Annotated in this window: 109 protein-coding genes and 2 pseudogenes (2 of these 111 only partly in view); 55 read left to right on the top strand and 56 right to left on the bottom strand. The window is 64.5% G+C overall.

Annotation, left to right across the window (positions count from 1 at the left end; translation table 11 throughout):
* A protein-coding gene (locus tag ACLI1C_RS17860; protein ID WP_411398904.1) for a sulfite exporter TauE/SafE family protein crosses the window boundary here: on the top strand, positions 1–430 show its 3' portion. 338 nt of this gene lie to the left of the window's left edge; the window shows 430 of its 768 coding nt (coding positions 339–768); its start codon lies beyond the left edge, outside the window; its stop codon occupies positions 428–430.
* A gap of 94 nt (positions 431–524) precedes the next feature.
* Here the strand turns inward: ACLI1C_RS17860 and ACLI1C_RS17855 are convergent, their stop codons facing one another.
* Positions 525–698 (bottom strand): YdcH family protein, encoded by a 174-nt coding sequence (locus ACLI1C_RS17855; protein ID WP_411398903.1) that lies wholly within the window; start codon positions 696–698, stop codon positions 525–527.
* A 157-nt stretch (positions 699–855) separates the two neighbouring features.
* Between ACLI1C_RS17855 and ACLI1C_RS17850 the strand changes: the two genes are divergently transcribed.
* From ACLI1C_RS17850 to ACLI1C_RS17840, 3 genes are all read left to right on the top strand, one after another.
* On the top strand, positions 856–1,071 hold the full coding sequence (locus tag ACLI1C_RS17850; protein ID WP_295886717.1) for a YdcH family protein: 216 nt from the start codon (positions 856–858) through the stop codon (positions 1,069–1,071).
* Between the two features lie 76 nt (positions 1,072–1,147).
* Positions 1,148–1,642: a 5-(carboxyamino)imidazole ribonucleotide mutase gene (purE, locus tag ACLI1C_RS17845; RefSeq protein WP_411398902.1), complete on the top strand. Its 495-nt coding sequence runs from the start codon at positions 1,148–1,150 to the stop codon at positions 1,640–1,642.
* A 3-nt stretch (positions 1,643–1,645) separates the two neighbouring features.
* Positions 1,646–2,734, top strand: coding sequence for a 5-(carboxyamino)imidazole ribonucleotide synthase (locus ACLI1C_RS17840; protein ID WP_411398901.1), 1,089 nt, complete (start codon positions 1,646–1,648; stop codon positions 2,732–2,734).
* Positions 2,735–2,773: 39 nt separating this feature from the next.
* Here ACLI1C_RS17840 and ACLI1C_RS17835 read toward each other — a convergent pair whose 3' ends face one another.
* Positions 2,774–3,460 (bottom strand): alpha/beta fold hydrolase, encoded by a 687-nt coding sequence (locus ACLI1C_RS17835; RefSeq protein WP_411398900.1) that lies wholly within the window; start codon positions 3,458–3,460, stop codon positions 2,774–2,776.
* Positions 3,461–3,694: 234 nt separating this feature from the next.
* Between ACLI1C_RS17835 and rpsU the strand changes: the two genes are divergently transcribed.
* Positions 3,695–3,967, top strand: coding sequence for a 30S ribosomal protein S21 (rpsU, locus tag ACLI1C_RS17830; RefSeq protein WP_411398899.1), 273 nt, complete (start codon positions 3,695–3,697; stop codon positions 3,965–3,967).
* Between the two features lie 70 nt (positions 3,968–4,037).
* On the opposite strand, the gene ACLI1C_RS17825 is transcribed toward rpsU, so the two are convergent.
* The 3 genes from ACLI1C_RS17825 to ACLI1C_RS17815 form a co-directional block, all read right to left on the bottom strand.
* The gene (locus ACLI1C_RS17825; RefSeq protein WP_411398898.1) at positions 4,038–4,847 is read right to left on the bottom strand and encodes an alpha/beta hydrolase; all 810 of its coding nucleotides are present in this window, start codon (positions 4,845–4,847) and stop codon (positions 4,038–4,040) included.
* Between the two features lie 81 nt (positions 4,848–4,928).
* Positions 4,929–5,567, bottom strand: a complete 639-nt coding sequence (locus tag ACLI1C_RS17820) for a DsbA family oxidoreductase (RefSeq protein WP_411398897.1) — start codon at positions 5,565–5,567, stop codon at positions 4,929–4,931.
* Positions 5,568–5,635: 68 nt separating this feature from the next.
* Positions 5,636–6,178 carry a hypothetical protein gene (locus ACLI1C_RS17815; RefSeq protein WP_411398896.1) on the bottom strand — a complete coding sequence of 181 codons (543 nt, stop codon included), beginning with the start codon at positions 6,176–6,178 and terminating at the stop codon, positions 5,636–5,638.
* A gap of 131 nt (positions 6,179–6,309) precedes the next feature.
* Between ACLI1C_RS17815 and ACLI1C_RS17810 the strand changes: the two genes are divergently transcribed.
* A complete protein-coding gene (locus tag ACLI1C_RS17810; RefSeq protein WP_411398895.1) occupies positions 6,310–6,516 on the top strand; it encodes a SlyX family protein in 207 nt (68 codons plus the stop codon).
* 45 nt (positions 6,517–6,561) lie between these two features.
* Here ACLI1C_RS17810 and ACLI1C_RS17805 read toward each other — a convergent pair whose 3' ends face one another.
* From ACLI1C_RS17805 to ACLI1C_RS17775, 7 genes and pseudogenes are all read right to left on the bottom strand, one after another.
* Entirely contained in the window at positions 6,562–7,968 is a 1,407-nt protein-coding gene (locus tag ACLI1C_RS17805; RefSeq protein ID WP_411398894.1) for an NAD(P)(+) transhydrogenase (Re/Si-specific) subunit beta, read from the bottom strand.
* A 4-nt stretch (positions 7,969–7,972) separates the two neighbouring features.
* Positions 7,973–8,335, bottom strand: a complete 363-nt coding sequence (locus tag ACLI1C_RS17800) for a proton-translocating transhydrogenase family protein (RefSeq protein ID WP_411398893.1) — start codon at positions 8,333–8,335, stop codon at positions 7,973–7,975.
* A 321-nt stretch (positions 8,336–8,656) separates the two neighbouring features.
* Positions 8,657–9,937 (bottom strand): annotated as a pseudogene (locus ACLI1C_RS17795) (Re/Si-specific NAD(P)(+) transhydrogenase subunit alpha); the annotation flags it as partial.
* Positions 9,938–10,001: 64 nt separating this feature from the next.
* Complete coding sequence (locus ACLI1C_RS17790; RefSeq protein ID WP_411398892.1) at positions 10,002–10,169, bottom strand: aa3-type cytochrome c oxidase subunit IV; 168 nt, start codon at positions 10,167–10,169, stop codon at positions 10,002–10,004.
* Between the two features lie 54 nt (positions 10,170–10,223).
* Complete coding sequence (locus ACLI1C_RS17785; RefSeq protein WP_411398891.1) at positions 10,224–12,026, bottom strand: M3 family oligoendopeptidase; 1,803 nt, start codon at positions 12,024–12,026, stop codon at positions 10,224–10,226.
* A gap of 108 nt (positions 12,027–12,134) precedes the next feature.
* On the bottom strand, positions 12,135–12,350 hold the full coding sequence (locus ACLI1C_RS17780) for a hypothetical protein (protein ID WP_411398890.1): 216 nt from the start codon (positions 12,348–12,350) through the stop codon (positions 12,135–12,137).
* A 14-nt stretch (positions 12,351–12,364) separates the two neighbouring features.
* The gene (locus ACLI1C_RS17775) at positions 12,365–13,276 is read right to left on the bottom strand and encodes a LysR family transcriptional regulator (RefSeq protein WP_411398889.1); all 912 of its coding nucleotides are present in this window, start codon (positions 13,274–13,276) and stop codon (positions 12,365–12,367) included.
* 119 nt (positions 13,277–13,395) lie between these two features.
* On the opposite strand from ACLI1C_RS17775, the gene ACLI1C_RS17770 reads away from it, so the two are divergent.
* From ACLI1C_RS17770 to arsK, 15 genes are all read left to right on the top strand, one after another.
* Positions 13,396–13,800, top strand: a complete 405-nt coding sequence (locus ACLI1C_RS17770; RefSeq protein ID WP_411398888.1) for a RidA family protein — start codon at positions 13,396–13,398, stop codon at positions 13,798–13,800.
* A gap of 139 nt (positions 13,801–13,939) precedes the next feature.
* Positions 13,940–15,427, top strand: a complete 1,488-nt coding sequence (locus ACLI1C_RS17765) for a sigma-54-dependent transcriptional regulator (protein ID WP_411398887.1) — start codon at positions 13,940–13,942, stop codon at positions 15,425–15,427.
* Between the two features lie 64 nt (positions 15,428–15,491).
* Complete coding sequence (locus tag ACLI1C_RS17760) at positions 15,492–16,493, top strand: ATP-binding cassette domain-containing protein (RefSeq protein ID WP_411398886.1); 1,002 nt, start codon at positions 15,492–15,494, stop codon at positions 16,491–16,493.
* On the top strand, positions 16,490–17,284 hold the full coding sequence (locus ACLI1C_RS17755; protein ID WP_411398885.1) for an ABC transporter permease: 795 nt from the start codon (positions 16,490–16,492) through the stop codon (positions 17,282–17,284). Before ACLI1C_RS17760 ends, ACLI1C_RS17755 begins: the two co-directional genes overlap by 4 nt.
* A gap of 3 nt (positions 17,285–17,287) precedes the next feature.
* Complete coding sequence (locus ACLI1C_RS17750; protein ID WP_411398884.1) at positions 17,288–18,088, top strand: ABC transporter permease; 801 nt, start codon at positions 17,288–17,290, stop codon at positions 18,086–18,088.
* A gap of 100 nt (positions 18,089–18,188) precedes the next feature.
* The gene (locus ACLI1C_RS17745) at positions 18,189–19,730 is read left to right on the top strand and encodes a tryptophan halogenase family protein (RefSeq protein ID WP_411398883.1); all 1,542 of its coding nucleotides are present in this window, start codon (positions 18,189–18,191) and stop codon (positions 19,728–19,730) included.
* A gap of 142 nt (positions 19,731–19,872) precedes the next feature.
* The gene (locus ACLI1C_RS17740; protein ID WP_411398882.1) at positions 19,873–22,815 is read left to right on the top strand and encodes a monovalent cation/H+ antiporter subunit A; all 2,943 of its coding nucleotides are present in this window, start codon (positions 19,873–19,875) and stop codon (positions 22,813–22,815) included.
* Entirely contained in the window at positions 22,815–23,153 is a 339-nt protein-coding gene (locus tag ACLI1C_RS17735) for a Na+/H+ antiporter subunit C (protein WP_411398881.1), read from the top strand. The genes ACLI1C_RS17740 and ACLI1C_RS17735 overlap by 1 nt, the downstream gene beginning before the upstream one ends.
* A 1-nt stretch (position 23,154) precedes the next feature.
* Positions 23,155–24,789: a monovalent cation/H+ antiporter subunit D gene (locus tag ACLI1C_RS17730; protein WP_411398880.1), complete on the top strand. Its 1,635-nt coding sequence runs from the start codon at positions 23,155–23,157 to the stop codon at positions 24,787–24,789.
* Positions 24,786–25,274 (top strand): Na+/H+ antiporter subunit E, encoded by a 489-nt coding sequence (locus tag ACLI1C_RS17725; RefSeq protein ID WP_411398879.1) that lies wholly within the window; start codon positions 24,786–24,788, stop codon positions 25,272–25,274. The genes ACLI1C_RS17730 and ACLI1C_RS17725 overlap by 4 nt, the downstream gene beginning before the upstream one ends.
* Positions 25,271–25,552 carry a K+/H+ antiporter subunit F gene (locus ACLI1C_RS17720; RefSeq protein WP_411398878.1) on the top strand — a complete coding sequence of 94 codons (282 nt, stop codon included), beginning with the start codon at positions 25,271–25,273 and terminating at the stop codon, positions 25,550–25,552. The genes ACLI1C_RS17725 and ACLI1C_RS17720 overlap by 4 nt, the downstream gene beginning before the upstream one ends.
* A complete protein-coding gene (gene mnhG, locus ACLI1C_RS17715) occupies positions 25,549–25,923 on the top strand; it encodes a monovalent cation/H(+) antiporter subunit G (RefSeq protein ID WP_411398877.1) in 375 nt (124 codons plus the stop codon). The genes ACLI1C_RS17720 and mnhG overlap by 4 nt, the downstream gene beginning before the upstream one ends.
* A gap of 58 nt (positions 25,924–25,981) precedes the next feature.
* On the top strand, positions 25,982–26,299 hold the full coding sequence (locus tag ACLI1C_RS17710; RefSeq protein WP_411398876.1) for an ArsR/SmtB family transcription factor: 318 nt from the start codon (positions 25,982–25,984) through the stop codon (positions 26,297–26,299).
* 49 nt (positions 26,300–26,348) lie between these two features.
* Positions 26,349–27,752, top strand: a complete 1,404-nt coding sequence (locus ACLI1C_RS17705; RefSeq protein WP_411398875.1) for an NAD(P)-binding domain-containing protein — start codon at positions 26,349–26,351, stop codon at positions 27,750–27,752.
* A gap of 11 nt (positions 27,753–27,763) precedes the next feature.
* A complete protein-coding gene (gene arsK, locus ACLI1C_RS17700; RefSeq protein ID WP_411398874.1) occupies positions 27,764–28,972 on the top strand; it encodes an arsenite efflux MFS transporter ArsK in 1,209 nt (402 codons plus the stop codon).
* Here the strand turns inward: arsK and phnE (ACLI1C_RS17695) are convergent, their stop codons facing one another.
* The 15 genes from phnE (ACLI1C_RS17695) to ACLI1C_RS17625 form a co-directional block, all read right to left on the bottom strand.
* Positions 28,973–29,821 (bottom strand): phosphonate ABC transporter, permease protein PhnE, encoded by an 849-nt coding sequence (gene phnE, locus ACLI1C_RS17695; RefSeq protein WP_411398873.1) that lies wholly within the window; start codon positions 29,819–29,821, stop codon positions 28,973–28,975.
* Between the two features lies 1 nt (position 29,822).
* On the bottom strand, positions 29,823–30,731 hold the full coding sequence (phnE, locus tag ACLI1C_RS17690) for a phosphonate ABC transporter, permease protein PhnE (protein WP_411398872.1): 909 nt from the start codon (positions 30,729–30,731) through the stop codon (positions 29,823–29,825).
* A gap of 67 nt (positions 30,732–30,798) precedes the next feature.
* Entirely contained in the window at positions 30,799–31,722 is a 924-nt protein-coding gene (gene phnD, locus ACLI1C_RS17685) for a phosphonate ABC transporter substrate-binding protein (RefSeq protein ID WP_411398871.1), read from the bottom strand.
* A gap of 38 nt (positions 31,723–31,760) precedes the next feature.
* The gene (gene phnC / locus ACLI1C_RS17680) at positions 31,761–32,591 is read right to left on the bottom strand and encodes a phosphonate ABC transporter ATP-binding protein (protein ID WP_411398870.1); all 831 of its coding nucleotides are present in this window, start codon (positions 32,589–32,591) and stop codon (positions 31,761–31,763) included.
* A gap of 83 nt (positions 32,592–32,674) precedes the next feature.
* Positions 32,675–33,868, bottom strand: a complete 1,194-nt coding sequence (locus ACLI1C_RS17675; RefSeq protein ID WP_411398869.1) for an alpha-D-ribose 1-methylphosphonate 5-triphosphate diphosphatase — start codon at positions 33,866–33,868, stop codon at positions 32,675–32,677.
* Positions 33,855–34,592 carry a phosphonate C-P lyase system protein PhnL gene (locus ACLI1C_RS17670; protein WP_411398868.1) on the bottom strand — a complete coding sequence of 246 codons (738 nt, stop codon included), beginning with the start codon at positions 34,590–34,592 and terminating at the stop codon, positions 33,855–33,857. Before ACLI1C_RS17670 ends, ACLI1C_RS17675 begins: the two co-directional genes overlap by 14 nt.
* Positions 34,593–34,600: 8 nt before the next feature.
* On the bottom strand, positions 34,601–35,422 hold the full coding sequence (locus ACLI1C_RS17665; RefSeq protein WP_411398867.1) for an ATP-binding cassette domain-containing protein: 822 nt from the start codon (positions 35,420–35,422) through the stop codon (positions 34,601–34,603).
* The gene (locus ACLI1C_RS17660; protein ID WP_411398866.1) at positions 35,419–36,333 is read right to left on the bottom strand and encodes an alpha-D-ribose 1-methylphosphonate 5-phosphate C-P-lyase PhnJ; all 915 of its coding nucleotides are present in this window, start codon (positions 36,331–36,333) and stop codon (positions 35,419–35,421) included. Before ACLI1C_RS17660 ends, ACLI1C_RS17665 begins: the two co-directional genes overlap by 4 nt.
* On the bottom strand, positions 36,330–37,421 hold the full coding sequence (locus ACLI1C_RS17655) for a carbon-phosphorus lyase complex subunit PhnI (protein WP_411398865.1): 1,092 nt from the start codon (positions 37,419–37,421) through the stop codon (positions 36,330–36,332). Before ACLI1C_RS17655 ends, ACLI1C_RS17660 begins: the two co-directional genes overlap by 4 nt.
* Entirely contained in the window at positions 37,422–37,958 is a 537-nt protein-coding gene (gene phnH / locus ACLI1C_RS17650; protein ID WP_411398864.1) for a phosphonate C-P lyase system protein PhnH, read from the bottom strand.
* Positions 37,958–38,410: a phosphonate C-P lyase system protein PhnG gene (locus ACLI1C_RS17645; protein ID WP_411398863.1), complete on the bottom strand. Its 453-nt coding sequence runs from the start codon at positions 38,408–38,410 to the stop codon at positions 37,958–37,960. The genes phnH and ACLI1C_RS17645 overlap by 1 nt, the downstream gene beginning before the upstream one ends.
* Positions 38,400–39,158: a phosphonate metabolism transcriptional regulator PhnF gene (gene phnF, locus ACLI1C_RS17640; protein WP_411398862.1), complete on the bottom strand. Its 759-nt coding sequence runs from the start codon at positions 39,156–39,158 to the stop codon at positions 38,400–38,402. Before phnF ends, ACLI1C_RS17645 begins: the two co-directional genes overlap by 11 nt.
* A 146-nt stretch (positions 39,159–39,304) precedes the next feature.
* The gene (locus ACLI1C_RS17635) at positions 39,305–40,390 is read right to left on the bottom strand and encodes a PLP-dependent cysteine synthase family protein (protein ID WP_411398861.1); all 1,086 of its coding nucleotides are present in this window, start codon (positions 40,388–40,390) and stop codon (positions 39,305–39,307) included.
* Positions 40,391–40,478: 88 nt separating this feature from the next.
* The gene (locus ACLI1C_RS17630) at positions 40,479–41,837 is read right to left on the bottom strand and encodes a sensor histidine kinase (RefSeq protein WP_411398860.1); all 1,359 of its coding nucleotides are present in this window, start codon (positions 41,835–41,837) and stop codon (positions 40,479–40,481) included.
* Complete coding sequence (locus ACLI1C_RS17625) at positions 41,834–42,502, bottom strand: response regulator transcription factor (protein ID WP_411398859.1); 669 nt, start codon at positions 42,500–42,502, stop codon at positions 41,834–41,836. The genes ACLI1C_RS17630 and ACLI1C_RS17625 overlap by 4 nt, the downstream gene beginning before the upstream one ends.
* Before the next feature lie 142 nt (positions 42,503–42,644).
* On the opposite strand from ACLI1C_RS17625, the gene ACLI1C_RS17620 reads away from it, so the two are divergent.
* The 3 genes from ACLI1C_RS17620 to ACLI1C_RS17610 all read left to right on the top strand — a co-directional run bounded on the left by ACLI1C_RS17620 (position 42,645) and on the right by ACLI1C_RS17610 (position 47,383).
* Entirely contained in the window at positions 42,645–43,820 is a 1,176-nt protein-coding gene (locus tag ACLI1C_RS17620) for an efflux RND transporter periplasmic adaptor subunit (RefSeq protein WP_411398858.1), read from the top strand.
* Positions 43,821–43,823: 3 nt separating this feature from the next.
* On the top strand, positions 43,824–46,961 hold the full coding sequence (locus ACLI1C_RS17615) for an efflux RND transporter permease subunit (RefSeq protein WP_411398857.1): 3,138 nt from the start codon (positions 43,824–43,826) through the stop codon (positions 46,959–46,961).
* Between the two features lie 161 nt (positions 46,962–47,122).
* Positions 47,123–47,383, top strand: coding sequence for a hypothetical protein (locus tag ACLI1C_RS17610; RefSeq protein WP_411398856.1), 261 nt, complete (start codon positions 47,123–47,125; stop codon positions 47,381–47,383).
* Positions 47,384–47,453: 70 nt separating this feature from the next.
* Here ACLI1C_RS17610 and ACLI1C_RS17605 read toward each other — a convergent pair.
* Positions 47,454–48,239 (bottom strand): annotated as a pseudogene (locus tag ACLI1C_RS17605) (methyltransferase domain-containing protein); the annotation flags it as partial.
* 113 nt (positions 48,240–48,352) lie between these two features.
* Between ACLI1C_RS17605 and ACLI1C_RS17600 the strand changes: the two are divergent.
* The 3 genes from ACLI1C_RS17600 to ACLI1C_RS17590 are packed head-to-tail and all read left to right on the top strand — an operon-like array spanning position 48,353 to position 51,357.
* Positions 48,353–49,498: an ABC transporter substrate-binding protein gene (locus ACLI1C_RS17600; protein WP_411398855.1), complete on the top strand. Its 1,146-nt coding sequence runs from the start codon at positions 48,353–48,355 to the stop codon at positions 49,496–49,498.
* A gap of 3 nt (positions 49,499–49,501) precedes the next feature.
* Positions 49,502–50,569 (top strand): FecCD family ABC transporter permease, encoded by a 1,068-nt coding sequence (locus tag ACLI1C_RS17595; RefSeq protein WP_411398854.1) that lies wholly within the window; start codon positions 49,502–49,504, stop codon positions 50,567–50,569.
* Entirely contained in the window at positions 50,563–51,357 is a 795-nt protein-coding gene (locus ACLI1C_RS17590; protein ID WP_411398853.1) for an ABC transporter ATP-binding protein, read from the top strand. The genes ACLI1C_RS17595 and ACLI1C_RS17590 overlap by 7 nt, the downstream gene beginning before the upstream one ends.
* A 6-nt stretch (positions 51,358–51,363) precedes the next feature.
* Here ACLI1C_RS17590 and ACLI1C_RS17585 read toward each other — a convergent pair whose 3' ends face one another.
* From ACLI1C_RS17585 to dctP, 4 genes are all read right to left on the bottom strand, one after another.
* Positions 51,364–51,795, bottom strand: coding sequence for a type II 3-dehydroquinate dehydratase (locus ACLI1C_RS17585; RefSeq protein WP_411398852.1), 432 nt, complete (start codon positions 51,793–51,795; stop codon positions 51,364–51,366).
* Positions 51,792–53,102, bottom strand: coding sequence for a TRAP transporter large permease (locus ACLI1C_RS17580; protein ID WP_411398851.1), 1,311 nt, complete (start codon positions 53,100–53,102; stop codon positions 51,792–51,794). The genes ACLI1C_RS17585 and ACLI1C_RS17580 overlap by 4 nt, the downstream gene beginning before the upstream one ends.
* The gene (locus ACLI1C_RS17575; protein WP_411398850.1) at positions 53,099–53,617 is read right to left on the bottom strand and encodes a TRAP transporter small permease; all 519 of its coding nucleotides are present in this window, start codon (positions 53,615–53,617) and stop codon (positions 53,099–53,101) included. The genes ACLI1C_RS17580 and ACLI1C_RS17575 overlap by 4 nt, the downstream gene beginning before the upstream one ends.
* A gap of 89 nt (positions 53,618–53,706) precedes the next feature.
* Positions 53,707–54,687 (bottom strand): TRAP transporter substrate-binding protein DctP, encoded by a 981-nt coding sequence (gene dctP / locus ACLI1C_RS17570; protein WP_411398849.1) that lies wholly within the window; start codon positions 54,685–54,687, stop codon positions 53,707–53,709.
* Between the two features lie 206 nt (positions 54,688–54,893).
* Here dctP and ACLI1C_RS17565 point away from each other — a divergent pair, with 206 nt between their 5' ends.
* A complete protein-coding gene (locus tag ACLI1C_RS17565) occupies positions 54,894–55,571 on the top strand; it encodes a GntR family transcriptional regulator (protein ID WP_411398848.1) in 678 nt (225 codons plus the stop codon).
* Here the strand turns inward: ACLI1C_RS17565 and ACLI1C_RS17560 are convergent.
* Positions 55,568–56,431 carry a shikimate dehydrogenase gene (locus ACLI1C_RS17560; RefSeq protein ID WP_411399075.1) on the bottom strand — a complete coding sequence of 288 codons (864 nt, stop codon included), beginning with the start codon at positions 56,429–56,431 and terminating at the stop codon, positions 55,568–55,570. The two genes, ACLI1C_RS17565 and ACLI1C_RS17560, sit on opposite strands and share 4 nt — an antisense overlap.
* A gap of 214 nt (positions 56,432–56,645) precedes the next feature.
* Between ACLI1C_RS17560 and ACLI1C_RS17555 the strand changes: the two genes are divergently transcribed.
* The 8 genes from ACLI1C_RS17555 (at position 56,646) to ACLI1C_RS17520 (ending at position 65,655) form a co-directional block, all read left to right on the top strand.
* Entirely contained in the window at positions 56,646–57,332 is a 687-nt protein-coding gene (locus ACLI1C_RS17555; protein ID WP_411398847.1) for a TetR/AcrR family transcriptional regulator, read from the top strand.
* A gap of 161 nt (positions 57,333–57,493) precedes the next feature.
* Complete coding sequence (locus ACLI1C_RS17550; RefSeq protein WP_411398846.1) at positions 57,494–59,377, top strand: bifunctional sugar phosphate isomerase/epimerase/4-hydroxyphenylpyruvate dioxygenase family protein; 1,884 nt, start codon at positions 57,494–57,496, stop codon at positions 59,375–59,377.
* 178 nt (positions 59,378–59,555) lie between these two features.
* Positions 59,556–60,194 (top strand): glutathione S-transferase family protein, encoded by a 639-nt coding sequence (locus ACLI1C_RS17545; protein ID WP_411398845.1) that lies wholly within the window; start codon positions 59,556–59,558, stop codon positions 60,192–60,194.
* Positions 60,191–61,408 (top strand): CaiB/BaiF CoA transferase family protein, encoded by a 1,218-nt coding sequence (locus ACLI1C_RS17540; protein WP_411398844.1) that lies wholly within the window; start codon positions 60,191–60,193, stop codon positions 61,406–61,408. Before ACLI1C_RS17545 ends, ACLI1C_RS17540 begins: the two co-directional genes overlap by 4 nt.
* Before the next feature lie 14 nt (positions 61,409–61,422).
* On the top strand, positions 61,423–61,980 hold the full coding sequence (locus ACLI1C_RS17535; RefSeq protein WP_411398843.1) for a carboxymuconolactone decarboxylase family protein: 558 nt from the start codon (positions 61,423–61,425) through the stop codon (positions 61,978–61,980).
* Complete coding sequence (locus ACLI1C_RS17530; protein ID WP_411398842.1) at positions 61,980–62,891, top strand: amidohydrolase family protein; 912 nt, start codon at positions 61,980–61,982, stop codon at positions 62,889–62,891. Before ACLI1C_RS17535 ends, ACLI1C_RS17530 begins: the two co-directional genes overlap by 1 nt.
* Positions 62,888–63,652 (top strand): enoyl-CoA hydratase-related protein, encoded by a 765-nt coding sequence (locus ACLI1C_RS17525; protein WP_411398841.1) that lies wholly within the window; start codon positions 62,888–62,890, stop codon positions 63,650–63,652. The genes ACLI1C_RS17530 and ACLI1C_RS17525 overlap by 4 nt, the downstream gene beginning before the upstream one ends.
* The gene (locus ACLI1C_RS17520; RefSeq protein ID WP_411398840.1) at positions 63,649–65,655 is read left to right on the top strand and encodes a 3-hydroxyacyl-CoA dehydrogenase NAD-binding domain-containing protein; all 2,007 of its coding nucleotides are present in this window, start codon (positions 63,649–63,651) and stop codon (positions 65,653–65,655) included. The genes ACLI1C_RS17525 and ACLI1C_RS17520 overlap by 4 nt, the downstream gene beginning before the upstream one ends.
* Here ACLI1C_RS17520 and ACLI1C_RS17515 read toward each other — a convergent pair.
* The 6 genes from ACLI1C_RS17515 to ACLI1C_RS17490 all read right to left on the bottom strand — a co-directional run bounded on the left by ACLI1C_RS17515 (position 65,652) and on the right by ACLI1C_RS17490 (position 71,104).
* On the bottom strand, positions 65,652–66,398 hold the full coding sequence (locus ACLI1C_RS17515; RefSeq protein WP_411398839.1) for a GntR family transcriptional regulator: 747 nt from the start codon (positions 66,396–66,398) through the stop codon (positions 65,652–65,654). The genes ACLI1C_RS17520 and ACLI1C_RS17515 overlap by 4 nt on opposite strands.
* Positions 66,399–66,496: 98 nt before the next feature.
* On the bottom strand, positions 66,497–67,999 hold the full coding sequence (locus ACLI1C_RS17510) for a tripartite tricarboxylate transporter permease (RefSeq protein WP_411399074.1): 1,503 nt from the start codon (positions 67,997–67,999) through the stop codon (positions 66,497–66,499).
* A 9-nt stretch (positions 68,000–68,008) separates the two neighbouring features.
* Complete coding sequence (locus ACLI1C_RS17505; protein ID WP_411398838.1) at positions 68,009–68,476, bottom strand: tripartite tricarboxylate transporter TctB family protein; 468 nt, start codon at positions 68,474–68,476, stop codon at positions 68,009–68,011.
* The gene (locus tag ACLI1C_RS17500) at positions 68,473–69,228 is read right to left on the bottom strand and encodes an alpha/beta fold hydrolase (protein WP_411398837.1); all 756 of its coding nucleotides are present in this window, start codon (positions 69,226–69,228) and stop codon (positions 68,473–68,475) included. Before ACLI1C_RS17500 ends, ACLI1C_RS17505 begins: the two co-directional genes overlap by 4 nt.
* A 2-nt stretch (positions 69,229–69,230) precedes the next feature.
* A complete protein-coding gene (locus tag ACLI1C_RS17495) occupies positions 69,231–70,202 on the bottom strand; it encodes a Bug family tripartite tricarboxylate transporter substrate binding protein (RefSeq protein WP_411398836.1) in 972 nt (323 codons plus the stop codon).
* A gap of 227 nt (positions 70,203–70,429) precedes the next feature.
* The gene (locus ACLI1C_RS17490) at positions 70,430–71,104 is read right to left on the bottom strand and encodes a GntR family transcriptional regulator (RefSeq protein ID WP_411398835.1); all 675 of its coding nucleotides are present in this window, start codon (positions 71,102–71,104) and stop codon (positions 70,430–70,432) included.
* 119 nt (positions 71,105–71,223) lie between these two features.
* Here ACLI1C_RS17490 and ACLI1C_RS17485 point away from each other — a divergent pair, with 119 nt between their 5' ends.
* From ACLI1C_RS17485 to ACLI1C_RS17450, 8 genes are read left to right on the top strand one after another with little or no spacing between them, the layout of a single operon-like run.
* On the top strand, positions 71,224–72,588 hold the full coding sequence (locus ACLI1C_RS17485) for an acyclic terpene utilization AtuA family protein (protein WP_411398834.1): 1,365 nt from the start codon (positions 71,224–71,226) through the stop codon (positions 72,586–72,588).
* The gene (locus ACLI1C_RS17480; RefSeq protein ID WP_411398833.1) at positions 72,585–72,965 is read left to right on the top strand and encodes a hypothetical protein; all 381 of its coding nucleotides are present in this window, start codon (positions 72,585–72,587) and stop codon (positions 72,963–72,965) included. The genes ACLI1C_RS17485 and ACLI1C_RS17480 overlap by 4 nt, the downstream gene beginning before the upstream one ends.
* Before the next feature lie 20 nt (positions 72,966–72,985).
* Complete coding sequence (locus tag ACLI1C_RS17475) at positions 72,986–74,557, top strand: ABC transporter substrate-binding protein (protein ID WP_411398832.1); 1,572 nt, start codon at positions 72,986–72,988, stop codon at positions 74,555–74,557.
* 3 nt (positions 74,558–74,560) lie between these two features.
* Positions 74,561–75,463, top strand: coding sequence for an ABC transporter permease (locus ACLI1C_RS17470; RefSeq protein WP_411398831.1), 903 nt, complete (start codon positions 74,561–74,563; stop codon positions 75,461–75,463).
* A 1-nt stretch (position 75,464) separates the two neighbouring features.
* Complete coding sequence (locus tag ACLI1C_RS17465; protein WP_411398830.1) at positions 75,465–76,409, top strand: ABC transporter permease; 945 nt, start codon at positions 75,465–75,467, stop codon at positions 76,407–76,409.
* Positions 76,406–77,425 (top strand): ABC transporter ATP-binding protein, encoded by a 1,020-nt coding sequence (locus ACLI1C_RS17460; protein WP_411398829.1) that lies wholly within the window; start codon positions 76,406–76,408, stop codon positions 77,423–77,425. The genes ACLI1C_RS17465 and ACLI1C_RS17460 overlap by 4 nt, the downstream gene beginning before the upstream one ends.
* Entirely contained in the window at positions 77,422–78,366 is a 945-nt protein-coding gene (locus ACLI1C_RS17455; protein WP_411398828.1) for an ABC transporter ATP-binding protein, read from the top strand. The genes ACLI1C_RS17460 and ACLI1C_RS17455 overlap by 4 nt, the downstream gene beginning before the upstream one ends.
* Complete coding sequence (locus ACLI1C_RS17450) at positions 78,363–79,817, top strand: carboxylesterase family protein (RefSeq protein WP_411398827.1); 1,455 nt, start codon at positions 78,363–78,365, stop codon at positions 79,815–79,817. The genes ACLI1C_RS17455 and ACLI1C_RS17450 overlap by 4 nt, the downstream gene beginning before the upstream one ends.
* On the opposite strand, the gene ACLI1C_RS17445 is transcribed toward ACLI1C_RS17450, so the two are convergent.
* The gene (locus tag ACLI1C_RS17445; protein ID WP_411398826.1) at positions 79,818–80,198 is read right to left on the bottom strand and encodes a c-type cytochrome; all 381 of its coding nucleotides are present in this window, start codon (positions 80,196–80,198) and stop codon (positions 79,818–79,820) included.
* A 264-nt stretch (positions 80,199–80,462) separates the two neighbouring features.
* On the opposite strand from ACLI1C_RS17445, the gene treZ reads away from it, so the two are divergent.
* The 4 genes from treZ to dxs all read left to right on the top strand — a co-directional run bounded on the left by treZ (position 80,463) and on the right by dxs (position 88,406).
* Positions 80,463–82,328, top strand: a complete 1,866-nt coding sequence (gene treZ, locus ACLI1C_RS17440) for a malto-oligosyltrehalose trehalohydrolase (protein ID WP_411398825.1) — start codon at positions 80,463–80,465, stop codon at positions 82,326–82,328.
* Positions 82,329–82,595: 267 nt separating this feature from the next.
* Positions 82,596–84,293, top strand: coding sequence for a L,D-transpeptidase family protein (locus tag ACLI1C_RS17435; protein ID WP_411398824.1), 1,698 nt, complete (start codon positions 82,596–82,598; stop codon positions 84,291–84,293).
* A 303-nt stretch (positions 84,294–84,596) separates the two neighbouring features.
* On the top strand, positions 84,597–86,264 hold the full coding sequence (locus tag ACLI1C_RS17430) for a DUF882 domain-containing protein (RefSeq protein ID WP_411398823.1): 1,668 nt from the start codon (positions 84,597–84,599) through the stop codon (positions 86,262–86,264).
* A 210-nt stretch (positions 86,265–86,474) separates the two neighbouring features.
* Positions 86,475–88,406 carry a 1-deoxy-D-xylulose-5-phosphate synthase gene (gene dxs / locus ACLI1C_RS17425; RefSeq protein ID WP_411398822.1) on the top strand — a complete coding sequence of 644 codons (1,932 nt, stop codon included), beginning with the start codon at positions 86,475–86,477 and terminating at the stop codon, positions 88,404–88,406.
* On the opposite strand, the gene ACLI1C_RS17420 is transcribed toward dxs, so the two are convergent.
* Entirely contained in the window at positions 88,403–88,873 is a 471-nt protein-coding gene (locus ACLI1C_RS17420) for an Lrp/AsnC family transcriptional regulator (protein WP_411399073.1), read from the bottom strand. The genes dxs and ACLI1C_RS17420 overlap by 4 nt on opposite strands.
* 159 nt (positions 88,874–89,032) lie before the next feature.
* Between ACLI1C_RS17420 and ACLI1C_RS17415 the strand changes: the two genes are divergently transcribed.
* Together ACLI1C_RS17415 and ACLI1C_RS17410 are read left to right on the top strand one after the other, a co-directional pair.
* On the top strand, positions 89,033–89,743 hold the full coding sequence (locus ACLI1C_RS17415) for an aspartate/glutamate racemase family protein (RefSeq protein ID WP_411398821.1): 711 nt from the start codon (positions 89,033–89,035) through the stop codon (positions 89,741–89,743).
* 1 nt (position 89,744) lies between these two features.
* Complete coding sequence (locus tag ACLI1C_RS17410) at positions 89,745–90,524, top strand: class II glutamine amidotransferase (RefSeq protein ID WP_411398820.1); 780 nt, start codon at positions 89,745–89,747, stop codon at positions 90,522–90,524.
* On the opposite strand, the gene ACLI1C_RS17405 is transcribed toward ACLI1C_RS17410, so the two are convergent.
* A complete protein-coding gene (locus tag ACLI1C_RS17405; RefSeq protein WP_295887473.1) occupies positions 90,521–90,784 on the bottom strand; it encodes a DUF2312 domain-containing protein in 264 nt (87 codons plus the stop codon). The genes ACLI1C_RS17410 and ACLI1C_RS17405 overlap by 4 nt on opposite strands.
* Before the next feature lie 211 nt (positions 90,785–90,995).
* On the opposite strand from ACLI1C_RS17405, the gene ACLI1C_RS17400 reads away from it, so the two are divergent.
* A complete protein-coding gene (locus tag ACLI1C_RS17400) occupies positions 90,996–91,523 on the top strand; it encodes a DUF1036 domain-containing protein (protein ID WP_411398819.1) in 528 nt (175 codons plus the stop codon).
* Entirely contained in the window at positions 91,520–92,959 is a 1,440-nt protein-coding gene (gene pyk / locus ACLI1C_RS17395; RefSeq protein ID WP_411398818.1) for a pyruvate kinase, read from the top strand. Before ACLI1C_RS17400 ends, pyk begins: the two co-directional genes overlap by 4 nt.
* 155 nt (positions 92,960–93,114) lie before the next feature.
* Here the strand turns inward: pyk and ACLI1C_RS17390 are convergent, their stop codons facing one another.
* The 3 genes from ACLI1C_RS17390 to ykgO form a co-directional block, all read right to left on the bottom strand.
* The gene (locus tag ACLI1C_RS17390; protein WP_411398817.1) at positions 93,115–93,798 is read right to left on the bottom strand and encodes an outer membrane protein; all 684 of its coding nucleotides are present in this window, start codon (positions 93,796–93,798) and stop codon (positions 93,115–93,117) included.
* Between the two features lie 56 nt (positions 93,799–93,854).
* The gene (locus tag ACLI1C_RS17385; RefSeq protein WP_411398816.1) at positions 93,855–94,268 is read right to left on the bottom strand and encodes an SRPBCC family protein; all 414 of its coding nucleotides are present in this window, start codon (positions 94,266–94,268) and stop codon (positions 93,855–93,857) included.
* A 221-nt stretch (positions 94,269–94,489) separates the two neighbouring features.
* A complete protein-coding gene (gene ykgO / locus ACLI1C_RS17380; protein ID WP_035098668.1) occupies positions 94,490–94,615 on the bottom strand; it encodes a type B 50S ribosomal protein L36 in 126 nt (41 codons plus the stop codon).
* A 232-nt stretch (positions 94,616–94,847) separates the two neighbouring features.
* Between ykgO and ACLI1C_RS17375 the strand changes: the two genes are divergently transcribed.
* The gene (locus ACLI1C_RS17375) at positions 94,848–95,354 is read left to right on the top strand and encodes a response regulator (protein WP_411398815.1); all 507 of its coding nucleotides are present in this window, start codon (positions 94,848–94,850) and stop codon (positions 95,352–95,354) included.
* Positions 95,355–95,402: 48 nt separating this feature from the next.
* On the opposite strand, the gene ACLI1C_RS17370 is transcribed toward ACLI1C_RS17375, so the two are convergent.
* The 9 genes from ACLI1C_RS17370 to ACLI1C_RS17330 all read right to left on the bottom strand — a co-directional run bounded on the left by ACLI1C_RS17370 (position 95,403) and on the right by ACLI1C_RS17330 (position 107,282).
* Positions 95,403–96,422, bottom strand: coding sequence for an ABC transporter ATP-binding protein (locus tag ACLI1C_RS17370; protein ID WP_411398814.1), 1,020 nt, complete (start codon positions 96,420–96,422; stop codon positions 95,403–95,405).
* Positions 96,422–97,405, bottom strand: a complete 984-nt coding sequence (locus ACLI1C_RS17365; RefSeq protein WP_411398813.1) for an ABC transporter ATP-binding protein — start codon at positions 97,403–97,405, stop codon at positions 96,422–96,424. The genes ACLI1C_RS17370 and ACLI1C_RS17365 overlap by 1 nt, the downstream gene beginning before the upstream one ends.
* Positions 97,406–98,326 carry an ABC transporter permease gene (locus ACLI1C_RS17360; RefSeq protein WP_411398812.1) on the bottom strand — a complete coding sequence of 307 codons (921 nt, stop codon included), beginning with the start codon at positions 98,324–98,326 and terminating at the stop codon, positions 97,406–97,408.
* A complete protein-coding gene (locus ACLI1C_RS17355) occupies positions 98,326–99,249 on the bottom strand; it encodes an ABC transporter permease (protein ID WP_411398811.1) in 924 nt (307 codons plus the stop codon). Before ACLI1C_RS17355 ends, ACLI1C_RS17360 begins: the two co-directional genes overlap by 1 nt.
* Positions 99,250–99,357: 108 nt before the next feature.
* On the bottom strand, positions 99,358–100,974 hold the full coding sequence (locus tag ACLI1C_RS17350) for a peptide ABC transporter substrate-binding protein (protein WP_411398810.1): 1,617 nt from the start codon (positions 100,972–100,974) through the stop codon (positions 99,358–99,360).
* Positions 100,975–101,227: 253 nt separating this feature from the next.
* Positions 101,228–101,389, bottom strand: a complete 162-nt coding sequence (locus ACLI1C_RS17345; protein WP_411398809.1) for a hypothetical protein — start codon at positions 101,387–101,389, stop codon at positions 101,228–101,230.
* Complete coding sequence (locus ACLI1C_RS17340; protein ID WP_411398808.1) at positions 101,386–102,669, bottom strand: acetyl-CoA C-acetyltransferase; 1,284 nt, start codon at positions 102,667–102,669, stop codon at positions 101,386–101,388. Before ACLI1C_RS17340 ends, ACLI1C_RS17345 begins: the two co-directional genes overlap by 4 nt.
* Before the next feature lies 1 nt (position 102,670).
* Entirely contained in the window at positions 102,671–104,632 is a 1,962-nt protein-coding gene (locus tag ACLI1C_RS17335; protein ID WP_411398807.1) for a 3-hydroxyacyl-CoA dehydrogenase NAD-binding domain-containing protein, read from the bottom strand.
* Between the two features lie 181 nt (positions 104,633–104,813).
* Positions 104,814–107,282, bottom strand: a complete 2,469-nt coding sequence (locus tag ACLI1C_RS17330) for an acyl-CoA dehydrogenase (protein WP_411398806.1) — start codon at positions 107,280–107,282, stop codon at positions 104,814–104,816.
* A 429-nt stretch (positions 107,283–107,711) separates the two neighbouring features.
* Here ACLI1C_RS17330 and ACLI1C_RS17325 point away from each other — a divergent pair, with 429 nt between their 5' ends.
* The gene (locus ACLI1C_RS17325) at positions 107,712–109,424 is read left to right on the top strand and encodes a long-chain-fatty-acid--CoA ligase (protein ID WP_411398805.1); all 1,713 of its coding nucleotides are present in this window, start codon (positions 107,712–107,714) and stop codon (positions 109,422–109,424) included.
* On the top strand, positions 109,421–109,813 hold the full coding sequence (locus ACLI1C_RS17320) for a MerR family DNA-binding protein (protein WP_411398804.1): 393 nt from the start codon (positions 109,421–109,423) through the stop codon (positions 109,811–109,813). Before ACLI1C_RS17325 ends, ACLI1C_RS17320 begins: the two co-directional genes overlap by 4 nt.
* Positions 109,814–109,869: 56 nt before the next feature.
* Here the strand turns inward: ACLI1C_RS17320 and ACLI1C_RS17315 are convergent, their stop codons facing one another.
* Positions 109,870–110,157 carry a UvrB/UvrC motif-containing protein gene (locus tag ACLI1C_RS17315; RefSeq protein WP_411398803.1) on the bottom strand — a complete coding sequence of 96 codons (288 nt, stop codon included), beginning with the start codon at positions 110,155–110,157 and terminating at the stop codon, positions 109,870–109,872.
* Positions 110,158–110,166: 9 nt separating this feature from the next.
* On the bottom strand, positions 110,167–111,075 hold the 3' portion of the coding sequence (locus ACLI1C_RS17310; RefSeq protein WP_411398802.1) for a cisplatin damage response ATP-dependent DNA ligase. The gene runs 669 nt beyond the window's last position; 909 of the gene's 1,578 nt are visible here — the last part of the coding sequence; the start codon falls outside the window, past its right edge; its stop codon occupies positions 110,167–110,169.

The raw sequence follows: 111,075 nt of genomic DNA, 5'->3' as shown, positions 1-111,075 counted from the left end.
CCTCGATGCCCTGCTGCCGCTGCGCAAGAAGCTCGAGGGCCTGCCGCCATCCCGGCCATGGGGCGCGTTCTGGGGTGGCTTTGCCGGCTTTACCAGCTTCATCAGCCATACCGGCGGCCCGCCCTTCCAGATCTACGTGCTGCCCCAGCGCCTGCCGCCAGCCCACTATTCGGGGACCTCGGCCTTCTTCTTTGCCATCGTCAACTCGGCCAAGCTGATCCCCTATTTCTTCCTGGGGCAGCTCAGCGTCGCCAACCTGACCCTGTCGGCCGCGCTGATCCCCGTCGGCATCCTCGGCGTGCTGATCGGCATCTTCATGGTCCGCCGCATCTCGATGGCGCTATTCTACCGCATCGCCTACTGGCTGGTTTTCCTGCTGGCCCTCAAGCTGATCTGGGACGGCGCCAGGGGCGTCTTCTGGGGGCTTTGAGCCGTCAGGCCCACGCCCGAATGATGGACAATAAAAAAGGGCCGCAGCACATGCTGTGACCCTTTCGTCCCGATTGGGGAATTCTGCGCCGCTTTTATTGGGTCGTCGTCGTAAACTTGTAGATTTCGTCCTTCACTTCGAGCTTCTTGCGCTTCAGCGCCGCTACCGTGAGATCGTCGTACCGGGAACTCTGCATCTCGGTCTGGATCTGGCGGTCCAACTCCTGATGGCGCCGTTCGAGCGCCGCGATATGCCCTTCAGTCGTCATGACAACTCCTTGAAAGCCTAGTGGACGACTCTGATCGTCACAAATAATTCACGACTTGTCGACTGCCTTCCCGGACCCGCTTGAAATCGGGTGCAAAACTTCCCGTGATCGGTTAACCAAGGATGACGGCCGGAGCGTGAAAGGTACGCGGGTAGAGATGCTTTCGCTCACCAAGGAACAGGAAGCCAGCCTGGGTCTGGAACTGGCAACAAAACGCCAGGAACACAGCGATCTCAACGCCGCGATCGATACGCTGACCGAGTCCCATGTCGCCGACCGCATGCTGATTCAACGCCTCAAGAAGCGCAAGCTGGCGCTCAAGGATCGCATCGTCCAACTCGAGAATATTCTGCTGCCCGATATCATCGCCTGATGGGGTTCGCCACCTTGAGTTGTGGCGAAATCTGGGCTAAATGCGCGCTTTGTGGAGCTTGAGGGACCAAGGCTCTATGCTGACCAAACCGCAAGTCGCCATCGTCATGGGCAGCCAGTCGGACTGGCCGACCATGCGCCTCGCCGCCGAGACGCTCGAAGCGCTCGAAGTCGAATATGAGGCGCGCATCGTCTCCGCCCACCGCACGCCCGAGCGCCTCGTCGAATTTGCCACCAGCGCTCGCGCCGACGGCTTCAAGGTCATCATTGCCGGCGCCGGCGGCGCAGCGCATCTGCCCGGCATGATCGCCGCCATGACGCCGCTGCCGGTCTTCGGCGTGCCGGTGAAATCCAAGGCGCTCAACGGGCAGGATAGCCTGCTCTCCATCGTGCAGATGCCCGGCGGCATTCCGGTCGGCACGCTGGCCATCGGCGAGCCGGGCGCCATCAATGCCGCCCTGATCGCCGCGGCCGTCCTGGCCCTCTCCGACGACGACCTGGCCGACCGGCTCGACTCCTACCGCGCCCGCCAGACCGCCTCCGTCCCGCTTTTTCCCGCAGATACCGAGTAGACCTTGGCTGACGACATTTCTCCGCTGCCGGCCGGCAGCACGATCGGCATTCTCGGTGGTGGCCAGCTGGGCCGCATGCTGTCTCTGGCGGCCAGCAGGCTGGGCATGCGCACCCATATTTTCTGCCCCGACCCCGATAGCCCCGCCTTCGAGGTCACCCCGCACAAGACCGTCGCCGCCTATGACGACGAAGCCGCGCTGGCAGCCTTTGCCGACGCCGTCGATGTCATCACCTATGAATTCGAGAACGTGCCGGCCGCCACCGCCGAATTCCTGGCCGCCCGCAAGCCGCTGCGCCCCGGCGCCAACGCGCTGGCCGTATCGCAGGACCGACTGGCCGAGAAGGGCTTTCTCGCCTCCAAGAACATTCCGGTCGCCCCCTATCGCGCGGTAGAGACCCTGGCCGACCTCGACGCCGCCATGGACGCGCTCGGCCTGCCTGCCGTGCTCAAGACCACCCGGCTGGGCTATGACGGCAAGGGCCAGCGCGTGATCCGCGAGCGCGCCGACGCCGCTGCCGCCTTCGCAGAGCTATCGCCCAAGCCGCTGGTGCTCGAAGCCTTCATTCCCTTCGACAAGGAAATCTCGGTTGTCGTCGCCCGCAATGTCGCCGGCGAAGTGCGCGCCTTCGATGCCGCCGAGAATGTGCATCGCCACCACATCCTCTTCACCAGCACCGTGCCGGCCGATATCGCGCCGGGGCTCGAAAAACACGCCGCCATGCTGGCCAAGGTCATCGTCGTGGCGCTAGACTATGTCGGCGTGCTTGGCGTCGAGTTCTTCGTCGTCCCCGGCGAGCGCCCGACCCTGCTGGTCAACGAGATTGCCCCGCGCGTGCACAATTCCGGCCACTGGACGGAGGCGGTCTGTCTCACCGACCAGTTCGAACAGCATATCCGCGCCGTGCTCGGCTGGCCGCTCGGCGACCCCGCCCGCATGGCCGATGTGGTGATGGAAAACCTCGTGGGTGACGAAGTGCTCACCGTCCCCACCGGCCTCGACGGCAACACCCAGCCCCATCTCTACGGCAAGACGGCAGTGCGGGCCGGGCGCAAGATGGGGCACGTCAACCGCATCGTTCGGCGCGGTTGAGGCACGACTTCACCTCGCCCATTGGGGAGAGGCGGGAAGCTACCGCGCCAGCCAGGCCTTCATCGCCTCAACGACCGCCGAGGGGTTCTCCATCGTCGGCAGATGCGCGCTGTCGGGAAAGCGCACCAGTTCAGCTCCAGCTATTCCCGCCGCCATCTCCTCGGCCAGCTCGGGCGGGGTCAGCTTGTCGCTCTCACCCACGCCCACCAGCGTCGGCACCTGGATGTCCCCCAGCGTCGGCCGGGAATCCACGCGGTTCATGATCGCCACCTGCTGGCGTATATAGGCCGCCTGCCCCACCCGCTCGGACATGGCCTGCACGTCGCCGGCGACAGGAGTCCCCATATGCTGGGGCGCGACGAGGCTGCCAAGCAGTCCTCGCGATACGCCGATGAACTTTCCCTGCCCCACCATTTCGATGCCCTTGCGCCGCGTCTCCTTGCGCGCATCGTCATCGGCCCGTGCCGAAGTATCCAACAATGCCAGATGCGTTACCCGCTCTGGCGCCTGCCGCATGATCTCGAATGCCACATAGCCGCCCATGGAAAGACCCGCCAGCGCGAATCGGGCCGGCGCCGCTGCCCGCGCCCGTTGCGCCATGGCGCCGATCGAGTCGTCCTGCCTCAGGTCGGCCACGATGGAGCGTGCATCGAGCCCGGCAATGACGTCGCGCCACAGCCGTTCGTCACAGATCAATCCCGGCAGCAGGAGCAGATCGCTTGCCATTCCGGCCCTCCCTTGGCAAAATCACCGGGCTCGACTGTTTCGCTGGAGTGCCGTCAGGGCAAGCCCGGACAGACCAAATCCGCGGTTTTTCTCGTCGGCACAGTGGACAAGCCCGGATAGCTGGGCTATAGAGCGGCCCACGGTGACTGGCTCTGCTGGTCGGCGATGGGGTCTTATGGCTCCAGAGCTCATGTCCAAACCCACATGTCTAAGCTTCGAAAGGGCGGTTGACCTTTGCAAGTAGTCGTTCGCGATAATAACGTTGATCAGGCGCTGCGCGCGCTCAAGAAGAAGTTGCAGCGCGAAGGCGTCTTCCGTGAGATGAAGCTGCGCAACTACTACGAGAAGCCCTCTGAGAAGAAGGCTCGTCAGAAGGCCGAGGCCGTTCGTCGTGCCCGCAAGCTGGCGCGCAAGCGTCTGCAGCGCGAGGGTGGCCTGCCTGCCCCGACCGCCACGGCGCGTCCCGGCCAGCCCGGCCGTCCGCCCGCAGCAATGCCGCGCACCTAGGCGCTGGAACAGCAGTTTTGAAAACGCCGTCCCTCGGGGCGGCGTTTTTGTTTGCCGGGTCGCTGGTGGCCTAGTCTGCCATCACGCGTTCAAAAAACGGCCTTGCATGGCCCCAGATGCCGCGCCGCCACAGGTCGCCATGCCCGGCCCCGGGCTCGATCCACAGCTCATCCTTGTTGGGCGCCAGGGCATGGACGCGCTCGCCATTGCTGACGCCGATGGTCACGTCGCCCGTGCCGTGCGCCACCAGCACCGGCTCGGCCACGTCGACGATCCACTCATTGACCGGAAACTGGTCCTGCATCACCCAATGGACCGGCAGATAGGGATAGCGCTCCGCCGCCACCGTCACGGCAGAGAGAAACGGCGTCTCCAGCAGCAATGCGCTGGCGTCGCGCATGCTCGCCACAAAGCTCGACGGACCCGACCCCAGCGAACGCCCCCAGATCACCAGGGGAAAGCCCTTCGCCGCCGCCCAGTCATAAACCGCGATAGCGTCTTCGAGCATACCATCCTGGGTTATGGTGCCGGGTGAAGCGGGAAAGCCGCGATAGTCGAAGGCCACAAAGCCATAGCCATCGGCCACGAACTGCTCGTAACGGATATGCTCCGCGCTGAAGCTGCCCGAATTGCCCTTGTAGTAGACGATCAGCGGCTTGCCTGCCCGCGGCGCCTGATACCAGCCATGGACCGCCCCATCGCCCACCGGGATGGCAATCTCCTCGGCGTCGCCCAGTGCGGTATCGGCCAGGGCCGTGATCGGCCCCTGGGCGTCATACTGCAGGTTGCGCTGGTTGACATACATATAGGTCACCACGCCGGCATAGAGCACGGCAACCAGAATGACGGCACTGACAAGGATACGGCGCAGCAGCTTCACGACGGGGACCTCGGGACAGATTCGGCACAAAGCCTACACGAGATGAATGGCTTTTCGTCCCCCCGTTGAGGGGCCAGAGCCCTAGAGTTCGTCGATCGTCTGGCGCAGCGCGCGCTCGAATACTTCATCCGGTTGCGCGCCGGACAGGGCATACTTCTCCCCGAACACGAAGAACGGCACGCCGCGAATACCCTGCGCGGCCGCGTCATTGGCCAGCTGCTCGGTAATCGCCAGCTCGTTCTCGTCATTCATCGCATCAAGCGCGTCACCGCGATCAAAGCCGTATTCGACCGCGATATCGGCCAGCACATTGTCGTCGTTGACCTGCCGATGCTCGAGGAAATAGGCATTGGCGATGGCATTGGCCAGTTCATGCTGGATACCCAGGGGCTTGGCCAGCCGGGTGATGGTGTGAACCTTCTTGGTCGGGAACATGCGCGGCTGCTGGCTGAGATCGAGATCTATGCCGGCCTTCTTCGCCTCGCTCTCGACGCGCTCCCACATTTCCTTGGGATCGCGGCCATATTTCTCGCGCAGCATATCTGCGACCACAACACCCTCCTCGGGCGTATTGGGATCGAGATAGAAGGGGTGGTTTTCGACGACGACGTCGACATCCTCAGGCAGCGCCGCAATGGCCTTGTCGAGGCGCGCAGAGCCCACCAGGCACCAGGGGCATACCACGTCTGTGAATACGTCGATCTTGAGAACTTTGGTCATGGGACAATCCTGTTTGTCCCTCACATGGCTTGGAAAGGCCCAGCCTGCAAGAACGCACCGCGAGGTAACTAGGCCGCAGCCTGGCTATTGGTTACCGCAAAGGGCGGCGACCAGGCCGCAGCAAAGCTCAGGCCGACAAAGGCACTAAAGCCCATCCAGGCAAGGCCCGGCGCCATGACCAGAGCCGCCTTGGCGTCCACGGCGGCCACGCGAACCATGGTTCCCAGGGCCACCACCAGCAGTGCAAAGGCGAACAGCGCCAGCATCAGCGCATCGAGCGGCATGACAAGGAAGGGGAAGGCAATAGTGCCGGCCATCAATGCGACCAGCCACCAGCCGGCCACCCGGCCCGTGGCCCCGCGCGATGCGACCATCCAGCGGGAAATACCGAACAGCGGCAGCGCCGCCAGATGTAAAGCCGCCCCGACCCAGCCGGGCAGGCCCAGCGGCGAAAAGAACATCGGCAGAACGCCTTTGAGTTCGGCAATGCCATTGGCAATGACGAATACAGCCAGCGGCAGCGCGGCGCTCAGAACGAGACCAAGAGCATTGTGCCGGTCCGCGTCGAGAACCGAAAGATACTGCTTCGATATTGCCCTGCTGGTGGCCATTACCGGCTCCCGCTCTTGCCATTGACTGGCAAATCAATGGGCTGGGCGGCAAAGGGTTCCGTTAACGTCAATCACGCTCTGCTGTGCGGGCGGCGCGTTCTGGGCTAGAACCGCGCCAAAGGATGCCCACCATGACCGACTTTGCCGAACGCCTCGAGGCGCTGGAAACCCGCATTGCCTTCCAGGACCAGACCATCGAGGAACTCAATGCCACCATCACCGCGCAGTGGCGGCAGATCGACCTGCTGACCCGCAAGCTCGAAACGGTCGAGCAGCAGGTGCGCAGCGGCGTGCATATCGCCGACCCCAGCACCGAACCGCCACCGCCGCACTACTGAAACAAAAAGGCCCGCCGAAGCGGGCCTTTCGAAGTCTCGCCGGGCCTAGTGCCCCAGCGCCTTGACGATCTCCTCGGTCATCTTCTTGGCGTCGCCGAACAGCATCATGGTGTTGTCGCGGTAGAACAGCTCGTTCTGCACGCCGGCATAGCCCGCGGCCATGCCGCGCTTGATGAACAGGACCGTGCCCGCATCTTCGACATTGAGCACGGGCATGCCATAGATGGGCGAGGTCTTGTCGGTCTTGGCCGATGGGTTGGTCACGTCATTGGCGCCGATGACGAAGGCAACGTCGGACTGGGCAAATTCCGAGTTGATGTCTTCGAGCTCGAACACTTCGTCATAGGGCACATTGGCTTCGGCCAGCAGCACGTTCATGTGCCCCGGCATGCGACCCGCCACCGGATGGATGGCATATTTGACAGTGACGCCTTCCGCCTTGAGCAGATCGGCCATTTCGCGCAAAGCGTGCTGGGCCTGCGCCACCGCCATGCCATAGCCGGGCACGATGATGACCTTGCTCGCATTCTTCATCAGGAAGGCCGCATCATCGGCCGCACCCTGCTTGACCGGACGATCATCCTCGCCGGCTGCAGCCGCCGAAGCGCTGTCGCCGCCAAAGCCGCCCAGGATCACCGAGATGAAGCTGCGGTTCATGGCCTTGCACATGATGTAGCTGAGGATCGCGCCCGACGAGCCCACCAGGGCGCCGGTGATGATCAGCGCCGTATTGCCCAGCGTGAAACCAATGCCCGCCGCCGCCCAGCCCGAATAGGAATTGAGCATGGAGACAACCACCGGCATGTCGGCGCCGCCGATCGGGATGATCATCAGCCCGCCTAGCGCCAGCGCCAGCAGGGTGATGGCCCAGAACAGCCAGGGGTCGGCCGAGACCGTAAAGGCCCAAACCAGCAGCACGATGGCCACGCCCATCACGATATGGATGGCATGGCGCGCCGGCAGCAGGATCGGCTTGCCGCTCATATTGCCGTTGAGCTTGGCAAAGGCGATGACCGAGCCGGTGAAGGTGAAGGCGCCAATGGCCGTACCAATGCTCATCTCGATCAGCGCCTGGGCATGGATGTCGCCCGGAATGCCGATGCCGAAGGCCTCGGGGGCATAGAGCGCCGCCGCCGCCACGAACACTGCCGCAAGGCCGACCAGCGAGTGGAAAGCCGCAACGAGCTGCGGCATGTCGGTCATCTTGACCGTGCGGGCCATATAGGCGCCGATGCCGCCACCAAGGCCGATGCCACCGATGATCAACACCCAGCTGACCCAGTCCGACGGCGCCGCGACCGCCAGCGTGGTGACGATGGCAATGCCCATGCCCACCATGCCAAACGTATTGCCCTGGCGCGAGGATCTGGGGCTGGAGAGTCCGCGCAGGGCGAGAATGAACAGCACGCCCGAGACGAGATAGAGAAGGGCTGCAATATCTGCAGAGATCATCGGCTCAACCCTTCTTCTTGTACATGGCCAGCATGCGCTGGGTGACGAGGAACCCGCCAAAGATGTTCACGCTGGCAAAGACCAGGGCGATGAAGCCGAAGGCCTTGGAAACCCAGTTGCCGTCGGCCGCCAGCTGCACGCCCACGGCGAGCAGGGCACCCACCACGATTACCGAGGAGATCGCATTGGTGACGCTCATCAGCGGGGTATGCAGCGCCGGGGTCACCGACCACACGACGAAATAGCCCACGAAAATGGCCAGCACGAAGATGGCCAGGCGGAAGGTGAAGGGGTCGATAGCCCCGCCAATGGCCGCATGTGCCGCCGCGGCGATCACATCGGCGGTCTGTTCTGCCGTCGCTTCCATTTACTTGGCTCCCTTGGGTGCTGCAGGCTTTTTGGCGGCGGCAGGCTTCTTTTCTGCTGCCGGTTTGCTGGCAGCAGGCTTGGCTTCTGCTGGCGCTTTGCTTGCTTCAGGCTTGGCGGTTGCTGCCGGTTTGGCGGCGGAGGGCTTCTTCACCGCTGCCGGCTTCTTGACCGGGGCGGACGCGGCCTTGGCCGCCGTATCCATGACCGCGGTCGCCTTCCTGGTGGCAGCGCGCTTGGCCGGCGTCGCAGGGGCCTCGGCAGCCGCGGGAACGGACTGTTCCACACCTTCGGCGGCCTTGTTGGGCGTGTCGGCCATTGCGGCTATGACGGCCGGCTTGGCCGCGGCTGCCTTCTTGGCCGGAGCGGCCTTGCTCGCACCCGTCTTGGCCGGCGCGGCCTTGGCTTCGACAGTCTTGGCCGCAGCCTTCGGCGCCGCCTTGGCGACGGCGACCGGCTTGGCCTCGACGGCCGGAGCCGCGAAATTCGGATGCACCACCTGGCCGTCGCGCGTCAGCACGGTCGCCTTGACCAGCTCGTCATCCCAGTTGATGGCGAGCTTCTTTTCCTTGGCGTCGATCAGCGTCGTGACGAAAGCCAGGAGGTTGCGGGCATAGAGCTGGCTGGCCGTGGTCGGGATGCGACCCTGCACATTGGTGTAGCCGATGATCTTGACGCCGTTGTGCTCGATGACCTTGCCGGGCACCGTGAGCTCGACATTGCCGCCGCGCTCGGCGGCCAGATCGACGATCACCGAACCCGGCGCCATCGAATCGACCATCGCTTTGGTGATCAGCCGCGGCGCCGGACGCCCCGGGATCAGCGCGGTGGTGATGACGATGTCCTGCTTGGCGATATGGGTTGCGGTGAGCTCGGCCTGCTTGGCCTGGTATTCGGCGCTCATCTGCTTGGCATAGCCGCCGGCCGTTTCGGCCTGCTTGAACTCGTCGTCCTCGACGGCAATGAACTTGCCGCCCAATGACTCGACCTGTTCCTTGGCGGCTGGACGCACGTCGGTCGCCGACACCACGGCGCCGAGGCGCTTGGCGGTGGCAATGGCCTGGAGGCCCGCAACGCCCGCGCCCATGACGAAGGCCTTGGCCGGACGCACCGTGCCGGCGGCCGTCATCATCATCGGCAGGGCGCGGTCGAATTCCGCCGCCGCCTCGATGACACCCTGATAGCCAGCAAGATTGGCCTGGCTGGAGAGGATATCCATCACCTGCGCGCGGGTGATGCGCGGCATGAATTCCATGCTGACAGCGGTGACACCGGCCTTGGCGAGCGCCGCCACATCCTTGTCATTGCCATAGGGATCCAGCGCACCGATCACCAGCGCGCCCTTGGCGACGCCACCGAGCGAAGCCGCCGTCGGCCGCCGCACGGTCAAGACGACCTCGGCACCCTTGAGCGCCGCATCGGCGCTGGCTGCAATCGTGGCGCCGGCCGCCGTATATTCCTTGTCGAGGATGCGCGAGCCGAGCCCGGCACCTTTTTCCACCGCAACGCTGGCGCCGAGCGCAATCAGCTTGCCGACCGTTTCGGGGGTGGCCGCAACGCGGTTTTCTCCCTCGACACGTTCGCGGACGATCGCAATTTTCATGAATGTCTCCTGCCCGCCTGCCCGACGGACAGGCTCGGTTCAAATGCCTGTATGCGCTGGATGATCAGGGATTGATCAGAAAATAGAGGATGACCACGGAGACAGCCAGAGCGATGATGCTCCACTTCACGGCAGTGAGGAAGCCGTTGTAGGTGGCTTCGTGCTGGGCATAATCCATCGGCGATTCAACCTGCAATTCGGCGTGGTGTTCGGGGCGGTGCTTAGTGGCCATGTCGTCCTCGTTAGTCCAGTCGTCATAAAGTCTGAGAACCGAAAGTCGCGCCCCTCAGGGTGAGGTCGCTTCCAGCTCGTCGATCAGCCCCTCGATCATGGAAAGGCCAAGCGACCAGAATTGGGGGTCCTTGGCGTCCAGTCCGAACGGCGCCAACAGCTCGGAATGGTGCTTGCTTCCCCCGGCCTTTAGCAGCTCGAAATAGCGCTCCGCAAAGCCCTCATTGGCTTTCTCATACTGTGCGTAGAGCGAGTTCACAAGACAGTCGCCGAAGGCATAGGCATAGACATAGAAGGGCGAGTGGATGAAGTGCGGGATATAGGCCCAGAAGATGTCATAGCCTTCATTGGCGATGATCGCGTCACCCAGCGATTCCTGCTGCACATCGAGCCAGATCTGGTTGATCTCTTCGGTCTTGAGCTCGCCCTGCCGACGCGCCGTGTGGACCCGCCGCTCGAAGGTGTAGAACGCGATCTGCCGCACCACTGTATTGAGCATGTCCTCGACCTTGCTCGACAGCAGGGCAAAGCGCTGCCTGGGATCGGTGGTATTGTTGAGCAGGTGCCGGAAGGTCAGCATCTCGCCGAAGACCGATGCCGTCTCGGCCAGCGTCAGCGGCGTATTGGCCAGGATCGGCCCCTGCGCCGCCGCCAGCCGCTGATGCACGCCATGGCCCAGCTCATGCGCCAGCGTCATGATATCGCGCGAGCGCCCGAGATAGTTGAGCATCAGATAGGGATGCGCGCTCGGCACGGTGGGGTGGGCAAAGGCGCCTGACAGCTTGCCGTCGCCGGTCGGCGCATCGATCCAGCCGCTGTCGAAGAAGGGCGCGGCCACTTCCGCCAGTTGCGGCGAGAACTTGCCATAGGCCTCCATCACGGTCGACTTGGCGCTCTCCCAGTCCCAGGTCCGCTCGTCGCTGGTCGGCAGCGGCGCATTGCGGTCCCAGGCATTGAGCTTGTCCTTGCCGAACCACTTGGCCTTCATCCGGTAGTAGCGGTGGCTGAGCCGCGGATAGGCTTCCTGTACCGCCTCCTGCAGCGCATCGACCACTTCGCGCTCGACCGAATTGGCCATGTGGCGGCTGTCGGCAATGTCCTGATAGCCACGCCAGCGGTCGGAGATTTCCTTGTCCTTGGCCAGCACATTGGTGATGTGGGTGAAAAGACGGCTATTGGCCTTGAGCGTCTTGCCCAGCGCCTTGAACGCCGCTTCGCGCTTGGTCTCGTCCTTCTCGGACAGCAGATGGAGCGTGGACTCCATGTTGAGCGTCTCGCCATCAACCTCGAATTCGAGGCTGCTGAGCGTCTCGTCGAACAGCCTGTTCCAGGCCGAATAGGCCGTGGTCGACTTGTCGTGGAACAGCTCTTCGAGCTTGTCATCGAGCTGATAGGGCTTGGCCTTGCGCAGCTCGGCAAACCAGGTGCGATAGCGCGCCAGTTCCGCATCGCCGGCAAAGGCTGCTTCGAGATCGGCATCCTCGATGCGGTTCAGTTCCAGTTCGAAAAACAGGGTTCGGGTTGAGAGGTTGGTCAGCGCCTCATTGGTATCGCCCATGAACTTGGCGCGGTCGGGATCGGTCGATTTCTGCGCATATTGCAGGAAGGCAAACGAGCCGATACGGCCGCTGAGATCGCCCAGCGCCTCACTGTCCTTGATCGCCGCGATCAGCTTGCCAGCCCTGGTCAGCTCGACCAGCTTGCCCTTGTAGGTCGCCTCGAACGTCGCGGCGTCGGCCTTGGCCTTTTCAAGGTCCGCCTTGAACTCGGCGCTGTCACGACCGGGATAGAGATCGGACAGGTCCCATACCGGCAGGTTGCCGAGCTGGTTGTGGCCTTTCTGGGCGGCGGCGGTCATGGCGGTTCTCCGGCTGGTCCAATTGCGGGCGGACCTTAGCCAGCGGGACCCGCGCTGTGAAGGGCGGGCCCGACAATTCCATCGCGCTGCGACAAGCCGCCTGGGGCTCTATTGCGTCGGCATCTCCGCCACCGGCGTCTGGTTGGCGGCCGGGGTCACCGATCCCATGCGCGCGCTGCCCATCATCACCAGCGTGCCCACAGCCAGGGCACCAATGATCCAGAGGGCGCCCGCCAGCAGCGAAAAGCCCTCCATGAATTCCAGTCCAGTGTAACCGCGATGTTCCATGGCATCCTCCTGCCACAGCAACACCGGATCGGGCATTTCGGTTGCCTGGCTCAGTCTCGCCGCGCCGCCCCGGCCAGTGCGGCGACCAGCATGTCGATGAAGTGGCGGACCTTGCCCTCCAGATGCCGTCGATGGGGATAGAGCGCCACGATCGATACCGTGCCCGCATTGACCGATGGCAGCAGCAAGCGGAGGCGCCCCGCCTGTACATCGTCATCGACCAGAAAGCCCGGCAACAGACCGATTCCCATGCCGGCCAGCGCCGCATCCCGCAAGGCCTCGCCGCTATCGAGCCGAAGTCGGCTGCGTCCCTGCGCAACCACGCTGGTGCCATCCGCCTCCTGCAGGTGCCAGGTCATCCGCTCGTTACTTCTGGCATGGAAGAGCAGATCATGTCTGGTCAGGTGTTCGGTCGAGGCAGGCTGGCCGCGCCGATCCAGATAGGCAGGGGAGGCACAGAGCCGAACCGGGTCGCGCAGGATGACGCGGGAAATCAGGCCCGGGCTCGGATCGGTGACGCCGATGCGAATGGCGAGGTCGAACCCGTCCTCGACAATGCCCGCGACATGGTCGGAAAAACTCATTTCGACCTGCATATCGGGCCATGCCTCGAGATAGTGGCGCACGACGGGCAATACCAGCCGGCGTCCGAAGGCATCGGCTACGGTGACACGCAACACGCCGCGCGGTTGCCCGGACGCCGGCCCGATGCTCCGCTCTGCAGCGTCCATCGCCTCCCGAATGCCCTGCCCTGCGGCATAGAGGCTGCGACCGTCATCGGTCAGGCTCAATGCGCGTGTCGTCCGGTTCAACAGGCGGGTGGCGAACCGCGTCTCGAGCCTTGCGACCGCCTTGCCAGCCGCCGAGCGCGAGAGGCCCAGCGCCCTGCCCCCGGCGACGAAACTGCCGCTGTCCAGAACAGACATGAAGATCAGGATGTCGTTAACGTCGGAGCTGTTCATGGTCCCGATTGACGAATTTTGGTCGCCGCTAACGGGACGCCTGTTCGCCCAAGAAATCAATACATGGACTCAGGTGGCGACGCCCAATGGCGCCGCCGATGCAACCAGAGGACAGAACCATGAACCCGATAGCCCGCATCAACCCCACAACCTTGCCCGATGCCGCGAGTGCCGGCTACGCCCAGATATCGGTGGTCCCGCCCGGACCGCTGGCATTCGTATCCGGACAGGTGGCATGGCGGCGCGTGGGGGGCGCAAAGCCCGGCACCCTGTCCGAGCAGACCGATACCGTGATCGAAAACCTGTCCGCCGCTCTTGAGGCCCTGGCCGCCCGCCCCAGCGACATTGTCCAGTTGCGCATCTACGTGACGGACCTGCGCGCCGAAACGCAGGACATCGTCATGGGCAAGCTTGCGGCATTTCTGGATGGCACCCTGCCCAGCCTCACCGGCGTCGGCGTCGTCAACCTTGCCGCGCCCGACCTGCAGATCGAGATCGAGATGGTGGTCCGTATTCCAGATTGACGTGACCGGCGACGGCGGCATTGACGCTGTCGCCCGGCCATCCAAATGCCCATGCTTAATCGCCCCTTAACTCCCTCCGCCCATCTTGTTCCCAAAACGGCACACGATTCGATGCCGCATCAAGAAGACTGGAGCCTGGATGACGCGTGTTCTCGTAGTTGATGATGATCCGGTTCAGCTGCGCCTCACGGCCGAGGTCGCCAACCGGGCCGGCTTCAAGCCGCTGACCGCGACCGGCGGCGAGCAGGCGCTCGCTATCCTGCGCGATGACCGCAATATCGGCGCCATGATCCTCGACCTCGTCATGCCCGACCTCGACGGCATGGGCGTGATGGACGCCATGCGCCGCGAAGGGCTGACCACGCCTGTCATCATCCAGACTGCCAATGCCTCGCTCGAAACGGTCATCTCGGCCATGCGCAATGGCGCCGCCGACTATTTCGTCAAGCCCGTGGCACCCGAGCGGCTCGTCATCTCGCTGCGCAATGCGATGAAGCTCGACGCGCTCGAGGCCGCCATCCGCTCCGAGCGCGCCCGCAAGAGCGGCACCTTCACCAGCGCTGACATGATCGCCAAGGCGCCGCCCATGGCGCGCGTCCTGACGCTCTGCGCCAAGGCCGGCAAGTCCAATATCCCGGTGCTGGTCGAGGGCGAGACTGGCGTCGGCAAGGAGCTGATCGCCCGCATCATCCAGGGCAGCGGCGACCGCGCCGGCAAGCCCTTCATCACCGTCAACTGCGGCGCCATCCCGCCCAACCTGGTCGAGTCGGTGCTGTTCGGCCACAAGAAGGGCGCCTTTACCGGCGCCGTGGCGGACCAGCAGGGCAAGTTTGCCGATGCCCATGGCGGCACGCTGTTTCTCGACGAAGTGGGCGAGCTGCCGCTCGACACCCAGGTCAAGCTGCTCCGTGTGCTGCAGGAGGGCGAGATCGAGCCCATCGGCGCGACCCGCCCCGAGCGCGTCAATGTCCGCGTCATCTCGGCGACCAATCGGCGCCTGCTGAACCTGGCCAAATCCGGCGAGTTCCGCGAAGACCTCTACTACCGGCTCAACGTCTTTCCCATCTACGTGCCGCCGCTGCGCGAGCGCATGGAAGATGTTCCGGCACTGGTCGCCATGTTCATCGCGCGGTTCAGCGCCGAGGCGGGCAAGCGCATCCTGGGCATTTCCCCGCCCGCCCTCGACCTGCTGCTGTCCTATGACTGGCCGGGCAATATCCGCCAGCTGGAAAACGCGGTCTATCGCGCCATCGTGCTGACCGATGGCGCCTTCCTCGAGACCGTCGACTTCCCGCAGATCTTCTCCCAGACCGCCGGTCGCGACCAGGCGGTCAGGGCCATCGAGGCCGTGCCGGTGCCGGCTGCCCCGACCCATATCGACATCGCCTCCGCCCGCCAGCGCGCCATCTTCGACATGCCCGCCCCGGCGCCCGACCGCTTCCTCGCGCCGACCGGGGAAATTGCGGCCCTATCCGACATCGAACGCGCCGCAATCGTCTTCGCGATCGAGCATCATGGCGGCCGCATGTCGCGGGTTGCCCGCGCGCTCAAGATCGGCCGCTCGACGCTCTACCGCAAGCTGCACGAATATGGCCTCGCCGACGAGCTGATCAACGACGCCGCCTGAGACCGTAGCATCCATCTGACGGCGCCGGAGAATCGGCTAATGTTCCCCGCCAGGGGGACATGACATGACGGCGCTGATCGAGGCACGGGGCGTTTCCAAGCGCTTCCGGCAGCACAAGAGGTTTCCCGGCCTGCTGGGTGCCCTCAAGACACTGGTGACCACCGAATATACCGAAGTCGCCGCCGTCTCCGATGTCAGCTTCGACATCGCGGCCGGCGAGGCCGTCGGCTATCTCGGCCCCAATGGCGCCGGCAAATCCACCATGATCAAGATGATGACCGGCATCCTGGTGCCCAGCGCCGGGACGCTTTCCGTGCTTGGCCGTACGCCGCATCAGGAGCGCATGGCCAATGCGCGCCAGATCGGCGTGGTCTTCGGCCAGCGCAGCCAGCTCTGGTGGGACCTGCCGGTGGTCGACAGCTTCACCCTGCACCAGCGCATCTACGACATTCCCGCCGCGCGCTATGCCGACAATCTCAAGCGCTTCAGCGACCTGCTCGACCTGACGCCGTTCCTCGATCGCGCCGTGCGCCAGCTCAGCCTGGGCCAGCGCATGCGCGCCGAAATCGTCATGTCCCTGCTGCATGATCCCAAGATCCTGTTTCTCGACGAACCCACCATTGGGCTCGACGTAGTCGCCAAGGATGCGGTGCGGCGCTTTCTCGCCGAGATCAACCGCGAACGCGGCGTCACCATCATCCTCACCACCCATGACCTGCAGGATATCGAGACCATCTGTCCCCGGCTGATCATGGTGGATCACAGCAAGCTGATCTTTGACGGCGAACTTGGGCGGCTGCGCGCCGCGCTGGGCTCTGCCCGCCGGCTGACGCTGGAATTTGCCACCGATCCAGGCCCGCTGCCGCTCGGCACCGCGACGCTCACCAGCGATGAAGGCCTGCTCAAGCACTATCTGCTCGAACGAGAGGATGTGTCGCTCGTGCAGGTGCTGAACGAAGTGGGCAGCGAGCGCGGCCTCAAGGACGTGGCGCTGCACGAGCCCGATATCGAAGAGGTCATCCGCACCTTCTACCAGCGCCGCAACGCGGCCGCGGCCGCCCAATGATCGCCTATGCCGCCTTCGCCCGCAGCGGCTTTCTCACCAGCCTCGCCTATCGCAACGAGGTCTGGGCCAATATTTTCGGCAAGTTGGTGCAGGTCTTTGCCCGTGTCGCCATCTGGCTGGCGGTCTATGCCGGCGTCACCGCCGTCGACGGCATAAGCATCAGCGACATGATTACCTATGCCCTGCTGGGCGGCGTGGTCATGGGCGCCACGCGCTATGATCGCATCGTCCGTCAGGTCGGCAACGCGCTCAAGACGGGCGATGTGGCGATCTGGCTGCTCAAGCCGGTGCACTACCCGCTCTACCTGCTGGCCATCGAAGCCGGCATGTCCGCCTACACCTTCCTGCTGGCCGTCGTGCCCACCATCGCCATCGTCGCGCTGATCTACGGCATGCAGCCGCCGGCCAGCCTGTTGCATGGCCTCATGTTCGTCGGCTTCTGCGCGCTGAGTTTCATCATCCACTTTCTCTGCGCCGCGATCTTCGGCGTACTGGCCTTCTGGCTGATGACGGTCTTTTCGCTGGAATGGCTGCTCCAGAGCCTGATCTCGCTGCTGTCGGGCCTGCTCATACCCTTCTGGTTCTTCCCCGAGCCCTTCGGCACCATTGCCAGCCACCAGCCGCTCGCCTGGCTGGTCTACTACCCATCCGCGGTGTGGCTGGGTCGCCTGGATATGGGTGCGACGCTGCTCTATTTCGGGATCGGGCTGGCATGGGCGGGCCTGCTTGCCACCGTGCTGGCCCTGCTCTGGCATCGCGCCTCCTCGCGCATCACCGTGCAGGGAGGGTGAACCATGCTGCATCGCCTCGGCATCCTGCCGCTGCTGGTCAAGATGTTCATCAAGTCGCAGATGGAGTATCGCGGCGCCTTCTGGCTCGATCGGCTGGCGCAGATCATTTCCTATGGCGCCGTTCTGCTCGGCATGTGGATATTGCTGCAAAAGTTCGAATTGCTCGGGGGGTGGAACTGGCCGCAACTGGCGCTGCTGTTTTCCTTCCAGCTGCTCGCCTATTCCCTGGGGGCTTCGGTGAGCTTCACCCAGTTGCGCGATCTCGAGGAACTGGTGCGCCTGGGCACGCTCGATGCCCTGCTCACCAAACCGGTCAATACCTGGGCCTATCTGATCTTTTCCGGCCTCAATATCGGCTATGCCGGCCACATCATCCTCGCCGTTCCCGTGCTGATCTGGGCTCTGCTGGCAGCGCAGGTGGAATGGTCCATCGGCAATGCCCTGTTCTTTGCCGGTAGCTTGCTCAGTGCCACCCTGGTGACCGGCGCGGTGATCACCATGATCGGCGCCACGGCGCTGATCTGGGTCCGCTCCAATCACCTGTTTTCCATCTTCTTCGGCTTCTGGGAGCTGACGCGCTATCCGCTCAACATCTTCCCTGGCGGCATTCAGGTGGTGATGCTCACCGTGGTGCCGCTCGCCTATATCAGCGCGGTGCCGGTGGCCGTGCTGCTGGGCAAGCCCGTGCCCCTGCTCGGCGGCCTTGCAGCACCGGCCGCCCTGCTAGCGGGACCGCTGCTCGTGCTGCTCGCCATCGCCCATTGGCGCTATGCCCTCAGCCGCTATCAGGGCGCCGGCGGCTGACCGGGATCGCCACGGAGATTTTCGGTTTCCTAAGATTGTGCATCCGCCCCTTGCCCGCCTCCGGACGGCCCACTAGCCTCCTGCGCGGAGGAGACGACGCATGACCCGGCAATCCCATTTCGTGGTCGTCGGCGGGGGCACCGCCGGCTGGATCGCGGCTTTCATCATTCAGGATTCGGCACGCCGCAAGGGCATCAATGCCCGCATCAGCGTCATCGAGCCATCCAGCATCCCCACGGTGGGCGTGGGGGAGGCGACCACCGCCGCGTTTCGCGTCCTGCTCAAGCATTTCGGCATCGACGAATTCGAGTTCTTCCGCAAGACCGAGGCAACGTTCAAGCTGGGCATCCGGCACGAGGACTGGCGCCGCAAGGGCTATACCTATTACGGCCCGATCGACGATCCGCACCAAGTCATCCAGGCGCCGCCCGGCGCGCCGTCGGATTATCTCAATGTCTACGCCATTGCCGCCGGCCGGCCGATCACCGACATGCACCTGTTCGGGCCTCTGCTCGAGCAGAAGAAGGCGCCCTATGCCCGCAAGGCGGATGGTTCGCTGATCCCGCTCGGCCCCTTCCACCACGCCTACCATTTCGACCAGGCCAAGGTCGGCCGCTTCTTCGCGAGCAAGTCGAAGGGCGTCGACATCATCGACGCCGTGGTCTCGGGCGTGCATCGCAGTCCGCAGACCGGCGACATCACCGCGCTCGAACTCGACAATGGCCAGAAGCTGGAAGCCGATTTCTTCATCGACGCCACTGGCTTTCGCAAGCAGCTGATCGTCAAAGAAATGCAGGCGCCGTGGATTTCCTATGCCCATGAACTGCCGGTCAACCGCGCACTGCCGTTCTGGCTCGATATCAAGCCGGGCGAGGAAATCGCCAACTACACCCGCGCCTGGGCCCAGGATGCCGGCTGGATGTGGCAGATCCCGACCCAGACCCGCTATGGTTGCGGCTATGTCTATTCCGACGAATTCTGCACGCCCGAACAGGCCAAGGCCGAGGTCGAGCGGGTGCTCGGCCGCGAGATCGAGGTGCGCAGCGATATCCGCTTCCAGATCGGCCGGCTGGAAAACGCCTGGGTCGGCAATGTGCTGGCGGTGGGGCTGAGCTCGAGCTTCCTCGAACCGCTGGAATCCACCTCGATACATGGCACCATCGTGCAGATGATGCTGTTCGCCGACCGTCATCTCAAGCACCCCGCCGATATGACGCCCGCTGACCGCGACGACTACAACACCCGCGTCGGCCGTCAGGTCGATGACTTCCGCACTTTCGTCAACACGCACTACATGGTCGAGCGCGACGACACCCCCTTCTGGCGCGAAGTGCGCGCCAACCGCATCCATCCCGAGACCCGGGAGCGCCTGGCCTATTGGAAAAGCCACATGCCCCGGCATGAGCATTTCCCCGACACCCTGTTTGGCCTCCCCCATATCCAGACCCAGTTGCATTACCCGGTGCTGGCCGGGCTTGGCCTGCTCGACCCGGCCCTGGCCCGCAAGGAAATGGACCGCGACCCCAAGCTGCGCCAATTCGCCCGCGAGGCCTATGACAGCCTCGCCCGAGAGTATCGGGCGGCTGCCCAGCAGGCCCTGGGACACGCCGAATTCCTCGAGACGGTCCGCGCCATGGTTTAACCCGGCACGCGCGCTCAACTTTTCCGGCCGCGCGGCGATATTCGGGGTTGCGCAAAGCAGTGGCACAGATGAAAACGGGTAGCCGCTCTCTCCCAGGGTCGCGCTGCCCACAATCCATCATCGGAAGGTCACCGCCGCGATAATGACGCCACCCGTCTTGCTCACGCTTGTTTTGCTCTTGCCGTTCGTAGCCAGCCTGCTGGCTGCCGTCCTGCCCTCGAATGCACGCAATGCGGAAGCCTGGTTGGCCGGATCGATCGCCGTGACGGGCTTTGCAGCCATGATGTGGCTGTTTCCCCATATCGCCAATGGCGGCATCGTGCGTCAGGAGATTGCCTGGATCCCAGCGCTCGGGCTGAACCTCGTGCTGCGGCTCGATGGCTTTTCCTGGCTGTTTGGCGTGCTGGTGACGGGGGTCGGGTTTCTGGTCGTGCTCTATGCGCGCTACTACATGTCGCCCAAGGACCCGGTGCCGCGCTTCTTTGCCTTCTTCCTGGCCTTCATGGGCTCGATGCTGGGCCTGGTCATGTCCGGCAACATCATCCAGCTGGTGGTGTTCTGGGAGCTGACCTCGATCACCTCCTTCCTGCTGATCGGCTACTGGTTTCACCTGGCGCAGGCCCGCGATGGCGCGCGCATGGCCCTAACCGTGACCGGCCTGGGCGGGCTCGGCCTGCTCGTCGGCATGCTGATCATCGGCCACATCGTGGGCAGCTACGACCTCGACGTGGTGCTGACCTCCGGCGATACTATCCGCGAGCACGCGCTCTATCTGCCCGCGCTGCTGCTGATCCTGCTCGGCGCCCTGACCAAGAGCGCGCAGTTCCCCTTCCATTTCTGGCTGCCCCACGCCATGGCGGCGCCCACCCCGGTTTCGGCTTATCTGCACTCTGCCACCATGGTGAAGGCCGGCGTTTTTCTGCTGGTGCGCTTCTGGCCGGTCATGGCGGGCACCGACGAGTGGTTCTGGATCGTCACCTTTGCCGGGCTCGCCACGCTGATCTTTGGCGCCTATGCCGCCATCTTCCAGACCGACATGAAGGGGCTGCTGGCCTATTCGACCATCAGCCATCTCGGACTGATCACCACCCTCTTGGGCATGTCGAGCCCGCTCGCCACGGTGGCGGCGATCTTCCACATCGCCAACCACGCCACCTTCAAGGCCTCGCTGTTCATGGCCGCCGGCATCATCGACCACGAGACCGGTACGCGCGACATCCGCAAGCTGAGCGGCCTGTTCCGCTTCATGCCCTTCACCGCCACCCTGGCCATGGTGGCTAGTGCCGCCATGGCGGGCGTGCCGCTGCTCAACGGCTTCCTCTCCAAGGAAATGTTCTTTGCCGAAACGGCCGAGCGCGATGCCAATCCCTTCGTCAACATCGCCCTGCCCCTTGGCGCGACCCTGGGCAGCATGTTCGCCGTCGTCTATTCGCTGCGCTTCGTGCATGGCGTCTTCTTCGGCCCGCGGCCGCAGGGCCTGAGCAAGGTGCCACACGAACCGCCGGCCCTGATGCGCCGGCCCATCGAAATCCTGGTACTGCTGTGCCTGATCGTCGGCATCATTCCGGGCATCACCGTCGGCCCCTATCTGGCCGCCGCGGTCGTGGCGGTAACCGGCCCCGATACGCCCTATTACAGCCTCTCTGTCTGGCACGGTTTCAACTACGCGCTGGCCATGAGCATCACCGCCCTGGTGGGTGGCGTGCTGCTCTACTGGGCGCTGCATGGCTACCTGGCCAAGGGCATTGAAGGACCGCCGATCCTGCGCCGGCTCAAGGGCCAGCGCATCTTCGAGCGCATCATGCTGATCGTCACCTCGAAATGGGCGCGGCGGCTCGAATCCAGGCTCGGCACGCGCGGCCTGCAGCCCCAGCTCTTCCTGCTGTTTCTCTTCGCAGTGGGCACCGCCGCCACGGTCATGATCGGACGGTTGGGCCGTATCGAGCTCTCTCTTGCCGGTTTCGACCCGGCCTTCGCCCTGCTCTGGAGCGTCGGCATCGTCTGCGCCGTAGCGGCAGCCCACCAGGCCAAGTTCCACCGCCTCGTGGCGCTGGTGCTGCTTGGCGGTACCGGCATCGTCTCCTGCATCACTTTCGTCTGGTTCTCCGCCCCTGACCTTGCCATCACCCAATTGCTGGTCGAGATCGTCACCACCGTACTGATCCTGCTCGGTCTGCGCTGGCTGCCCAAGCGCGTAGAAGACCTGCGCGACCAGGTGCTGGTGCGGCGCGCCCGCTTCCGTCGCTATCGCGACGTAGCGCTGGCCAGCGCCGCCGGCCTGGGCATGGGCATCGCGTCCTATGCCGTCATGACGCGCGGCATTCCCGAAGGCATCTCGGAATTCTTCCTTGAAAACGCCTATGCGCTGGGCGGCGGCACCAACGTGGTCAATGTCATGCTGGTGGATTTCCGCGCCTTCGACACGCTGGGCGAAATCACCGTGCTCGGGATCGTGGCGCTGACCGTCTTCGCCGTGCTGCGCCGCTTCCGACCGGCCAGCGAGTCGATCCCCAAGCCCGAGCAGCAGCGCATCCAGAACGCCTTCGACACCCGCGCGCCGGAGCGCCACCCGGGCGACACCGTCAACGAATATCTGCTGATCCCCGCCGTGATCATGCAGTGGATGTTCCCGGTCATCATCGTGCTGGCAATGTATCTCTTCCTGCGCGGGCACGACCAGCCGGGCGGCGGCTTTGCCGCTGGCATCGTCATGTCCATCGGCTTCATCCTGCAATATATGGCCGGCGGCACCCGCTGGGTGGAGGATCGCCTGCGCATCCTGCCCCTGCGCTGGATCGGCTCCGGACTGCTGCTGGCGCTCGTGGTCGGCGTCGCCTCCCAGCTGCTGGGCTACCCCTTCATGACCACGGCCTTCCAATATGCCGAACTGCCCTATATCGGCCGCGTGCCGCTGGCCAGCGCGCTGCTGTTCGACCTCGGCGTCTTCAGCCTGGTTGTTGGCGCGACGGTGCTGATCCTCATCGCCCTGGCACACCAGTCGGTGCGTTCGCCCAAGGCCGGGCGACGCCAGGCGCCGATCAAGGAACCCGAAGTCTCGCCCGATGCACCGGTGGAGTTGCGCTGATGGAACTCATCCTTGCCATTGGTATCGGCGTGCTGGGCGGAAGCGGCGTCTATCTGATGCTGCGTCCCCGCACCTTTCAGGTGATCATCGGGCTGTCGCTGCTGTCCTACGCGGTCAATCTCTACATCTTCTCAATGGGTCGTCTCACCGTGGACGGCGCCCCCGTCATCGGCCACGATCCGGTAGACCCCGGCCTTTATGCCGACCCGGTGCCCCAGGCCCTGGTGCTGACCGCCATCGTCATCGGCTTTGCCATGACGGCGCTGTTTCTCGTCGTGCTGCTGGCCGCCCGGGGCCTGACCGGCACCGACCATGTCGATGGACGCGAGCAACCCTGACATGGCAGCGCTATTCGACCATCTGATCGTCCTCCCCATTCTGCTGCCGCTGGCCACCGGCGCCATGCTGCTGATGCTCAATGATCGGCGGCGCGCCACCAAGGCCTTCATCAGCGTCTTGTCGACCCTGCTTCTGGTCGTGGTCGGATTTCTGCTCGTGGCCGAGGCGTCCGGGCAAGGCGTTGCTGCCATGCCTGTCGCCACCTACCCCATCGGCAACTGGCCGGTGCCCTTCGGCATCGTCCTCGTGGCCGATCGCCTGTCCGCCATGATGGTCCTGCTGACGGCAATCCTGGGTGCTTCGGCGCTGGTCTATTCGCTGGCGCGCTGGCACGCGGCGGGCCCGAGCTTTCACAGCCTGTTCCAGTTCCTGCTCATGGGACTCAACGGCGCCTTCCTCACCGGCGACATCTTCAACCTCTTCGTCTTCTTCGAGGTCATGCTGGCTGCCTCCTACGGGCTGGCACTGCACGGCGTCGGCGTCGCGCGGGTCAAGGCCGGGCTGCACTATATCGCGGTCAACCTGGGCGCCTCATTCCTCTTCCTCATCGGCGCGGCGCTGATCTATGGCGTCACCGGGACGCTCAACATGGCCGACCTCGCCGCCCGGGTCGCCACCATCCCGGAAATGGATCGCGGCCTGCTCGAAGCGGGGGCGGCCATTCTGGGCGTCGCCTTCCTGCTCAAGGCCGGCATGTGGCCGCTCGGCTTCTGGCTGCCGACGACCTATGCGGCGGCAACGGCGCCTGTGGCAGCCGTCTTTGCCATCATGACCAAGGTCGGGGTCTATGCCGTGCTGCGGGTGTCGACGCTCGCCTTCGGCGCCGAGGCCGGCGCGTCGGCCGGCTTCGGCCAGACCCTGCTGCTGTTCGGGGGCATGGCCACCATCGCCTTTGGCGCCATCGGCGTCCTTGCGGCCCAGACCACGGCGCGCCTGGCAGGCTATTGCGTCCTCGTCTCCTCCGGCACGCTGCTGGCCGCCATCGGCCTTGGCAATGCCGCGGTCACCGGTGGCGCGCTCTACTATCTCCTCGTCTCCACCCTGGCGATCAGCGCCTTCTTCCTGCTCGTCGAATTGCTGGATCGGGTTCGCATCGAAGGCGCGCATGTCCTGGCCGTCACGCTTGAGGCCTATGGCGACGATGATGACGAGGCCGAGCACGAAGAAGTCGGGCTGGCTATTCCCGGCGCTCTGGCCGTGCTGGGCATCAGCTTCGGGCTCTGCATGCTGCTGCTCGCCGGCCTGCCGCCGCTGGCCGGATTCCTCGCCAAATTCGCCATGATTTCGGCCATGTTCAACCCCGCCGGCCTTGAGAACACTGCTCCGATTACCGCCTCGGCCTGGTGGCTCTCGGGCCTGCTGATCTTCTCCGGCTTTGCCGCGCTGGTCGCTTTGACCCGCACCGGCATCAATACTTTCTGGGTGACCATGTCGGACACGCCGGCGCCTGTCCGGGTCATCGAGATCGCGCCGGTCCTGCTGCTGCTGGCGCTGACCATTGCCCTTACCGTCATGGCTGGCCCGGCCATGGACTACATGCAAGCCATGGCCGCGTCGCTCTATGCCCCGGCCGGCCATATCGGTGACGTCCTGGCGACGCCCCTCATCGTCGGGCCGGGGGAGGTCACGCCATGAGGCGCGTCCTGCCCTTCCCAGTGCTCACGCTTGCCCTGCTCGCCATGTGGCTCCTGCTGCAGCAGTCGCTCGCGCCCGGCCAGATCATCCTGGGAAGCATCATCGCCATCTTCGCCAGCCGGGGCCTTGCCGCGCTGCAGCCCGAGCGCCCCCGCATCCGCAATCCTGCCAGCATCATCAAGCTGATCTACTTCGTGACCGTCGACGTGTTCCGCTCCAACGTCGCCGTGGCCCGCATTGTCCTCGAAGGCAGGCGCCACGGACAGACCGCCGGCTTCCTGACCGTGCCCCTCGACCTGCGCGATCGCACGGCACTGGCAATCCTTTCCTGCATCATCACCGCCACACCCGGCAGTGCCTGGCTGGAATATGACTCGCTGCGCGGCGTGGTGCTTATCCACGTGCTCGACCTTGTCGACGAGCAGGCCTGGATCGACACCATCAAGAACCGCTACGAGCGCCTTTTGCTGGAGATCTTCCAATGAGCGCTGCCATTCTGCATTGGTCGCTGCTGCTGTCGCAGGTGCTGCTGGCGCTGGCCATGATTGCCGCCGCCTCGCGCATGATCCGTGGTCCGCGCGCGCAGGACCGCATCCTTGCGCTCGATGCCTTCTATGTCGCGGCCATGCTCATGCTGGTGCTGTTCGGCATCCGCGTCGGCACGGCAGTCTATTTCGAGGTGGCGCTGGTAATTGGCATCCTGGGCTTTGTCAGCACAGTTGCCCTGGCCAAATTCCTCATGCGCGGCGAGGTGATCGAATGACGGACATTCCGGTCTGGCTCGCCATTGTGGTCGGCCTGCTGTCCCTGGCCGGCGCGCTGCTGACCCTGGTCGGTTGCATCGGCCTTGCCCGCTTCGAGAGCTTCTACGAGCGCATCCACGCGCCGACCCTGGGCACAAGCTTTGGCACCGTGGCCGTGCTGCTCGCGTCGATCCTCTATTTCTCGGTGACCGGCCAGCGCCCTGCAATCCATGAAGTCCTGCTGCTGGTCTTTGTTTCAGTCACCACGCCGGTGACCCTGATGCTGCTGGCCCGGGCTGCGCTTTACCGCGACCGGGCGGAGCGGAACGGCACCGTGCCGCCCTCCGTCGGACAGGACATCGTCGTCCCGCCAACCGACGCCAAGTCCTAGTTTCGACAATTATCGAAATAGCATTTGACAGGTCGCGCGCGACCGCTATGCTATTTCCATGAACATCGAAACAGCAGCCGCCCAGTTGGAAGCCCTGGGCAACACGACCCGACTCACCATCTACCGCACGCTGGTCCGCGCGGGCGAAGGCGGCCTTGCTGTCGGCAAGCTGCAGCTCAAGCTGGACATTGCCGGCTCCACCCTCTCCCACCACATTCGCAAGCTGGTGGAGGTCGACCTGGTCAGCCAGGAGCGGCAGGCCACCACGCTGATCTGCCGCGCCAACTATGCCAGCATGAACGGCCTGATCGGCTATCTGGCCGATGAGTGCTGTGCCGATACGTCAGGCTGCGCGACCAGCGACGCGGCCGCCTGAACCTCTGCTATTTCTCTTATTATTCGAAAATTCTAGAAGGATCGAAACCATGACCGAACGCGACCTGCCCATCGCCGTCATCGGCGCCGGCCCGGTTGGCCTCGCCGCCACAGCACAGCTCGTCGCCAGGGGCCTGACGCCCATCGTCTTCGAGCGTGGTCCCAGCGTTGGCGCATCGCTGCAGGAGTGGTCCCATGTCCGGGTCTTCTCGCCCTGGCAATACAACATCGATGCGGCCGCCCGCGGCCTGCTCGAGGCCTCCGGCTGGATTGCCCCTCCGGCCACTGATCTGCCCACCGGCGGCGAAATCGTCGCCCGCTACCTGCAGCCCCTGGCCGACTTGCCGGCCATCGCCGCCCATCTCCATCTTGGCGCCACGGTGACCGCGATCACCCGGCAGGGTCTCGACAAGGTATCCAATGCCGGCCGCGACACAGCGCCCTTCGAACTGCGCTGGACCGACACCTTGGGTCAGGAACAGGCAACGCTGGCCCGCGCCGTGATCGACGCTTCCGGCACCTGGACCCAGCCCAACCCCATGGGCGTGGATGGCCTGCCTGTGCCCGGCGAAGGCAAGTTGCGCGACCGCATCGCCTATGGCATTCCCGATGTTGCGGGCGCCGAACGCGACGCCTATGCCGGCAGGACCGTGCTCGTCGTCGGCAGCGGCCATTCGGCCATCAACACGGCGCTCGCCCTGCTCACCCTGCAGGACCAGCACCCAGCCACGAAGGTCCTCTGGGCCCTCCGCCGCAATCGCCTGGAAAAACTGCTTGGCGGCGGCCTCAACGATCAACTGCCCGAGCGCGGCGCCCTTGGCCTCGCGGCCAAGCGAGCCATCGACGCGGGGCGCCTGCAGATCCTGGCGCCCTTTGCGGCAACACGCCTCGGCGGATCCGGCGATGGCGTGGCGGTGACTGGGACGCTGGGAGAGACACCCGTAACCCTGCAGGTTGACCGCATTGTCGTCGCCACCGGGTTCCGCCCCGATCTCGCCATGCTGTCCGAACTCCGGGTTGCCATTGATCCGGCAACTGAAGCGCCCCCGGCGCTGTCGCCGCTGATCGATCCCAATTTCCATTCCTGCGGCACCGTGCCCCCGCATGGTGTTGTCGAGCTGACCCAGCCCGAACCCGGCTTTTTCATTGTCGGCTCCAAATCCTATGGAAGGGCCCCGACCTTCCTGATGGCAACCGGCTACGAGCAGGCGCGGTCGGTGGTCGCCGAACTGGCCGGCGACCCTGTCGCCGCAAGACAGGTCCACCTTGTCCTGCCCGAGACGGGGGTCTGCAGCGTCCCCGCGGCCGAGGCGACATCGAGCTGTTGCGGCGGCCCGGCGAGCACGGCCTCGTCCTGCTGCGCCGCCGACGAGGCTGCCAAGGCGGAAGGCGAGGCCGGCTGCGGCTGCGGCTCATCCACAGCCAGTCCGGCACGCCGCCACGAACCCGCCTGACCGGAAACGCCATGTCCGCATATGCAAAGCCGCGCGCGCCCGCCCTGGTGATCTGGGCGCTGGGGCTGACCCAGATCATTGGCTATGGCACGCTCTACTACAGCTTCAGCGCCCTGGCCCCGGCCATGGCGCGGGACTTTGGCTGGTCGGAAGAATGGGTCTATGGCGTGCTGTCCGGGTCGCTGTTGACTGGTGGCCTCATGGCGCCCATTTCAGGCAGCTGGGCCGACCGCTTCGGCGCCGCCCGCGTCATGGTCTGGGGCTCGCTGGCGGCCGCCCTGTCACTGGTGGCCTGCGCCCTGGCACCCAATGGCATCGCCTTTGTCGCCGGGCTTGTCGCAATGGAGGTGGCTTCCGGATTCGTGCTTTATACCACGGCCTTTGCCGCGCTGGCGCAGATCGCCGGTCAGGGCGCCCAGCGCAGCATCACCCATCTGACGCTGATTGCCGGTTTCGCCTCGACCATCTTCTGGCCACTCACCACCACGCTGCATGAATACCTGTCGTGGCGCGACATCTACCTCGCCTTTGCCGCCCTGACCCTTATCGTCTGCGTGCCCGTGCATGCCTGGCTGGCGCGCCAGGACGCGGGCGCCCGCGCCATCACCGGACCGACCATGGCACTCGAGGATGCACCGCTGGTGCCGCCCGGACAGGAGCAATGGGCGCAGATCGTCATGCTGCTCGGCTTTGCCTTGCTGGGATTCATGTCCTCGGCCGTGCTGGTCCACATGATCCCGATGCTCGCCTCGCTGGGCCTGGGGGCCGCCGGCGTCTTCGTCACCACGCTGTTCGGCCCGGCCCAGGTGCTGAGCCGCCTCATCAACATGCAATTCGGCAGGGGCCTGTCGCAGCCGGCCCTGGGCGTCGTGGCAGCAAGCCTCATGCCGCTGGCTTTGGTTGTCCTCGTGACCACCGCCCCTCTGCTGCCTGGTGCTGCGGTTTTCGCCCTGCTGTTCGGCCTGGGCTCGGGCCTGTCTAGCATTGTCAGCGGCACCCTGCCGCTGGCCCTGTTCGGGCGCGTCGGCTACGGCCGCCGCCTGGGGACGATCAGTTCGGCGCGATTGATCGTGTCATCCTTCGCCCCGGTCGTCTTCGCCGTGGTGGCGGGCGCCATAACGACGCCGGCCACGCTGTGGATGGTGGCCGGCGCCGGTGCAATGAGTGCGCTCTGCTTCGGGTCCATCTGGCACCGCTTCAGCCGCGTGGCTCCGGCCTGATCACGCCTGCGGCGCCGCGTCGATCAGCCTGGCCCGGATCCGGCGCGAGATGTTGTCGATGATGGCAACGGTAACCAGGATCATCAGGATGATGAAGGCCGCTTCCTGCCAGTTGTTGATGCGCATGCGGTCCGACAGCTGCAGCCCGATGCCGCCCGCCCCCACAATGCCCAGGATCGTGGCCGACCGGACATTGGACTCAAAGAAGTAGAGCACGTGGCTCATCATCACCGGCAGGACCTGCGGAAACACGCCCAGCCGCATGACATGGGTGTCATTGCCGCCAGCGGCGCGAACGCCCTCCACCTGCTTGGTTTCGACATTCTCGATGGCCTCGGCAAAGAGCTTGGCGAAGATCATCAAGTCGCCCACGGCAATGGCCAGCACGCCGGCAAACGGCCCCAGCCCGACGGCGGAAACGAAGATCAGCGCCCAGACCAGCCCGTCAATGCCGCGGAAACCGTCATAGATGCGACGCAGCCCGAAGTGGAACAGCCAGTTCGGCATGACGTTCTTGGCGCCGAGAAAGCCCAGCGGGACGGCGAGCGCGGCGGCGATGATCGTGCCGAGGAATGCCATGCCAAGCGTTTCGAGCATGGCGTGGACATAGTCCCAGAAGCCGTCGCCAGGATGGGGCGGGATCATCAGGCTAACCAGCAGCCCCAGCTTGTTGAGACCGTTGACGATCCGCATGGGATTGGCATCGACCCACCACAGCCCGTAGGCCAGAGTGCCAACAAATCCGAGCCAGAGAGCCCAGGTCCTGACCCGCGTGATCAGCGGCGTGGAAAACAGTTCCGGATTGGTCCGGCGCAGGCGCGCCATTTCGCCGTGGCTAATGGTGTTCATGTCAGTGCCCCGCCTGCATGTCCTGCCCGATCAGCCGGTGGCGGATCGTCTCGCAGGTGATGTCGATGATGGAAGTGGTGGCGATCAGCAAAAGCATGATGGCCGAGATGTCGGTATATTCGAACTGCCGGATGGCGACATAGAGCTCCTGCCCGATGCCTCCGGCGCCGACAATGCCGAGAGCGGAGGCGCCGCGCACATTGATTTCGAAGCGCAGCAGCAGGTAGCTGGCATAATTGGGCAATGCCTGGGGCACCACGCCCAGCCGCATCAGCATGGGCCAGTTGCCGCCGGCGGCACGGACACCCTCGATCGGGCGGGGATCGACATTTTCGTTCACTTCGGCAAACAGCTTGCCCAGCGAACCAGCCGTGTGCACCGCAATCGCCAGAACGCCGGCAAAGGGGCCAAGCCCGAAGGCGAAGACGAAGATGAGGGCAAAAACCAGCTCCGGCACGGTGCGCAGGAATTCAAGGCTCCGCCGTGCCGCAAAATAGATGCCCGTATTCTCGACCAGATTGCGCGAGGCCGGGAAATACAGCAGCAAGGCGACCAGGCCACCGAGCACGGTGCCGACAAATCCCATCAGGATGGTTTCGACCAGAAGGCGCAGCCAGAAGCGCAGCCCCCAATACCAGTCGGCAAGATCGGCGCCGAGCGTCTCGATCGAGAGGGTTGGCAAGGTTCCGACAATGTAGTTCCAGGCCTTTGGCAGGCCGTTCATCAAGCCGTTCAGGTTGAAATCGCTGACGGCGATCGAGCCGGCCAGGGCAATGGCAAACAGGCCGAGCTGCAGCAAGGTCCACAGCCGCTTGCGGCGGCGTTCCGCAGCGAAGCGCTGCTCGAATGCGACCAGCCGCTGCGGCCGGCCGGCAGCAAAGCCACTCTCTGAATGTCCTATCGTGGTCATGTCGGACTGTCCTTGTCGCCGGAGGAACCGGCGCGCGGATGCCGCGCGCCGAAGGGTGCGCGTCCGATCAGTTGCCGCCGGTGCGACGACGTTCCTGCGCGTTGAACTCGGTGATGGCGACCACGTCGAGGTAGTCTTCGTGCTTGGCTTCGACATAGCCGCTGGAGGTGCCATTGGTGTAGGTGGCGAAACCCTCCGGGTTCTTTTCCGGGAAGGCGAGCAGCGCCGTCTTGAAGGCGTCCTGCAGTTCCTGCGGCAGGGTGGTCAGCATCATCACGGGAGTGTTGGGGATGATGGGCGAGGTCCAGATGATGCGGGTCGAGCCGGCGGGGATCAGGCCCTTCTTTTCCATGTTCTGGATATTGCCGGCTTCTTCATTGCGCCAATGGGTGGCGACGGCCTCGAACGTGCCGTTGACGAGCGCCATGACGCTCTGCTCATGGCCACCCGAGAAAGCGACTTCGCTGAAATACTCGTCGGCGCTGGAGTTGAGTTCGGTCGCCAGATAGTAGGACGGAACGGCATAGCCCGAGGTCGAGTTCGGATCGGCAAAGGCAAACGACTTGCCCTTGATATCTTCCAGCGTCTGGTAGTCGCTGTCGGCGCGCACGGCGATCACCGAGTGATAGCCCAGATTGCCTTCGTTATCGAGAGTGACGGCGACCGGGGCAATGTCCTCGCCCATCACCTTGCGGGCCAGGGCATAGGCGGCCGGACCGACCGAGGCGAACTGGACATGGCCCGAACGCATGGCCTCGATGACGGCGGCATAGTCTGTACCGCGCACGATCTTGACCGGTACGCCGAGCTCGGCGCTCAGGTAGTCGGCATAGGGCTGGGTGCGGGCAATGGCGTCGGTTTCGTTCTCGCTGGAGGAGATACCGATGGTCAACTCGGGGAACTGCTCGCGCCAATCCTGGGCGACGGCGACGGAAACGAGGGCGGCCGAGATCAGTACGGCCGCAATGCTGCGGCGCACGAGGGTAAACATAGCGATGGCTCCGGTGTTGGGACTGGGTTTGGTCGACGTTAGATCGCGTCGGCCATTTCGGGTTGCACGACGGGTTTTGCCGGCGCGTAGACGGCGCCCATGGTCGAGGTCAGGCTCTCGTCCACGGCGCTTTCCGCATCCCCGCCATAGATCTGCTGGATCACGCGGGATGTGAGTTGGGCGGGAGGACCGTCGAAGACGACATGCCCCTGGGCCATGCCGACGATGCGGTCACAATAGGCGCGGGCCGCATCCAGCGTATGCAGGTTGCAGATAATGGTCATCTTGTCCTGCTGGTTGATGGTGCGCAGGGCCTCCATGACCAGCCGCGCATTGCGCGGATCAAGCGATGCGATGGGCTCATCGGCGAGTATCAGCTTGGGATTCTGGATCAGGGCACGGGCAATGGCCACGCGCTGCTGCTGCCCGCCGGACAGCGTATCGGCCCTTTGCAGCGCCTGCGGCAGCAGGTCCAGGCGGTCGAGTGCCAGCGCCGCGGCGGCACGGTCGGCGGCAGAAAAGTGCTTGAACATGACCGGCATGGTGCCGAGATAGCCGATGCGGCCGATCAGGACATTAGTCAGCACATCAAGCCGGTTCACCAGATTGAACTGCTGGAAAATCATCGCGCAGCGGGCACGCCATTCGCGTAGGGCCTTGCCCGAAAGCGCGGTAACATTGGCGCCCTCGAAGACAATATCGCCACTGCCTGAAGTGGCCAGGCGATTGATCAGGCGAAGCAGGGTGGATTTGCCTGCCCCCGACCGTCCGATAATCCCCACCATCTGGCCGGGTTCGAAGCTCAGCGACACGTTGTTGACGGCGATGGTTTCGCCGAAGGCCTTGGTGATCTTGCGAAGCTCTAGCACCGCCTATCCTCCACCCGTTGATCGTTCCCCGGACTGGACCAGTCCATGATCCGGTTCTAGCGACCTCACATGACAGCGTTAACTCATCCGAATGACATGCTCGTGACGTTTGCGGCCCGGTGCGCGGCAATGGAGCCGTCGGAGTAGATCACCCGGCCCTTGCTCAGCACGCTGCGCACATGGCCCACCCCGCTATCGTCGGCAATGATGAGGTCGGCGCGAAGCCCGGCGCGGATTTCCCCGCGATCCTCAAGGCCCAGCGACCGCGCCGGATTGAGGGTGACCAGTCGAGCCGCCCCCGCCAGTCCCATCGGATCGGTCTTGGCCAGCACCAGCACGGCCGGCAGCATGGCGGAGGGATGGTAGTCGGCCGCCAGCAGATCAAGCAGACCCGCGGCATGCACGTCGCGGGCCGACAGGTTGCCGGAATAGGACGTGCCGCGCAGCGCATTGGGGGCGCCCATGGCATTGAGCATGCCGCGACGCCGGGCCTCCTGCGCCGCCTCGATCGTCACAGGAAATTCGCTGATATTGGCGCCCAGGCCCTGCATCAGGGCCACCTTTTCCACCGTATCGTCGTCGTGGCTTGCCAGCGGCACGCCGTGCAACGCGCAATATTGCGCAATGGCGCGCAGCGTCTCGGTCAGGTCTCCCGCCGATTCCCGCCGCTCGCGAATGCGCTGCTGCAGGTTTTCGGCAGCCTGTTCGAGCGATATGCCCTTGGCCTTGGCCGCCATTTCCGCCTGCTTGGCGAGATCGCGATATTGCCCCTGTCCCGGCGTGTGATCGCACAGCGAGATGAGATCCACCGACCCCTCCGCGATCAGTTCCTTGACCACCGACAGGGCGGCCGGAAAGGTCACTTCAAAGCGGGCATGCACGCGATGATCGACCAGCAGGTGCTGAGAATACGTGCGCAACGCGCGGATCATCTGACTGGTGAAGTCATAGGACCGCATGTGCCCATAGGTGGAGCCGGGGCTGAACGACACGGCGGCATAGGCCGTGGTGATGCCCGAATTGGCCAGCCGGCGATCGAGGTCGCGCAGACCCAGTTCCATCGGCATGCGCACATTCGGGCGGGGCTCCACCTCGCGCTCGATCATGTCGCCATGCATGTCGATCATGCCCGCCATCAGGATCAGGCCATTGCCCTCGATATCGGCATTGGCCACCGGCGCCTCGCCGATTTCGGCGATCTGCCCACCCTCGATGCGCAGGGCTCCCCGCTCGATGACGCGGTCGGCCAGGACGATACGGAAATCAGACAGCCACATGGGTCAGCTCGCTTGCAGCAGGAACGGGATGGGTCGCGAGATCAATCTCGCGATCGATGAGATCGGCAACGTCGCCGGGGTGATGAAACACCCCGACAATGGCAACGCCCGCGGCCTTGAGATCGCCCAGCCGGCGCACCAGTGCCCGGCGCGCCCCGACATCGAGCGAGGCGGTGGGTTCATCCAGCAGCAGCAGCCGCTGCGGCAGGATCAGTGCCCTTGCCAGGTTGACCTTCTGCTGCTCGCCACCGGAAAACGTGCTGGGATAGGCGCGCCACAGTTCTGGCCGCACGCCGAATTCGCCCAGCCAGTGCCGCGCCTGCTCCAAGGCGTCATCGGGCGCATAGCCGGCCAGCCGCAGCGGTTCGGCCACGATATCCTGCGCCGCCACCCGTGGGCGGGCATTGAGGAACTGCGTCACGAAGCCGATTTCCTGCCGCCGCAGCAGCGCGATATCGACATCCGCGGCGCGCGCCAGATCGATCGTGCCTAGCTTTGACTGGTACCAGATATGGCCCGCCACCGGCAGATAGCTGCGCCACAGCGTGCGCAGCAGCGTCGACTTGCCGGCACCATTGCGGCCCTTGAGCAGCAGGAATTCGCCAGCATGCAGATCAAAACTGATGCCCTCGAAGGCGTGCAGCATGCTGTCGAGATGGAACATGGCAAAGGTCTTGCCGAGGCCTTCGACACGCAGCAGGGGCGGATGTTGGTTCTGTGTCATGGTGCCCCCTAGAGCTTGGCGTGAACGAGTTGCTGGGTATAGGGGTGCTGGGGGTCCTGGAAAACCTGGTCGGCCAGGCCCTGCTCCACCACCTCGCCATGCCGCATCACCAGCACGCGATCGGCCATGGTTCGGATGACACCGAGGTCGTGGCTGACCAGCACCATGGTGATATTGCGATCACGCTGCAGGCGCTTCAGCGTATCGAGCACCAGCGCCTGGACGCTCACATCGAGCCCGGTCGTCGGCTCGTCGAGCAGCAGCAGCGCCGGTTCCAGCGCAATGGCCTTGGCCAGCTGCACCCGCTGCTGCATGCCTCCGGACAGCTCGGCCGGCCGCGCATCCATGCGCGAGAGCGGAAATTCCGAGGCATCGAGCGCGTCGCGCGCCTTGCTGCGCAGCACCTCAAAGCTGCGCTCGCCGGCGATCAGCAGCCGCTCGGCGACATTGCCGCTCGAACTGTGCCGCATCAGCAGGCCCAGATGGGGGTTCTGATAGACGATGCCGATATGATGCGCGCACAGCATGCGGCGCTCATAGCGTCCAAGGTCAAACAGGTTGCCGTCGTCGCGCCCCCGCAGCCGCAGGCGATAGTCGCCCCGGTCCGGCGTGTCCTCGAGGTTCATCATGCGCAGCAGCGTTGACTTGCCCGAGCCGCTCTCGCCCACAATGCCCAGCACTTCACCGGGATAGACGGTGACGTTGACACTGCGCAGCGCCCGCACCTCACCATAGTGGCGCGTCACGCCGCGCATGCTGAGCAGCGCCTCGGTCTGCATCAGTTGCGGCGGCAGCAGCGGAGCCGGCGCCATGGTCATGTCGATGCTCATGCCGAATACTCCCCGTTTTCGTACCAGGTGGCGCCGATCTCGACAGCTTCGCCCTCGGCCCGGCGGATGGCCTTGATGCCCAGATTGCTGTCGGAGACTTCGAACACCGACCCGCCACTGTCCTGCGGAATCTCGTTCATGAAATAGCCGGCAATGCCGGAGCGGCGGCACACCAGATCGGCATGATCCTCGACACGATAGGGCCGGTCCGAAAACACCAGCGGCTCGACACGGGTAAAGGGCGGCACGGCATGCAGCCGCTTCTCGCGCCCGGCCGACAGAAAGGTCAGGTGCCTGGCCATGTTGAGCTTGGGCACATCCCAGCGCGGGATCGGCGATGGCGTCATCACATGCCGTCCGTTGACCAGGCTCGGATAGGCGGCGCCCTGCATGATGCGCCCCTTGCGCACGAGCTGCTCATAGAGCGTCAGCCACAGCCGGCCATAGTCGGCATCGGCATGCATCTGCCGGGCGATCGACATATTGGGCTCCACCCCGCGCAGCGGCTCGGGATTGGGCACCTGCAGCACGAGGATCTGATCCTCGCGCATCGTCTCTTCCGGCACCCGATGCCGCGACTGGACGATTGAGGCGGCGAGCGTGTCCCAGGTTTCGGCGGCGCCCGAGACGCGGCTGATGAAGCGGCGGATCGAGGCGGCGTTGACGCCATCGTCAGCGCCCTGGTCGATGACCTTGATGGTCGAGCTCGGGTTGACCAGCGTCAGTGTGACCTGGAGGCCCCCCGTGCCCCAGCCGCGTGCCATCGGCACTTCGCGGCTGGCATAGGGCATCTGACAGCCGGGTACGGCGATGGCCTTGAGCATCTTGCGGCGCAGTTCGCGCTTGGCCGAGGCGTCAAGAAAGCCATAGCTGGTGGCAGCCCAGGGCTTGGTGAGTGCAGCAAGGGTCATTCTGCGGGCTCCGCCTGGCGCTCGAGCGCCACATCTTGATTGGCTTTGGCAGCGGCCGCCTTGGCCTTGGCATCGCGCATGGCATCCAGCACCGACTGGAAGGTGACGTAGTGCGGCAGCTTGAAGTGGATGCAGAAGCCCGAGGCTTCGACGCTTTCGGTGTGGTAGAGGTAGAATTCCTCATGCACCGGCGAACCCACTGGCGCTTCCGCCGAATTGAGATCGAGCGTTGCGGCGGCGATCACCTTGACCTCGTTCCAGCCAAAGCTGGCGGCAAAACCGAGCTCAAGAAAGCCGCCCTTCTCCTTGGACGTCACCTCGGCCTGGCAGACCCGCACCCGGCCCGCCGAAAACTCGGTGCCGCTCGGATGGCGCACCACCACCTCGGCTTCGGCCAGCCGCAGCTCATTGACCGTGGGATGGGCATTGCCATAGCCGCGCATCGCCGCATAACCGAGCGCCAGCACGCCACCCGTCTCGGCCCGCGCCAGGCTCTGCAGCCGATGCGCGCGTGACGCGGGAAACAGCAGCGGTTCGCGCGTCAGGTCGGGAATGTCGTCGGGCGCGACAGTGCTGTCATTGGCCGGGGCCACCAGGCCCTGCTGCCGCTGCCAGTTGGCCAGTGACGGCTGCCGCATCGGCGCCGCTGTCGCCGCCGGATCGACGGCCGGCGGATCATAGGGCTTGCCCTCGAACACGTCGGTCGCCAACACGCGGTGGGAATAGTCGAGCGTCGGCCCGAGGATCTGTCCGCCCGGAATGTCCTTGAACGCCGCCGAGATGCGGCGAACCGTCAGCAAGTCCTCCTGCCGCAGCGGTACTGCCACCGCCAGGCGCGGCTGGGTGGTGCGCCAGGCGCGCAGCACCAGCACGGCCTCGGAGAGTTCGCCGCCGGTCTGCGCCAGCGCCAGGGCCGCCATGTCCTCGTCATAGAGCGAGGCTTCGCCCATCACGCGATCGACGAGATAGGGCATGGACTGGCGGATCGCCTCGACGCGGGTGGCGTCGATCGTGCCCAGGTCCTGGCGGAACAGGCGCTCGGCCTGCTCGATGGCCTTTTCGCCACCGCGGGTTGCGACATAGGCCATTCAGAGCACCTCTATCTGGGTGGAGCGGGGAATGCCGATGACCGAACGGCCGTCGACAAGCAGCAGGTCAAAGCCTTCGGGATAGGCGCAAAGCTGTTCGCGCATGGCCCAGAATTCGGCCGGCAAGGCGAGCGCCATGTCGCGCGCGCCGTCGATGCCGGGGCCGCTCAGGCGCAGCCTTTGGCCGGAGCCATGGGCAACCTGCGCGACGAGCGTGGCACCACCGTCGGGATAGAGCGCACTGCCGCACCGAATGGCGGCCAGCGCATCCGACGCCCCCTCCAGACGATCGAGGAACAGGTGGTCTGCCGTGGCCGGATCACCCAGAACCGCGCCGGTATCGACAATCTGCCGGCTCAGATCCGGACTGTCCGCATAGGCAACGCATTCGCGGTCGATCAGCGCTTCGACGATGGGCGCCATGCCGGCTTCGGGCAGTTCGCGCACATCGCCCGGTCGGGCCATCGACCACATCAGGGCTTCGAACGTGGCGTTGCAGCGCGCTTCGGCGGCATCGGGAGGGGCGACGGTCAGCATCAGAAAGTCTCCATTTCAACGCGCGTCGCCTCGACCCGGCGCATCAGCGTCTCATCCAGCGCCGCCTGGTGCAGCCGTTCGGTCTCGATGAAGTGCAGCACGGCCTCCGCCCGCGCATCACGTGCGAGCGACAGGTCGACCACGGCCATGGCCATGGCGCGCTCCAGGTCGCGCCCGGTGATCATGCCGTAGCCGATGCGGCCATCGGCATCGGCGATATGAGCCTCGCTCACCAGCACTTCGCCGAGGTGAAAATCGACATTCTCGACCGTGTCGCGCATCGGCACCATGACCAGCCCGGTTCGGTTGGCGATGACGGTGATGTCACCCAGCTGGTCGAGCAGGTTTTCGGCAAGCGCCTTGAGCGGCGTGGATCGGGCCCGCGCCAGAATGCCCAGGATATCGGCATGGCCGCGCCGCTCGGGCCCGGGGTCGCTGGCTTCATTGAACATTGTCGGTCCTTTCGCTGACCACTTCGCCCGCCTGGGCATTTTCGAAGGTGAATTGCACCCGGTCCCCGGCCCAGGCCGCCTCGGAAAAACCGATCGGCCTGCCGTCGAGATCGACATCGGTCTTCTGCACGATCAGCACCGATTGGCCGGGCCGCAGCATCAGCAGCGCCGCCTCGTGCTCGGTGGCGAGCCGGGTGAAGATCGTGGTGCTCTGGCGCCGATAGTCGGCAATGCCGTGCTTGCGGTAGGTTTCGGTGACCGAAATCCCGGCCCGCCGTGCATCCGCCATGTCCGGAAAGCGCTCTGCATCATGGTATGACCAGCCCAAGCTGATCGGCAGGTCATTGGCAAAGCCGCGACGGCAGATGGCAAAGACCGGTGCACCCGCGTGCAGTCCAAGCGCCGCTGCAACCCTGGCACCGGCTGGAATGCGCATTTCCGAAATGCCCTGGCCGGAGGCGGTCAGGCCCTGTGCCAGCAGGTTTTCGCGGAAACGGGTGCGCGGGCCGATCACGTAGTTGATCAGCGGCGCGCGCTCGACAAAGGTGCCCCGGCCATGCTCGACCCGCAGCTTGCCTTCCGCCACAAGCGCCGCCAGCGCGCGCCGCAACGAATGCCGCCTGGTATTGTAGAGGACGCACAGCTCCGGCTCGGACGGCAAGCGGCTATCCGGCGGCAGGTGACCCGCTGCAATCTCGTCACTGATCTTGTCCCGCGTGGCTTCCCACGTGTGTCCGCGACTGCGCATAAAGGCCTTCGTCACTCATTCGGATGAGTTCGGAACCTAGATGCGGTGGATGACAGGCGAATGACGAGATAGCGCCCGTGGCATAATTTGCGCCCGACAGCGGCTCTGGTGCCGACACGGGCGCCAGAACCGTCAAGCGCAAGGGATCAGGCGACGGGCAATTGATAGCCGGGTGTCGAGCGCGACAAGGCGAGCTCTTCTGCATCCATCTCTGCCTCGATCGACTCGAACAGCGGCGTCGTCATGTAGCGCTCGCCGGTGTCGGGCAGCATGCAAAGGATGACCGAGCCCGGCGCCGCCCGCTCGGCCAGCTGATGCGCGACGGCGAAGGTGGCGCCACCGGAAATGCCGGTCAGGATTCCCTCCTTCTGCGCCAACTGTCGTGCCCAATGCATGCCGTCCGGTCCGGCAACGGGCACCAGTTCATCATAGCCCTTGCTGTCGACGGCCTCCTGCAGCACCAGCGGAATGAAGTCGGGCGTCCAGCCCTGGATGGGATGTGGCGTAAAGGCGGGATGGGTCGCCGCCGGGGCACCATGATCGCCACGCTGTTGCGGCTCACCGCTTCCGAGCAATTGCGCATTGGCCGGTTCACTGAGGACAATGCGCGTCTCGGGCCGCTCCTTGCGCAATACACGTGCCAGCCCGGACACAGTCCCGCCGGTGCCATAGCCGGTCACCACATAGTCGAGACGCGAACCGGCAAAATCGTTGATGATCTCGCGCGCCGTGGTGGCTTCGTGGATATCGGCATTGGCGCTGGTCTCGAACTGGCTGGCGAGAAACCAGCCATTGGCCTGCGCCAGTTCCACAGCCTTGCGGTACATGCCCAGCGCCTTTTCCGCGCGCGGCGTCAGCACCACCTTGGCGCCAAACATGCGCATCAGCCTGCGGCGTTCGATGGAGAAACTGTCCGCCATGGTGATGACCAGCGGGTAGCCCTTTTGCGCACAGACCATCGCCAGCCCGATGCCGGTATTGCCGCTGGTGGCTTCCACCACGGTCTGGCCCGGCTTGAGCGTGCCATTGCGTTCCGCCGCCTCGATGATGTTGAGGGCCAGCCTGTCCTTTACCGATCCGGCCGGATTGAAAAACTCCGCCTTCACATAGAGCGTGACGCCGGGCACACCCAGATTGTTGATGCGGATGGCCGGCGTATCGCCAACCGTCTCCAGAATGCTGTCGAACAGCCTGCCACGGCCCTTGGTGGTGCGTGTCGTCGAACTTTGCATGACCGGTCTCCCTTTCGCGCCACCGGACAGGCCCGCGGCACCTCGCGAACCCATCCTACAGCATAATTGAAGCGAGAGGCGACTGCGCTCAGCTTGCCTGCGCGGTCGCAAGCGGCAGGAATATCTCAAACAGAGCCCCGCCGCCGGGAGCATCGCCCACGGTGATCTGGCCATTGTGGCGAACCACGATATCCCTCACCAGATTAAGCCCCAGGCCGGCGCCCTGCTCGAGGGGCACGATGCGGTTGAAGGGCTCGAAAATGGCTTCCCGATACGTCGCTGCAATGCCGGGGCCCGTATCCGCTACGCGAAGCGAACCATCCCGCCCGACCGCGACCCGGATCGCGGTCTTCCGCCCGCCGTGAATGATCGCGTTCTGGATCAGGTTGACGATGGCCCGCGAGAGCGAGGCGCGGTCGCCGGCAACGGTGACGCTGTCTGCCTCGGCATCAAACGAGATATCGTCTCCTGCGGCGATCGCCAGCGGCGCCATATCGGCCGTTACCTCCGCCGCCAGGTCGACGAGGTTGACCGGCTGGAAGACGGTGACGTCCGAATCCAGCCGCTGCAGGTCGAGCAGCTGGTTGGCGAGGTTCGCCAGCCGCGCGACATCAAGCATCAGCCGGCTGCGCTCCTCGTCATCCGGCAGCAGCTCGATCCGGGTCTGCAGAATGGCAATCGGTGTGCGCAATTCATGCGCCGCATCGGCCAGGAAGCGCTGTCGCCGCTCGATGCCGTCGTCGAGCCGCTGTAGCGCGGCGTTTATGGCGCGCACCAGCGAATGCAGCTCATCGGGCACATGCTCGGATGACAGGCGAATGCCGCGCTGGTCCACGTCAATCCTGTCCGCCTCGGCGGCAACATGCTCCACACCGCGCAACTCGCGCGTCACGATGGTGGGGATGACCAGGAAGGAGACAATCGTCAGCAGTGACAGCAGCCCCAGAAAGATCGGATTGGCAATGGCGCCGAAAATGATCTTGAAGCGTATCTCCGGACCGCCGCCGGTCATGATCCAGAGCTGCCCCGCGTCGCTGTCGTGGCGCCGCACCAGGGCGGCCGGCGCTTCGGCCGGGCCAATATCGGCGATATTGGCCGAGTTCAGCCGGGGCAGATAATCGAGCAGATCATCGGCGCGCTCGGGAATATTGCCCATCTGCACCGCATTGCCGTCAATATCGGTGGCATAGAACCAGAGATACGGATATTCCGCCGCTTTTTCGAGGATGTCGTCGTCGGGAACCAGCGCCAACCCGCCGGCAGGGTCGCGCTCGATAGAATCGGCGATGTGCTCGATGACCCCCTCGTCCAGCCCCTGCTCCTCGCTGATCAGCTTGAGGATGGGAATGGCCGCCACGGTGGTGAAGGCCATCAGCACCAGGGCCTGCATCAGGACCATGCGCCAGGTCAGCCGGGTCCGCAGCGATGTCGCGAGCCAGGGTCTCATGATGCGGTCCGCAGCAGGTAGCCCAAGCCACGAATGGCATGGATTTCCACCCCCGCCGTACTGAGCTTGCGCCGCAAACGCGAGATGTGCGCATCCAGCGAATTGGACGCGATCTCGTCGTCATAGCCATACACGGCTTCTTCCAGTGCGCTGCGTGACACCGTCCGGCCGGCGCGGCGCACCAGGATTTCCAGCGCCAGCAATTCACGGCGCGTCAGATCCAGCGGTTCGCCGGCCACATCGGCCTGGCGCTCCGTCAGGTTGAACCGCAACTGGCCGACATTGACCATGCTCTCGCCAATCTGTGCCGGACGGCGCATCACCGCCCGCAATCGTGCCAGCAGCTCATCCGTCGAAAACGGCTTGGCGAGATAGTCGTCGGCGCCATGGTCGAGCCCGGCGACGCGATGGTCGGGTGATCCCAGCGCCGACAGCACGATAATGGGCAAGCCAGCCTGCTCGCGCCGCAATACGGGGATCAACGACAAACCGTCGCCATCTGGCAGCTTGCGGTCGAGCAGCACGGCATCATGCACGCCGCTGCGGCAGGCCTCCTCGGCGATCTCGAGCGTGCGGGCATGATCCACCACAATATCGTGGCGGCTCAGTGCGGCGGTCAGTGCCGCGGCCATGTTCATCTCGTCTTCGACCAGCAAAATACGCATACGACAATCCTAATCCACTTTTGCCCAGTCTAGCGACAGACATTGCGGCTGCATTGCGTGGCGCAACGTTGGCGCAATCCTGAGCCGTCATTGGATGGGTTCACAGGCCGGTGCTCGGCCCCCAAAGCAATGCGAGGCCGCAATGAACCCGTCCGATCCGCTCGCCAACACTACCCGCCCCACGCCTGCCCGCCGCACCGGGAGGTGGTTCTGGCCGGCAGTCGTCCTGACCCTGGCAACCGGCGGCGTCACCATGTTGCTGGCCAATCGATTGCCACCTGCCCCCATCGCTGCAACCCTGGCCGCACCCGAAACACCCCGCGTGATGCAGTTGCATCCCCTGGAAGTCGTGGCGGTGCAACCCCAGCGCGTCGAAGACCTGGTAAAGGTGACGGGCACGATCCATCCCGGCCAGGAAGCCGCCATCGCCTCCCAGGTGAGCGGCCTGGCCGAAACGGTAGCGGTGCGTCCCGGCGATCACGTCGAGGCCGGTCAACTGCTCGTCGAGGTCGGCACTACCGATCTGCGCCTGCAAGTGGACCAGCAGCGCAGCACGATGGCATCCACCATGGTCCAACTGCGCGCCGCCCAAACCACGCTGGAACGCACCCTGGCGCTGTCCGACAAGGGCCTTGCGGCGCAAACCACGCTCGACAGCGCCCAGGCCCAGGTCGACCAGTTGACGGCGGCGCTCGCTACCCAGCAGAGCCAGGTTGCCCAGGCGGAAACCAACCTGCTCCGCGCCCGCGTCGTCGCGCCGTTTGCCGGCACCGTATCCTCCCGCGCCATCGAACCTGGCCAGATCGTCAACCCCGGCACCACCATGCTCTCCATCGTCGATCTCTCCACCGTCCGCGTCGAGGTGATCGCTGCGCTCAAGGATTCGGCGCGGATTGAGGCCGGACAATCAGTCCGGCTGACCGTGCAGGGCATGGAGGAGGATACCTTTACCGGCACCGTCGATCGGGTCAGCCCCGTCGCGGAAGCCGGCACCCGTTCGATCAAGGTCTATCTCACGCTCGACAATCCTGACGGCGTGCTGCGCGGTGGCATGTTCGTCACCGGCAATATCGTGGTCCAGCAGGTCGAAGACGTCCTGGCCGTGCCGACAACTGCCATCCAGACGCGCGACGAGACCAGCTACGTGCTTGCGGTGGTCGATGGCGTGCTTGAGGAGCGCTCCGTGGAAACCGGCGCCGAGTGGCCTACCAAGGCGCTGGTCGAGGCGCGCTCGGGCCTGGCAGCTGGCGACATGATCGTCGGCACCGCGCTGTCCGGTCTGTCCGACGGCACCCCTGTTGTCATCGCGGAAAACTGAGCCATGTTCCTCACCTCCATCAGCGTCCGTCACCCGGTCTTTGCCACCATGATCATGGTGGCGATCATGGTCTTTGGCATCTCCGCCTATCGCAGCCTGCCTATCGAACAATATCCCGATGTCGATTTCCCCATCGTCGCGGTGCTGACGCCCTATACGGGCGCCTCGCCCGAAGCGGTCGAGACCGAGATCACCCAGCCCATCGAGGATGCCGTCAACACCCTGAGCGGCATCGAGTCGGTCACCTCGACCTCGAGCGCCGGCCACTCGACCGTCGTCCTGCAGTTCACCCTTGAGACCGATGCCGCCGCGGCAGCCCAGGATGTGCGGGACCGGCTGGCGGCGATCGCCGATCAACTGCCGGACGCCGCCGACACCACCCAGGTGCTGCGCTACAATCCCACCGCCAGCCCCATGCTGTCCCTGGCCCTCAGCAGCCCGACCCGGTCGGTGCTGGAGTTGACATCGCTGGCGGACGACATCGTCACGCCCGCCCTCACGGCCATTTCCGGCGTGGGCAGTGCCACCGTGGTTGGCGGCCTCGACAACCAGGTCAATATTGCCGTCGACCCGGATTTGCTCAATGCCTTCGGCATCGGCATTGGCGACGTCGTCTCGGCCCTCCAGCAGGACAACCAGACCCTGCCCTCCGGCTCGATCATCGAAGGCATGCTGGTCCAGACCGTGCAGATCAATGCCGAAGTGGCCACCATTGAAGGCTTCCGCGATATCGTGGTTGCCAGCAATGGCGGCGAGACCGTGACCGTCGGCGATGTCGCGACCGTCACCCAGGGTCCGTCCGATACGGATGGCCTGGCCTTCCGCGATGGCGAACAGGCGCTGGCCATCGACGTTGTCAAGATCGAGGGCGGCAATACGGTCGCCATTGCCCATGCCGTCGAAGAGGCTGTCGCAGCGCTCAACGCGAATGGCAGCCTGCCCGAGGACGTCGTGATCGACGTGCTGCAGAACTCGGCGGAGCCGATAGAGCAGAATTTCGAGACTGTTCAGGCCACCCTGGTCGAAGGTGCTTTGCTCGCCGTGGTGATCGTGTTCCTCTTCCTCAACTCCAGGCGCTCGACCATCATCACCGGCCTCACCCTGCCCATCTCGATCATCGGCACCCTGACCGTGGTGAGCCTGCTGGGCTTCACTCTCAACATGATGACCATGCTGGCGCTGACCCTGTCGGTAGGCATCCTGATCGACGACGCCATCGTGGTGCGTGAAAACATCACCCGGCACCTGCATATGGGCAAGAACCACATTCAGGCAGCGCTCGATGGCACCAAGGAAATCGGCTTGGCCGTTCTGGCCACCACCCTATCCATCGTCGCCGTGTTCCTGCCGCTGGCCTTCATGGACGGCATTGTCGGCCGCTTCTTCATGCAGTTCGGCGTCACGGTCTCGGTAGCTGTGCTGATTTCGCTCTTTGTCAGCTTCACCCTCGATCCGATGCTGTCGAGCGTCTGGTACGACCCGGATTCCCAGCCTGATGCCAAGCGGGGGCCCATCGGCCGGCTGATCGGCCTGTTCGACAAGGGCTTTGAGCGCCTGGCGCATGGCTATCGGGGCGTGCTCCGCTGGTCGCTGCGTCACCGCATCATCACCATGCTGGTCGCCCTGATGTCCTTCGGCAGCAGCTTCCTGCTCTTTCCGATGGTCGGCGTCGAATTCCTGCCGCCCGCCGATAACAGCCAGATCCAGATCGACCTCGAAACCCCGGCCGGCTCGTCTACGGACTATACTGCCGTCAAGGCGCATCAGGTCGAGGCCATTCTGGCCACCATGCCCGAGGTCGAGAGCACCTATACCAGCGTCAATGCCGGCACCGCCTCTGGCGAGAACCGCGCCAGCATTGCGGTGGCCCTGGTCGATCCTGCAGAGCGCACCAGCTCGTCCCTGGAGATGACCGCTCCGATCCGCGAGGCGCTGCGCGTCATTCCCGGCGCCAGCTTCGTCGTGACTGCCGGTGGCGGCCTGGGCGGCGGCGACAGTCCCATCCAGGTCAAGCTGCTGGGAGAAAACCTCGACGGCCTCGCCACTGCCGCGGCGCAGTTGAATGAGGCCATGCTGGCCATTCCCGGCATTGTCGATATCGAACTGAGCCTGCAGCAGGCCCAGCCCATGCTCGACATTGTGCTGGACCGTCAGGCCGCCAGCGATATGGGCATTGGCGTCCAGGCGACCGGCTCGGCCCTGCGCGCCATGCTGGGCGGCTCGACCGCTTCGGAATGGACCAACGCGGCCGGAGACCAGCTCGACGTCGTCGTGCGCCTGCCCGAAGCCATGCGCCAGAGCGTGGATGCCATTGGCGACCTGCCCATCGCCCAGAGCCAGGGCGATACGTCCACCGCCATCCGCCTCGACCAGATCGCCACAATCGTACCCACGCTCGGCCCCAGCGAGATTCACCGCGAAGACCTCACGCGCCAGGTCACGATCAGTGCCAATATCGAGGGCAGCGTGCTGGGCGATGTCACGACGCAGATCGATGCCGCGGTTGCCGCGCTCGATCTGCCCGCGGGCGTCAGCATAGCCCAGGGCGGCGACAGCGAGATGCTTGCTGATACCGTGGGCAGCATGGTCTCGGCTTTGCTGCTGGCGGTAATCTTCATCTACCTGGTTCTCGCCAGCCAGTTCGGCAGCTTCCTGCAGCCCCTCGCCATCATGATGGCGCTGCCGCTATCGCTGGTCGGCGTCATGCTGGGCCTGCTGGTCGGCGGATCGACGCTGAACATGTATTCCATGATCGGCTTCGTCATGCTGATGGGTCTTGTGGTCAAGAACGCCATCCTGCTCGTCGACAATGCCAACCAGCATCGGCGTGAAGGCGCGACGCTGGTTGATGCCCTGATCGAGGCCGGCGGCACGCGCTTCCGTCCCATCATCATGACCACGCTGGCCATGATCTTCGGCATGCTGCCACTCGCCCTCGCCATTCACGAAGGCAGTGACCAGAGCGCGCCGATGGCCCATGCGGTGATCGGTGGCCTGATCAGCTCGACCCTGCTCACGCTGGTCGTGGTGCCGGTCATGCTGACCTATGTCGATGCGCTGTCACGCTTCGTCGGCCGCTTCCTGCCGCGGGCGCCAGACCATCACGCGACGCAAACCGAGCCCATGTCCTCGGGCGCCTGACGCCCCACCTCCACGGCGTCAGACAAGCACGGCACCCCGCTTTTCGAGCGGGGTGCCGTTGTCATTTTTGGACATAACTATTTGAAAATAAAAAGACTTTGCAATGTTGAGGCAATGCGCGGGGCGCAAAGTGAGATTGTTCAAACAGAAAGGAACATCCAATGAAAAGCCTCTCCATCGCTGCACTGGTCGCCGTCGCCGGCTTCACCGCTCTTCCCACGCTCGCCATGGCCGATACGACCATCCACGGCTACGAGGAATCCTCGCTCGAATACGCCCTTGACGCACGCGGCGTTGCCACCGAGCGCGTGGAAGAATGGGGCAGCTATGTCCGCGCCTGGGTTCCGAATGGCGCCGGCGGTACGGACATGCAGCTGTTCGATCCCGACACCCTGCAGCAGGTGTCGCCGTTCCGCGGCTGATCGGTCAGCGGCTGGCAGGCGGCCACGGCCGCCTGCCGCGGTCCAATGCAGACATTCGATTCAAAAGTGCCGGCTTGCGCGCGCAGATGGCAAAGCGATCCGACGCCAGCCGCTCGGCGGCGCGCCAGAACGGCATTTTCCCCGCCTGCGCCAGGTGAATGTCCCAGAGATTGCGGTCGACGACGATATCGACAAAACCTGCCTGTTCCAGCAAAGCGACAACCGCCTCCGCCGGCATGCCATTGTTGAAGTACACCTGCTCGCGAATGCGGCGATGCCGTTCGGCCAGGGCCGGATCCATATTGTGCCCCCTGGTTGGCGGGAGCCGCCCCAGCGCCTTATTGACGGTGCCATGCAGCCGCGAAACCCAGCTGGGTCGGCCCATATTGCCATCGACAATCAGTAGTCTGCCACCCGGCTTGAGCACACGGTGCCATTCCGCAAAGGCGGCGGGCACATCCACCAGCGTCCAGACCAGGTGGCGATTGGTGATCGCCTCATAGCTGTCGGCCGGTTCACCGGTATTTTCTGCGTCGCGGACAATGAAACGGATATCGGTGCCGCGCTTGGCTGCCTTGGCCCGCGCCTGCGCCAACATGGCATCCGACCAATCCAGCCCGGTTACCTGAAAGCCCATATCGTTCATCAGGTGAGAGATCACCGCCGTACCGCAGGCCAGGTCGAGCAGTGGCCGCTTCTGTCCCTCGCCCAGATGCTTGCGAATGAGGCGATGCCAGCCCCGGCGTTCGGCCTCGCTGAACACCTCATGTCCCACGCTCAGATCGAATGTCGCGGCGCGCTCGGACCAGAATTCGCGGATCTCGTCGCGAATGGAATAATTGCTCAACTCGTTCATATGGATACCCCGGATTGACGCCAACTGGTTGGAATCGCTCTAAAAGATAATTCTTGATTCCGTTTGTCATATTTCATAGTGCGGGGTGTCTTTCAACACCGGAGTGCGTGGCAATGTCCATTCGCAACACTGCCCTGGCCGCCTTGGCCGGGACCGTCCTTTTCTTGCCTGTCGCCAGCCTTGCCGATCCCTTCACCGTCACCGACGTGGCGGGGCGCCAGGTCGCTTTCGATGGTCCGGTGGAGCGGGTCATTCTGGGTGAAGGCCGGCTGATCTATGCGCTGGCCGCCATTGAGACGGAAAACCCGTTCGCGCATGTCGTCGCCTGGCGCAACGATCTCAACACGACCGATCTGACCGGCTTCAACAACTACATCGCCGCCTTCCCCGAGGCCGCCGACCTCCCGTTCCTGGGCAATCTCACCGATGGCACGCTGCAGACCGAAACGGTGGTCGATCTGGCACCCGACGTCATGATCCTGACCATCGGCTCCAAGGCCGCGGCAGACGAGGTCAAGCTCGAGGAAATGCTCGACCAGGTCGGCGTGAAGCTGGTCTATGTCGATTTCCGCGAGCACATCATCGACAATACCGAGCCCAGCCTGCGCGTGCTTGGCCAGCTCTTCGACAAGAGCGAACGCGCCGAGGAAATCATCGACTTCTGGGATGCGCAGACCGCCCGCGTGACTGACGTCCTGGCCAAGGCCAACCCGGAAAAGCCGGTCGTCTTCATGTACCGCGCAGCGGGTCTGGGCGATTGCTGCGGCAGCTTCGGCACCGACAATTACGGCAAGATGGTCGAAATGGCCGGCGGCATCAATCTGGGTGCGGAATTCCTGCCCGGCTATACCGGCACGATCAATCCCGAGCAGGTCATCGCGTCCAATCCCGAAATCATCGTGGTGACCGGTTCGGACTGGACCAATTCACCCTCAGCCAGTGGCGATGGCCCCGCCTATGTCAATGTCGGCCCTAATGCCGCCAGCACCGCCGATCAGAGCCGCGAGGCCCTGGCGGCACTGATGGAGCAGCCGGCCTTTACCGACGTGCAGGCCGTGACCGATGGCAAGGTCTATGCCATCTGGCACCAGTTCTATGCCAGCCCCTACCAGTTTGCCCCGATCCAGCAACTGGCCAAGTGGTTCCACCCCGAGCTCTTTGCCGATCTCGATCCGGAAGCCACCTTCCGCGAGTTCCACGAGCGCTTCCTGCCCGTGCCCTACCAGTCCGGCTACTGGCTGGCACTGAACGAGGAATAGCTGATGGCAACGGCAGCCGCCGATGCTGTTGCCAATGAGGGGCGCGGTCTCTACCGCGCCCTGGCCTGGCGGCGCATCCTCATCATTCTCGGCTTTACCCTCGCACTGGCACTCAGCTTCACCATCGATATCGCCTGGGGCCCCGCCCGCTACGCCGTGGGGGACGTCATTGCCGCGATCTTCGCTCCAGCCAGCGTCACCGACCAGGTCAGGGTGGTGGTCTGGGACATCCGCATGCCCATGGCGCTGATGGCCATCATCACCGGCGCTGCGCTGTCGCTCGCCGGCGCGCAGATGCAGACCATCCTCGCCAATCCGCTAGCCAGTCCCTTCACCTTGGGCATATCCGCGGCAGCCAGCTTTGGCGCCGCCCTGGCCATCGTGATGGGTGTCTCCATCGTCCCCTTCGCCACCAATTTCATGGTGCCGCTCAACGCCTTCGTCATGGCCCTGATCGCCACCCTGGTCATCCACTTCATTTCCCAGGCCCGCGGCGTCACCGTACAGACCGTGATCCTGCTGGGGATCGCACTGGTCTTCACCTTCAATGCCCTGCTGGCCTTCCTGCAGTATCTGGCCTCCGAGCAGGCGCTGCAAAGCGTCGTATTCTGGACCATGGGGAGCCTCACCAAAGCCACCTGGGAGAAGATCTGGATCACCCTGGCCGTCCTGGTCTTTGCCATCCCCATGTTCGCCCGTCACGCCTGGGCACTCACCGCCATCCGGCTGGGCGAGGACAAGGCCGCCAGCTTCGGGGTCAATGTCCGCGCCATCCGGCTTGAATCCATGCTGATCGTGGCCTTGCTGGCGGCGGTGCCCGTCAGTTTCGTGGGCACGATCGGCTTTGTCGGCCTGGTCGGGCCCCATGTCGCGCGCATGCTGGTGGGCGAGGACCAGCGCTTCTTCCTGCCCACCTCAATTTTGGCCGGTGCGCTCCTGCTCTCGGCCACCTCGGTGGTCTCCAAATCCATCTTGCCCGGCGTGGTCTTTCCCATCGGCATCATCACGGCCTTGGTGGGTGTCCCCTTCTTCTTCTCGCTCATTCTCTCCAATGTGAGGCGGTCATGGTAACCATAGCTCTGGACGATATCGGTGCCTATTACGGGCGACGCCTGACGGTCACCGGCGTCACCACGCCCCGTTTCTCCTCGGGTGAACTCGTCGCGGTGATCGGCCCCAATGCGGCCGGCAAGTCGACGCTGTTCAAGCGGATGGCGGGCCTGCTTCCCGGCCCCGGCACAGTGCAGGTCGAAGGGTCGGGCAAGGGCAAGCGCGCCATCAGCTACATGCCGCAGGATACCTCGGCCAATGCGGTGCTTACGGTCTACGAATCCATCCTTCTCGCCCGCAAGCAGGGAACAGGCTGGTCCGTCAGCAACGAGGATCTCGTCCTGATCGACGGCGTGATGCAGGCCATCGACATCGTCGACATCGCCTTCCGCAATCTCGGGGAACTGAGCGGGGGCCAACGGCAGTTGGTGGGCATTGCCCAGACGCTGGTGCGCGAGCCCGACATCCTGCTCATGGACGAGCCCACCAGTGCCCTTGATCTGCACCGACAGATGGAAGTGCTGGCCTTCATGCAGCAGGTGGCCCGTGACCGCGGCATGATCGTCTTCATCGCCATCCACGATCTCAACCAGGCCATGCGCTTTGCCGACAAGGCCATTGTCATCGAGCATGGCAGCCTCAAGGGCGTGGGACCGACCAACGAGGTCATCACCGCCCAGCTGCTGCGCGACGTCTACCGGATCGATGCCCGCATCGAGCCATGCTCGCGCGGCCATCTGCAGATCATCGTCGACAGCGTTGCCGGGCCCGGAGCGCAAAGCTCCAGCACTGTCGCGCGCGCAGCCTGACTGCCGCTACGCCCTCAGCAGTCTGAGCAGGGACAGGACAGCGGCTTCATAGCCATAGACGCCCAGGCCGGCGATCACCGCATCGGCGCGCATCGACACATAGGAGCGGTGATAGATCGGCTCGCGCTTGTGGATATTGGAGATGTGGATTTCGATCACCGGGCCTTCGAACATCTTGAGCGCGTCGAGCAGCGCCAGCGAGGTGAAGGTGAAGGCCGCCGGGTTGATGATGATCCCGGAGCCCTCGTCGATCGCCTCGTGCACGAGGTTGATCAGGGTTTCCTCGCTATTGGTCTGGCGAAACACCACCGAATGTTCGCCCGCAGCAGCACGGCAACTGGCTTCCACCTCCGCCAGCGTGGTCGTGCCGTAGATATGCGGCTCGCGCTTGCCCAGCCGGTTGAGGTTGGGACCATTGAGAATGTAGATGGGCTTCACGGCACGGCTCCCTGATACCCGAACAGTTTTGGCAGCCAGAGCACGGTCTCGGGGACAAAGGTGAAGACGCCCAGGGCGACCAACAGCCCCAACAGGAAGGGCATGACATCGGCGATCAGCGACCGCATGGATGAGCCCGAGATACGCGTCATGATGAACAGCAGCAGCCCATAGGGTGGCGTGATCAGGCCAAGCATGATGTTGACCACCACCACGACTCCGAAATGCACCATGTCGATACCCAGGGCCTGGGCCGTGGGGATCAGCACCGGCACGATGACGAGCAGGATCGTCGTCCCTTCCAGCACGCATCCGAGGATCAGCAGGATGATGTTCACGATGATCAGGAACATCAGCGGATCGAGATCCCAGGAGAGCAGCAGCATGGAAAGGCTGCGCGGGATGTTCTCGATGGTCACCACGTAGTTGAAGACCAGTGCCCCGGCGATCAGCATGCCGATCGAGGCCGTTGTCTTGGCGCTGAGCAGCAGCGAGCTGTAGAATTCCCGCGCCGTTACGCTGCGATAGATCACGACGGAGACGATCAGGGCGTAGGCTGCGGCCACCGCAGCGGCTTCGGTGGGCGTGGTAACCCCGCCATAGATGCCCCACATCAGCACCACCGGCATCATCAGCACCGGGAGGGCTTCCCAGGTCATGCGCGGCAATTGCCGGACCGGCACCGGCGGCTCAATGGGGAAATTCTTGATCCGCGCCGTTATGCCGATCTGCACCATCAGGAACAGCGACATCAGCAGACCTGGCACCAGTCCGCCCAGGAACAGGTAGCCAATCGAGGTATCGGCCACCAGGGCGTAGAGCACCATGGGAATGGAGGGCGGGATGATCGGTCCGATCACCGCCGTGGCGGCTGTCAGCGCTGCGGCGTAGGAGGCCGTGTATTTGCCATCCTTGGTCATCATGTGCTGCATCATCTTGCCCGATCCGGCAGCATCGGCGACGGCAGAGCCGCTCATGCCGGCAAAGACGATCGATTGCAGCACGTTGACCTGGGCCAGCCCGCCGCGGAAACGTCCGACCAGAGCGTCGCACCATTTGAGAAGGCGATCCGACAGCGAGCCCGAGTTCATGATCTCGGCGGCCAGGATGAAGAGCGGCACCGCCAGCATGATGTAATTGGAATACATGCCGTTGAGGAACTGCTCGGCCACGATCCCCATGTCCTGCCCGCGCATGAGCAGGTAGAGGATCGATCCGCAGATCATGGCAAGCCCCATGGGCAGGCCGAAAAAGGCAAGAAAGGTGATGAGCCCGAGGGCAAGCAGGAAGGCCAGGGAAACCGTCATACGCCAGAACCCGCCTTGGTCGGATCGAAATCGTCTTCTTCCCGGCCCCACACGACGCGTCCACACAGCCAAAGCTGGCGCGCGATCATGGCGACGGCGAAGATGCCATATATGGAATAGAGATAGTCGAAGCGGATCTTGAGATAGGCGGTCCGCTCCACCTTCATGAACAGGATGTAGTCGATCACCGCCGGCAGCGAGATGGCGAACAGCGCCACCAGCGTCAGCCCGGTGATCAGCACCATGCCCCGCTTCAACTTGCCCCGCGCCGCGCCGTAGAGGATGTCGAAGCGGATTTCCTCGCTGTCGCGCACCACGAAAGCCGTGCCGAACAGCACCAGCCAGAGCCACATCATCACGCTGACTTCATGCGTCCAGCCGATGGGCAGGTTCAGGAGGTAGCGAAAGACGATCTGCAGGATGAAGACTGCAAACATGATGGCCAGCATCAGTGCCAGCAGATTTTCTGCCCTGGCGTGAAGCCAGCCGCCGATGCGGGTGAGGGACGAGGGCATGACGGGGACTCCGCTATGTCGGTCGGGTCGACCGAAAATGCCTTGGAGTGAAGGACGGCGCCAGCGTGGCGCCGTCCGATAGCGGAAACCTACAGGCCGTTGATCCTGTCGACGACACCTTCAGGCCAGTCGCTGGCAAGGTCGGAGTCGAGATACATCTGCTGGGCGTGGCTGCGGAAGGCATCCAGGTCCGGCTCATAGACGTCGAGACCCGCGCTCTTGAAACGCTCGACCAGTTCGGCCTCACGCTTCAGGTGCTCTTCCTGGCTGAAATCGATCGCCACATCGGCGGCAGCCTGGAAGGCTTCCTGCTGCTCGGGGCTCATTGCATCCCAGGCGGTCTTGCTGATGACCAGCAGGTCGTAGCCCACCAGGTGCGACGTCAGCACGATCTGATCCATGACTTCGTAGAACTTCATGTTCTCGACATTGGGCAGCGGGTTGTCCTGGCCGTCGATCGCGCCGGTCTGCAGGCCTGTATAGACTTCGGCATAAGCCATTGGCGTCGGGTTGGCGCCCAGCGCCGTGCCCAGGAACTGCCAGGCGTCGCCGCCGGGCATGCGCAGCTTGATGCCGGCCATATCGGCTGGCGTGCTGATCTTCTTGTCGCCGCGCAGGCCCACCTGGCGGGCACCAAAATAGGTCGGCCCCAGGATGTGGATGCCAAGCTGGTCTTCGGCCATCTGCTTGAACTCGGCGCCGACCTCGCTGTCAAAGAACGCGCGCAGATGTGCCGCGTCGCGGAACAGATAGGCCGAAGTCAGGACCGACCAGGCCGGGATCTGGTTGGAAACGTCCTGCGGGGCGATATTGCCCATCTCGAGATTGCCACGCTGAAGGGCCACCAGCTCGGTGCCCTGCTTGAACAGGTTGCCACCAAGATAGGTCTCGATCGTCGCGGCCTCGGCGACCTGCGACGTGAGCAGGTTCATCATTTCGGCGCGAATGTCCTGCTCGGAGAACACCGCCGAAAAACGCAGCACTGGCTTGTCCTGCGCCATGGCAGGAAAGGCGGCTGCCAGCAGCAAGCCACCCACCATGAGTGCGCGGCGCGAAAGTGAAATGGTCATCAATGATCCTCCCTGAAGGGCCGAAACCCCTGTTCCGGCCTGTTCCGGCCTGCTGCCAATGACCTCCCGTCATCGGCTTGACGTCACTTTGTACGAAATAGTTCGTTCATGTCAACGGTAGGCGACGCCGAAAGATCGGCACGCTTTCTTTTTCTCACGTATTTGTTTATATAACAGATGAAATCAAATTTGTCAGATGATTTGTGATGCCTGATCCCTCAGATGCCGCCGTGACGTCCGTTGGCGACGCAACCTACCTGCGGCTGCGAGCGGACATCATTGCCGGCCGGCTGACGCCGCGACAGAAACTGCGACTGGATGCCCTGCGGCAGCAGTACGGGGTCGGCATCAGCACATTGCGCGAGATTCTCAATCGTCTCGCCAGCGAGTCCCTGGTGATCGCCGAGGGGCAGAAGGGCTTTGCCGTCGCCCCGGCCACCGCGCAGGATCTGCGGGAAATCGCCGACCTGCGACTGCTGCTTGAAAGCCACGCCCTGCGCCTGTCCTTCGCGCATGGTGACCTTGAATGGGAAGGCCGCGTCGTGGCCGCGCATCACAAGCTGGCCGCGACCGAAGACCGCCTGCTCGCAGGGCATGAGCGCCACACGGTCAACTGGGTCCGCTACGACTTCGCTTTCCACAACGCGCTGATTTCTGCATGCGGTTCCAGCGTGCTGCTCGACCTGCATGCGGCAATATTCGACCGGTTTCTGCGCTATCACATGCTGGCGGCCAGCTTTCGCGGCCGCGGCGTGGTGGATGATCACCGGGCCATGTTCAACATGGCCCTGCAGCGCGATGTCGATGGGGCATTGGCCATGCTGTCCAGCCACGTCAATCGTGGCGTCGAACACGTGCTGTCGACAGGCAAGCTTGCCAATTAGGCATGCGCGGCAAAGGTGCGCCCCATCTCGGCTGCGTCGGGTTCCACGCCGCTGAACAGGTGGAACGCCCGCACCGCCTGGTATATCGCCATGCCGCCGCCGGGCAGCACACGGCACCCGAGCGCCTGGGCCCGACGCAACAATTCGGTTTCCCGCGGGAAATAGATGATGTCCGCCACCCATTGCCGGCGGCGCAGCAGGCCAGGGTCAATTGGCGTCCCGGGATACTTCTCCATGCCCACTGGTGTCGCGTTCACCACGCCAACGGCCCGTTCGATCACCTCGTCAAGATGCGATGGGGCAAGGCCCTGGGCCAGGGTCCCTCTCGTATCCTCTACCTTGCGCGCAAGGGCCTCGGCCTTGCCGACATCGGCGTCGATGATGTCGATGCGTCTTGCGCCCAACTGCACCAGGGCATGCGCCACCGCGGCCCCTGCCCCGCCGGCGCCAATCTGCACGACATGGTCGATCGGCACAGCCCCCAGCCCCTTGCGAACACTCTGGGCGAACCCCCAGCAGTCGGTATTTTGGCCAACCCTCGTGCCGTTGCCGAGCACCACAGTATTGACCGCGCCGATTGCCGCCGCCTCCGGCGCCAGGCTGTCGAGCAGGGGGATGATTGCCTGCTTGAAGGGATAGGTAACGTTGAGCCCTCGATAGCCCAGGTCCCGCGCTGTCTCGAGCACCGCACCCAGATCAAAGTCGTCCAGCCCGAGCCGGTCGAAATCAATGAGATCGTAGCGATAGGCCAGGCCCAGCCGACGCCCTTCAGCCTCATGCATGATGGGGGTAAGAGACGACCCGATGCCGCGGCCGAGCAGACCGATGCGCACGGTCCCATCGGCGCCGCCAACGGGCATTGAGCGTTCGTCAGCGATCACCGCAAAGGCGCGGCGCACGCGGTCACTCTGACTGGACACCAAACCAACTCCCCGGAACGTCATGGCATTGGGCCATGCGCCCTTGTTTTCGTCGCCGTCTCGCCAGTACAACTGCGACAGGCGATTTGCCCCACAATGTACGAACTGGTTAGTTTAGTCAATCGTGGGGAGTATGAGGAAAGGCAAAGGCCCCATGTCGGACAGCGCGTCTGAGGTAACCAAAGCTGCACGCAAGGCACCGGGGCGCCAGCAGGATCCCGAAGGCACGCGGCAGAACATCATCGAGGTTGCTTCGCAGGAATTCGCGCTGAACGGGCTTTCGGGAGCCCGCATCGACGAGATTGCCGCCAAGACGCGCTCCTCCAAGCGCATGATCTACTATTACTTCGGCGACAAGGAAGGGCTCTATCTCAGCGCGCTGGAAAACGCCTACCGCCAGGTGCGCGAGGGGGAGGCCAAGCTGGACATTGCCGGCCTGTCCCCGCTGGATGGCCTGAAACGCCTGGTCGAATTCACCTTCGAGCACCATCACCAGCATGACGATTTCATCCGCATGGTGATGATCGAGAACATCCACCACGGCCAGTATCTTCAGCGTTCCAGCGTCGTACGCGACCTCAACGTCACCGCCATCGCCCGCATTGGCGAACTCTACGAACGCGGTCTCAGCGAGGGCCTGTTCCGCCCCGACCTCGACCCCCTTGAGATCCACTGGCAGATCAGCGCCCTGTGTTTCTTCAACGTTTCCAACCGTGCCACCTTCTCCCAGCTCTTTTCCCGCGATTTCGGCGCGCCCGACATGCTGGTCCGGCTCAAGCAGAACACGGTCGAGATGGTGCTGCGCTACGTGGCCAAGCCCGAGATATTTGTCGAGAGCTGACGCCGCCCCGATATTCGCTCGCCTTGGAGCGATGGACCGGGAGCACCCAACACTTCGCCGAGACGCACCCGCACAACCATGGCTTGGCCGGCCCGCGCCATTGACCCAGACTTGTATGGCGCGTATTTTGTACGAACTGGTTCGTACAAAGGCGCTGCGTGATGAGGACATCGATTGCCACCGTTTCCATCAGCGGTGACCTGCGCGAGAAACTGGAGGCCATCGCAGCAGCGGGATTCGATGGCGTCGAGATCTTCGAGAATGATTTCCTTGCCTATGACCGCAGTCCTGCGGACGTTCGCCGCATGGTCGCTGACCTGGGCTTGGAAATCACCCTGTTCCAGCCGTTTCGCGATTTCGAGGGCCTGCCCGAGCCACAGCGCCGCCAGGCTTTTGATCGCGCCGAACGCAAGTTTGACCTGATGGCAGAACTGGGCGCGCCATTGATGCTGGTCTGCTCCAGCGTCGCCCCCGCGGCGCTGGGCGGCATCGACCGGGCCGCCGCCGACTTCCGCGAACTGGGCGAACGAGCCGCCAGGCGCGGGCTCCGGGTGGGATATGAGGCGCTGGCCTGGGGGCGACATGTCAACGACCATCGCGACGCCTGGGAAGTCGTGCGCCGGGCCGATCATCCCAATGTCGGCATCATCCTCGACAGCTTCCACAGCCTGTCGCGCCGCATCGACTCCAACACTATCCGCTCCATCCCCGGCGACAAGATCTTCATCGTGCAGCTGGCCGACGCCCCTGCGCTGGATATGGACCTGCTCTATTGGAGCCGCCACTTCCGCAATATGCCGGGCGAAGGCGACCTGCCCGTGGTGGAATTCGCCCGTGCCGTGGCGGCGACGGGCTATTCAGGCCCGCTTTCCCTCGAGATTTTCAACGACCAGTTCCGCTCGGGCTCCCCGCGCACCATCGCGCTGGACGGCCATCGCTCCCTGATATTCCTCATGGACCAGGTGCGCGAGGCGGAACCGGAGGTGGTTCCCTCCGGCGTAACGCTGCCGCCGCGCGTACCGGTCAAGGGCGTCTCGTTCGTCGAGTTCACCGCCGACGAGATCGAGGCCGACACGCTTCGGACCATGCTGGGGCAGTTGGGCTTTTCCCGCACCGGCACACACAAGAGCAAGAGCGTGGAGCGCTTCAGCCAGGGCAGCATCAATATCGTGGTCAATACCGAACGCGAAGGCCTGGCCCATGCCGCCTACCTCACCCATGGCACATCGGCCTATGCCATGGGCCTGCTCGTCGAGGATGCGGACGCCACCCTGGCGCGTGCCAAGGCACTCCATGCCCAGCCCTTCGCCCAGCGCGTGGCCCCGGGCGAGCTGTCGATCCCCGCCATTCGCGGGGTCGGCGGCGGGGTCATCTATTTCTTGGATGAGCGGACCGATCTGGCGCGGGTCTGGGATATCGAATTCGGGTCCGAGCCGCCCGGCGCCGATGCCGGGCTGGTCGGGTTTGACCACATCGCCCAGACCATGAATTACGAGGAAATGCTGACCTGGATACTGTTCTACCGCTCGATCTTCGTGGTGGACAAGGGTCCCATGGTCGATGTCATCGACCCCTCCGGGCTGGTACGCAGCCAGGTGATCGAAAGCCCCGGCGGCGCCATGCGCCTGACGCTCAACGGCGCCGAAAGCCACCGCACCCTGGCCGGGCGCTTCATCGCCGAAACCTTCGGCTCGAGCGTGCAGCATATCGCCTTTGCCTCGTCCGACATTTTCACCACGGCGGTCTTTTTGCGCAAAAGCGGATTGGCGCCGCTGGAAATCTCCCAGAACTACTACGACGACCTGCAGGCCAGGCTCGGCCTTGATGGTGCAATGCTCAAGCGCCTCGCCGACAACCACATCCTCTACGATCGCGATGCGAACGGCGAATTCTTCCAGCTCTACACGCCCAATTTCGGTGAAGGCTTCTTCTTCGAGATCGTCGAACGGCGAGGCGGCTACGCCGGCTATGGTGCCGTCAACGCGCCATTCCGCATTGCCGCGCAGAAACGGGCAATCGCACCTTCTTCCATGCCGAAGCGCTAGCACCGGTTTGCGCCGAAGGCCACCCGCTTGCCTGCCCGCTTGGCCAATCCGCTCTTCGGCGCGTTGAAAGCATGCCATTCGCAGCTTCACAAGACCCTGCCTTGACGGGCCATCGTGACCCTTGACCGGACCCCCATTCGACACTAAGGCTATATAACTGGTTTTTTAGTTTAAGCGGATGTCGGAGGACCCCTTGCAGCTTCTATGGTCGCCACGATCTCCATTCGTTCGCAAGGTCATGATCGTGCTTCATGAGACCGGACTGACCGACCGCGTCGAGACAATCCGCGCCGTGGCGTCGATGGCCAAGGTCAGCCCGGACATCCTGCAGCACAATCCGCTCGGCAAGATCCCCGTCCTGCTGACGGCGGATCAGGGTGCGATCTACGATTCGCCGGTCATCTGCGAATATCTCGATAGCGTGCACAACGGTACACGACTTTTTCCTTCCGACTCCGTCGAGCGCCTTGTCGCCCTCCGCCGACAGGCGCTGGGCGACGGACTGCTCGACGTGCTGCTCATGCTGCGCAATGAGGCTGGACGGCCTGACGGCACACCATCACCCAGCTATCTCGCCGGCTTTGAGCAGAAGATTGTCGCCGCCCTGGCTGCACTCGAAAGGGAGGCACCCGCTCTCGACGACAGTGCCTATGGTATCGGCCATATCGCCATCGGCTGTGCGCTGGGCTATCTCGATTTCCGCTTCACCGATCGCGACTGGCGCGGCGCCCATCCGGCACTGGCCGGGTGGCATGCCAGGTTCGAGGCGCGCCCGTCCGCTTTGGCGACCATGCCTGGCGATGAGTCCGCCGCATGAGCCAGTCTCCACTGTCCCATATTCGCGTTCTCGATCTCAGTCGCATCATGGCGGGGCCCTGGGCCAGCCAGATTTTTGCCGATCTGGGCGCCGACGTCATCAAGATCGAGCGGCAGGGACGCGGCGACGATACCCGCAGCTGGGGCCCGCCCTTTCTCAAGGATGCGAACGGCAAGGACACGACCGATGCCGGCTATTTCCTGGCCGTCAACCGGGGCAAGCGCTCGATCACCCTCGACATTGCCACGGCCGAGGGCCAGCGCGTGGTGCGCGAACTGGTCAGGCATTGCGACATCGTCATCGAGAACTTCAAGGTCGATACCCTGGACCGCTACGGCCTGGGCTATGACGACCTCAAGGCGATCAAGCCCGACATCATCTACTGCTCGGTCACCGGTTTCGGCCAGACCGGCCCGCGTCGCGACCAGCCCGCCTATGACTTCATGATCCAGGCCATGGGTGGCCTGATGAGCGTTACCGGGGAACCCGACGGCGTGCCGGGCGGCGGCCCGGAAAAGGTCGGCGTGCCAATCGTCGACATCATGACCGGCATGTATGCCGCCATAGCCACCCTGGGCGCCATGGCGCATCGTAGCGTCACCGGCGCGGGCGACCACATCGATATCGCCATGCTGGATGTCCAGGTCGGTTTTCTGGCCAACCAGGCCATGAACTACCTGGTCTCCGGCACGCCGCCCAGGCGCGCAGGCAACGCCCATCCCAACATTCAGCCGCAGGATGTCTTCCCCTGCTGCGACGGACACCTGGTGCTCGTCGTTGGCAATGACGGCCAGTTCGCCAAGTTCTGCGAGGTGATTGGGCAGCCTGACCTCGCGAACGACAGCCGCTTTGCTACCAATGCCGGCCGCGTGCGCAACCGCCTGGATCTGGCCGACATCATCCGCGCCGCCTTTGCCGAGGCGGACATGGCCGATTGGCTCTTTCGCCTCGATGCCGCCGGCGTGCCCTGCGGTCCCATCAACACGATACCGGCCGTGCTCGCCGACGAGCAGATCCAGCATCGCGCCATGAAGATGCAGATGCCCCATCCCCTGGCCGGGACGGTCGATCTGATTGCGAGCCCCATGCGGTTTCGCAATGCCCGGTTGCGGCGCGATCGACATCCACCATTGCTCGGCGAGCATACTGCCGAAATTCTCGCCGAATTCGCCATCCAAGCGCCAGCCGATGCCGGTGGCTCCCCTCACTCTTGACCGGAGCAGCGCCCATGTCGCGTATTCCAATCCTTACCCCCGACCTCATGACAGTGGACCAGAAGCGCATCCACGATGCCGTCGTGTCCGGCCCCCGGGGCATGCTGGTCGGCCCCCTGCGCGCGGCCATCCACCGGCCGGAACTCGCCGACAAATGGCAGCAGTTCGGTGAATTGCTGCGCTACCGCACCAGCCTGCCCGCCCGGCTGAGCGAGCTGGCAATCCTGGTGACGGCCCGCCATTGGGACTGCCAGGTCGAGTGGCACCTGCACGAGCGCGACGCGATCCGGGCCAGTCTGGAAGCACCGATCATCGATGCCATCAGACTGGGTCAACGCCCGGCGGATATGGAGGCAGAGACCGCAGCCGTGCATGACTTTGCCACCGAACTGCTGCGCGACCGCTTCGTCTCCGAGCCGACCTATCAGCTGGTGCTGGCGCGATGGGACGTGGTTGGCGTGGTCGAGCTGGCGGCGATCATCGGCTACTATTCCATGGTCGCGATGACGCTCAACGCCCATGAGCTCCCGCTGCCCGATGGAATCGCACCACCGCTTGAGGCGCGGGCCTGATGGAACGGGTCGCCATCCCGCCGAGCCGTTCGCCCGCCAGTCCGCCGCCGGCAGGCGCCTGCGATTGTCACACCCATATATTCGGCCAGCCCTCGGCCTATCCGGTCGCCCACCCGCCCCACTATCTGCTTCCCGATGCCGATGCGATGCGGCATCGCCAGATGCTGGACGAAACCGGGCTATCCCGCGCCGTCCTCGTCCAGCCTGCGCCTTACGGAGACGATTGTGGCGCCATCATCGAGGCCATCGCAGAGGCGCCGGCGACACTGCGCGGCATCGGCACGGCCCTTGCCGGCACCGGTCAGGACCACCTGGCAGCACTCAAGGCAGCCGGTATCGTGGGTCTGCGCTTCGTCCATCTGGACCTGCCGGGCGGAACGAACCGCTTTCCCGGCGCAGCCGGCTTTGAGGACCTGCATGATCTCGCGCCTGCCATGGCAGAGATCGGCCTGCATGCGCAGCTCTGGTGCGATGCGGCGACATTTGCGGAACACAGGCCGGCGCTCGCACAGCTCGGCCTGCCCATCGTGCTCGAGCATATGGCGCGGTTCGACACCGCCGCGGGCGTCACCGGCACTGCCTTTGAGGCCGTGCTCGCCGCGCTTGCCGAGGGCGAGGTCTGGGTCAAGCTGGCGCTCTGCCGGGCATCGCAACAGGTGCCTGACTACCCCGATATACGGCGCTTCCACGATGCCCTGGTCGCCGCCAATCCCCAACGCCTGCTCTGGGCATCTGACTGGCCGCATGTGCGCCTCGATGAGGCCCGCCCCGATGTCGGTCACCTGCTCGATCTGTTTGCCGAGTGGACCGGGCACGACGCAGCGCTGGCCCAGCGCATTCTCGTGCACAACCCCGCTGACCTCTACGGGTTCGACTCCCCTTCTCGCCAGACGCAAGGACTTGGCCAATGACGGCTCTCCAGCTCACCATCGCCGACGGCATCGCCGTCGTCTCCCTTGACCGTCCACCTGTCAACGCCCTCACCATGGCGCTTTATGGCGAGATTGCCGCGCTGTTCGAGAGCTTCGCCGAGCGGCTCGACGTGCGCTGCGTCGTGCTGACGGCCGCGGGCAGCAAGGCCTTCTGTGCCGGACTGGACCTGCACGAATTTCTGGCGGCAACGCCCGACAGTGACGCCGAGCGTGCCGCCATCGTGCGCCGGTGCTTTGCTGCGGTCCGCCACTGCGATGTTCCGGTCATTGCAGCCGTCAATGGTCCGGCCCTGGGAGCCGGCTGCGTTCTCGCCTCCGTAGCCGATATTCGCCTGGCCAGCGCCAATGCCCGCTTCAGCCTGCCCGAGATCAATGTGGGTCGCTGCGGCGGCACGGCCCATCTGGGGCGTCACCTGCCGCAGGGCGTGCTGCGCCACATGGTGTTCACCGGTCTGCCACTGGGTGTCGAGGACGCCTGGCGCTTCGGCTTCGTGCAGGAGATCGTGGACGCCGAAGCGCTGATGACCCGCGCCATGGAACTGGCGACCCTGATTGCCAGCAAGGCGCCGCTCGGTCAGCGCCTGGGCAAGCAATCGATGAACGCCGCAGAATTCCTCCCGGTGGAGGAAGGCTATGCCGGCGAACAGGTTTTCAGCACCCGCCTGATGCGCACCGCCGACGCGCGCGAGGCCACCCGCGCCGTCGTTGAAAAGCGTGCCCCGGTCTGGAGCGGGCAATGACGGACAGTCCGGTCAGGCTGCGCTTCGAGGATGATATCGCGGTCATCGTCATCGACAATCCGCCCGTCAATGCCGGGTCGCGGGCAGTTCGGGAGGCCTTGCTGGACCGGCTTGGCGACCTGGTCGGCAGCGCCGCCACGGGCGTGGTCATCGTCGGCGCCGGCAGGACCTTCGTCGCGGGGTCCGATATCCGCGAATTCGGCGCGCCGCTGGAAGAGCCGCAACTGCCGGCGGTGATCGCCGCCATCGAGGCTCTGCCCATCCCCGTCGTCGCTGCCATCCATGGCGCCGCCTTGGGCGGTGGCTTCGAGCTGGCGCTGGGCTGCGACGCCCGGGTGGCATCAGCCGATGCGGTCGTCGGGCTGCCGGAGGTAAAGCTCGGCATGGTGCCGGGCGCCGGCGGCACGCAGCGCCTCGTCCGCCTCGTCAATGTGGCCAAGGCTATAGATCTGGTCTGCAGCGGCCAGCGTGTTCCGGCACCAGAGGCCCTGGCGCTGGGACTGGTTGATGTGCTCGCCGATGGCGACCTGCTCGCCGCCGCCCTCGCTCATGCCCGGTCACTGGGAAACACCAAGCGCCGCCTGGGCGAAGCACCCGTGCTGTCATCCAGCGAAACCGAGATCGCCGCGGCCGCCGACAAGGCAATGCGCCGCGGTCGCCAGCGGCCCAATGTGGTCGAAGCCATTTCGCTGCTGCGCGATGCCAACAGCGCGCCATTTGCCACCATGCTGGCACGCGAGCGCGCCGCGTTCCAGCAGTTGCGCTCCAGCGATGAAGCCGCTGCGCTCCGCCACCTGTTCTTTGCCGAACGCGAGGCCGGTCGGGTGGATGGCCTTGCGGGCGTCGCCCCTCTCCCCATCCACACCGTTGGCGTGGTCGGGGCCGGAACGATGGGCGCGGGCATTGCCGTCTGCCTGCTCAATGCCGGCCTGACTGTTCAGCTCATCGAACAGGACGAGCCAGCCCTCTCGCGCGGCATCGACCGCATCGAGAAGACACTGGCGGCCGACGTCGCGAGCGGGCGATGCAGCACCAGCCGGCGCGCGGCCCTCGCCGGCAGCATCGCACTGGCCGACCTGCGCGATTGCGATCTCATCATCGAGGCAGCCTTCGAGGATCTTGCCATCAAGCAGGATCTCTTCGCCCGGCTCGACGCCGTCGCGCGCCCTGACGCGATCCTTGCCACCAACACCTCCTACCTCGACATTGCGGCCATCGCCGCCGCGACGCAGCGGCCCGCATCGGTCATTGGCCTGCATTTCTTCAGCCCGGCCAATGTGATGAAGCTGCTGGAGGTCGTGCGCACGCCAAAGACATCGGATCAGGCGCTGCTCACCGGGCTCAAACTGGCGCGGCAGATCGGCAAGATTGCCGTGGTCTCTGCCTTGGGCGAGGGCTTCATCGGCAACCGCATCTATTCCGCCTATCGCCGGCAATGCGAGTTCATGGTCGAAGAAGGCGCCAGCCCGCAACAGGTCGATGCTGCCCTCGAAGCCTTCGGATTCGCCATGGGACCATTCGCAGTATCGGACCTGTCCGGGCTCGATATCGCCTGGAAAACGCGCCAGCGCCTGGCGGCCACGCGCGATCCGCGCGAACGCTATGTCACGATCCCCGACCGCCTCTGCGAAGCCGGCCGGCTGGGCCGCAAGGCAGGCGCCGGTTGGTATCGCTACGACGAGCGCGGGCAGCGCCATGTCGACTCCGCCGTCGCAACATTGATCGAGGCGAATTCAGCGGTTGCCGTCCGGCGCGCCTTCCATGCCGAAGAAATTCAGCGCCGCGCCATGGCGGCCATCGTCAATGAGGCAAAGCTCGTCCTGCAGGATGGTGTGGCCCAGCGGGCCGGCGACATCGATGTCGCCCTGGTCCACGGCTATGGCTTTCCGGCCTGGGAAGGCGGTCCGCTCTATTGGCATGCCAGGCAGGACCGAGAGGAAGCCGTCAAAGCCCTTGATGAGGTCGAAAGGGCGACCGGCTTCGGCTTTCGCCGCGCCGGCTAGCGCAACTTGACGTCGAAGCGCACCACATCGCCGCGATAGACGCCCTCGGCGACCAGCACCGCCGTGCCCGTCTGGTCCACCGCACGGCGATAGACGAAGGCGACCGGCGCGTTGATGGCAATGTCGAGCGCCTTGGCCATGTCCATGTCCGCGCTTCGGATCGTCAGCGTCTGCTGCGCATCGACGATCTCGACGCCCGGCACATCCGCCACCAGACGCAGGGCCGTCTTGGTTTCCAGGTCGTTCTGCGTGATCCGGTCCGAAAGCCGCTCATCAATGTAGAGCTCGGTGAGCAGGAATGGCTTGCCCTCGCGCCAGTGGCGGCGGTTGAGGTGCCGGTATTTGGGTGCCGCATTGCCGATCATATAGGGCAGGTCAGGCAAGTCGCGGTCACGCTGATCGGTCAGGATTTCGATGCGGGCATCGTGGCTGGGGCGCAGCAGGCCCGACCAGTCGGTCGCCACCGCACACCACAGCGCTTCCTGCGGCCGGCTGCGCACGAAAGTGCCCTTGGCGCGAAACCGCTCGATCAGGTTTTCCTTTTCCAGCTGGTCCAGCGCCTGCCGGATCGTGGCCCGCGCCACGCCGCATTCGATCGCCAGCTCATCCACCGTGGGGATCTGGCTGCCGACCGGCCACTGCCCGGATTCGATGCGCCGCTTGAACAGGGTCGCAAGCTGGATATAGCGAGAAACGGCGCTCTTCCCAAAATCGACTGTGGCCGTCGCTGGCTTGGTATTCACTGAAATGTCCCGGGTTCGTCTCGACCGCCTCAATCTACGATGCCGGCAAGTCAGTTACAACCAATAGACTGGCTTTAGAGGTTTAGCCACGAGCAGCGTCACTCCTCCTTGAAGGCCTGTTCGCGGCCCTTGCGGATGGCGGGGAGCGTCACCGCGGCAATGGCGATGGCGGCGATGATCAGCAGGCCTGCGGAAATCGGCCGCTCGATGAAGATCATCGGATCGCCGCGCGAGACCAGCATGGCACGCCGGATATTCTCCTCGAGCATCGGGCCGACCACAAAGCCGAGCAGCAGCGGCGCGGGCTCGCAGTCGAGCTTGACCAGCACATAGCCAATGACTGCAAACACGGCCATCAGCGTCACGTCGAAACTGGCATTGTTGACGCTGAACACACCCACCGAGCAGAACACGACAATGGCCGGGAACAGGAAGTGATAGGGCACGCTCAGCAGCTTCACCCAGATGCCGACCAGGGGCAGGTTCAGCACCACCAGCATCAGGTTGCCCAGCCACATCGAGACGATCAGCCCCCAGAACAGCACGGGCTGCTCGGTCACCACATTGGGGCCGGGCGTGATGCCCTGGATGATCAGCGCACCGATCATCAGCGCCATGACCGGATTGGATGGAATGCCCAGTGTGAGCATGGGGATGAACGAGGTCTGTGCCCCGGCATTGTTGGCGCTTTCCGGCCCGGCAACCCCGGCCAGCGCCCCCTTGCCGAAGGTTTCGGGCTTGCGGGAGAGCTTCTTCTCCAGCGCATAGGAGGCAAATGACGACAGCATCGCCCCGCCACCGGGGAGGATTCCCAGGATAGACCCGAGCGCGGTGCCGCGCAGCACGGGGGCGGCCATCTCGCGCAGATCCGCCCGGCTGGGGAACAGGTTCTTGATCTTGGTCGACAGCACCGAACGGCTGCTTTCGTCCTCGAGATTGCGGATCACCTCGGCAATGCCGAACATGCCCATGACGATGGCGATGAATTCATAGCCGTCGATCAACTCGATCATGTTGAGGGTGAAGCGCTGGGCGCCCGTATAGATGTCCTGTCCACCCAGTCCGAGCAGCAGCCCCATCAGCATCATGGCAAAGGCCTTGAGCAAAGATCCCGATGCCAGTGCGATCGAGGCGAACAGGCCAAGCACCATCAGCGAGGTATATTCGGCCGGCCCGAAGGTCAGCGCCACCGCCGCCAGCGGCGGAGCAAACAGCGCCAGCAGGATTGTCGCCACCGTGCCGGCAAAGAACGAGCCAATGGCCGCCGTGGCCAGCGCCACCCCTGCCCGTCCGTTTCGCGCCATCTGGTAGCCATCGACGGCCGTCACCACCGAGGAACTTTCCCCCGGCAGGTTGATCAGGATGGCCGTGGTCGAGCCACCATACTGGGCCCCATAATAGATGCCGGACAACATGATGAGCGCGCCGACCGGCGGCAGGCCGAAGGTCACCGGCAACAGCATGGCAATGGTCGCTACCGTGCCGATGCCCGGCAGCACGCCGATCAGCGTCCCCAGCAGCACGCCGGCGAAACAGTAGAACAGGTTGTCCAGCGAAAAGGCCGCGGACAGCCCGACGGAGAGATTGGCAAACAGGTCGATGCTCATGGCTCAATACCCTCCCAGCCATGGACCGATCATGCTGAGCGGCAGTCCGAGCCCCCAGATGAACGCCGCCCAGCTGAAGACGGCGAGACCCGCGGCAAGAATGACGCTGGGAATCGGCCGGGCTTTTACGCTGCCGAGGCAGGTCACCAGCACCATGACGAACACTGTGGGTCCCAGGCCCGCGCCGCGCACGCAGAAGGCAAAGATCAACAGCGCCCCGATCACGGCCGCCAGCCCGCGCAGCGGTATGCCGGCGATGCCACCGGCGCCACGCAGCACGCCGCGCAGCAGCACCGCGACCCCAAAAACGAGCAGCAGCAGCGAAAGCGCCACCGGCAGATAGCCGGGTCCCATGGATCGCAGCGATCCCATGGACAGGCTGAGCGACTGCGCCGTGAACCAGATGCCCACTCCGGAGAAGATCGCTCCGGACAGGACGTCCTTGTCCCGCAATTTGCTCAAGGCGCTCATCTGGCAATCTCCGGAATATGAAGGCGGCGCACAAAGGCATCGATGGCCTCGGCGACCTCAACGGGCTGCTCGGGCAGCAGCGCATGCCCGGCATTGTCTATTGTGACGACGGTGACCCGATCGCCAAGCTCGTCGCGCAGTTCCATGGCCTGGCTGGCGGGGGCAATCGCATCCTGTGCGGCCTGGATATCCAGGATCGGCACGACGCCCCCCGCATGCCACCACTTTGCCCGGTCGCTCCGCGCCGCCGCCAGGCGCTGTGCGGCGGCCAGTTCAGGATGCCAGCCCGCCAACCAGGGCCGCGCATCCCGGCCTGATGCGAAATAGGCCCGCTGCAGATGCCCGAGCCGGTCTGCTTCGCTCAGCTGGGGATCGAAACTCCCGTCGATGGAGGGCCTGATGTCCGCGGGGATCACCCGGCGCGCTGCCGCCAGCAGGACGACGGCAACGACGCGCTGCGGACTCATGACCGCGGCCATGCGCGCCACCCAGTTTCCGAAGGCATGGCCGACCACAACCAGCGGCCCACTATCCTGCGGTGCGGCACTCAGAAGGTGCGAAGCGAGCGTCTCGAGATTGGCCGAAGCGACATCTTCACCCGCCGCCAGGCCGAAGGGCTCTGGCGCGACGACCCGATGGCCCAGCGCCCGCAAACCCGCCGCAACCGTCGTGAAATCCTCGGCTCCGCGACCCAGCGAAGGTGCGAGGAGCAGGGTTACCCCCCGCTCCTTCGCTGTCGTGACGTCGAACACTTTTATTCTTCCGTGATGCCGGCAGCTTTGATGACGTCGCCAAAATACGCGAAATCAACCGCCAGACTGTCCGCGAATATGCGCGGATCCTGAAAATCGGGGTCCACACCCACCGAGGTCAGCCGGTCGATGAAGGCCTCGTCGGCATAAAGCCCGCTGATGGCCATGCTCAGCATCTCGACAATCTCGGGCGGCGTGTCCTTTGGCGCAAACAGACCGGTCCAGCCGGCACTGCGCAGATCCGTGAAGCCGGCCTCGACCATGGTGGGCACGTCCGGCAGTCCGGGAATGCGGGCATTGCCGAAGACGGCGAGGCCGCGCAGGGCGCCGCTTTCCGCCTGCGAGATCACGACCGTGTCGATCATCATCTGCACCGTGCCCGACAGCAGTCCGTTCATCGCCGGACCGGCCCCGCCATATGGGATATGCTGGATATCCACCCCCGCGGCCGACTTGAAGATTTCCGTCAGGATCTGCGGGGTCGACCCGTTGCCGGACGATGCATAGCTGAGGGTGCCGGGATTGGCCTTGGCATAGGCGATGAACTCTTCCATCGTCTCGGCAGGCACCGATGGGTGCACAGCCAGCAGGCGTGTGGAATCCGCGATCTTGGCCACCGGCACCAGATCGGCATTGGGATCGAAGTCGAGTTCGCGCAGATGCGGAACGACGGCAAAGATGCTGTTGGCACCGAGCAGCAGCGTGTAGCCATCCGGCGCCGCGCGCGCCACCTGCCCGGCTCCAATCGTGCCGGACGCTCCCCCCTGATTGTCGACAACGATGGTGGCGCCAGTGACCTTAGTCAGGGCCTCACTCAAGACGCGGCCAACCGCGTCGGCAGTGCCGCCAGCCGGATATGGCACCACCAACCGGATCGGCTGGCTGGGATAATCCTGCGCCTGAACCGATGCCGAAGCGAGCAGGGCCGACATCGCCAATAAGCTTCCGACAGTGACCAGTTTCTTGAACGTCATGCTGTTCCTCCCAGCTAAAACATAATAAGCTACTTTTATGACCTATAGGTGTTTCCGCTTTATGCGTCTAGTCGTCTCGCAGGAAAATTCGGGAGGGGTCGGGAGGGCGACAGAACGCCCATTTCGCCGCGCAAATGTCCCTGGTGCGCGGCGCATTTTGGAGCACGCCGATACGCCTGCCGGGAGCGGGTGGGGACGAGTTCGTGCGCCCCATAAGCGTGTGAACGCTAGATTGCGCCCTGGATATAGGTCGCCTTGAGATAGAATTCCTTCGGTCCCTGGATATGCTTGCGGATGATCTCCGCCAGCTCCTCGGGCGCGCCGCGAGCGATCGTGTCGATCATGTCGAAATGCTGGCCGATGGCGATCTCGCGCAGTTCCTCGCTGGGAAAGGCCCGGGTGCGGATCGGATGGGTGGCAAAGGTATAGTGCAGGATGGCGTCTGCAAGTTGCTGGTTGCCCGCAGCCCGATACAGCACTTCGTGGAAGTCGTTATTGAGTGAAAAGACCTCGGCATAGCGCTGGCTGCGCGAGGCCTCCCGGTGACGCGTGGCGATATCGGTGAGCTGGGCGACCAGCTCGGGCCCGGCAGGACGATCGAAATGGGTGGCCGCGCGGGTCTCGAGGCATTCGCGGATCTCGTAGAGTTCCTCAACCTCGGAAATGGAATAGTCGCGCACCTGCACGCCCTTGTTGGGCTGCCGGACCACGAGGCCCACGCGTTCCAGTTCGTCAAAGGCGCGGCGCACGGCGTGGCGGGTGGCGCCCGTACGTTCGATGATCTCGTCTTCCACCAGGCGTTCGCGTGGGCGGAGCTGTCCGGCAATGATCTGCCGCTGCAGGTCGCGATAGACCGAGTCCCAGCTTTTGGCCTGTTCCGGCAACGACTTGGCAACCCGCATCCGGACCTCGAATCCATGCTTCCGACCGGCTCAATCTAGTCAATTCTCCACAGCCGTACAATCATCGTTGACATTATCGATAATCATACCGATGATAATGACGATCAGGGAGGATCATCGTGTATCGCATTGGCAGTGGTGCTGGCTTTTCGGGCGACCGCATCGACGCTCCGCAATCGGTGGTGCGCGCAATCGCCGCTGCCGGCGAGGGCGGTGCCGTGATCTTTGAGACCCTGGGCGAGCGCACCCTGGCACTGGGGCAGATTGCCAAGCGTCAGGATCCGCTGCGCGGCTATGAACCTCTCCTCGACGACATTCTCGAACCGATCCTGGCCCCGTGCATCGCCGCGGGCATCGTGGTCGTCGGCAATTTCGGCCAGGCCAATCCGCCGGCGGCGGCCCGAGCCATCCAGGACCTGGCCACCCGGCTGGGTCTCGGGACGGTGCGGATCGCCATCGTCACCGGCGACGATCTGGTGGGCAGGGTGGACCTGACCCAGACGGAGCGCTGGGATGGCGATGGACGCCTTCCCGGCCTCGACGGCGACGTCATTGCCATCAATGCCTATCTGGGTGCCGGGGCCATCGCCGACGCCATCCGCTCCGGCGCACAGGTCGTGGTAACAGGTCGCGTCGCCGATCCGGCACTGGCGCTCGGCCCGCTGGTGGCGCATTTCAACTGGTCCTGGACCGATCTCGACCGCATCGCGGCTGGAACCCTGGTCGGGCACCTGCTCGAATGCGGCTCGCAAGTGTCGGGCGGCTTCTTCGCCGATCCCGGTTTCAAGGATGTGCCGGACACCGCCGATATCGGCTTTCCCATCGCCGAGGTAGACGCCGATGGCAGCTTTGTCATCACCAAGGCGGACGGGACCGGCGGGCTGGTCGACCTGCGGACCGTCAAGGAACAGCTGCTGTACGAAATTCACGACCCGGCAGCCTATCTCACCCCCGATGTGACCCTCGACATCACCGGCGTTGAACTGCAGCAGGTCGGCCCCGACCGCGTTCGGGTCACCGGCGCGCGCGGACATCAGGCGCCCCACAAGCTCAAGGCAACCGTCAGCGTCTATGGCGACTGGCTGGGCGAGGCCGAAATTTCCTACGCCGGCCCCAATGCACTCGCTAGGGCGCGGCTGGCCATCACCACCATCGATGAGCGGCTGCGCCGGCGCAGTCTGCCGGTGCGGCACCGCTCCGACATCATCGGCACGGTCAGCGCTTTCGACAGCGACGACGGCGATCTTCTTGCCGCGTTTGGCAGTGTCCCGGCCGGCGACTATCGCGTGCGTTTTGCCTTTGGCGGCAATTCGCAGCGCGAGGTCGAGCGGGCCGTACAAGAGGTGAATGCCCTCTATTGCTGCGGTCCTGCCGGCGGCGGCGGCGTGCGCCAGAGCGTGCGGCCGCGTGTGCGGACCCTCTCCCACATGGTGCCGCGTGACCTCGTCGAAATGGGCTTCCACTTTGCCGGGGGCGAGCCATGAGCGAGCCCTCGCGCCGCATCGCCTTGCACCAGATTGCCCACGGCCGCTCGGGCGACAAGGGCAATCGGCTCAACGTCAACGTCATCGCCTACGAGCCGCGCCACTGGCCGGTTCTGCTGGCCGAAGTCACGACCGAGCGCGTCGCGGCGCTCTTCGCCCATCGCGGTGTCACACGGGTCACCCGCTATGAGCTGCCCCGGCTCGGGGCGCTCAACTTCGTCATCGAGGACGCACTCGAAGGCGGCGTCAATTCCAGCCTTGGCGTGGATACCCACGGCAAGTGCCTGAGCTATCTGGTGCTTGGACTGGAGATCCTTGTGCCAAACGAACCGGGTGAAACGCCGCTGGCGTCGCCTGTTCTGCAAACCGCCCGCTAAGGGCAAAGGGAGGAATGGAAATGAAATTGCACAAAGTCATGCGAGGGGCCCTGCTGGCCGGATCATCCCTGGCGCTGGTCGTCGCCCAGCCGGTACTGGCCCAGGAATTCCCGCAGGGCGGCACGCTGCGCATCGGCATCTCCCAGATGGCGCCGTCACCCGACCCGGTGGTCACCACCTTCGGCGTCAACTGGGCCACGGCGGGGGTGATCTGCGAGGGCCTGTTCGGTCTCGACGAGAGCTGGACCCCCCAGCCCATGCTGGCCGAAAGTTTCGAATATAGCGAGGATGGCACCAGCCTCACCGTGACGCTGCGCGACGGCCTGAAATTCCATTCCGGCGCCGCCCTCACCGCTGCCGATGTCGTGGCGTCGCTCGAACGCTTCCGGGAATCGGCGGGCATTGGCGCAGCCTTCAAGGGCGCTGTCTCCGCCATCACCGCCCCCGACGACAAGACCGTGGTCTTCGCGCTGGCCTCGCCCTCCCCAATCGTCCCGGGCCTGCTGGCCGGGACCCAGTCCGTGATCATGTCCTCGGCCTCGCTCGAGGGCGCTTCTCCGACCGAAGCCACGCGCGGCCTCGATTGCACCGGCCCCTACATGCTCACCGAATACCAGCCCGACCAGGGTGTCACCATGACCCGCTGGGACGAATACGCCTCGCGCAGCGAACCCAGCTCCAGCGCCTCGGGCATGAAGCACGCCTATGCCGACCAGATCATCTTCCGCCTGATGCCCGAGGCGTCCGTGCGCCGCGACTCGCTGATCACCGGCGAAATCGACATCGCCAACGAGCTGCCGAGCGATTTCTATGACGCGTTGCAGAACGACCCCAATACCGAGGCGGTCGTGGTTGCCAACAACCAGTCGCTGACCGTGGTGTTCAACACCAAGGAAGGCGTGGCCGCCGACGTCAATCTGCGCCGGGCCATCTACCATGCGCTGGAGATGGAGCCGATCATGCTGGCTTCGGTGGGCAATCCCGAATTCTACACGCTCGACCCGAGCTGGATCCCCGATCCCAACTCGTTCTGGTACACCACCGCCGGCGTGCCCGAGGGCTTCGGTACGCCCAATCCGGACAAGGTCACCGAGTATCTCGCTGCCTCGGACTACAATGGCGAACCCATCCGCTGGCTGGTCGCCTCCGAGCAGTACCAGAAGCATTTCCTGACCGCGATCACCGCCTCCCAGCAACTGGAGGAATACGGCATCAACGTCGAGATCGTTGAATCGCCCATGGCCAACTACATCCAGGCCCGTGCCGACGCTGCGCAGATGGACGCCTTCTCGAGCTTCCTGCCCACCTATGTCGATCCGACCTCGATCGCCTATCTCAACGCCAGCTATCCCGGCTTCTGGGAAGATCCCGAGAAGATGGCGCTGATGCAGGAAATCGCCACCACGCTCGATCCGGAAGCCCGCAAGGCCATCTTCGAGAAGATCCACGTTCTGGCCTATGACCAGTTCCCGTTCATCAAGTTCGGGACCGAGTCCAACATGTATGGCATCCGCAAGGGCGTCGGAAACCCGGCCCGCATTCCCTCGCGTGCCGGCGACTTCTACAATGTCGCGCCGCCCCCGCAGAGCTGATCCATGACCCTGATCCAGGCGACATCTCCCGACCGCCTGCCCGGTGGTGACGAAGAAGCCTTCGTCACCACCAACAAGACGGTCTGGCAGCGGCTCCTGGCCAATCCCACGGCCATGGCGTCGATGATCATGCTGGCAATCCTGGCGCTCAGCGCGGTGCTTGCACCGCTTCTGGCGCCGGGCAACCCGCTCAAGGTCAGCCCTGCCGACCGTTTCATTCCGCCCGGCGCCGAGCATCTGTTCGGCACCGACAATCTCGGACGCGACATGTTCAGGATGGTGCTGCATGGCGGCCGCACCTCGCTCTTCGTCGGGCTGGTGGTGACGGTCATTTCAATGTCCATCGCTGTCGTGCTTGGCGCCATTTCCGGCTTCTATCGCCAGGTCGATGTGGTCCTGATGCGCCTGGTGGATGGGCTCATGGCCTTTCCCGGCATCGTTCTCGCCACCGCCGCCGCCGGCATCATGGGGCCCTCGATGACCACCGTCATCACCGCTCTGTCCATCGTGCTCATCGCCCCGTCCTTGCGCATCGTGCGCGGACAGGTGCTGGTGGTGCGCGAACTGCAGATGATCGAGGCGGCGCGCGCCGTGGGTGTTCCCACCTTGCGGCTTTTCACCCGCTATATCCTGCCGGCCGTCAGCTCCCCCATTCTGGTGCAGGCCTCCTTCATCTTCTCCGCCGCCGTGCTCGGCGAAGCGGGCCTGAGCTTCATCGGCGTAGGCATCGGCCCCAAGGAACTCAGCTGGGGCAACGCGCTGACCGAGGCGCGCAACTACATCGCCCAGGCGCCCTGGATCGTCATCTTTCCCGGTCTGGCGCTCATGCTCACCATTCTTGCCCTCAATCTGCTGGGCGACAGTCTGCGCGACATTCTCGACCCGCGCCTGGCACGGAGGCGCTGACATGCTGCGCTACCTCGGAAAACGCTTCCTTCTCATCCTGCCCACCATCTTCGTGCCACTGATCCTGGTCTTCCTGCTGCTGCGCCTGTCCCCGGGCGACCCGGCCGGCATGATGCTGGGCGACCAGGCCACCGCCGAACAGATCGCGGCTTTGCGCACCCAGCTCGGCCTCGATCAGCCGATCTGGGTGCAGTTCCTGCTCTGGCTCAAGGGCATCGTGACGCTCGATCTGGGTAATTCCATCTTCTTCCGCGAGCCGGTCATGCAGATCATCCCGCGCTATGCCGGGGTCACCATCATGCTCACCCTGGTGGCCCTGACCCTGGCCGTGGTCATCGGCATCACCATGGGCCTGCTCTCGGCCATGAACCGCAACAAGCCGATCGACCGGGGCGTGGTGACCACCGCAGTGCTGGGCATATCCCTCCCCGAATTCTGGTTCGCCCTGCTGCTGATCTTCGTCTTTGCGGTGACGCTGCGCTGGTTTCCCGTGGCCGGCTACAATCCGCCATCGACCGGGCTGATCGCCTTCGCTTCGACCATCTTCCTGCCGGCGCTGGCACTGGGCGTGCGGCAGTCCGCCCTGATGACGCGCATGATGCGCTCGTCCATGCTCGACGTGCTCAACGAACCCTATATCACCACCGCCCGGGCCCAGGGCCTGCCGGAAAGCAAGGTGATCGGCCAATATGCTATGCGCACCGCCGCCATGCCGGTGGTCACCGTGGCCGGCCTGTCCGCCGGCTATATGCTGGGCGGCGCCGTCGCCATCGAGATCATCTTTGCCCTGCCGGGTCTGGGCCGCATGCTGGTCGAAGCCGTAGGCCGGCGCGACTATCCGCTGGTCGAAGGCGGCGTGCTGACCATTTCCCTGGTCCTGGCGGTGCTCAACCTCGCCATCGACCTCATCTACGCCATTCTAGACCCCCGGATCCGCTATCAATGACCGCGCACCTCACCCCGCTGCCGGCCGATCACCTCTCGCCGGTTCCCCAGGCTCCGACGGTGCTGGACGTCGACAATCTCAGCCTCTCGTTGCGCAATGCCGATGGCCTTCTGCCGATTGTCACCGATGTCTCCTTTTCCATCCGCCAGGGCGAGGCCGTGGCGCTGGTGGGCGAGAGCGGCTGCGGCAAGTCCATCACCGCCTCGGCCATCATGGGCATCGCCCCGGAAAACGCGGTTATCGGCGGCACGATCACGCTCAACGGCAAGGTGATCTCCTCGCTCTCGCCCCGGGATCGTCGCCGCCTTTGCGGCCGGCATATGGGGTTCATCTTCCAGGAGCCGATGACCGCGCTGCATCCCACGCTCTCCATCGGCCGGCAGATGACCGATACGCTCCGCCACAATCTGGGGCTGAGCCACGCCGAGGCGACCAACCGCGCCGCCGAACTGCTCGATCGCGTCGGCATTCCCCGCGCCCGCGACATCCTCAAGGGCTATGTGCACGAACTGTCCGGCGGCATGCGGCAGCGCGTGATGATCGCGCTGGCCATTTCCTGTGGTCCCTCCCTGATCATCGCCGACGAACCGACCACCGCGCTCGATGTCACCATCCAGGCGCAGGTGCTCGACCTGCTTGAGGACATGCGCCGCGAGTTCAACCTCGCCATGCTCTTCATCACCCATGACCTCGAAGTGGTCGGGGACTTCTGCGAGAAGGCGGTGGTCATGTATGCCGGTGACGTGGTCGAGCGCGGCCTGAGCGCCGATGTGGTCAACGCCCCCACTCACCCCTATGCGCGCGGCCTGATCGACGCCGTGCCGGCCCATGATGATGGCCGCACCAGGCTGACCCCGATCCTTGGCACCGTGCCGCCGGTCGGGCAATGGCCCGAGGGGTGCCGCTTTGCCCCGCGCTGCACCCGCGCCGATGCGCAATGCCAGACCCGTCCTGCGCTTGAACGACACGGCCAGACCGATGCCCGGTGCTGGCACCCGCTGGAGGGCATCCAATGACCACCCAGACCGTCCTGTCCGTCGAGGGACTCTCCAAGTCGTTTCGCGCCGTCAAGGCCGTGCGCGATGTCAGCTTCACCATCCCCAAGGGCAAGACCTTCGGCCTTGTGGGGGAATCCGGCTCGGGCAAGTCCACCACCGCACGGTTGGTGCTGCGCCTCGTCGAACCCACCAGCGGAGCCATCAGCTTCCGCGGTCGCAATCTTGCCGGCCTGTCGGCGCGCGATCTGCGCGCCGAGCGGCGGCACATGCAGATGATCTTTCAGGACCCGTTCGGCTCGCTCAATCCGCGCATGAGCGTGCGCGACACTTTGGTCGAACCCCAGCTCGTGCATGGCATCGGCAACCCGGCCGAACAACTGAAGACGGCCGAACGATTGCTGGCCGAGGTCAGCATGCCGCGCACTGCGCTCGACCGCTACCCGCACGAATTCTCCGGCGGCCAGCGCCAGCGCATCGCCATCGCCCGGGCCCTGGCCACCAATCCGGAAATGATCGTCGCCGACGAGCCGGTCAGCGCGCTCGATGTGTCCGTGCAGGCCCAGGTGCTCAACCTGATGCGCGACCTGCAGGACCGGCATGGCACCACCATGCTGTTCATCTCCCATGATCTGCGCGTCGTGCAGTTCATGTGCGACGAGATCGGCGTCATGTATCTGGGCGAGATCGTCGAGCAGGGCCCGCGTGATCGCATCTACGGTGCGCCGGCCCATCCCTACACACAGGCCTTGCTTGCCTCTGCCCCAGGCAAGGGAAGCGGCCAACGGGCACGGCTCAAGGGTGAAATTCCCAGCGCCCATGCCGTGCCCAGCGGCTGCGCCTTCCGCACCCGCTGCCCCCATGCCTTCGCCCGTTGCACGACGGAAAAGCCGGTCATGCGGGACATGGGCGGCGGACAGAAGGCCGCCTGCCACCTGCTGGATGGGACGCCTGCCGCATGATTAGCGCCACCATTGTCGATATTGACAGCAGGCAGGCGACCTATCGCGGGCTGCGCGATGAGAAGGGTGACCGCTTCCTTGGCATTGCCTACGCGGAGCCGCCTCTGGGTCAGCGTCGCTTCAAACCCCCGGTGCCACGGGACAATGCCGGCCTGGTCGATGCTACGCGCTACCGCCCGGCGCCGCCGCAGAACCTGCGCCGCGCTCCGGATTGGGCACCCAAGGGCGACGGATTTGAAACCGGCGAGGATTGCCTCAATCTCAACCTCTATACGCCGGCGGCCGATCACGCGCGGCGCCCGGTCATCGTTCATGCCTTTGGCGGCGGCTTCCAGGGCGGAGCAGCCCATGGCGGCTATCTCGACGAGGCAGCCTTCGCACTTCAGGGCGATGTCGTGCTGGTCCGGCCCAATATGCGGGTCGGCGCGCTGGGTTTCCTCTCTCTGGGCGCGGCCTTCGGGCCGGAATACGCCGCCGCAAATCGCGGCATGCTCGATTTCATCGCCGCGCTCCGCTGGGTCCACGACAATATTGCGGCCTTTGGCGGCGATCCCGACAATGTCACGCTGGTCGGCATGTCCTCGGGCGCCTTCACCATCGCGGCCCTGTTCGGCGTCGACGGCTTGGCCCATCTCTATCGCCGCGTCTGGCTGATGAGCGGGCCGGCCAGCCGCATCATCGCGCCGGAAACGGCCACCGCCCTGGCCAGTGACTTTCTCGACCGCACCGGGGTGGCGCCGGGCGACGAGAACGCGCTGCGCACCCTGCCCGTCGAAACCATCCTCTCGGTACAGGAACAGGTGCTGGCGACCCATCTTGGCGAGCGCAACGCCCCGGGCGGCCGCACCTTCGGCATCGTCCTCGATGGCACAAGCCTGCAGCGACATCCGCTCGACGGCCTCGCCACCGGAGGCTTCCGCCACCATCAGGTCGTCACCGGCTGGGCGCGGGACGAAGCCCGCATGTGGTATGCCTTCGGCATGATGCCGCCGGTCGAGACCCGCGCGACCCTCCTGGCCTCCATTGCGCGCTTTGATGCAGCAGCGGCCGAGGCATGCCTCGCCGCACTTGAGGCCGAGCAGCCCGGACTGAGCTTCACCCAATACGAGGAGATATTCCTCTCCCGCGCCATCTATCGCGATCCGGCGCTCAGGACCCTCGAGGCGCACGCGGCGGCGGGCGGCGCCGGCTTTGCCTACGAGTTCGCCTGGGTTCCAGGCTTTGAAGGCGGGCGCCTGGGAGCCGCGCATGGCTTTGACGAACCCTTCGTCTTCGGCGACCTTGCACGCATACCGCTGGCCGAAGGCGACAGGACCGCTACCGATCTTGCCACAATGATGAGCCGTTCGCTGCTGACCTATATCCGCAGCGGCAATCCCGGCTGGCCGGGCTTTGCTTCATCCCGCACAATCCGGTCCTTCGGCGGGAACGCGGATATCCCCTTGACCTGACTATTGGCCGGCAGGCTGTGCCGGCTCGAGCGACTTCAGATAGGCAATGATGGCCATTGCCTGATCGGGGTCGAACTCGAACTGCGGCATTTCCGGATGCGCCGTCACGATACCCTCGACCAGCGCTTCGGCCAGATGCTCGACATCGTAGCGGAGATGCAGATCGCGAAACCGCGGTGCGGTGGCATGCGGACTCTCGCCCGTCAATTCGGTCGCGTGGCAGTCGGTGCAGTACATCTGCACCAGCGCGCGCCCCTCCGCCACCTGGTCATCCTGGGCCGCGGCAAGGCCAGGACTCATCGCGCCCAGCAACAGGGCGGCGACCCCCGCAAGCGTGCCTGATCTGACCCGTTGGACGATTGCAGTGCCTTGTGGAAGCATGGTGAGAAATCTCCAGGTCAATGACGGTATGGCGCACGCATAACCACCGGCGCGCAGGAGCTGCCGGGATGCCGATGTCTGTCGTCGTGGAAGGGACGGCGCGCGTCGCACCCAGTCTAGAACATCAATGGCAAGCGTTGAGACCTTAACTGCCCCATGTGGCCTCTATTAGGGCCAGCAGCACTCGCTCCGCCGCGGGTCGGCCGGAACAAAGCGGATGGTGCTCCGTTCTCCCGGGGCTTTCCAACGATTGGCACACCAGAGATGTTTCGTCCCGACTCCCTTGGCGCCGTGCCTTTCCCTGGCGGCACACGCTTTACGCTCTGGGCGCTTGGACACCACTCTGCCGTGGTGGAGGTCGAGGGGCATGGCGAGTTCCCGCTGGAGCCCGTCGGTGACGGCTATTTCAGCGCCGCACTCCCCGGCATCGACCCCGGCGCGCGCTACTGGTTCCACATCGATGGCGGCACGCGCCTTCCCGACCTGGCCTCCCGCTGCCAGCCGGATGGCAATGACGGCCCCTCCATGGTGGTCGCCAACGACTTTTCCTGGACCGATGCCGCCTGGCCGGGCGTCGAGCGGTGCGACCAGGTCCTCTACGAACTGCATATCGGCACATTCACGGCCGAAGGCACTTGGCAGGCCGCGGCAACCCGGCTCGAAGCGCTGCGCCAGACGGGGGTGACCGTCATTCAGGTCATGCCGGTCGCCACCTTCAAGGGCCGCTTTGGCTGGGGCTATGACACCACCCTGCCCTACGCGCCCTTTGCAGCCTATGGCTCACCCGACGACATGCGGCGCTTTGTGGACCAGGCGCATGCCCATGGCATCGGGGTCATCCTCGACGTGGTCTACAACCATGTGGGCATCGGTGACCACTACCGCGCATATTGCGAGCACTATTTCACGACGCGCTACGACAACGAATGGGGTGCCAGCTTCAACTATGATGGCGAACACGCCCGACGGGTGCGCGACTTCATCGTGGGCAACGCCGTCTACTGGATCGAGGACTTCCACATCGACGGCCTCCGCATCGACGCCGCACAGGCCATGTTCGATGCCAGCGACGATCACATCATCGCCGAGATCACCCGCGCCATTCGCGCCGCCGCAGGGTCGCGCAAGCTCTATATCGTGGTGGAGAACCAGCCCCAGGAACACCTGATGATCGACCCGCCCGATCGCGGCGGGTATGGCGTCGATGCCATGGTCAGCGATGATTTCCAGCACGCCGTCCGGGTGGCGGTCACCGGCCACAACGACTTCTACTACCGCGACTATCTCGGCACGCCCCAGGAACTGGTCTCGGCGCTCAAATACGGCTTCCTCTACCAGGGGCAGCGCTCGGACATGCGCGACAAGGCCTACGGCACCTACAATCTGTCCACACCGCCCGAGCATTTCGTGCACTTCCTGGAAAACCACGACCAGGTCGCCAATTCCGCGCGCGGCTTTCGCCTCCCGAGCCTCATGTCCCCGGCCCGGCTGCGCGCTGTGACGAGCCTCCTGCTGCTGGGGCCGCAAACCCCCTGCCTGTTTCAGGGGCAGGAATTCGGCGCCACCAACCCGTTTCTCTACTTCTTCGGCGTCGAGGGCGAAGACGCTCGCGCTGTCGCCAATGGCCGCCGCGCCTCGCTGGCCAACTTTCCCAGCGTCCTCGACCCCGACATGCAGGCCAGGCTGCCTGATCCTTCCGATCCGGCGACATTTGCGCAGAGCAAGCTCGACTGGTCCGAGGCAACGCACCACGCGGGCCTCCTCGCGCTGCATCGTGATCTGCTGCTTATGCGGCGGCAGGACCCGACCTTCTCCCAGACCAGCAAGCGCTGGATCGATGGCGCCGTCATCGGCGAACAGGCCCTGCTCATCCGCTATACAACCCCCGATCCGGCCGGACACCGCCTGCTTCTGCTCAACCTGGGCCGGGACCTCCAGTTCGGCGCCCTGGCAGAGCCATTGCTGGCCCCTGCCGATGGCCACCGCTGGACACCCGCCTGGTCGAGCGAGCATCCCGACTATGACGGGGCCGGCCGCCGCCCGCTCGACCCGACACAGTTCTGGATCCTGCCCGGCGACTGCGCGCTGGTCTTCCGCAGTGACCCACGAAACGAGCACCCCGCGGCATAAGGCGAGCGGCGCGCCATCGACACGCGCTCGGGCACGGGCTCCTCGAAGGGCTGCACTGCAGCCGGCCCGTTTGACCTGTGCTTGGTCTTGAAAGTGGACCCGCAAAATGCGTGGCATTCGCACCACAAATCATGCTCACAACTTTGCGAGTGATTGCTCCCGTTAAGGTTTGCAGAGTATTGATTTTTCGCGCGGAATGGCCCGCTGAGTCCGGTGCAGGGCGAGGTGGAGCGGCCGTTTGGCGCTGATGCCGTGCATGGAGCTTTGATGAACAAGATCCTGGTCTGCCTGCTTGCCGCTCTGCTCGGCTCCGGTAGTGTCCTGCCTGTTTCCGGCCAGGAAATGGCCGGTCTTGCCGCCAGCCCGATCATCATCGCGCCACCCCAGACAGCCCTCGGCCAGACCATCAAGGCCGGGCTCTCCACCGCCTATTACGGCGCCTCCAGGGATGGCGCCGCCTATGGCGAGGCGCAGAAGCTGTATTTCTTCTATGGCAGCCGCCATTTCGAACCGATCTGGCTCGACGCTGCGCCCAATGGCGACGTCATCTTCTCCGAGCCGGCCCAGAAGATCCTTAAGCTCTTTGAAGCCGCCGAGACCGAGGGCCTGCGCCCCCAGGATTATCTGACGCCCGACCTCAACCCGGCCGGCGCCAAGGGCGACGCGCTCAAGCTCGCCGCGCTCGAGACCGCCTTCTCCGCCGCCGCCCTGCGCTATGCCAACCACCTCTATTCCGGCCGCATCGATCCGCAGTCGATCAGCGCCAACCTCGATGTCGCGCCCAAGAAGCTCGATGAGGCCTCGCTCCTGGTGCAGCTGGCCACCAGCCCCGATCCGGTTGCCGTCCTGAGCGCGCTGGAGCCGGCCCATCCCGAATTCCTCGCCCTCAAGGCTGCCCTCGCGACCTTTGAGGAGACCGATCTCGACCGCCCCACCCCCATTGGCGAAGGTCCTACCCTCAAGCCCGGCATGAGCGATCCGCGCGTCCCCGCGCTGCGCGCCCGCCTCGGCCTCTCCCCGGTCGACGGCCTCGACTATGACGATGCGCTGGTGGAGGCCATGAAGGCCTTCCAGGGCAGTCAGGATCTCGAGGTCGATGGTGTCATGGGCCCCGCCACCCTCGCCGCGCTCAATGGTGGCGTGCCGGTGACGCGCGCCGATATCGTCGCCAATATGGAGCGCTGGCGCTGGATGCCGCGCGACCTGGGCGCCTTCAACGTTCTGGTCAACATTCCCGAATTCCGGCTCGCCATCAATCGCGACGGCCAGGAAGCCTATACGACCCGCGTAGTCGTCGGCACGGTGAAAAACCAGACGCCCGTCTTCTCGGACAATATCCGCCACATCGTGGTGAACCCCTATTGGAACGTGCCCAGCTCGATCATCCGTGGCGAGGTGGCGCCGGCCGTCTTGCGCAATCCGGGCTATATCGACAACCAGAACATGGACCTGCTCTATAACGGCACGGCCGTCAGCCCCTGGCAGGTCGATTGGTCCCAGGTCAGCACCACCAATTTCCCCTTCCGCGTGCGCCAGCGCCCCGGCCCCGGCAATGCCCTGGGCCAGATCAAGTTTCTCTTCCCCAACAAGCATGACGTCTACCTGCACGACACCCCGTCCAAGTCGCTGTTCGCCCGCTCGGTCCGCGCCTTCAGCCATGGCTGTGTTCGCGTGCACAATCCGATGGAATTCGCCGATGCGCTGATGGCCAATGAGCCCAATATCAGCCGCGCCTCGCTCGAAGCCATGTTCGGCGCCTCCGAGCGCTGGGTGAATCCGGAACAGCAGATCCCCGTGCACATCGCCTATTTCACCCTGCGGGTGGATGCCGATGGCGCGCTCAAGTCCTTCGGCGACGTCTATGGCCACAATGCCAGCCTGATCGCCGCCATGGGCCTCGACAAGCCCGCCTTTGCCCCCGAGATCATCGCCGAGGCAGCGCCGGTCGAAGAACTTTCCCCCTGACGGTCTTTGCCTCTCCCCTGCGGGAGAGGCCGATCCTCTGCGTCGGATAAGCGCGCCTCACCGCACGCAAACCCCGCCCTGCCCCGGCGGCATCCACGCCCGGACGGGCCATCCCCCTTAACCTCTGCTTTACAATTTCGCCTTGGTTGCGCCCGTTTTTGCCCTTATTGAAATGAGGGTGAGGGCCCGGAACCGGCTGTCATCATTCTTGCTAGCGTTAATAAAATCGATGATTGTTTGCGCTAAAATGCGATGACAACTGGAAATAACCGGGCAGAGTATAGCGTGGCGGGGACTTCTTTTTTGCAACGGCACCATATCGCGCGGCTCGTGTTCGCCGCCCTTATGAGCATCACCGTCATCCTCCCTCAGGCAGTTTTGCCTGCGGCGGCCGCGTCCGAACGCGCCCTCTACCTCTATTACACCCATACCAAGGAGACGGCTCGCATCGTCTTCAAGCGCAATGGGCAATATGTCCAATCCGGGCTCAACGAGCTCAACCAGTTCCTGCGTGACTGGCGCCGCAACGAGCCCACCAAGATGGATCCGCGCCTGTTCGATCTGGTGTGGGAAGTCTATCAGGATGTCGGTGGCACCCAGCCGGTGAACATCGTCTCGGCCTATCGCTCGCCTGCCACCAATGCCATGCTGGCCGGCAAGTCCTCCGGCGTCGCCGACAATTCCCAGCATATGCGCGGCACCGCCATGGATTTCTTCATTCCTGGCGTACCCCTGGCCAAGCTGCGCGCGGCCGCCATGCGCAAGCAGGTGGGCGGCGTCGGCTACTACCCCACCTCCGGCAGTCCCTTTGTCCATCTCGATACCGGTTCGGTCCGCGCCTGGCCGCGCATGACCCGCGCCCAGCTCAAGGACATCTTCCCTGACGGCCGCACCATGCATCTGCCCTCCGATGGCAAGCCCCTCTCGCAGGAGGGCTACCAGGTCGCCATGGCCGAGTGGAAGCGCTGCCATGCCTATCCCTGCAATGGCGGCAGCAGCTCTTCGGGCACCCAGGTGGCCGAAGGCGGTGGTGGCCGTACGCTGATGGACCTCTTCTTTGGCGGCAGCCAGCCCGCCGGCGTCAATGCCGCCGCATCGGCGCCCGTCCAGGTGGCGGCCCTTGCGCCGCAGGCCGCGACGCCGCGCTCCGCGCCCATTCCCGCACCCCGTCCGGCCGCGCTTGGCGCCATTGCGCCGGTTGCCGCGGCACCCGCCGAAACGGCCGTGCCGCTGCCCTTCGCCACCACCGGCAGTACGCCGCTCGATCCCGCGGAACTGGCCACCACGTCTCTGGCACCTGTTCCTGCGATGAAGTCGCAGGCCCTCCAGGTCGCCACCGCCAGCGCCCTGCCTTCGGGCGACGCCGTCACGGCCCTCGCCGCTCTCACCGCGCCCTTCCCGCAGCCGCGCCTCATCATGACCGAGCAGCCTCAGCCCGACGTCATGACTGCCTATCTCGCCCCCATGCCGCAGGCGCCCGACGCCCAGCGTGCGCTCGAGATGATCATTGCCCGCGAAACCACGGCCGCCGTTCCGCCCGCTCCCGCTTCACGCCTGCCCATCGTGCCGCCGCTGACGGCAGCCACGGGCCTGCGTACCGCTTCGCTGGGCGGCCAGCCGGTCGCCGGCGCCCTGGGCAATCTCTTCAGCGGCACCTTTGGCGCTGCCCAGCAGAACGAGCCGGTTGCTGCGGCCCTGGCCGAGCATATCGCCAAGCGTCCCGTGGCCGGCGCCATGCGCAGCCCCGACATGATCGCGCCCGATCTCGAGCACATTGCCGAGGTCTTCACCGCGCCCGCCGCCATCACCTCGGACCACTTCGCCATCATGTGGGATCATGACGAAGCCGATTTTGACCCGACCGCCGAAATGGGCCGCTATGTCACCGTCATGGGCGTTGGCGATTTCCCCACAGGCCTGCCCCATACGCGCTTCGTCGCCGCGCGGCCGGTGGCACTCGCCTCGAACTGACGCTGCCCTAATTCAGGCATGTTCCCGCCCTAGCAATTCCCGCCCGCCAACCGGCGGGCGTCGCTCTGTTGCAAAGCTCTCGCCCCGGGCCTAAAGAATTGGCACGAGGCGCTGCACAGGGAAGGCCCGCCGCTTTCCGGCTTGGCAGCGCGATAACGAAGGATGGAGCGGGCCGCCGCTCAGATGCCGCTTTGGCAAAGGACCGCCCGCTTGGCCGACAAGCCCTCCACCCCGCTGCTCGATGCCGTCCATTCGCCCACAGATCTGCGGGCCATGCCGCGCGAGGACCTGCGCCAGCTGGCCGATGAACTGCGCGCCGAGATGATCGATGCCGTATCGGTCACCGGCGGCCATCTGGGCGCCGGTTTGGGCGTGGTCGAGTTGACCGTGGCGCTCCATGCCGTCTTCGATACCCCGCATGATCGCATCATCTGGGATGTCGGCCACCAGGCCTATCCGCACAAGATCCTGACCGGCCGCCGCGACCGCATGCGCACCCTGCGCCAGAAGGATGGCCTGTCCGGCTTCACCCGCCGCGCCGAGAGCGAATACGATCCCTTCGGCGCCGGCCATTCCTCCACTTCGATTTCAGCAGGCCTTGGCATGGCCGTTGCCAGCGATCTGCTGGGCAAGCCGCGCAATGTCGTCGCCGTCATCGGCGATGGCGCCATGTCGGCCGGCATGGCCTATGAGGCCATGAACAATGCCGGCGCCATGGATGCGCGCCTCATCGTCGTGCTCAACGACAATGACATGTCGATCGCCCCGCCCACCGGCGCGCTCAGCGCCTATCTGGCGCGGCTGGTCTCCGGCCCGGTCTATCGCGGCACGCGCGAGGCCGCCAAGAACCTCGTCAGCAAGCTCCCGCCCTTCCTGCATGAGCCGGCCCGCCGCACCGAGGAATTCGCCCGCTCCTTCTTCACCGGCGGCACTCTGTTCGAAGAGCTGGGCTTCTACTATGTCGGCCCGATCGACGGGCACAATCTCGATCACCTCCTGCCCATTCTCGACAATGTGCGCGACGCCGCCGAGGGCCCGATCCTGGTCCATGTCGTCACCAAGAAGGGCAAGGGCTATGGCCCCGCCGAGGATTCCGCCGACAAGTATCACGGCGTCTCCAAGTTCAACGTGATTACCGGCGCCCAGGCCAAGGCCGTCTCCAACGCGCCCTCCTATACGTCGGTCTTTGCCGAAAGCCTGATCCAGGAAGCCAATGACGATCCGCGCATCGTCGCCATCAATGCTGCCATGCCCTCGGGCACCGGCCTTGATCGCTTCGGCGAGGTCCATCCCACCCGCGTCTTCGATGTCGGCATTGCCGAGCAGCATGCCGTGACATTCGCCGCGGGCCTTGCCAGCGAGGGCATGCGTCCCTTCTGCGCCATCTATTCGACCTTCCTGCAGCGCGCCTATGACCAGGTCGTGCATGACGTGGCCATCCAGCACCTGCCGGTGCGCTTCGCCATCGATCGTGCCGGCTATGTCGGCGCCGACGGCCCCACCCATGCCGGCAATTATGACGCCGCCTATCTGGGCGCCATTCCCGGCCTCGTGCAAATGGCCGCCGCCGACGAAGCCGAACTGCGCCACATGGTGGCGACAGCCGCCGCCTATGATGACGGCCCCATCGCTTTCCGCTATCCGCGCGGCGAAGGCCTGGGCGTCGACATGCCGGCGCGCGGGCAAAAGCTTGCCATCGGCAAGGGCCGCATCGTGCGCGAGGGCGCCACGATCGCCATCCTCAGCTACGGCACGCGGCTGGGCGAAGTGCTCGCCGCCGCTGACCGTCTCGCTGCGCTCGGCCTCAATCCCACCGTCGCCGATGCGCGCTTCCTCAAGCCCCTGGACGAGGAACTGATCGCCCGTCTCGCGACCACCCACGATGTGCTGCTCACCACCGAGGAAGGCTCCATCGGCGGCTTCGGCAGCCATGTCGCCACCTTCCTTGCCCGCAATGGCCTGCTCGACGGCAAGCTGCGCTTCCGCCCGCTGATGATCCCGGATCGCTTCGTCGAGCATGCCAGCCAGGCCGACATGTATGCCGATGCCGGTCTCGACCGCGCCGGCATCGTCGCCACCGCGCTCACCACCCTGGGCTATGACGAAGCCGCCATGGTCGCCGCCCTCGGCAAGAGCAGCTAGCGGTTCTCAACGTAGTTGGTCGGCAGGCCGGTCGAGAGCTTGACCGTCTCCATCGAGATATAGGCGGACATGTCGAACAGCTCGACCCGCCCGACCAGCTGGCGGTAAATCACGTCGTAATGCTCCACATTGGGCAGGACGAGCTTGAGGATATAGTCGAAATTGCCGGTCAGCCGGTGCACTTCCACGATCTCGGGAATGGTGCTCACCGCCGCGTGGAACTGCTCCAGCCACCCCGCCTCATGCCGGCCCGTCCGCACGATGACGAACACCGTCGTCGGCAGGCCCAGCTTCTGCCGATCCAGCATGGCCACGCTGCGGCTGATATAGCCCTCCTCGCGCAGCCGCGTGATGCGCCGCGAACAGGCCGAGGCCGACAGCGACACCGCGTCGGCGATCTCGCTCACCGCCATTTCGGCATTGGCCTGCAGCAGGTCGAGAATTCGGCGGTCACGATCATCCAGCATGACCAGATCGTGCACGATTTACCGCATTGACGCAACCGAAACGCCTGTATCGAACAATACTCGCCGCAAACGTGCACACGACCCTGCCGGGGTCTGCCACATTGCATCCCGCTTGCAGCAAACCTCAAGCATGCTGGCAGCAAAGAGGGAGCAAGCTGCATGAAAACCATCGGCCTGATCGGCGGCATGAGTTGGGAATCCACCGCGGTCTACTACCGCCTGATCAACGAGGCGGTCCGCCGCCAACGCGGCGGCCTGCACTCCGCCGAGATCGCCCTGCGCTCGCTCGATTTCACTCGCGTCGTCGACCTGCAAAAGGCCGGTCGCTGGGACGATGCCGGCATTTTGCTCGGTGAGGCCGGCGCTGGTCTCGCCCGTTCCGGCGCTGCCTGCGTGCTGATCTGCACCAACACCATGCATCTGGTCGCCGCGCCAGTCGCCGCCATGAGTGGCGTTCCGCTCATTGATATCATTGACGAAACCGCGCTGGCTCTGCGCGGGGATGGCCGCCAGCGGCCCCTGCTGCTGGCCACCCGCTACACCATGGAGCATGGCTTTTACGCCCAGCGCATGGCCCGCCACGGCATCGATCTGGTGGTCCCCGACGCCCAGGATCGTGGCGCCGTGCACGACATCATCTTCGACGAACTCTGCCAGGGCCAGGTCCGTGACGCCTCCCGCGCCCGCTATCTGGGCATCATCGAGGCCGCGCGCGCCCAGGGCATCGACTCCGTCATCCTGGGATGCACCGAAATTTCGCTCCTCATCGACCCGGCGACCCTCCCCCTCCCCGGCTACGACTCCACCGCCATTCACGCCGACGCCGCGGTGCTCTTTGCCCTCGCCGACGTCATGGAGCAGGCAGCCTGAAATGTGCCGCTTCCTGGCCTATTCCGGCGAACCCGTCTTCCTCGATACGCTGCTGATCGAGCCAGCCTCCTCGCTGGTCAGCCAGTCCTTCGCAGCCCGCGAAGCCAAGACCGTGGTCAATGGCGATGGTTGCGGCCTCGGCTGGTATGGCGCCCGGCCCGAGCCCGGCTGCTATCGCGGCACCCTGCCCGCCTGGTCGGATGCCAATCTGGCCTCGCTGTGCCACCAGGTCAGCGCCCCGATGTTCCTGGCCCATGTGCGCTCGGCCACCTCGGGCGAAGTCTCGGTGGCCAATTGCCATCCCTTCGCCGCCGGCCGGCACCTCTTCATGCACAATGGCCAGATCGGCGGCTATGACCGAGTTCGCCGCTCCATTGAAGCGATGATCCCCGACAATCTCTATGCCCGCCGCCGCGGCAATGGCGACAGCGAAGCCATCTTCCTCGCCGCGCTCGGCCAGGGCCTGGACGCCGAACCGGTGGCCGCATTGGCGCGCACCCTCGCCAGCTGTCTTCACATCATGCAGGCCAGCGGCATCGAACAGGCCCTGCGCTTTACGGCCGTCCTCGCCGATGGCCAGACCCTGCGCGCCTTTCGCTGGGCCAGCGACGAGCGTCCGCCCTCGCTCTATTGGCGCCGCCTGCAGTCGGGCATCGCCATCGCCTCCGAACCCTTTGGCGATACGGGCGATACCTGGCAAACAATTCCGCCCGGCTGCGTGATGACGGCCGGGCGGGACAATATGGTATTCAGCGATTTTTTGGTGGCCAGGCCGGCCTAGTCTTCCGGCGGCGCGGCGACCATGCCCAGGGCAGCCATGTACAGCTCGAGAATGGCTTCCTGCTCCATGCGCTCGTTGGCGTCCTGCTTGCGGATGGCCACGATCTTGCGCAGGATCTTGGTATCGAAGCCGTTGCCCTTGGCCTCGGCATAGATTTCCTTGATATCGGCGGCGATCGCGGCCTTTTCTTCTTCCATCCGCTCGATGCGCTCGATGAACGCCCGCAACTGATCCTGGGCTACGCTGTCTTCGACGGCCATGGGAGCTTCCTTTCGTTTCGTGGCCTCGTTCAACCCCACAAGGGCGCGCCGTTCAACCCCTTTGTGATCCAATCCACATGGCCGCGAAGTCGCATACCCGCAATTCCGTCAAATCGCGCCATTAGCCATTGACCAACGCTCCCCCATGGGCTCAAAGAAGGCACGTTTTCCCATGTTTGCTGGCACCAGATTGCACAACACCCGTCTCGGCATGACCCTGATCGGCGCGATGTTCGCAAGCTTCGCCTTTTTCGCCACGCCGGCACATGCCGACCTGCGCATCTGCAACGAAACGACCAATCTGGTTTCCGTGGCCCTGGGCTACCGCGCCGAGCGCGGCTGGATGAGCGAAGGCTGGTGGCAGACGCCGCCCGGCGATTGCCGCGTCCTCTACCAGGGCGACCTCGAACGGCGCTTCTATTACATCTTCGCCGTAGACGATATTGGCGGCGGCGCGTGGGATGGTTCGGTATTCATGTGCACGCGTGACGAAACCTTCACAATATTCGGGGTTGAGGATTGCCTCGCACGGGGCTATGAGCGCACCGGTTTCTTTGAAATCGATACCCAGAACCGCACTGACTGGACGCTGCAACTGACCGAGAACACCGCCGGCCCCGCAATAGTGGGTCCGGAAGGCGGCGAAGACCTCGAAGACCCCGCATTCCTTGTCGATCCCGACGACGTCACAGACGCACCGCAGGACGACATAAATACGCAAGAAACGGACACGCAATGAGACGCATGAGACGCGCGAAGATCGTCGCCACCCTCGGGCCTGCAAGCCACGAGGAAAAGATGATCGAGGAACTGGCAAAGGCCGGCGCGGACGTGTTCCGCATCAACATGAGCCATGCCAGCCACGACGTGCTCCGCCAGACCGTTGAGCGCATTCGCAACGTCGAAAAGCGCCTCAACCACCCGCTCGGCATCCTGGTCGACCTGCAGGGCCCCAAGCTGCGCGTCTGGAAATTCGCCAGCGGCGCCGTCAACCTGGTTGCCGGGCAGAAGTTCACCCTCGACAGCCACAATGACGACAACGGCAATGCCGAGCGCGTCTACCTGCCCCATCCCGAAATCATCGAAAGCGTGTCGGTCGGCGATCGCCTGCTGCTCGACGACGGCAAGATCGCGCTCAAGGCCACCAAGGTGGGCAATGGCGCCATCGAGACCGAAGTGATCTATGGCGGCAAGCTCTCCGACAAGAAGGGCGTCTCCCTGCCCGATACGCTGCTGCCCACCGGCGCGCTGACGGAAAAGGACCATGCCGACCTGCTCGCCGGCCTTGCCGCCGATGCCGACTGGATCGCCCTCTCCTTCGTGCAGCGGCCCGAAGACATCATCGATGTCCGCAAGATCGTGCAGGGTCGCGCCGGCGTCATGGCCAAGATCGAAAAGCCGCAGGCCATCGATCGGCTCGAAGAGATCATCAAGCTGTGCGACGCCATCATGGTGGCGCGTGGCGATCTCGGCGTCGAACTCCCGCTCGAAACCGTGCCGGGCCTGCAGAAGCGCATGATCCGCATGGCTCGCCGCTACGGCAAGCCGGTGGTCGTGGCCACCCAGATGCTCGAATCCATGATCACCGCCCCGGTGCCGACCCGCGCCGAAGTCTCGGACGTGTCGATCGCCGTGTTCGAAGGCGCCGATGCCATCATGCTGTCGGCCGAGTCCGCCTCCGGCCAGTACCCGGTCGAGGCTGTTGCCACCATGAACAAGGTGGCCGTGGCCGTCGAGAGCGACGCCAATTATCGCGGCATCATCCGCGCCGCCCAGACCGAGCCGGAGGCCACCGCCGCCGACGCCATCTCGGCCGCGACCCGTCAGGTCGCCGAGACCCTCGATCTGGCGGCCATCGTCACCTACACCGCCTCGGGCTCCACCGGCATCCGCGCCGCCCGCGAGCGGCCGAGCAAGCCCATCATCGTGCTCTCGCCCAATATGCGCACCATCCGCCGCATGTCGGTGGTCTGGGGCGTCCATTGCGTGCAGACCGAGGATGCCGTCTCGCTCGAGGACATGGTGGATCGCGCCTGCGTCATCGCCTATCAGGAGGGCTTTGCCCGCCCCGGCGACCGCATCGCCATCACCGCCGGCATTCCCCTGGGCACGCCCGGCGCCACCAACATGCTCCGCATCGCCTTCGTCCGCCAGGACGGCGCCGGATCAAGCTGACTTCGAGCCGGCCGCACCGCGGCAAAATCGCTCCGGTGGAGCGATTTTAGGCGAGAAGGCCATGAGGCCTGTGGCCGAATGGCCCGAACGCACAAAACACAAAACACAAAAAGGCCCGGCATCACTGCCGGGCCTTTTTGTTCCTCGCTGCAATCTCAGAAGCGGAAGTTCACGCCCACTTTGACGGCATGCACGATGGGCGACACGGTAGAGCTGCCCGTAGCGATCGTGCCCGCCGGCGCCGTGCGGCTGCCCAGGTTGTAGTAGCTATACTCTGCCTTGACCGACATGGCATCGGACACGGCCACCTCGACGCCGGCGCCGGCCGTCCAGCCGATGAAGGTGTCGCTGAACTGGTTGGTCAGGCCGGGGAAGTCCGGGGTGATGGTGCCACGCCCGCCGCCAGCCGCAAGGCCGCCAGTGGCAAACAGCAGCACACTGTCCATGGCATAGCCGACCCGGCCGCGCAGGCTGCCCAACCAGTCCACATTGGCGTTGCAGCTATAAGCCGGCGCCGCGGTGCAGGTCGTCGACCCGGCCATGCCCGACCACAATATGTCGCCCTCAAGACCCAGCACGAAGGCGTCGTACTGGACATTTCCGCCCAGCGTCACGCCTAGCAACCCGCCATTGAGCGGCGTATCGGTGATCGAGCCGGAGACGTCACCCACGGAGCGGGCCGTGCCGCTGCCATAGCCACCCGCCAGGCCGGCATAGAAACCGCTCCAGTCGAAACCGGCATCGGTATAGGCAATCGGTTCATCGATAATCAGGTCGGCAGCAGCCACCGGTGCTGCAAATGCGGCAAACGCCGCGGCCATCAGGACAAATTTACTCAACTGAACCCCCAAACTACTAATGGAGGCATTAGTGTCTTGTTATCCTTAAGAGCCCGTTACTTTGCTTCCATTAATGTTTTGAGAACCATTAGGTCCGCCATGACCCATTCTGCTTCCGAGTCAAACTGCGCATCCGACGCCCCCGGCTGCTGCACGGCGGTATGGGTCAACACCGTGCCATCACCCGCAGGGATGAGCCGGGCATAGCCCGCATGGCTAATCTTACCATTCTGCGCCAGCTTGTAGTCCAGCACGAAGAACGGGTTGGGCCGGGTAAAATGCAGCTCCACCCGCCGCCCTTCGGATCCGTCGAATGACCATACCAGCAGGCCCGCCCTTGGCTCGTGCCGGCCATTTCGGGCAAAGGTCCACCGCCCCAGATTGGCGGGATCGGAGAGAAACTCGTAAACTTCGGCAACCGGCCGCGCAATATGGACCGTCAGCGTTTGCGCCTTGAGCACGAAATGCACCTTTCATGTCAGCGGCCGCTAATTCGCGCACGGCAGGTCGCTTATCAAGCGCCCTGGCCGGGGCATTTGGAGCATGGGTTAACGCCGCCATTCCCGCTTCAGGCAAACTGTCACAGCCATGGAAGGTAACTGGAAACCGGTTATGGGGTCTGGCCGCTGTCCGGAAACAGAAAAGGCCCGCTTGCGCGGGCCTTTTCAATCATGACGTCGGTGAGCGTGGCTCAGCCCTGGCGGGCCTTGTAGCGCTTGTCCACCTTGTTGATGATGTAAACCCGGCCGCGACGGCGGACGAGCTTGTTCGCGCGGTGGCGAGTCATCAGCGCCTTCAGCGAGTTGCGGATCTTCATCGGTCTATCCTCAGGTCAAACAAAAGAGGCGCCCAAGAGATTTCTCTAAGCGCCGCCCGGAAACTTGGGGGCATACATAGGGAAAACACTTTGGCCTGTCAACGCGCAACACCCATGGAATTTGTCCTTCCACCGCGCTTTTCCGCACCACCTTTGCGGCGCGGCAGTTAACGCGTCATACGCAAAGCTGCGCTACTATATGCCTTCGTCAGCAGCATACAGGCGGAATACGATGGCGAACGAAGAAATCACCAAGCACGGCGTTCTGGTCGCCGATCATTCCCCCCATATGGCCGCGCTGATTTCGGTCATGCTGCGCAGCCTGGGCCGGCGGGACATCCGCGAAGCCTATGACGCCAGCAAGGCCATGATCGAGCTGCGGCGCCGCATTTTCGATGTCCTCATCATCGATGACGATCTGCAGGGCATGGATGGCGTGGTCTTCACCAAGAAGCTGCGCGCCTGCGTCGACTGCCAGAATCGCTACATTCCGATCATCATGATGAGCGCCGCCCCTGACGCCAAGCGCATTGCCGACGCGCGCGACGCCGGTGTCACCGAATTCCTGCGCAAGCCTTTCGCGGCCAACCACCTGCAGACCCGCCTCACCAGCATCGAGACCCATCCGCGCACCTTCATCGAGGCGGCAAAGTACAAGGGCCCCGATCGCCGCCGCAAGATCGTGGAAATCGGCGATCACGAACGCCGCGCCGCCGCCGACGTCCCCAAGGCGGGATAGGAACTGCAGCGGCCTCCCCATCAGGGGATGGTTGGTGGTGCAGGGGCCTCAGGCCCCCAGCACAGCTTCGACCGGTACCTCGATCTCACGCCAGCGATGGCAGGCGACCAGCCGGTCGTCTTCGATCCGTTCCAGCGGCGGTCGCTTTTCGGCACAATAGGGCTTGGCAAAGCGGCAGCGCGTGCGGAACGTGCAGCCCGAAGGCGGATTGATCGGCGAGGGTATCTCACCCTTGAGCGCATCGATATTGCGCAGCCGCGCCAGCTTTGGGTCCGGAATCGGCACCGCCGTCAGCAGCGCCCGCGTATAGGGATGCTTGGGATCCTCATAGATCTCGTCGCCCGTCGCCAGCTCGACGATCCGCCCCAGATACAGCACCAGGATGCGGTCCGACACATGCCGCACCACGCTCAGATTGTGCGAGATGAAGATCAGCGTCAGTCCGAACTCGTCCTTGAGCTCGGCCAGGAGGTTGAGGATCTGCGCCTGGATCGACACGTCGAGCGCCGAGACCGGCTCGTCGCAGACGATGAGCTTGGGCTCGGTGATCAGCGCGCGGGCAATGCCGATGCGCTGCGCCTGGCCGCCCGAAAATTCGTGCGGATAGCGGTTGATCATTTCCGGCAGCAGGCCCACCGCTTCCATGATCTTGAGCACCCGCGCCCGCCGCTCGTCCTTGTTCAGTTCCGGCCGCAGCGCCCGCAGCGGATCGGCAATGATCTCGCCCACCGTCATGCGCGGGTTGAGCGAGGCCAGCGGGTCCTGGAAGATGATCTGCAGGTCCTGCCGGCGCATGCGCATCTCTTCGGCCGGCAGCCGCGTCAGGTCCTGCCCCAGCCACAGCACCTGCCCCTCATCGGGTGCCAGCAATTGCAGGATGCAGCGGCCCAGAGTGGATTTGCCACAGCCGCTCTCGCCCACGATGCCGAGTGTCTCGCCCTTGCGGATGGTGAAGTTGATGTCTTCCAGCGCCGTCAGCGTCAGGCGGCGGCTGAACAGACCCCCAGAGATCGAGAAGGTCTTCTTGAGATCCTTGATTTCCAGCAGGTTGATCGGGGTCTGGTTCATCACGCGACCTTTCCATAGGCCATGGGGCCTTCGTAGAAGCAGGCCTTTTCCCGGCCATTGCCGGTATCGGTCAGCGGCGGCCGCTCGACGAGGCACCGATCGAAGGCAAAGGCGCAGCGCGGATTGAACGAACAGCCCTTGGGCAGGTGTTCAAGGCTGGGCGGCAGGCCCTGGATCGGGTCGAGCCGCGCCGCGCGCTTGGCAATGTGCGGCGTCGAATGCAGCAGGCCCAGCGTATAGGGGTGGCGCGGATCGTAGAACAGGTCGTCCACCGTCCCCTTTTCCACCGCCCGCCCGCCATACATCACCATCATGCGGTCGGCGACGCCTGCCACCACGCCCAGGTCATGCGTGATCAGCACCAGCGAGGTGCCGAAATCCTCGGTCAGCGTCTTGAACAGGTCGAGCATCTGCGCCTGCACCGTCACGTCGAGCGCCGTGGTCGGCTCGTCGGCGATCAGGATCTTGGGCTGGCACAGCAGCGCCATGGCAATCATGACGCGCTGCCGCATCCCGCCCGAGAGTTCGTGCGGATAGGCATTGGCGCGCTTGACGGGTTCGGGAATGCCCACCCGCTCCAGCATTTCGATGGCGGCCATCGTCGCCTTCTGCTGGTCGTAGTCGCGATGCTTGACCAGCACTTCGGCCAGCTGCGTGCGCACCTTGAGCGTGGGATTGAGGCTCGTCATCGGATCCTGGAAGATCATCGCGATATCCTTGCCGCGATGCGTGTCCAGCTGCCGGGGCGGCATGCCGATGAGGTTGATATCCCCCATCATGGCGCGTCCGCCGGCCCGGCCATTCTTGGCGAGGAGGCCCATGATAGCGAGGAACGCCTGGCTCTTGCCCGAACCGGATTCCCCCACCACGGCGAGCGTTTCGCCTTCCGAGAGGGTGAAGTTCATCTCACGCACCGCCTGCACTTCGCTCTGGTGCAGCTCGAACGTGACCGACATGTCTTCGACTTTGAGGACTTGCTTCATTTATCGATCCTTGGGGTCGAGGGCGTCGCGCAGCCCGTCCCCGATATAGGTCAGGCATAGCAGCAGGCTCACCAGCACCACGGCCGGCCCGATCAGCATCCAGGGCAGCGTCTCAGCCACGGGCGAACCGAACGAGATCAGCGTACCCAGCGAGGTCTGCGGCTCCTGCACGCCCAGCCCGAGATAGGAGAGAAAGCTCTCGGTGAGGATGATTTCCGGCACCGTCAGCGTTGCGTAGATCACCACCGGTCCGGTCAGGTTGGGCACGATGTGGCGCATGATGATCGTCCAGGGCTTGGCCCCGCCGGCCTTGGCGGCCTCGACGAATTCGCGTTCCTTGATCGACAGCGTCTGCCCGCGCACGATGCGCGCCATGGTCAGCCATTCCAGGCACCCGATGCCAACAAACAGCAGCACCGGATTGCGCCCGAAGATCACCACCAGGATGATGACGAACAGGATGTAGGGCAGCGCATACATGATGTCGACGAAGCGCATCATCACCGCATCGACCTTGCCGCCGAAATAGCCGGCGACCGCGCCATAGATCACCCCGATGATCACCGAGACCAGCGTGGCGACGCCCGCCACGATCAGGCTCATCTGCGTGCCCTGCATGATGCGGGCCAGCATGTCGCGGCCGTTCTGGTCGGTGCCGGCAAAATGCCCGGCCTCGAAATTGGGCGGCTTGCGGATATTGCTCCAGTCGATTTCGCCATAGGTCCAGGGCAGCAGGTAGGGGCCCACGAAGGCGAACAGCACGATGGCGGCCACCACGAAGACCGAGATCACCGCTGCCGTGTTGCGCACCAGGCGCCGTATCGCGTCCTGCGTCAGCGAACGCCCCTTGGGCGCATCGAGCGTTTCGAGGCGTCGCGCATACTCGGTGAGTACCGCGTCCTTGCCAGTAATGCCGGCCATCAGTGGTACCTCACCTTCGGGTCAAGCCAGGCATAGATCACGTCCACGATCAGGTTCACCGCCAGGATGATGAACATGTACAAAATGGTCGTTCCCAGCACGAGGCCGTAGTCACGGTTGAGCGCTGCGCTGATGAAGTACTTGCCGATGCCCGGCAGGGCAAACACCTGCTCCACCACGAGCGAACCCGTCAGCAGATACGACAGCCCCGGCCCGAGATAGGACACCACCGGCAGCAAAGCCGGCTTGATGGCATGACGCGCCAGGATCAGCCGCTGGCCGAGCCCCTTGGATCGCGCCGTACGCACATAATTGGTGCCCAGCACTTCGATCATCGAGCCGCGCATCAGCCGCGCCGTGCGCCCGGCATGGGGCAGCACCAGCACGGTGATCGGCAGCACCAGATGCGGAATGGATCCCGCCTGCCAGCCGCCGGCCGGAAACCAGTCGAGATAGACGCCAAACACCAGCTGCAGCACGGCTGCCATCAGGAAATTGGGGATGACGAGCCCCACCATGACCAGCATGACGAGCACATAGTCCGGCCACTTGTTCTGGTTGACGGCCGAGAAGGCCCCGGCCACGAGGCCGACAATGGTGCCGATGATAAAGGCCGAAAAGCCCAGCATCAGGGTGAAGGGCAGGCCGATCCACAGCATCTCGGCAACCGTGAAGTCATTGTAGACCATGGACGGGCCGAAATCGCCCTGCAGCAGGCGGCCGACATAGATGAAGTACTGCTGGATCAGCGGCAGATCGAGATTGTAATGCGCGCGCAGGTTGGCCAGCGTCACCGGAGGCAGCGCGCGTTCCCCGTCAAAGGGACCGCCGGGCGCCAGCCGCAGGATGAAGAAACAGGCGGTAACGGCAATCAGTGCTATCGGGATGGCCGACAGCACGCGCCGCGTCACATATCCAAACATGGATTTACGACCTTTCACATCCGCCGGGCCACTGCAAAGGGCGCTCTCGTGCGGATAAAACGACGGCGCCGCCCCTCCCAAGGGGCGACGCCGCAGGGTTTTACGAGATTACTCGGACTTCGAGAGCCAACGCGTACGGTGGATATCCGATGCGTTGCTGACGAAACCGGTGACCTTCGGCGACACGACGTTCTGGGCGATGTACCAGTAGATCGGCATTGCGCCGGTCTCATCCATGGCGATCTTTTCGGCATCGCCGAGCATCTTGGCGCGGGCGGCCAGGTCCTGCTCGGTGGTGGCCTGATCCATCAGCGCTTCGAACTCGTCGTTCGAATAGCGGCCATAGTTGTTGCCCCAGTTGGTGGTGCCTTCCTGCTCGATGCCCTGGCGGAGCAGGTCGAGCGTGTTGGACGGATCCGAGTAGTCGAGCAGCCAGCCGGCACGGCCGATCTCGAAGTCACCGGCACGCAGGCTGTCGTAGTGCACGGCGGTTTCCGAGTTGAACAGCTCGGTCTTGACGCCGATCTGTTCCCACATCGAGCTGATCGCCACGGCGATGCGCTGGTGGTTGTCGTTGGTATTGTACTTGAGCTGGACGGCCAGCGGCGTCTCGGCCGTATAGCCCAGGCCTTCCATGATCGTCTTGGCTTCCGCCACGCGCTCTTCGTAGGACAGGCCGATCCATTCGGGCTGGTAGGGCTCGACGCCTTCATAGTTGGCAGTGCCCGGCGGGACCCAGCCATAGGCCGGCACTTCGCCGGTGCCCAGCACGTCCGGACCGATCACGTCGCGGTTGATGGTCATCGACAGCGCCTTGCGCACGTCGGCATTGTCGAATGGCGGCTTTTCCTGGTTGATGACGTAGTAGTAGACGCCCAGGAACGGGGCGAAATAATCCTGGCCGGGCAGGTTGGTCTTGATCCACTCTGCCTGGTCCGACGGAATGTCGGTCAGGATGTCATATTCGCCGGCGCGGTAGCGCGACAGGGCGGCAGCCAGGTCGTCCTGCACGAAGTAGTTCACTTCGTCGATCTGGACATTGGCGGCGTCCCAGTAGGTCTCGGACTTGACCGACTTGATGTAGCTGCCCGGAACCCACTCGGTGGGGGTATAGGGGCCGTTCGAGACGATGTTCTCGACCTTGGTCCAGTCGTCGCCGACCTCGTCGATCACATGCTTCGGCACGGGATAGGCGGTGTAGTGGGTCAGCGCCTGCAGGAAGAAGGGCGTCGGGCCTTCAAGGGTGATTTCGAGGGTCTTGTCGTCGATCGCCTTGACGCCGAGCTCGTTGAAATCGGTCACGGTGCCTTCGGCGATTTCCGAACCGTTCAGGATCGGGAACTGCAGATAGGCATAGTCCGAGGCGGTCGCCGGATTGAACAGGCGCTGGAAGGCAAAGACGAAATCGCCGGCCGTCACCGGGGTGCCGTCGGACCACTGGATGCCGTCACGCAGCGTGAAGGTATAAACCAGGCCATCGTCGGAAACGGTGTAGCTCTCGGCCTGGCCCGGAATGGCCTCGGCATTGGCGTCTTCCGTCATCAGCCCTTCGATATAGTCGCCGATGATGCGGTTTTCCCAGTCGCCCGACGCCTGATGCGGGTCGATCGAGCCGGGTTCGGAGCCGTTCATCATATTGAGCGTCACGGCCGAGGCAGCGCTGCTCATCAGCAGCGCCATGGCGCCGGCGGTCGCTACCGCGGTCAGGGTTTGCGTGAATTTCATTGTCGTCCCATCTCCTTGTGGAATTCCCGAAATCGTCTTGTTCCCGCAATCGTGTCGCTGCGGAGTTCAATAGTCTTGCGGCCGCCGGATTTGACCCGGCGGTCAAGATTGCTGGACGGTATTACGCATTTCCGTCCACTGACAAGCAAAAGATTGACCTAAGCGTCAAGGCTGGCGGAATTATTAACATACTGTGTACGAGGCCAAACCGGGAACGGCTTTGCGTCCCGCTCCCGCTGTGGGAAACGACATGCTAGCCGCCCAGCAGGCCCGACTGCTGCACGCCGTAGATCGCCACGGCCACAGCCACCAGCGCCGCGAACGGCACCCAGCCCGGCATGGGGCCGCGCGGCTTCTTCACCGGCGGTTCCGGCTTCTTTTCCGGACGGCGGAATTTGACGACATTCTCGTTCATGCTGCGCTCTCGACGATTGCGGTCACGCCCTGCCCACCCGCCGTGCAGACGCTGATCAGCGCCCGCTTGCCCGGCTCGGTGGAGAGCAGCTTGGCCGTCAGGCCCAGGATACGCGCCCCGGTCGCGGCAAAGGGATGCCCATAGGCCAGGCTCGATCCCTTGACGTTGATCTTGGCCGGATCCACCGGCCCGAGCACCGTGTCACGGCCCAGCACGGTCTTGCAATAGTCCGCATCTTCCCAGGCCTTGAGCGTCGACAGCACCTGCGCGGCAAAGGCCTCATGCAGCTCGAAATAGTCGATATCGGCAAAGCTCAGCCCTGCCCGCGCCAGCATCTCGCTGACCGCAATGGTCGGCGCCATCAGCAGGCCCTCGCCATGCGCGAAGTCATTGCCCGCCACCCGACCGGTGGTGAGATAGGCCAGGATCGGCAGACCGCGGGCCTTGGCCCATTCCTCGCTCGCCAGCAGCACGGCGGAGGCGCCATCGGTCAGCGGCGTCGAATTGCCCGCCGTCAGCGTCCCATTTCCGCTCGTCTTGTCGAAGGCCGGCTTCAGCGTCGCCATCTTCTCGATATTGGCGTCCGCCCGCACATTGTTGTCCCGCACCAGGCCGGCACAGGGCACCAGCAGGTCATCGTGAAAGCCCTCGTCATAGGCCTTGGCCGCATTGCGGTGGCTCGCCACCGCCAGCGCGTCCTGCGCCTCCCGGGTAATGCCCCATTCGCGCGCCATCAGCTCGCAATGCTGCCCCATGGAAAGCCCCGTGCGCGGCTCGTTGACCGATGGCGCCACCGGCGTCAGCTCGCCGAAGGAAAAGCCCTTGAACGCCTTGAACTTCTCGCCCGTCGAGCGCGCCTTGTTCACCTCCAGCAGCCGGTGCTGGAACTTGTTGCCGAAGACGATCGGGCTGTCGCTCACTGTATCCGAGCCGGCGGCAATGCCGCTGTCGATCTCGCCTGACGCAATCTTGGCCGCCAGCACCAGCGCCGCCTGCAGGCTCGTGCCGCAGGCAATCTGCATCGTCGTGCCCGGGGTGCGCGGCGAATAGCCGGCATCCAGCGTCGCCTCGCGCGCCAGGTTGAAATCGCGGCTATGCCCGATCACCGCCCCGGCCACGACCTCGTCGATCTTCTCGCCCTTGAGCCCATATTTGTCCGCCAGCCCGGCCAGGACCGTTCCGAGCATGGAGAGGTTGGTCTCCTCCACATAGGCACTGTTGCCGCGGGCAAACGGGATGCGCGCCGAACCGACAATCGCGACTTTCCGAAGTTCAGCCATCTTACGCCTTCCCGTCTTTTCTTGCTTTGAGCGGACCGCCCAGGAACGGTGCGAAACCGGTCCCCATGATCACCCCGATATCGGCCAGCCCGTCATTGGCGACGACGCCCTCGGCCACCACCACCTCGGTCATGTCGACCAGCGGCTTGACCAGTTCGCGGCCCAGCCCGGCCAGGTCGGCATGCGCCGGCACCTCGCCCTTCTGCGCCTTGCCGTCGACCCACTTGTAGAAGCCTTCGCCCGTCTTGCGGCCGAGTTTTCCGGCCTTGACCAGAGTGTCGAAATTGCTGCCCTCGGGCACGGCATGGCCCAGCTCGGTCGCCACCGACTTGCCAACGTCGAGCCCGACGGTATCCATCAGCTCGATCGGCCCCATCGGCATGCCGAAGGCCACCGCTGCCGCATCGAGCAGCTCCTTGCTCTCGCCGCGCTCCACCCGTTCGACCGCGCCCAGCATATAGGGCATCAGCACCCGGTTCACGAGGAAGCCCGGCACCGACTTGACCACCACAGGCGATTTGCCGATGGCCAGCGCAAAGGCCGCGCCCATGCCGATCTCGGCATCGGTATTGAAGGTCGAGCGGATCACTTCCACCAGCGGCAGCTGCGCCACCGGATTGAAGAAATGCAGCCCGATCAGGCGCTCCGGCCGCTTGAGCTTTTCCGCAATGCGTTCGAGCTCAATCGAGGATGTATTGGTGGCCAGGATCGCCCCCGGCTTGAGCCTGTCTTCCAGCCCGCCGAAAATGGCCTGCTTGACCTCGAGCTTTTCCACCACCGCCTCGATGATCACATCGGCCCGGCTGACGCCCTTGCCGGTGGGGTCAGCCTCGAGCCGCAGCACCGCCGCATCGACCTCGTGCTTTTTCTTGAGCCGCTTCTTGAACAGCTTCTTGCCGCGGTCGAGCGCGGGCTTGATGCGCTCCATGTCGAGATCCTGCAGCGTAACGCTCATGCCGCGCAACGCGCACCAGGCGGCAATGTCGCCACCCATGACCCCGGCGCCGATCACATGCACGCGCGCGAACCTGGCCCCCTTGGTGCCCTGCTTCTTGAGCGCTTCCGAGGCAAAGAACACCCGGCGCAGATTGGTCGCCGTGTCGCTGCCCATCAGCGGCACGAAGGCATCCACCTCGCCGGCGATCATCGCCTTCCAGTCGTCGCCATGCTTTTCGAACAGGTCGATCAGCGCGAAGGGCGCCGGGTAGTGCTCCACCCGCGCCTTCTTGCCCGCCTGCTCGCGCATCTTGCCGGCCACATAGCCGCGCAGCGGCCCCATGGCCATGACTTTCTTGGTGAGGCCCGCCTCGCTCGATCTCCGCTTCTGCAGTACCGCCTTGCGCGCTTCCCAGCGCAGCATGTCACGGTGGCGCACCAGCTTGTCGACCAGGTTCATGCCCCGCGCCGCGCCAGCCTTGAGCATGCGCCCGGTCAGCATGATCTGCATCGCGTCGACCGGCCCCGCCTGGCGGATCGAGCGTCCAGTGCCGCCAAAGCCGGGAAAGATGCCCAGGTTCACTTCCGGAAAGCCGATGCGCGTCTTGTCGTCATTGACTGCCACGCGATAGTGGCAGGCCAGCGCCAGTTCGAGCCCACCCCCCAGGCAGAAGCCGTGAATGCCGGCAACCACGGGGATCTTGAGTGCCTCGATGCGCGCGAACAGCGCATGCGTGCGCCGCAGCGCTTCGGGCAATACCGAGAAGTCGCTCATCGCATCGAATTCGGAAACGTCCGCCCCGGCAATGAAGCCGCTATCCTTGCCCGAAAGCAGGATCACGCCCGCCAGCTCGCCCGTCTGCGCCAGCGCTTCGAAGCGGCTCACCAGCTGTTCGAGCTCGGTGATCGCCTCGCGGCTCAGCGTGTTGACCGGCGCGCCCGGCGTGTTGATGGTGAGCCAGCCCAGGTTCTCCACATCGCGGTGGAAGCTCCAATGCTTGGTCTCCGGCATTTGCGGCTGGATCATCTTGTCTCCTCAAGTCCTCGGCTTTGCGCCATTTTCCGCCCACCCGCCGGACGGGCCTCCCTCCCCCTTGTGGGGAGGGAATGAGGGTGGGGGTGAGCCACGCACTCCGCCCTAGCGGATATCCCCCACCCTTGATCCTCCCCCTTGTGGGGAAGGAATCGACTGCAAACGCAGCCGCAAATTACTCCGCTGCGACGCGGTCCTTGCCCTCTGCCGCCAGTTCATCGGGCGCAAAGTCATCCACCTTGACCACCCGGTCGGTCGCCTCATCGGCCGCCCGCATGATGCCGGCCTCGTTGCCGCTCAGCACACCCGCCGCAACGGCATCGTCGATCGCATCGCGATCCAGCCGCCGCTCGATGACGCCCTTGCGAGCCGCCTTGACGAACTTGGCCTCGATTTCCTCGGCCTCGGTCACCTTGATCAGCGCGTCTTCCAGAACGCCCGTCACGTCATTGGGGTCCATCGAGACATAGGTTCCCGTCGTCAGACGGTCGCGGAACGCGCCCGGCCGCAGCACGGCGCGCACGAAGCGATAATTCACCCGGTCGCTGGCCGGCTTGGCATGGCGGCCCAGCGGGAAGCAGAGCACGCGCATTGCCCAGGCAAAGGCCGGATTGGGGAAATTGGCGAAGATTTCGCCGAAGCTCTTTTCCATCGCGGCAACCCGATCGGCCATGATCGCCTCGACCAGTTCCCGGTCCTCGGCAATCCGCCCTTCGTCCTCGAAGCGGCGCAGCGTTGCCGACATCAGGTAGAGTTCGCCCAGGATATCGGCCATGCGGCCGGAAATCTTCTGCTTGCGCTTGAGCGCCCCGCCCAGGAACACCGTCGTCCAGTCGGCCGTCAGCGCGAAGGCCTGGCTGTAGCGATGCAGCCGGCGATACCAATGCGCCATCGGCCCCTGGTTCGGCGTCGAGGCAAAGGCGCCGTTGGAAATGCCATGCAGGAAGCTCGCTGCGATATTGCGCAGCATGAATTTCGTATGCCCTCCGAAGGCGCGATCGAACTGGTCGAGTCCAGCCTTCTTGTCCTTGTTCTGCACCGCCTCGATTTCCTTGTAGAGGAAAGGATGCGCCCGCAGCACGCCCTGGGCAAAGGTCATCAGCGTGCGCGTCAGGATATTGGCGCCTTCCACGGTGATGGCCACCGGCGTCGCCATATAGCCGCCGAACAGATAATTGCCCGGCCCGTCCTGGATGGCGCGGCCACCGTGAATGTCGAAGCTGTCATCGACGCTATCGCGCATGGCTTCGGTGGTGCGGTATTTCAGCAGGGCCGAAATCACCGCAGGGCGCTGCCCCTCGTCCACCATCGACGCCGTCAGCCGGCGGCTCGCCTCATAGGTATAGGCGCGCTTGACCATCTCGCCGAGCGGCTCGGCCACGCCTTCCATGATGCCGACCGGAATGCCGAACTGCCGCCGCACCCGCGCATAGGCCGAGGTGACCCGCAGGGCCTGCTTGATCGAGGTCGTGCCGATCGCCGGCAGCGAAATGGCGCGCCCGGTCGACAGGCATTCCATCAGCATGCGCCAGCCCTGCCCGGCATAGTCCGTGCCGCCGATCAGGAAATCCATGGGGATGAACACATCCGTGCCGCGCACCGGGCCATTCATGAAGGCCTGCCGTGCCGGGAAATGCCGCCGGCCGATTTCGACGCCGGGATGGTCATGCGGCACCAGCGCCAGCGTGATGCCGATCTCGGTGCCGCGCCCCAGGAGGTTGTCCGGGTCCTTGAGGATGAAGGCCAGGCCCACCAGCGTCGCGATCGGCGCCAGCGTGATGTAGCGCTTGTCGAAGCTGAGCTTGACGCCCAGCATTTCCTTGCCCTGATACGTGCCCTTGGTGACCACGCCGATATCGCGCATGCCGCCGGCATCCGAACCCGAATGCACCCCGGTCAGCGCAAAGCAGGGCACTTCCAGCCCCTTGGCCAGGCGGCCCAGATACTTCTCTTTCTGCTCATGCGTGCCGTATTTTTCCAGCAGTTCTCCCGGCCCGAGCGAATTGGGCACCATCACCGTAATGCCCGCCGCTACCGAGCGGCTGGAGATCTTGGAAACGATCATCGACTGCGCCTGCGCGCCGAAGCCCAGCCCGCCATGCTCCTTGGCGATCAGCATGCCCAGGAACCCGTTATCCTTGAGGAATTGCCAGACTTCGGGAGACAGGTCCGCGCGATTGTTGCGCGTGTCCCAGTCGTCGATCATCGAGCAGACCACATTGGTCGGACCATCGATGAAGGCCTGCTCTTCGGCGGTCAGCGTCAGCGGGCGGATGGCAGTGAGCTTGTCCCAGTTGGGGCGACCCGAAAACAGCTCCGCATCCCAGCCGACCGTACCGGCATCGAGCGCTTCCTGCTCCGTCCGGCTGACCCGAGGAAGGATGGATTTGACCGCGCCATAGATCGGCTTGATCAGCACCGGCTTGCGGATCGCCTCCACGCTGAGCACCAGCAGAAGCGCGCCGATCACCAGCAGCACCCAGCTGCCGGCCCCCAGGCCATAGCTGATGCCGCTATCGGGGAAATCGAGGCCTGCCAGTAGGCCGATCACCACCACGGCGACGCCCCATTGCCACAAGGGACTTTCCCGCATGGCCAGAACAGCGAAGACGATGAGGCTGATCGCAATAAGCGCAAAGGTCACGGCATGCCCTCCATGGCGCCACTCACGCCAGCACGGGCGGAGCAACTCAATCCCAGAACGTCAGACCAGTCGCCGAATCGTTCGGCTTGGTCGTTGGGCCTGCCGCGCCGGGATCATAACGCGGGCGGACCCTGTTGTTGAGGCTAGTTTAGCAAGGTTTACGTATACGTCAACCAATCGCCGTTTACTGCCCCTCATCACCTCTTCCCTTTTGGGGGGAGTTAGACCGCCTCGGGGTCGAGTGAGGGGGCCTTTCCGCCCACATCCCATAGGGCATCCTGAGCCGCCTCCCACGAAACCTGCCCTGCACGTCAACGCCAAACCCCTCCACAAGTTCGGACAGCCGTTTGACGCTAACGTAAAGCCATGAAATATTCGTCTCACAAGGGCGACAAGCCCAACTGCCGAAAACGGCATATGGAGGAAGCCATGGACACCAAGCTCGATACTGCTGCCCCCCTGCGCCCCTGGATCGCCAGCTATCCCGACGGCATCGCCTGGGATGTCGAGCTCGACACCAGGCCCGTCCATGAGCAGGTGCTCGCCGCCTGCGCCAGGAATCCCTCCGCCGTGGCCCTCGATTTCCTTGGCGGCACCACGACCTTTGGCGATCTGGCCAAGAAGATCATCGCCTTTGCCGGCGCCCTCCAGCACCAGTTCGGCGTCACCAAGGGCTCCAGGGTCGCGCTGATGCTGCCCAACACGCCCTTCTATCCTATCGCCTATTATGCGGTGCTGCGTGCCGGCGGCACCGTGGTCAACTGCAACCCGCTCTACACCGTGCACGAGCTCAGCCACATCACGGCCAATGCCGGCGCCGACATCATGGTGACGCTCGATCTGCAGCAGATTTTCGAGAAGGCCGAAAAGCTGGTCGAGGGGGGTCACGTCAAGTCGCTGGTCGTCTGCCACTTCCCCGATGCCCTGCCGCTGGTCAAGAAGATCCTGTTCTCGGTGGTCAAGCGCAAGGATCTGGCAAAGCTCGGCGCTTCGCCCGTCGCCGACCGCATCGTGCATTTCCACGACATGATCGGCCGCAACGAGACGCCCGACGCGGTCGTCATCGATCCGAAAAACGACATCGCCGTTCAGCAATATACCGGCGGCACCACGGGCATTCCCAAGGGCGCCCTGCTCACCCATGCCAATATCGCGGCCAATATGAGCCAGATCGACAAATGGGGCTGTGGCCTGTTCTACCCGCCCAGCAAGGTCGTCGCCGTCCTGCCCTTCTTCCACATCTTCGCCATGACCGTCTGCATGAACGTGCCGCTCTGCAACGGCACCCAGGTGGTGATGCTGCCGCGCTTCGAGCTCAAGGCTCTGCTCAACCTGCTGGCCCGCACCAAGGCCAATGTCCTGCCCGCCGTGCCCACCCTGCTCAACGCTATCGCCCGCGCCGATAGCGTCACGCCCGAACACCTGGCCAGCCTTGAAGTCTGCATTTCCGGCGGCGCCGCCCTGGCCGACGAGGTGCGCCACGCCTTTGCCAAGAAGTCCAAGGCGATCCTGGCCGAAGGCTATGGCCTCACCGAAGCCTCCCCCGTGGTCTGCTGCGCCGCCCTGCGCGTCGCCTCCAAGCCCATGTCGATCGGCCTGCCCCTGCCCGCCACCGATATCCGCTTCGTCAATATCGACACCAGCCAGCCCGTCGGCATCGGCGAGGATGGCGAATTGCAGGTCAAGGGCGCCCAGGTCATGGCCGGCTATTACGACAATCCCGACGCCACCCGGGACGCCTTCATGGATGGCTGGCTGCGCACCGGCGATGTCGGTCACATGGACGAGGACGGCTATGTCTTCCTCGTCGACCGCATCAAGGACCTGATCATCTGCTCGGGCTTCAACGTCTATCCGCGCACCATCGAGGAGGCGCTGATGACCCATGAAGCGGTGGAGGAGACCAACGTCATCGGCGTGCCCGACGAATATCGCGGCGAAGCCCCCGTCGCCTATGTCAAGCTCAAGGCCGGCCAGACCATCACCGAGGAAGCCCTCAAGCATTTCCTCGCCGAGCGTCTCAACAAGATCGAGATGCCCAGGCAGATCATCTTCAAGGACGCCTTGCCCAAGACCCTGATCGGCAAGCTCAGCAAGAAAGAGCTGCGCGCCGAATATGCCGAGCGGAAGGCCCACAAGTGACCCGCGCCACCCCCGAAACGCGCGACCTCTTCGCCATAGCCGAACTCGCCAAGGAGTTCGGCATCTCGACCCGCGCCATCCGCTTCTACGAAGCCAAGGGCCTGCTCTCGCCCGAGCGCGTCGGGGCGACCCGCGTCTTCCGCCGCCGCGACCGCGCCCGGCTGATCCTCATCCTGCGCGGCAAGCGGCTGGGCTTTTCGCTGCGCGACATTTCCGACTATCTCAGCCTCTACGACGCCAACCGCAGCCAGCAGGTCCACCTGCTGACCGCCAAGGTCGACGAACGCCTCGCCTCCCTCGAAGCCCAGCTCCAGGACCTCCAGACCACCATCGCCGAGCTGCGCGAAATCCGGAAACTGGCCGGCGAACGGCTGGACAAGACGGGCTGACCTACCTTCCCTTCTCCCCTTGCGGGAGAAGGTGCCCGAAGGGCGGATGAGGGGTCCTACTTCCGCCCCTTCACATTCTTCGTCATCAGATCCGGCTTCTTCGGCTTGACCCAGCCCTTGGGTGGCTGGCGCACCGGCACCTGCGTGCCCAGCCCCATCGCACCCGGCGGCGGCTGGCCGACGGTCACCGTATCGGCATCGCCCGGCTGCAGCGGCGCCTCGCCCTTGATCCGCGCCATCTCGTTGCGCAAGCTGGTCGCCGTCTCGAAATCCATCGCCTCGGCTGCGGCCTGCATCTGTTTTTCCAGCGCCACCAGGCGCTCGTGAATGGATCGCGATGACATCACATCCTCCTAGCTGGCCGCCACGAACACGGCCATATCCGCCAGCGTCGCCGCCTCGCTGGCCGGCTTGTCCCAGCGGATCCGGCTGATGCGCGGAAACCGCAGCGCCACGCCCGATTTGTGCCGCGTACTCTCCTGCGCCGAGTCGAACGCCACCTCGAACACCAGTTCCTTCTTCACCTCGCGCACCGGCCCGAAGGCCTGCAGCGTATTGGCCCGGATCCATCTGTCGAGCAGCTTCAGCTCCTCGTCGGTGAAGCCGAAATAGGCCTTGCCGATCGGCACGATCTCATTGCCCTTCCACACGCCAAACGTATAGTCCGAATAGAACGAACTCCGCTTGCCATGCCCGCGCTGCGCATACATCAGCACGGCATCCACCACATTGGGGTCGCGCTTCCATTTGAACCAGTAGCCCTTGGGCCGCCCTGGCACATAGGGCGAGCTCCGCAGCTTGATCATCACGCCCTCATGGCCGTGTTCATCCGCCCCCTGCCGCCGCTGCGCCGCCAGGTCGTCCCAGTCGGCAAAGGGCAGCACTTCGGACAGGTCCAGCCGCGTCTGCGGATTGGCCTTGAACCATGCCTCCAGCCGCGCCCGCCGCGCGGTCCAGTCCAGCACCCGCACGTCCTCGCCCCCGTCAAACAGGATATCATAGACCCGGATGAAGGCCGGGCTCTCCTTGAGATGCTTGGGGCTCGCCACCTTCTTGTTCAGCCGCTGCTGCAGGTCGTTGAAGCTGCCGGGGTCGAAATTCTTGCCTACCAGCAATTCCCCGTCCAGCACCGCCATGCCCTGCACATTTTGTACAATGTCGGGAAAAGCCGGCGCGATATCGTCGCCCGTGCGCGAAAACAGCGATACCGTCCCCCCGCCGAGCACCAGCTGCACCCTGATGCCGTCCCATTTCCACTCGGC

Source organism: Devosia sp. XGJD_8 (assembly GCF_046614475.1).
In the GTDB taxonomy this organism is placed as follows: Bacteria; Pseudomonadota; Alphaproteobacteria; order Rhizobiales; family Devosiaceae; genus Devosia.
This window is presented reverse-complemented; position numbering and strand designations above follow the sequence as displayed.

What these genes read in the sequence shown, in the direction of transcription:
- ACLI1C_RS17855 (WP_411398903.1), bottom strand. Translation starts at nt 698, where the DNA reads ATGACGACTGAAGGGCATATCGCGGCGCTCGAACGGCGCCATCAGGAG.
- ACLI1C_RS17850 (WP_295886717.1), top strand. Translation starts at nt 856, where the DNA reads ATGCTTTCGCTCACCAAGGAACAGGAAGCCAGCCTGGGTCTGGAACTG.
- purE (WP_411398902.1), top strand. Translation starts at nt 1,148, where the DNA reads ATGCTGACCAAACCGCAAGTCGCCATCGTCATGGGCAGCCAGTCGGAC.
- ACLI1C_RS17835 (WP_411398900.1), bottom strand. Translation starts at nt 3,460, where the DNA reads ATGGCAAGCGATCTGCTCCTGCTGCCGGGATTGATCTGTGACGAACGG.
- ACLI1C_RS17820 (WP_411398897.1), bottom strand. Translation starts at nt 5,567, where the DNA reads ATGACCAAAGTTCTCAAGATCGACGTATTCACAGACGTGGTATGCCCC.
- ACLI1C_RS17815 (WP_411398896.1), bottom strand. Translation starts at nt 6,178, where the DNA reads ATGGCCACCAGCAGGGCAATATCGAAGCAGTATCTTTCGGTTCTCGAC.
- ACLI1C_RS17810 (WP_411398895.1), top strand. Translation starts at nt 6,310, where the DNA reads ATGACCGACTTTGCCGAACGCCTCGAGGCGCTGGAAACCCGCATTGCC.
- ACLI1C_RS17805 (WP_411398894.1), bottom strand. Translation starts at nt 7,968, where the DNA reads ATGATCTCTGCAGATATTGCAGCCCTTCTCTATCTCGTCTCGGGCGTG.
- ACLI1C_RS17800 (WP_411398893.1), bottom strand. Translation starts at nt 8,335, where the DNA reads ATGGAAGCGACGGCAGAACAGACCGCCGATGTGATCGCCGCGGCGGCA.
- ACLI1C_RS17790 (WP_411398892.1), bottom strand. Translation starts at nt 10,169, where the DNA reads ATGGCCACTAAGCACCGCCCCGAACACCACGCCGAATTGCAGGTTGAA.
- ACLI1C_RS17785 (WP_411398891.1), bottom strand. Translation starts at nt 12,026, where the DNA reads ATGACCGCCGCCGCCCAGAAAGGCCACAACCAGCTCGGCAACCTGCCG.
- ACLI1C_RS17780 (WP_411398890.1), bottom strand. Translation starts at nt 12,350, where the DNA reads ATGCCCGATCCGGTGTTGCTGTGGCAGGAGGATGCCATGGAACATCGC.
- ACLI1C_RS17775 (WP_411398889.1), bottom strand. Translation starts at nt 13,276, where the DNA reads ATGAACAGCTCCGACGTTAACGACATCCTGATCTTCATGTCTGTTCTG.
- ACLI1C_RS17770 (WP_411398888.1), top strand. Translation starts at nt 13,396, where the DNA reads ATGAACCCGATAGCCCGCATCAACCCCACAACCTTGCCCGATGCCGCG.
- ACLI1C_RS17765 (WP_411398887.1), top strand. Translation starts at nt 13,940, where the DNA reads ATGACGCGTGTTCTCGTAGTTGATGATGATCCGGTTCAGCTGCGCCTC.
- ACLI1C_RS17760 (WP_411398886.1), top strand. Translation starts at nt 15,492, where the DNA reads ATGACGGCGCTGATCGAGGCACGGGGCGTTTCCAAGCGCTTCCGGCAG.
- ACLI1C_RS17755 (WP_411398885.1), top strand. Translation starts at nt 16,490, where the DNA reads ATGATCGCCTATGCCGCCTTCGCCCGCAGCGGCTTTCTCACCAGCCTC.
- ACLI1C_RS17750 (WP_411398884.1), top strand. Translation starts at nt 17,288, where the DNA reads ATGCTGCATCGCCTCGGCATCCTGCCGCTGCTGGTCAAGATGTTCATC.
- ACLI1C_RS17745 (WP_411398883.1), top strand. Translation starts at nt 18,189, where the DNA reads ATGACCCGGCAATCCCATTTCGTGGTCGTCGGCGGGGGCACCGCCGGC.
- ACLI1C_RS17740 (WP_411398882.1), top strand. Translation starts at nt 19,873, where the DNA reads ATGACGCCACCCGTCTTGCTCACGCTTGTTTTGCTCTTGCCGTTCGTA.
- ACLI1C_RS17735 (WP_411398881.1), top strand. Translation starts at nt 22,815, where the DNA reads ATGGAACTCATCCTTGCCATTGGTATCGGCGTGCTGGGCGGAAGCGGC.
- ACLI1C_RS17730 (WP_411398880.1), top strand. Translation starts at nt 23,155, where the DNA reads ATGGCAGCGCTATTCGACCATCTGATCGTCCTCCCCATTCTGCTGCCG.
- ACLI1C_RS17725 (WP_411398879.1), top strand. Translation starts at nt 24,786, where the DNA reads ATGAGGCGCGTCCTGCCCTTCCCAGTGCTCACGCTTGCCCTGCTCGCC.
- ACLI1C_RS17720 (WP_411398878.1), top strand. Translation starts at nt 25,271, where the DNA reads ATGAGCGCTGCCATTCTGCATTGGTCGCTGCTGCTGTCGCAGGTGCTG.
- mnhG (WP_411398877.1), top strand. Translation starts at nt 25,549, where the DNA reads ATGACGGACATTCCGGTCTGGCTCGCCATTGTGGTCGGCCTGCTGTCC.
- ACLI1C_RS17710 (WP_411398876.1), top strand. Translation starts at nt 25,982, where the DNA reads ATGAACATCGAAACAGCAGCCGCCCAGTTGGAAGCCCTGGGCAACACG.
- ACLI1C_RS17705 (WP_411398875.1), top strand. Translation starts at nt 26,349, where the DNA reads ATGACCGAACGCGACCTGCCCATCGCCGTCATCGGCGCCGGCCCGGTT.
- arsK (WP_411398874.1), top strand. Translation starts at nt 27,764, where the DNA reads ATGTCCGCATATGCAAAGCCGCGCGCGCCCGCCCTGGTGATCTGGGCG.
- phnE (WP_411398873.1), bottom strand. Translation starts at nt 29,821, where the DNA reads ATGAACACCATTAGCCACGGCGAAATGGCGCGCCTGCGCCGGACCAAT.
- phnE (WP_411398872.1), bottom strand. Translation starts at nt 30,731, where the DNA reads ATGACCACGATAGGACATTCAGAGAGTGGCTTTGCTGCCGGCCGGCCG.
- phnD (WP_411398871.1), bottom strand. Translation starts at nt 31,722, where the DNA reads ATGTTTACCCTCGTGCGCCGCAGCATTGCGGCCGTACTGATCTCGGCC.
- ACLI1C_RS17675 (WP_411398869.1), bottom strand. Translation starts at nt 33,868, where the DNA reads ATGTGGCTGTCTGATTTCCGTATCGTCCTGGCCGACCGCGTCATCGAG.
- ACLI1C_RS17670 (WP_411398868.1), bottom strand. Translation starts at nt 34,592, where the DNA reads ATGACACAGAACCAACATCCGCCCCTGCTGCGTGTCGAAGGCCTCGGC.
- ACLI1C_RS17665 (WP_411398867.1), bottom strand. Translation starts at nt 35,422, where the DNA reads ATGAGCATCGACATGACCATGGCGCCGGCTCCGCTGCTGCCGCCGCAA.
- ACLI1C_RS17660 (WP_411398866.1), bottom strand. Translation starts at nt 36,333, where the DNA reads ATGACCCTTGCTGCACTCACCAAGCCCTGGGCTGCCACCAGCTATGGC.
- ACLI1C_RS17655 (WP_411398865.1), bottom strand. Translation starts at nt 37,421, where the DNA reads ATGGCCTATGTCGCAACCCGCGGTGGCGAAAAGGCCATCGAGCAGGCC.
- phnH (WP_411398864.1), bottom strand. Translation starts at nt 37,958, where the DNA reads ATGCTGACCGTCGCCCCTCCCGATGCCGCCGAAGCGCGCTGCAACGCC.
- ACLI1C_RS17645 (WP_411398863.1), bottom strand. Translation starts at nt 38,410, where the DNA reads ATGTTCAATGAAGCCAGCGACCCCGGGCCCGAGCGGCGCGGCCATGCC.
- phnF (WP_411398862.1), bottom strand. Translation starts at nt 39,158, where the DNA reads ATGCGCAGTCGCGGACACACGTGGGAAGCCACGCGGGACAAGATCAGT.
- ACLI1C_RS17635 (WP_411398861.1), bottom strand. Translation starts at nt 40,390, where the DNA reads ATGCAAAGTTCGACGACACGCACCACCAAGGGCCGTGGCAGGCTGTTC.
- ACLI1C_RS17630 (WP_411398860.1), bottom strand. Translation starts at nt 41,837, where the DNA reads ATGAGACCCTGGCTCGCGACATCGCTGCGGACCCGGCTGACCTGGCGC.
- ACLI1C_RS17625 (WP_411398859.1), bottom strand. Translation starts at nt 42,502, where the DNA reads ATGCGTATTTTGCTGGTCGAAGACGAGATGAACATGGCCGCGGCACTG.
- ACLI1C_RS17620 (WP_411398858.1), top strand. Translation starts at nt 42,645, where the DNA reads ATGAACCCGTCCGATCCGCTCGCCAACACTACCCGCCCCACGCCTGCC.
- ACLI1C_RS17615 (WP_411398857.1), top strand. Translation starts at nt 43,824, where the DNA reads ATGTTCCTCACCTCCATCAGCGTCCGTCACCCGGTCTTTGCCACCATG.
- ACLI1C_RS17610 (WP_411398856.1), top strand. Translation starts at nt 47,123, where the DNA reads ATGAAAAGCCTCTCCATCGCTGCACTGGTCGCCGTCGCCGGCTTCACC.
- ACLI1C_RS17600 (WP_411398855.1), top strand. Translation starts at nt 48,353, where the DNA reads ATGTCCATTCGCAACACTGCCCTGGCCGCCTTGGCCGGGACCGTCCTT.
- ACLI1C_RS17595 (WP_411398854.1), top strand. Translation starts at nt 49,502, where the DNA reads ATGGCAACGGCAGCCGCCGATGCTGTTGCCAATGAGGGGCGCGGTCTC.
- ACLI1C_RS17590 (WP_411398853.1), top strand. Translation starts at nt 50,563, where the DNA reads ATGGTAACCATAGCTCTGGACGATATCGGTGCCTATTACGGGCGACGC.
- ACLI1C_RS17580 (WP_411398851.1), bottom strand. Translation starts at nt 53,102, where the DNA reads ATGACGGTTTCCCTGGCCTTCCTGCTTGCCCTCGGGCTCATCACCTTT.
- ACLI1C_RS17575 (WP_411398850.1), bottom strand. Translation starts at nt 53,617, where the DNA reads ATGCCCTCGTCCCTCACCCGCATCGGCGGCTGGCTTCACGCCAGGGCA.
- dctP (WP_411398849.1), bottom strand. Translation starts at nt 54,687, where the DNA reads ATGACCATTTCACTTTCGCGCCGCGCACTCATGGTGGGTGGCTTGCTG.
- ACLI1C_RS17565 (WP_411398848.1), top strand. Translation starts at nt 54,894, where the DNA reads ATGCCTGATCCCTCAGATGCCGCCGTGACGTCCGTTGGCGACGCAACC.
- ACLI1C_RS17560 (WP_411399075.1), bottom strand. Translation starts at nt 56,431, where the DNA reads ATGCCCGTTGGCGGCGCCGATGGGACCGTGCGCATCGGTCTGCTCGGC.
- ACLI1C_RS17555 (WP_411398847.1), top strand. Translation starts at nt 56,646, where the DNA reads ATGTCGGACAGCGCGTCTGAGGTAACCAAAGCTGCACGCAAGGCACCG.
- ACLI1C_RS17550 (WP_411398846.1), top strand. Translation starts at nt 57,494, where the DNA reads ATGAGGACATCGATTGCCACCGTTTCCATCAGCGGTGACCTGCGCGAG.
- ACLI1C_RS17545 (WP_411398845.1), top strand. Translation starts at nt 59,556, where the DNA reads ATGTCGGAGGACCCCTTGCAGCTTCTATGGTCGCCACGATCTCCATTC.
- ACLI1C_RS17540 (WP_411398844.1), top strand. Translation starts at nt 60,191, where the DNA reads ATGAGCCAGTCTCCACTGTCCCATATTCGCGTTCTCGATCTCAGTCGC.
- ACLI1C_RS17535 (WP_411398843.1), top strand. Translation starts at nt 61,423, where the DNA reads ATGTCGCGTATTCCAATCCTTACCCCCGACCTCATGACAGTGGACCAG.
- ACLI1C_RS17530 (WP_411398842.1), top strand. Translation starts at nt 61,980, where the DNA reads ATGGAACGGGTCGCCATCCCGCCGAGCCGTTCGCCCGCCAGTCCGCCG.
- ACLI1C_RS17525 (WP_411398841.1), top strand. Translation starts at nt 62,888, where the DNA reads ATGACGGCTCTCCAGCTCACCATCGCCGACGGCATCGCCGTCGTCTCC.
- ACLI1C_RS17520 (WP_411398840.1), top strand. Translation starts at nt 63,649, where the DNA reads ATGACGGACAGTCCGGTCAGGCTGCGCTTCGAGGATGATATCGCGGTC.
- ACLI1C_RS17505 (WP_411398838.1), bottom strand. Translation starts at nt 68,476, where the DNA reads ATGAGCGCCTTGAGCAAATTGCGGGACAAGGACGTCCTGTCCGGAGCG.
- ACLI1C_RS17495 (WP_411398836.1), bottom strand. Translation starts at nt 70,202, where the DNA reads ATGACGTTCAAGAAACTGGTCACTGTCGGAAGCTTATTGGCGATGTCG.
- ACLI1C_RS17490 (WP_411398835.1), bottom strand. Translation starts at nt 71,104, where the DNA reads ATGCGGGTTGCCAAGTCGTTGCCGGAACAGGCCAAAAGCTGGGACTCG.
- ACLI1C_RS17480 (WP_411398833.1), top strand. Translation starts at nt 72,585, where the DNA reads ATGAGCGAGCCCTCGCGCCGCATCGCCTTGCACCAGATTGCCCACGGC.
- ACLI1C_RS17475 (WP_411398832.1), top strand. Translation starts at nt 72,986, where the DNA reads ATGAAATTGCACAAAGTCATGCGAGGGGCCCTGCTGGCCGGATCATCC.
- ACLI1C_RS17470 (WP_411398831.1), top strand. Translation starts at nt 74,561, where the DNA reads ATGACCCTGATCCAGGCGACATCTCCCGACCGCCTGCCCGGTGGTGAC.
- ACLI1C_RS17465 (WP_411398830.1), top strand. Translation starts at nt 75,465, where the DNA reads ATGCTGCGCTACCTCGGAAAACGCTTCCTTCTCATCCTGCCCACCATC.
- ACLI1C_RS17460 (WP_411398829.1), top strand. Translation starts at nt 76,406, where the DNA reads ATGACCGCGCACCTCACCCCGCTGCCGGCCGATCACCTCTCGCCGGTT.
- ACLI1C_RS17455 (WP_411398828.1), top strand. Translation starts at nt 77,422, where the DNA reads ATGACCACCCAGACCGTCCTGTCCGTCGAGGGACTCTCCAAGTCGTTT.
- ACLI1C_RS17450 (WP_411398827.1), top strand. Translation starts at nt 78,363, where the DNA reads ATGATTAGCGCCACCATTGTCGATATTGACAGCAGGCAGGCGACCTAT.
- ACLI1C_RS17445 (WP_411398826.1), bottom strand. Translation starts at nt 80,198, where the DNA reads ATGCTTCCACAAGGCACTGCAATCGTCCAACGGGTCAGATCAGGCACG.
- treZ (WP_411398825.1), top strand. Translation starts at nt 80,463, where the DNA reads ATGTTTCGTCCCGACTCCCTTGGCGCCGTGCCTTTCCCTGGCGGCACA.
- ACLI1C_RS17435 (WP_411398824.1), top strand. Translation starts at nt 82,596, where the DNA reads ATGAACAAGATCCTGGTCTGCCTGCTTGCCGCTCTGCTCGGCTCCGGT.
- ACLI1C_RS17420 (WP_411399073.1), bottom strand. Translation starts at nt 88,873, where the DNA reads ATGCTGGATGATCGTGACCGCCGAATTCTCGACCTGCTGCAGGCCAAT.
- ACLI1C_RS17415 (WP_411398821.1), top strand. Translation starts at nt 89,033, where the DNA reads ATGAAAACCATCGGCCTGATCGGCGGCATGAGTTGGGAATCCACCGCG.
- ACLI1C_RS17410 (WP_411398820.1), top strand. Translation starts at nt 89,745, where the DNA reads ATGTGCCGCTTCCTGGCCTATTCCGGCGAACCCGTCTTCCTCGATACG.
- ACLI1C_RS17405 (WP_295887473.1), bottom strand. Translation starts at nt 90,784, where the DNA reads ATGGCCGTCGAAGACAGCGTAGCCCAGGATCAGTTGCGGGCGTTCATC.
- ACLI1C_RS17400 (WP_411398819.1), top strand. Translation starts at nt 90,996, where the DNA reads ATGACCCTGATCGGCGCGATGTTCGCAAGCTTCGCCTTTTTCGCCACG.
- pyk (WP_411398818.1), top strand. Translation starts at nt 91,520, where the DNA reads ATGAGACGCATGAGACGCGCGAAGATCGTCGCCACCCTCGGGCCTGCA.
- ykgO (WP_035098668.1), bottom strand. Translation starts at nt 94,615, where the DNA reads ATGAAGATCCGCAACTCGCTGAAGGCGCTGATGACTCGCCACCGCGCG.
- ACLI1C_RS17375 (WP_411398815.1), top strand. Translation starts at nt 94,848, where the DNA reads ATGGCGAACGAAGAAATCACCAAGCACGGCGTTCTGGTCGCCGATCAT.
- ACLI1C_RS17370 (WP_411398814.1), bottom strand. Translation starts at nt 96,422, where the DNA reads ATGAACCAGACCCCGATCAACCTGCTGGAAATCAAGGATCTCAAGAAG.
- ACLI1C_RS17365 (WP_411398813.1), bottom strand. Translation starts at nt 97,405, where the DNA reads ATGAAGCAAGTCCTCAAAGTCGAAGACATGTCGGTCACGTTCGAGCTG.
- ACLI1C_RS17360 (WP_411398812.1), bottom strand. Translation starts at nt 98,326, where the DNA reads ATGGCCGGCATTACTGGCAAGGACGCGGTACTCACCGAGTATGCGCGA.
- ACLI1C_RS17355 (WP_411398811.1), bottom strand. Translation starts at nt 99,249, where the DNA reads ATGTTTGGATATGTGACGCGGCGCGTGCTGTCGGCCATCCCGATAGCA.
- ACLI1C_RS17350 (WP_411398810.1), bottom strand. Translation starts at nt 100,974, where the DNA reads ATGAAATTCACGCAAACCCTGACCGCGGTAGCGACCGCCGGCGCCATG.
- ACLI1C_RS17345 (WP_411398809.1), bottom strand. Translation starts at nt 101,389, where the DNA reads ATGAACGAGAATGTCGTCAAATTCCGCCGTCCGGAAAAGAAGCCGGAA.
- ACLI1C_RS17340 (WP_411398808.1), bottom strand. Translation starts at nt 102,669, where the DNA reads ATGGCTGAACTTCGGAAAGTCGCGATTGTCGGTTCGGCGCGCATCCCG.
- ACLI1C_RS17335 (WP_411398807.1), bottom strand. Translation starts at nt 104,632, where the DNA reads ATGATCCAGCCGCAAATGCCGGAGACCAAGCATTGGAGCTTCCACCGC.
- ACLI1C_RS17325 (WP_411398805.1), top strand. Translation starts at nt 107,712, where the DNA reads ATGGACACCAAGCTCGATACTGCTGCCCCCCTGCGCCCCTGGATCGCC.
- ACLI1C_RS17315 (WP_411398803.1), bottom strand. Translation starts at nt 110,157, where the DNA reads ATGTCATCGCGATCCATTCACGAGCGCCTGGTGGCGCTGGAAAAACAG.